General features: G+C 64.8%; 106 protein-coding genes, 1 tRNA gene and 1 pseudogene (2 of these 108 running past the window's edge). 63 read left to right on the forward strand and 45 right to left on the reverse strand.

Annotated elements, in window-relative coordinates:
• Positions 1-767, reverse strand: partial view of a site-specific integrase gene (locus ACE10X_RS18100; RefSeq protein WP_028344528.1) — the 5' portion only. Its footprint begins 331 nt before the window's first position; the window shows 767 of its 1098 coding nt (coding positions 1-767); the start codon lies at positions 765-767; its stop codon lies off the left edge, out of view.
• Between the two features lie 186 nt (positions 768-953).
• Between ACE10X_RS18100 and dusA the strand changes: the two genes are divergently transcribed.
• Positions 954-1913, forward strand: a complete 960-nt coding sequence (gene dusA, locus ACE10X_RS18105; protein ID WP_038384010.1) for a tRNA dihydrouridine(20/20a) synthase DusA — start codon at positions 954-956, stop codon at positions 1911-1913.
• Positions 1914-2021: 108 nt separating this feature from the next.
• Here the strand turns inward: dusA and ACE10X_RS18110 are convergent, their stop codons facing one another.
• The 5 genes from ACE10X_RS18110 to ACE10X_RS18130 form a co-directional block, all read right to left on the reverse strand.
• A complete protein-coding gene (locus ACE10X_RS18110) occupies positions 2022-2939 on the reverse strand; it encodes a LysR substrate-binding domain-containing protein (protein WP_338132068.1) in 918 nt (305 codons plus the stop codon).
• A 162-nt stretch (positions 2940-3101) separates the two neighbouring features.
• The gene (locus tag ACE10X_RS18115; RefSeq protein ID WP_244435757.1) at positions 3102-4268 is read right to left on the reverse strand and encodes a muconate/chloromuconate family cycloisomerase; all 1167 of its coding nucleotides are present in this window, start codon (positions 4266-4268) and stop codon (positions 3102-3104) included.
• 80 nt (positions 4269-4348) lie between these two features.
• Complete coding sequence (locus tag ACE10X_RS18120; RefSeq protein WP_038384011.1) at positions 4349-5218, reverse strand: intradiol ring-cleavage dioxygenase; 870 nt, start codon at positions 5216-5218, stop codon at positions 4349-4351.
• A gap of 71 nt (positions 5219-5289) precedes the next feature.
• Positions 5290-5814: a flavin reductase family protein gene (locus ACE10X_RS18125; RefSeq protein WP_038384012.1), complete on the reverse strand. Its 525-nt coding sequence runs from the start codon at positions 5812-5814 to the stop codon at positions 5290-5292.
• Positions 5811-6428, reverse strand: a complete 618-nt coding sequence (locus ACE10X_RS18130; RefSeq protein WP_244435758.1) for an FAD synthetase — start codon at positions 6426-6428, stop codon at positions 5811-5813. The genes ACE10X_RS18125 and ACE10X_RS18130 overlap by 4 nt, the downstream gene beginning before the upstream one ends.
• Positions 6429-6680: 252 nt before the next feature.
• Here ACE10X_RS18130 and ACE10X_RS18135 point away from each other — a divergent pair, with 252 nt between their 5' ends.
• Both ACE10X_RS18135 and catC read left to right on the forward strand, forming a co-directional pair.
• Complete coding sequence (locus ACE10X_RS18135) at positions 6681-8258, forward strand: 4-hydroxyphenylacetate 3-hydroxylase N-terminal domain-containing protein (protein ID WP_038384013.1); 1578 nt, start codon at positions 6681-6683, stop codon at positions 8256-8258.
• Positions 8259-8356: 98 nt separating this feature from the next.
• A complete protein-coding gene (catC, locus tag ACE10X_RS18140) occupies positions 8357-8647 on the forward strand; it encodes a muconolactone Delta-isomerase (RefSeq protein ID WP_026192617.1) in 291 nt (96 codons plus the stop codon).
• 46 nt (positions 8648-8693) lie between these two features.
• Here the strand turns inward: catC and ACE10X_RS18145 are convergent, their stop codons facing one another.
• The 5 genes from ACE10X_RS18145 to ACE10X_RS18165 all read right to left on the reverse strand — a co-directional run bounded on the left by ACE10X_RS18145 (position 8694) and on the right by ACE10X_RS18165 (position 13935).
• Positions 8694-9677, reverse strand: coding sequence for a cysteine synthase A (locus ACE10X_RS18145; RefSeq protein WP_038384017.1), 984 nt, complete (start codon positions 9675-9677; stop codon positions 8694-8696).
• Between the two features lie 398 nt (positions 9678-10075).
• On the reverse strand, positions 10076-10666 hold the full coding sequence (locus tag ACE10X_RS18150) for a TIGR02281 family clan AA aspartic protease (protein WP_038384018.1): 591 nt from the start codon (positions 10664-10666) through the stop codon (positions 10076-10078).
• A gap of 25 nt (positions 10667-10691) precedes the next feature.
• The gene (locus ACE10X_RS18155; protein WP_026192618.1) at positions 10692-10895 is read right to left on the reverse strand and encodes a DUF1289 domain-containing protein; all 204 of its coding nucleotides are present in this window, start codon (positions 10893-10895) and stop codon (positions 10692-10694) included.
• Between the two features lie 256 nt (positions 10896-11151).
• Positions 11152-12759, reverse strand: coding sequence for a HAMP domain-containing sensor histidine kinase (locus ACE10X_RS18160; protein WP_038384019.1), 1608 nt, complete (start codon positions 12757-12759; stop codon positions 11152-11154).
• A 303-nt stretch (positions 12760-13062) separates the two neighbouring features.
• The gene (locus ACE10X_RS18165; RefSeq protein WP_038379824.1) at positions 13063-13935 is read right to left on the reverse strand and encodes an NAD(P)-dependent oxidoreductase; all 873 of its coding nucleotides are present in this window, start codon (positions 13933-13935) and stop codon (positions 13063-13065) included.
• Positions 13936-14138: 203 nt separating this feature from the next.
• Between ACE10X_RS18165 and ACE10X_RS18170 the strand changes: the two genes are divergently transcribed.
• The 7 genes from ACE10X_RS18170 (at position 14139) to ACE10X_RS18200 (ending at position 21457) form a co-directional block, all read left to right on the forward strand.
• Complete coding sequence (locus ACE10X_RS18170) at positions 14139-14576, forward strand: VOC family protein (protein ID WP_016843272.1); 438 nt, start codon at positions 14139-14141, stop codon at positions 14574-14576.
• A 110-nt stretch (positions 14577-14686) separates the two neighbouring features.
• Entirely contained in the window at positions 14687-15817 is a 1131-nt protein-coding gene (locus ACE10X_RS18175) for an Mrp/NBP35 family ATP-binding protein (protein ID WP_038384020.1), read from the forward strand.
• Between the two features lie 223 nt (positions 15818-16040).
• Positions 16041-16277, forward strand: a complete 237-nt coding sequence (locus tag ACE10X_RS18180) for a hypothetical protein (protein WP_038384021.1) — start codon at positions 16041-16043, stop codon at positions 16275-16277.
• A 306-nt stretch (positions 16278-16583) separates the two neighbouring features.
• A complete protein-coding gene (locus ACE10X_RS18185) occupies positions 16584-17672 on the forward strand; it encodes a TRAP transporter substrate-binding protein (protein ID WP_028344542.1) in 1089 nt (362 codons plus the stop codon).
• 299 nt (positions 17673-17971) lie between these two features.
• Positions 17972-19060 carry a TRAP transporter substrate-binding protein gene (locus ACE10X_RS18190; RefSeq protein WP_038384023.1) on the forward strand — a complete coding sequence of 363 codons (1089 nt, stop codon included), beginning with the start codon at positions 17972-17974 and terminating at the stop codon, positions 19058-19060.
• Between the two features lie 391 nt (positions 19061-19451).
• Entirely contained in the window at positions 19452-20126 is a 675-nt protein-coding gene (locus tag ACE10X_RS18195; protein ID WP_038384022.1) for a response regulator transcription factor, read from the forward strand.
• A 2-nt stretch (positions 20127-20128) separates the two neighbouring features.
• On the forward strand, positions 20129-21457 hold the full coding sequence (locus tag ACE10X_RS18200; RefSeq protein ID WP_304555839.1) for a HAMP domain-containing sensor histidine kinase: 1329 nt from the start codon (positions 20129-20131) through the stop codon (positions 21455-21457).
• Positions 21458-21490: 33 nt separating this feature from the next.
• Here the strand turns inward: ACE10X_RS18200 and ACE10X_RS18205 are convergent, their stop codons facing one another.
• The 6 genes from ACE10X_RS18205 to ACE10X_RS18230 all read right to left on the reverse strand — a co-directional run bounded on the left by ACE10X_RS18205 (position 21491) and on the right by ACE10X_RS18230 (position 28087).
• The gene (locus ACE10X_RS18205) at positions 21491-22771 is read right to left on the reverse strand and encodes a M20/M25/M40 family metallo-hydrolase (protein ID WP_038384025.1); all 1281 of its coding nucleotides are present in this window, start codon (positions 22769-22771) and stop codon (positions 21491-21493) included.
• A 218-nt stretch (positions 22772-22989) separates the two neighbouring features.
• Positions 22990-24591, reverse strand: a complete 1602-nt coding sequence (locus ACE10X_RS18210; RefSeq protein WP_038384026.1) for a TRAP transporter large permease subunit — start codon at positions 24589-24591, stop codon at positions 22990-22992.
• On the reverse strand, positions 24588-25127 hold the full coding sequence (locus tag ACE10X_RS18215; protein ID WP_028334243.1) for a TRAP transporter small permease subunit: 540 nt from the start codon (positions 25125-25127) through the stop codon (positions 24588-24590). Before ACE10X_RS18215 ends, ACE10X_RS18210 begins: the two co-directional genes overlap by 4 nt.
• Positions 25128-25469: 342 nt before the next feature.
• On the reverse strand, positions 25470-26504 hold the full coding sequence (moaA, locus tag ACE10X_RS18220) for a GTP 3',8-cyclase MoaA (protein WP_038384027.1): 1035 nt from the start codon (positions 26502-26504) through the stop codon (positions 25470-25472).
• Between the two features lie 255 nt (positions 26505-26759).
• Positions 26760-27245 (reverse strand): PEGA domain-containing protein, encoded by a 486-nt coding sequence (locus ACE10X_RS18225; RefSeq protein ID WP_038384028.1) that lies wholly within the window; start codon positions 27243-27245, stop codon positions 26760-26762.
• Between the two features lie 161 nt (positions 27246-27406).
• Complete coding sequence (locus ACE10X_RS18230; protein ID WP_035633942.1) at positions 27407-28087, reverse strand: HAD hydrolase-like protein; 681 nt, start codon at positions 28085-28087, stop codon at positions 27407-27409.
• A gap of 75 nt (positions 28088-28162) precedes the next feature.
• On the opposite strand from ACE10X_RS18230, the gene ACE10X_RS18235 reads away from it, so the two are divergent.
• The 7 genes from ACE10X_RS18235 (at position 28163) to ACE10X_RS18265 (ending at position 34324) form a co-directional block, all read left to right on the forward strand.
• Entirely contained in the window at positions 28163-28996 is an 834-nt protein-coding gene (locus ACE10X_RS18235) for an SDR family NAD(P)-dependent oxidoreductase (RefSeq protein ID WP_038384029.1), read from the forward strand.
• Between the two features lie 112 nt (positions 28997-29108).
• A complete protein-coding gene (gene rpiA / locus ACE10X_RS18240) occupies positions 29109-29801 on the forward strand; it encodes a ribose-5-phosphate isomerase RpiA (RefSeq protein WP_038384030.1) in 693 nt (230 codons plus the stop codon).
• Positions 29802-29824: 23 nt separating this feature from the next.
• Complete coding sequence (locus ACE10X_RS18245; RefSeq protein WP_028344553.1) at positions 29825-30358, forward strand: DUF2059 domain-containing protein; 534 nt, start codon at positions 29825-29827, stop codon at positions 30356-30358.
• A gap of 171 nt (positions 30359-30529) precedes the next feature.
• Positions 30530-31915, forward strand: coding sequence for a glutathione-disulfide reductase (gor, locus tag ACE10X_RS18250; protein ID WP_038384031.1), 1386 nt, complete (start codon positions 30530-30532; stop codon positions 31913-31915).
• A 451-nt stretch (positions 31916-32366) separates the two neighbouring features.
• Entirely contained in the window at positions 32367-32576 is a 210-nt protein-coding gene (locus tag ACE10X_RS18255) for a DUF2934 domain-containing protein (protein ID WP_038384032.1), read from the forward strand.
• Positions 32577-32633: 57 nt separating this feature from the next.
• Positions 32634-32987, forward strand: coding sequence for a cupin domain-containing protein (locus tag ACE10X_RS18260; protein ID WP_038384033.1), 354 nt, complete (start codon positions 32634-32636; stop codon positions 32985-32987).
• Between the two features lie 395 nt (positions 32988-33382).
• Entirely contained in the window at positions 33383-34324 is a 942-nt protein-coding gene (locus ACE10X_RS18265; RefSeq protein WP_375764572.1) for an IS110 family transposase, read from the forward strand.
• A 43-nt stretch (positions 34325-34367) separates the two neighbouring features.
• Here the strand turns inward: ACE10X_RS18265 and ACE10X_RS18270 are convergent, their stop codons facing one another.
• A complete protein-coding gene (locus ACE10X_RS18270) occupies positions 34368-35294 on the reverse strand; it encodes an alpha/beta fold hydrolase (protein WP_375764443.1) in 927 nt (308 codons plus the stop codon).
• A 151-nt stretch (positions 35295-35445) separates the two neighbouring features.
• Here ACE10X_RS18270 and ACE10X_RS18275 point away from each other — a divergent pair, with 151 nt between their 5' ends.
• From ACE10X_RS18275 to ACE10X_RS18285, 3 genes are all read left to right on the forward strand, one after another.
• Entirely contained in the window at positions 35446-36834 is a 1389-nt protein-coding gene (locus ACE10X_RS18275) for a class II 3-deoxy-7-phosphoheptulonate synthase (RefSeq protein WP_028334252.1), read from the forward strand.
• A 53-nt stretch (positions 36835-36887) separates the two neighbouring features.
• Positions 36888-37241 (forward strand): diacylglycerol kinase, encoded by a 354-nt coding sequence (locus ACE10X_RS18280; RefSeq protein ID WP_028334253.1) that lies wholly within the window; start codon positions 36888-36890, stop codon positions 37239-37241.
• A gap of 148 nt (positions 37242-37389) precedes the next feature.
• Entirely contained in the window at positions 37390-39141 is a 1752-nt protein-coding gene (locus tag ACE10X_RS18285) for an NAD+ synthase (protein ID WP_304555830.1), read from the forward strand.
• A 7-nt stretch (positions 39142-39148) separates the two neighbouring features.
• Here the strand turns inward: ACE10X_RS18285 and ACE10X_RS18290 are convergent, their stop codons facing one another.
• Both ACE10X_RS18290 and ACE10X_RS18295 read right to left on the reverse strand, forming a co-directional pair.
• Complete coding sequence (locus ACE10X_RS18290) at positions 39149-40312, reverse strand: DUF2865 domain-containing protein (protein ID WP_051002920.1); 1164 nt, start codon at positions 40310-40312, stop codon at positions 39149-39151.
• Between the two features lie 143 nt (positions 40313-40455).
• Complete coding sequence (locus ACE10X_RS18295) at positions 40456-40779, reverse strand: hypothetical protein (RefSeq protein WP_038384036.1); 324 nt, start codon at positions 40777-40779, stop codon at positions 40456-40458.
• Between the two features lie 294 nt (positions 40780-41073).
• On the opposite strand from ACE10X_RS18295, the gene cysS reads away from it, so the two are divergent.
• From cysS to ACE10X_RS18315, 4 genes are all read left to right on the forward strand, one after another.
• A complete protein-coding gene (gene cysS, locus ACE10X_RS18300; protein ID WP_038384037.1) occupies positions 41074-42489 on the forward strand; it encodes a cysteine--tRNA ligase in 1416 nt (471 codons plus the stop codon).
• Positions 42486-42992 (forward strand): GNAT family N-acetyltransferase, encoded by a 507-nt coding sequence (locus tag ACE10X_RS18305; protein ID WP_038384038.1) that lies wholly within the window; start codon positions 42486-42488, stop codon positions 42990-42992. The genes cysS and ACE10X_RS18305 overlap by 4 nt, the downstream gene beginning before the upstream one ends.
• Positions 42989-44587, forward strand: a complete 1599-nt coding sequence (gene cimA / locus ACE10X_RS18310; RefSeq protein WP_038384039.1) for a citramalate synthase — start codon at positions 42989-42991, stop codon at positions 44585-44587. The genes ACE10X_RS18305 and cimA overlap by 4 nt, the downstream gene beginning before the upstream one ends.
• A gap of 100 nt (positions 44588-44687) precedes the next feature.
• On the forward strand, positions 44688-45065 hold the full coding sequence (locus tag ACE10X_RS18315) for a VOC family protein (protein WP_038384040.1): 378 nt from the start codon (positions 44688-44690) through the stop codon (positions 45063-45065).
• Positions 45066-45225: 160 nt separating this feature from the next.
• On the opposite strand, the gene ACE10X_RS18320 is transcribed toward ACE10X_RS18315, so the two are convergent.
• Positions 45226-45831: a TIGR00730 family Rossman fold protein gene (locus tag ACE10X_RS18320; RefSeq protein ID WP_038384041.1), complete on the reverse strand. Its 606-nt coding sequence runs from the start codon at positions 45829-45831 to the stop codon at positions 45226-45228.
• Positions 45832-46044: 213 nt separating this feature from the next.
• On the opposite strand from ACE10X_RS18320, the gene ACE10X_RS18325 reads away from it, so the two are divergent.
• The 4 genes from ACE10X_RS18325 to ACE10X_RS18340 all read left to right on the forward strand — a co-directional run bounded on the left by ACE10X_RS18325 (position 46045) and on the right by ACE10X_RS18340 (position 50976).
• Positions 46045-48033, forward strand: coding sequence for an ABC transporter ATP-binding protein/permease (locus ACE10X_RS18325; RefSeq protein WP_038384042.1), 1989 nt, complete (start codon positions 46045-46047; stop codon positions 48031-48033).
• Between the two features lie 53 nt (positions 48034-48086).
• Positions 48087-48785: a phosphatidylserine decarboxylase gene (locus ACE10X_RS18330; protein WP_028344567.1), complete on the forward strand. Its 699-nt coding sequence runs from the start codon at positions 48087-48089 to the stop codon at positions 48783-48785.
• 221 nt (positions 48786-49006) lie between these two features.
• Positions 49007-49885: a CDP-diacylglycerol--serine O-phosphatidyltransferase gene (gene pssA, locus ACE10X_RS18335; RefSeq protein ID WP_038384043.1), complete on the forward strand. Its 879-nt coding sequence runs from the start codon at positions 49007-49009 to the stop codon at positions 49883-49885.
• A gap of 371 nt (positions 49886-50256) precedes the next feature.
• Complete coding sequence (locus ACE10X_RS18340) at positions 50257-50976, forward strand: RraA family protein (protein ID WP_038384044.1); 720 nt, start codon at positions 50257-50259, stop codon at positions 50974-50976.
• Positions 50977-51032: 56 nt separating this feature from the next.
• Here the strand turns inward: ACE10X_RS18340 and ACE10X_RS18345 are convergent, their stop codons facing one another.
• Both ACE10X_RS18345 and ACE10X_RS18350 read right to left on the reverse strand, forming a co-directional pair.
• A complete protein-coding gene (locus ACE10X_RS18345; protein WP_028344570.1) occupies positions 51033-51665 on the reverse strand; it encodes a TerC family protein in 633 nt (210 codons plus the stop codon).
• A 178-nt stretch (positions 51666-51843) separates the two neighbouring features.
• Positions 51844-52137, reverse strand: a complete 294-nt coding sequence (locus ACE10X_RS18350; protein ID WP_038384049.1) for a hypothetical protein — start codon at positions 52135-52137, stop codon at positions 51844-51846.
• A gap of 325 nt (positions 52138-52462) precedes the next feature.
• On the opposite strand from ACE10X_RS18350, the gene ACE10X_RS18355 reads away from it, so the two are divergent.
• Entirely contained in the window at positions 52463-53290 is an 828-nt protein-coding gene (locus ACE10X_RS18355; protein ID WP_038384045.1) for an SDR family NAD(P)-dependent oxidoreductase, read from the forward strand.
• Here the strand turns inward: ACE10X_RS18355 and ACE10X_RS18360 are convergent.
• Positions 53262-54722 (reverse strand): PLP-dependent aminotransferase family protein, encoded by a 1461-nt coding sequence (locus ACE10X_RS18360; protein ID WP_038384046.1) that lies wholly within the window; start codon positions 54720-54722, stop codon positions 53262-53264. The genes ACE10X_RS18355 and ACE10X_RS18360 overlap by 29 nt on opposite strands.
• A gap of 88 nt (positions 54723-54810) precedes the next feature.
• On the opposite strand from ACE10X_RS18360, the gene ACE10X_RS18365 reads away from it, so the two are divergent.
• Complete coding sequence (locus tag ACE10X_RS18365) at positions 54811-55218, forward strand: cupin domain-containing protein (RefSeq protein ID WP_038384047.1); 408 nt, start codon at positions 54811-54813, stop codon at positions 55216-55218.
• Positions 55215-55685: a carboxymuconolactone decarboxylase family protein gene (locus ACE10X_RS18370; protein ID WP_375764444.1), complete on the forward strand. Its 471-nt coding sequence runs from the start codon at positions 55215-55217 to the stop codon at positions 55683-55685. The genes ACE10X_RS18365 and ACE10X_RS18370 overlap by 4 nt, the downstream gene beginning before the upstream one ends.
• A gap of 166 nt (positions 55686-55851) precedes the next feature.
• Here ACE10X_RS18370 and ACE10X_RS18375 read toward each other — a convergent pair whose 3' ends face one another.
• The 3 genes from ACE10X_RS18375 to ACE10X_RS18385 all read right to left on the reverse strand — a co-directional run bounded on the left by ACE10X_RS18375 (position 55852) and on the right by ACE10X_RS18385 (position 58966).
• Positions 55852-56448: a DUF2889 domain-containing protein gene (locus ACE10X_RS18375; protein WP_051002921.1), complete on the reverse strand. Its 597-nt coding sequence runs from the start codon at positions 56446-56448 to the stop codon at positions 55852-55854.
• 217 nt (positions 56449-56665) lie between these two features.
• Positions 56666-58222 carry a long-chain fatty acid--CoA ligase gene (locus ACE10X_RS18380; protein WP_038384051.1) on the reverse strand — a complete coding sequence of 519 codons (1557 nt, stop codon included), beginning with the start codon at positions 58220-58222 and terminating at the stop codon, positions 56666-56668.
• A 99-nt stretch (positions 58223-58321) separates the two neighbouring features.
• On the reverse strand, positions 58322-58966 hold the full coding sequence (locus ACE10X_RS18385; protein WP_038384052.1) for a TetR/AcrR family transcriptional regulator: 645 nt from the start codon (positions 58964-58966) through the stop codon (positions 58322-58324).
• A gap of 95 nt (positions 58967-59061) precedes the next feature.
• Here ACE10X_RS18385 and ACE10X_RS18390 point away from each other — a divergent pair, with 95 nt between their 5' ends.
• From ACE10X_RS18390 to ACE10X_RS18410, 5 genes are read left to right on the forward strand one after another with little or no spacing between them, the layout of a single operon-like run.
• Positions 59062-60246: a lipid-transfer protein gene (locus ACE10X_RS18390; protein WP_375764445.1), complete on the forward strand. Its 1185-nt coding sequence runs from the start codon at positions 59062-59064 to the stop codon at positions 60244-60246.
• Between the two features lie 8 nt (positions 60247-60254).
• Positions 60255-60710, forward strand: a complete 456-nt coding sequence (locus ACE10X_RS18395; protein WP_028344581.1) for a MaoC family dehydratase N-terminal domain-containing protein — start codon at positions 60255-60257, stop codon at positions 60708-60710.
• Positions 60707-61111 carry a MaoC family dehydratase gene (locus ACE10X_RS18400; protein WP_038384054.1) on the forward strand — a complete coding sequence of 135 codons (405 nt, stop codon included), beginning with the start codon at positions 60707-60709 and terminating at the stop codon, positions 61109-61111. The genes ACE10X_RS18395 and ACE10X_RS18400 overlap by 4 nt, the downstream gene beginning before the upstream one ends.
• An 8-nt stretch (positions 61112-61119) precedes the next feature.
• Positions 61120-61947: an SDR family NAD(P)-dependent oxidoreductase gene (locus ACE10X_RS18405; protein ID WP_038384055.1), complete on the forward strand. Its 828-nt coding sequence runs from the start codon at positions 61120-61122 to the stop codon at positions 61945-61947.
• A gap of 12 nt (positions 61948-61959) precedes the next feature.
• A complete protein-coding gene (locus tag ACE10X_RS18410; protein ID WP_038384056.1) occupies positions 61960-63105 on the forward strand; it encodes an acyl-CoA dehydrogenase family protein in 1146 nt (381 codons plus the stop codon).
• 20 nt (positions 63106-63125) lie between these two features.
• On the opposite strand, the gene ACE10X_RS18415 is transcribed toward ACE10X_RS18410, so the two are convergent.
• A complete protein-coding gene (locus tag ACE10X_RS18415; protein WP_375764446.1) occupies positions 63126-64616 on the reverse strand; it encodes a methyl-accepting chemotaxis protein in 1491 nt (496 codons plus the stop codon).
• 893 nt (positions 64617-65509) lie between these two features.
• On the opposite strand from ACE10X_RS18415, the gene ACE10X_RS18420 reads away from it, so the two are divergent.
• Positions 65510-67171: a thiamine pyrophosphate-binding protein gene (locus tag ACE10X_RS18420; RefSeq protein ID WP_038384058.1), complete on the forward strand. Its 1662-nt coding sequence runs from the start codon at positions 65510-65512 to the stop codon at positions 67169-67171.
• 42 nt (positions 67172-67213) lie between these two features.
• Positions 67214-68485 (forward strand): FAD-binding oxidoreductase, encoded by a 1272-nt coding sequence (locus ACE10X_RS18425; protein WP_038384082.1) that lies wholly within the window; start codon positions 67214-67216, stop codon positions 68483-68485.
• A gap of 20 nt (positions 68486-68505) precedes the next feature.
• Here the strand turns inward: ACE10X_RS18425 and ACE10X_RS18430 are convergent, their stop codons facing one another.
• A complete protein-coding gene (locus ACE10X_RS18430; RefSeq protein ID WP_028334283.1) occupies positions 68506-68739 on the reverse strand; it encodes a hypothetical protein in 234 nt (77 codons plus the stop codon).
• A 350-nt stretch (positions 68740-69089) separates the two neighbouring features.
• On the opposite strand from ACE10X_RS18430, the gene ACE10X_RS18435 reads away from it, so the two are divergent.
• On the forward strand, positions 69090-69224 hold the full coding sequence (locus tag ACE10X_RS18435; RefSeq protein ID WP_375764447.1) for a hypothetical protein: 135 nt from the start codon (positions 69090-69092) through the stop codon (positions 69222-69224).
• A 6-nt stretch (positions 69225-69230) separates the two neighbouring features.
• Here ACE10X_RS18435 and ACE10X_RS18440 read toward each other — a convergent pair whose 3' ends face one another.
• Complete coding sequence (locus ACE10X_RS18440; protein WP_038384083.1) at positions 69231-69419, reverse strand: hypothetical protein; 189 nt, start codon at positions 69417-69419, stop codon at positions 69231-69233.
• Positions 69420-70271: 852 nt separating this feature from the next.
• The gene (locus ACE10X_RS18445) at positions 70272-71252 is read right to left on the reverse strand and encodes an NADPH:quinone oxidoreductase family protein (protein WP_038384061.1); all 981 of its coding nucleotides are present in this window, start codon (positions 71250-71252) and stop codon (positions 70272-70274) included.
• A gap of 374 nt (positions 71253-71626) precedes the next feature.
• On the opposite strand from ACE10X_RS18445, the gene ACE10X_RS18450 reads away from it, so the two are divergent.
• The 7 genes from ACE10X_RS18450 to ACE10X_RS18480 all read left to right on the forward strand — a co-directional run bounded on the left by ACE10X_RS18450 (position 71627) and on the right by ACE10X_RS18480 (position 80107).
• The gene (locus tag ACE10X_RS18450; RefSeq protein WP_016848416.1) at positions 71627-72400 is read left to right on the forward strand and encodes a motility protein A; all 774 of its coding nucleotides are present in this window, start codon (positions 71627-71629) and stop codon (positions 72398-72400) included.
• Between the two features lie 28 nt (positions 72401-72428).
• The gene (locus ACE10X_RS18455; protein WP_028334286.1) at positions 72429-73259 is read left to right on the forward strand and encodes a flagellar motor protein MotB; all 831 of its coding nucleotides are present in this window, start codon (positions 72429-72431) and stop codon (positions 73257-73259) included.
• Positions 73260-73371: 112 nt separating this feature from the next.
• Complete coding sequence (locus ACE10X_RS18460) at positions 73372-75270, forward strand: potassium transporter Kup (RefSeq protein ID WP_038384062.1); 1899 nt, start codon at positions 73372-73374, stop codon at positions 75268-75270.
• Between the two features lie 151 nt (positions 75271-75421).
• On the forward strand, positions 75422-77347 hold the full coding sequence (locus ACE10X_RS18465) for a potassium transporter Kup (RefSeq protein WP_038384063.1): 1926 nt from the start codon (positions 75422-75424) through the stop codon (positions 77345-77347).
• 136 nt (positions 77348-77483) lie between these two features.
• Complete coding sequence (locus ACE10X_RS18470) at positions 77484-77813, forward strand: rhodanese-like domain-containing protein (RefSeq protein ID WP_016848419.1); 330 nt, start codon at positions 77484-77486, stop codon at positions 77811-77813.
• An 8-nt stretch (positions 77814-77821) separates the two neighbouring features.
• Complete coding sequence (locus ACE10X_RS18475) at positions 77822-78991, forward strand: aminotransferase (protein WP_038384064.1); 1170 nt, start codon at positions 77822-77824, stop codon at positions 78989-78991.
• Positions 78992-78997: 6 nt separating this feature from the next.
• The gene (locus ACE10X_RS18480; RefSeq protein WP_038384065.1) at positions 78998-80107 is read left to right on the forward strand and encodes a polyamine ABC transporter substrate-binding protein; all 1110 of its coding nucleotides are present in this window, start codon (positions 78998-79000) and stop codon (positions 80105-80107) included.
• Positions 80108-80249: 142 nt separating this feature from the next.
• Here the strand turns inward: ACE10X_RS18480 and ACE10X_RS18485 are convergent, their stop codons facing one another.
• The 6 genes from ACE10X_RS18485 to ACE10X_RS18510 all read right to left on the reverse strand — a co-directional run bounded on the left by ACE10X_RS18485 (position 80250) and on the right by ACE10X_RS18510 (position 84993).
• Complete coding sequence (locus ACE10X_RS18485; RefSeq protein WP_375764448.1) at positions 80250-81185, reverse strand: lipid A biosynthesis lauroyl acyltransferase; 936 nt, start codon at positions 81183-81185, stop codon at positions 80250-80252.
• 17 nt (positions 81186-81202) lie between these two features.
• Entirely contained in the window at positions 81203-82480 is a 1278-nt protein-coding gene (locus ACE10X_RS18490; protein ID WP_028344597.1) for a beta-ketoacyl-ACP synthase, read from the reverse strand.
• 27 nt (positions 82481-82507) lie between these two features.
• The gene (locus ACE10X_RS18495) at positions 82508-83692 is read right to left on the reverse strand and encodes a beta-ketoacyl-ACP synthase (protein ID WP_304555811.1); all 1185 of its coding nucleotides are present in this window, start codon (positions 83690-83692) and stop codon (positions 82508-82510) included.
• Positions 83685-84161 carry a 3-hydroxyacyl-ACP dehydratase FabZ family protein gene (locus tag ACE10X_RS18500; RefSeq protein WP_038384068.1) on the reverse strand — a complete coding sequence of 159 codons (477 nt, stop codon included), beginning with the start codon at positions 84159-84161 and terminating at the stop codon, positions 83685-83687. Before ACE10X_RS18500 ends, ACE10X_RS18495 begins: the two co-directional genes overlap by 8 nt.
• A 9-nt stretch (positions 84162-84170) precedes the next feature.
• Complete coding sequence (locus tag ACE10X_RS18505) at positions 84171-84470, reverse strand: acyl carrier protein (protein ID WP_024582229.1); 300 nt, start codon at positions 84468-84470, stop codon at positions 84171-84173.
• Between the two features lie 181 nt (positions 84471-84651).
• Positions 84652-84993 carry a hypothetical protein gene (locus ACE10X_RS18510; protein WP_028334297.1) on the reverse strand — a complete coding sequence of 114 codons (342 nt, stop codon included), beginning with the start codon at positions 84991-84993 and terminating at the stop codon, positions 84652-84654.
• A 434-nt stretch (positions 84994-85427) separates the two neighbouring features.
• Between ACE10X_RS18510 and ACE10X_RS18515 the strand changes: the two genes are divergently transcribed.
• Positions 85428-86054, forward strand: a complete 627-nt coding sequence (locus tag ACE10X_RS18515; RefSeq protein ID WP_038384069.1) for a ParB-like protein — start codon at positions 85428-85430, stop codon at positions 86052-86054.
• Here the strand turns inward: ACE10X_RS18515 and ACE10X_RS18520 are convergent.
• From ACE10X_RS18520 to ACE10X_RS18530, 3 genes are all read right to left on the reverse strand, one after another.
• On the reverse strand, positions 86015-86527 hold the full coding sequence (locus ACE10X_RS18520; RefSeq protein ID WP_028344601.1) for an MgtC/SapB family protein: 513 nt from the start codon (positions 86525-86527) through the stop codon (positions 86015-86017). The two genes, ACE10X_RS18515 and ACE10X_RS18520, sit on opposite strands and share 40 nt — an antisense overlap.
• An 8-nt stretch (positions 86528-86535) precedes the next feature.
• Positions 86536-87114: a peroxidase-related enzyme gene (locus ACE10X_RS18525; protein ID WP_038384070.1), complete on the reverse strand. Its 579-nt coding sequence runs from the start codon at positions 87112-87114 to the stop codon at positions 86536-86538.
• Positions 87115-87211: 97 nt separating this feature from the next.
• Positions 87212-88960, reverse strand: coding sequence for an ATP-binding protein (locus ACE10X_RS18530; protein ID WP_028344602.1), 1749 nt, complete (start codon positions 88958-88960; stop codon positions 87212-87214).
• 397 nt (positions 88961-89357) lie between these two features.
• Between ACE10X_RS18530 and ACE10X_RS18535 the strand changes: the two genes are divergently transcribed.
• The 7 genes and pseudogenes from ACE10X_RS18535 to ACE10X_RS18565 all read left to right on the forward strand — a co-directional run.
• Entirely contained in the window at positions 89358-91244 is a 1887-nt protein-coding gene (locus ACE10X_RS18535; RefSeq protein ID WP_375764449.1) for a putative bifunctional diguanylate cyclase/phosphodiesterase, read from the forward strand.
• A 183-nt stretch (positions 91245-91427) separates the two neighbouring features.
• Entirely contained in the window at positions 91428-92387 is a 960-nt protein-coding gene (locus tag ACE10X_RS18540) for a catechol 2,3-dioxygenase (protein ID WP_038384071.1), read from the forward strand.
• Between the two features lie 159 nt (positions 92388-92546).
• The gene (locus ACE10X_RS18545) at positions 92547-93017 is read left to right on the forward strand and encodes a DUF1801 domain-containing protein (RefSeq protein WP_038384072.1); all 471 of its coding nucleotides are present in this window, start codon (positions 92547-92549) and stop codon (positions 93015-93017) included.
• Between the two features lie 214 nt (positions 93018-93231).
• Entirely contained in the window at positions 93232-94509 is a 1278-nt protein-coding gene (soxC, locus tag ACE10X_RS18550; protein WP_038384073.1) for a sulfite dehydrogenase, read from the forward strand.
• 34 nt (positions 94510-94543) lie between these two features.
• Complete coding sequence (locus ACE10X_RS18555) at positions 94544-95041, forward strand: c-type cytochrome (RefSeq protein WP_051002926.1); 498 nt, start codon at positions 94544-94546, stop codon at positions 95039-95041.
• 138 nt (positions 95042-95179) lie between these two features.
• A complete protein-coding gene (locus ACE10X_RS18560; RefSeq protein ID WP_063709667.1) occupies positions 95180-95488 on the forward strand; it encodes a BA14K family protein in 309 nt (102 codons plus the stop codon).
• A gap of 302 nt (positions 95489-95790) precedes the next feature.
• Positions 95791-97035: pseudogene (locus ACE10X_RS18565) on the forward strand (amino acid permease); the annotation flags it as partial.
• Here the strand turns inward: ACE10X_RS18565 and ACE10X_RS18570 are convergent.
• Positions 97031-97132, reverse strand: a complete 102-nt coding sequence (locus ACE10X_RS18570) for a cytochrome c3 family protein (RefSeq protein WP_375764590.1) — start codon at positions 97130-97132, stop codon at positions 97031-97033. The pseudogene ACE10X_RS18565 and the gene ACE10X_RS18570 sit on opposite strands and share 5 nt — an antisense overlap.
• A gap of 85 nt (positions 97133-97217) precedes the next feature.
• Between ACE10X_RS18570 and ggt the strand changes: the two genes are divergently transcribed.
• Complete coding sequence (gene ggt, locus ACE10X_RS18575) at positions 97218-98954, forward strand: gamma-glutamyltransferase (protein ID WP_051002924.1); 1737 nt, start codon at positions 97218-97220, stop codon at positions 98952-98954.
• A 118-nt stretch (positions 98955-99072) separates the two neighbouring features.
• On the opposite strand, the gene ACE10X_RS18580 is transcribed toward ggt, so the two are convergent.
• Positions 99073-99408 (reverse strand): hypothetical protein, encoded by a 336-nt coding sequence (locus tag ACE10X_RS18580; protein WP_244435761.1) that lies wholly within the window; start codon positions 99406-99408, stop codon positions 99073-99075.
• A 553-nt stretch (positions 99409-99961) separates the two neighbouring features.
• Here ACE10X_RS18580 and ACE10X_RS18585 point away from each other — a divergent pair.
• The 4 genes from ACE10X_RS18585 (at position 99962) to ACE10X_RS18600 (ending at position 103727) form a co-directional block, all read left to right on the forward strand.
• Positions 99962-102442 (forward strand): penicillin-binding protein 1A, encoded by a 2481-nt coding sequence (locus ACE10X_RS18585; RefSeq protein WP_375764450.1) that lies wholly within the window; start codon positions 99962-99964, stop codon positions 102440-102442.
• A gap of 206 nt (positions 102443-102648) precedes the next feature.
• A complete protein-coding gene (locus ACE10X_RS18590; protein ID WP_080583308.1) occupies positions 102649-103056 on the forward strand; it encodes a hypothetical protein in 408 nt (135 codons plus the stop codon).
• A 16-nt stretch (positions 103057-103072) separates the two neighbouring features.
• Positions 103073-103146: transfer RNA gene (locus ACE10X_RS18595), tRNA-Gln, on the forward strand.
• 173 nt (positions 103147-103319) lie between these two features.
• Positions 103320-103727, forward strand: a complete 408-nt coding sequence (locus ACE10X_RS18600) for a GNAT family N-acetyltransferase (protein WP_038384077.1) — start codon at positions 103320-103322, stop codon at positions 103725-103727.
• Positions 103728-103754: 27 nt separating this feature from the next.
• Here ACE10X_RS18600 and ACE10X_RS18605 read toward each other — a convergent pair whose 3' ends face one another.
• The 3 genes from ACE10X_RS18605 to ACE10X_RS18615 form a co-directional block, all read right to left on the reverse strand.
• Positions 103755-104261, reverse strand: coding sequence for an invasion associated locus B family protein (locus tag ACE10X_RS18605; protein ID WP_085970581.1), 507 nt, complete (start codon positions 104259-104261; stop codon positions 103755-103757).
• A gap of 105 nt (positions 104262-104366) precedes the next feature.
• The gene (locus ACE10X_RS18610; protein ID WP_375764451.1) at positions 104367-107513 is read right to left on the reverse strand and encodes an efflux RND transporter permease subunit; all 3147 of its coding nucleotides are present in this window, start codon (positions 107511-107513) and stop codon (positions 104367-104369) included.
• Positions 107510-108679: an efflux RND transporter periplasmic adaptor subunit gene (locus tag ACE10X_RS18615; RefSeq protein WP_038384080.1), complete on the reverse strand. Its 1170-nt coding sequence runs from the start codon at positions 108677-108679 to the stop codon at positions 107510-107512. Before ACE10X_RS18615 ends, ACE10X_RS18610 begins: the two co-directional genes overlap by 4 nt.
• Before the next feature lie 182 nt (positions 108680-108861).
• Between ACE10X_RS18615 and ACE10X_RS18620 the strand changes: the two genes are divergently transcribed.
• From ACE10X_RS18620 to ACE10X_RS18635, 4 genes are all read left to right on the forward strand, one after another.
• The gene (locus tag ACE10X_RS18620) at positions 108862-109323 is read left to right on the forward strand and encodes a MarR family winged helix-turn-helix transcriptional regulator (RefSeq protein ID WP_016841339.1); all 462 of its coding nucleotides are present in this window, start codon (positions 108862-108864) and stop codon (positions 109321-109323) included.
• A 126-nt stretch (positions 109324-109449) separates the two neighbouring features.
• Positions 109450-109689, forward strand: a complete 240-nt coding sequence (locus ACE10X_RS18625; RefSeq protein WP_028344615.1) for a hypothetical protein — start codon at positions 109450-109452, stop codon at positions 109687-109689.
• Positions 109690-109953: 264 nt separating this feature from the next.
• A complete protein-coding gene (locus ACE10X_RS18630) occupies positions 109954-112521 on the forward strand; it encodes a TonB-dependent receptor (protein ID WP_375764452.1) in 2568 nt (855 codons plus the stop codon).
• A 20-nt stretch (positions 112522-112541) separates the two neighbouring features.
• Positions 112542-113053 carry the 5' portion of a Fe2+-dependent dioxygenase gene (locus ACE10X_RS18635; protein ID WP_028334318.1) on the forward strand. It continues 178 nt past the right edge of the window, so 512 of the gene's 690 nt are visible here — the first part of the coding sequence; its start codon is at positions 112542-112544; the stop codon falls past the right edge of the window.

Below are 113053 nucleotides of genomic sequence, written 5' to 3' on the forward strand. Positions count from 1 at the left end.
TCATACCCCGTCGAATTGAGTAACGGGACTTTCTGATGGTTTCCGTCCTTTCGTCGCGGATCCTTGCGGTCCCGAATAGTGACTGTTCGCTTCGTTAGATCGACGTCAGACCACTCTATCCGGCTAATCTCGGCTTGGCGCATTGCAGTCGCTATTGCGAAGCGAATAATTCGACCGAGCGGTAGAAATTGTTGAGGGTTAGACTCCGCATACCCGATCAATCGATCCAATTCGTCCTGCGTAGGGCGACGATCACGCTCGTTCGATTTTCCCACGAGATTGAGGTGTTTGAGCGCAGCTTTGGCCAGCTGAACGTTCTCAACGGAGACGTCGATGCCATGGACCGCCGCAGCGTGGAGGAGGATCGCTCGAATAAACGAGAAGTCGATCGCAAGAGTGGCTGGTCCAGCGCCTTGCGAGGCTCGCTTCCGACCAAATTCGATCAATCTCTCACGGCTTAGGTCTCTCAGGTTAACGCGTCCAAGAGAAGTTTTGAGCGCCTTAAGCACCATCGACTTCGATCGTCGAACCGGCTTGCCAACCTGGGCAAGATCGTCGAGGTGCAATGCGATCAAGTCGGAAAAGATGCGCGGTTGCTCGCCAAACTTGGAACGTCGGACCGCGGTTCCCCGATCGATGGAACGCTCGGCTTCGATTGCCCACTCTTCAGCGTCGCGTCGCCTAATGAACGTATTTGCGATGTACTGGCGTTTTCTCCTGACCTGGACCCGCCAGCTTCCAGACCCCAGCTTCGTATAAGTCGGCATTTGCGTGTGCACTCCGTCCGTATTTCGTGTGCTCTACGTGTGCACCGCGAGGTCAAATGCGGTACAAACCAGCGCAAATTTGGCTAGTTTGGAGTGCACACAGAGGGGGTATGTTCCTCTTCTAGTCCTTTGAGAGTGTAGGATAACTTCTTGAATAATCAAGATTATCGGTTTTGTACCGCGCCCATGATGGACTGGACCGACCGGCATTGCCGGGTCTTCCATCGGCTGATGTCGCGCCGGGCGCGGCTTTATACGGAGATGCTGACGACCGGCGCCATCATCCATGGCGATCGGGCGCGGCTGCTCGGCTTCGACGCCAGCGAGCATCCGGTGGCGCTGCAGCTCGGCGGCTCCGATCCGCGCGATCTTACGACCGCCGCGCAGATCGGCGAGGAGTTCGGTTACGATGAGATCAATCTCAATGTCGGCTGTCCCTCCGATCGGGTGAAGGATGGCCGCTTCGGCGCCTGCCTGATGGCCGAGCCCGCGCTGGTCGCCGAAGGCGTTGCGGCGATGAAGTGTGCGGTGCGGATTCCCGTCACGGTGAAATGCCGGATCGGCATCGACGACCAGGATCCGGAAGTCGCGCTCGACACGCTGGCCCGCGGCGTGATTGCCGCGGGCGCGGATGGGCTTGTCGTGCACGCGCGCAAGGCCTGGCTGAACGGATTGTCGCCGAAGGAGAACCGCGACATCCCGCCGCTCGACTACGATCGGGTGTATCGCCTCAAGGCGGCGTTGCCGCACGTGCCCATCATCATCAACGGCGGCATCACGAGTCTCGCCGAGGCAAAGCGGCATCTGGCCCATGTCGATGGCGTGATGTTGGGGCGGGCGGCCTATCAGGAGCCATGGCGGCTGCTCACCGTCGATTCCGAGCTGTTCGGCGAGACGCCGCCGCACGCCACGATGAAGGACGTGTTCGCGGCGATGCTGCCCTATATCGAGCGGCAACTTGTCGAGGGCACCCGGCTGCATTCGATCACGCGGCATTTCGTCGGCGCCTTCCATGGTGTCCCCGGTGCGCGTGCGTTCCGCAGGTATCTCGCGGAGAACGGCGTTCGGCCGGGGGCTGACATCGACGTGCTGCACGAGGCGATCGCACGCGTTGACGATCGCGCGCCGGCGGCGGTCGCGGCCTGAGCGCGCTGGTTTAGAGCCCCGTTCCGATGGAATCGGAACGGGGCTCTGGATTCTCATTTTGACGCGTTTTCTTCACGCCAACCGGTATCCACTTCGCTCGAAAACGCTCTAATGCTTGCGCTGACGCCGCGTGACGTCTTGTGCGATCTTCAGGAAATTGAACAGATGCGGCATCCGGTTGTCGCGCCGGTAGTTCAGCGACAGTGCAGTGCCCGGATTGTGTCCCTCATAGGCGCGGTAGGCGACGCCAGGCCGCTCCGCCTCCGAGACCGATTTCGGCACCAGCGCGATGCCGACGCCGACCGACACCAGGCTGATTGCGGTCTGGTAGTCCTGCGCCAGCACCTGCGATTTCGGAATGAAGCCTTCTTCGAGGCAGATGTTGAGGATGTGGTCGGCGAAGCTCGGGCGCGGCTTGCGCGGGTAGAGGACGAACGTTTCGGCCCTCAGCGCCGCCAGTCGCGGGATCTGCTGATCGAGCAGGGGTGAAGTATCTGACAGCGCGAGGATCAGCGGCTCCTGCAGCAGCGGCTCCGACTTCAGCTCCTCGTCGTCGAGCGAGGGCCGGGCGATGGCGATATCGATCTCGCGCTGGATCACCGCGCGCTTCTGTTCGGCGTTGTTCATCGCCGACAGCGCGAGCTCGACGTCAGGATAGGCCGAACGAAACGCCTGGATCACGCTCGGCAGCACGCCATAGGTCGCCGATCCGACGAAGGCGACGCGCAGATGCCCGGAAAAGCCTTCGCCGATCCGCTTGATCTCGCGGTGCGTCCGGTCGAGCCGCTCCAGCACGTCGCGCGCCCGCTCCAGCAGAACGCTGCCGGCCTGGGTCAGCCGGATCTGGCTGCGGCTCCGGTCGATCAGCATGACGCCGAGATCGCTCTCGAGTTGCGCGATCTGCCGGCTAAGCGGCGGCTGCGCGATCGCAAGCCGCGACGCGGCACGGCCGAAATGCAATTCCTCGGCGACGGCGACGAAATAGACCAGTCGCCTGAGATCCATGACATCGTCGCGATCGGTCACGACTAGCCGAACGCCTGTTCGCGCGCTTCCAGGGAAGCCGCGGAAAAATCCTGCCGGGTTCGATATCGCGTGGTCATCAGCGCACGATCGAGATGGTTCCAGCGCAAAGACTGGGCGTGGGTCCCTGGATTGTCAATTGTCCGCGGGAACGGCGCCATCCGGCTAGTCCTTCCGGGCGAAGGCGCGGATCTTGTCCTCGTCGACCTCTACGCCGAGACCGGGGCCATCAGGGACACAGATCTCGAACTCGTCGAATCTGATCGGGTTGACGACCAGATCCTCCACGAGGATTCGCGGACCGAAATGCTCGGTGCCCCATTCGAGCCTGGGCAGGGTGGCGAAGGCGGCGAGATGTGCCGCTGCGCCGATGCTGCTCTCCAACAGGCAGCCGCCATAGAGCTCCAGTCCGTGCGCGGCCGCGACCGCAGCGGCGCGCTTCATCTCGAACAGGCCGCCGCTCTTCACGAGCTTCAGCGAGTAGACGCTGCCGCAGCCCATCGCGCCCGCGCGCGCGATGTCCTCCTTGGTGAAAGCCGCTTCGTCCACCAGCAGCGGAATCGAGGTGCGGGCCGCGACACGCGCCATCGCTTCCAGTTGCAGCGCCGACACCGGTTGTTCGATCAGGGCAACGTCCAATTCCTCCAGCGCGGGCATGAAGCGGACGCATTCGGCCTCGGTCCAGCCCTGGTTGACATCGACGATCAGGCGCACCTCCTCGCCGAGGCCGTCACGCAATGCTTGCAACCGCTTCAGATCGGCCTGCGGCCGGTTGAACCCGAACTTGATCTTGAACTGGCGGTGTTCGCGGCGCCGCAGCTTCTCTTTCGCTTCTTCCACCTCCTGGCCGCTGTCGCCCGACGCCAGCGCCCAGATCACCTCCATGCGTTCGCGCACCGCGCCGCCGAGCAGCGCGCTGGCGGGCAGGCCCAGCGTCTTGCCGGCGGCGTCGAGCAGGGCGGACTCGATCGCGCCCTTGGCGGCGAAATTGCGGGTGGCGGCCTTGCTCATGCGCAAGGCATTGGCTTCGAAGGCGAGGGCAGGCTGTCCGAGCAGCGCCGGCGCCAGATAATTCGTGACCGCGGCCTTGATCGACTCCACGCTCTCCTCGGCCCAACGCGGCCCGCCGAGCGTCGAGGCTTCGCCGATGCCCGTCACGCCGTTATCGAGCAGGACGCGCACCAGCACGTAACCCTGATGCGTGACTTCCGTGTTCGAGAGCTTGTGCCGGCGGCGGGTCGGCGCCTCCACGATGGTCGCGCGGATGCTGCGGATCGCAGTGTCCTTTGCGTGAGCCTGCACTCGCTCCACGGGCTCGGCGATTTCGATCACGGCACGACTCATATGTCCTCGCAGGTCAGTTCAGAATGAGCCCTGCCAGGCTGGTGGAGCCTGGCAGGACGTAACGGGCATTATTCGGCGGCGACGAGCCGTTCGACGGCGGCCTTCTTGAGCTTGAAGTCGAAGTTGAGCACCAGATCGGTGTCGGCGCCGGCGGGGGCCTTGGCGAACTTGCCGATCAGGCTCTGCTTCACGGCGAACACCGAGTCGTTGTCGAGGTACTTGGTCTCGGAATCGTAGATCTGCGAGATCAGCGATTGATAGCCGTCCTTCGAAAGCATGAAGTGGATGTGGCCCGGACGCCAGGGATGGTGGCCCATATATTTCAGCAGCTCGCCGCCGGCGCCGTCATAGGGGATCGGGTAGGGCTCGGGGCGAAGCGCCACGAAGGCATATTCGCCGTTGGCGTCGGTCGTGAAGCGTCCGCGCAGATTGTAGGCCGGCTGTTCCGGATCCTGCAGGTCATAGAGGCCGTTCGGCGCGTCTTCCCAGACGTCGATCGTGACGCCTTCGATCGGTCGCCCCGCGGTGTCGCTGATGCGCCCGCTGACCTTGACGGTCTGCGCGTTGTCGAACGCCTTCTTGATGATGGAGGCGCCCTTGGCCAGCACCGGCGGGTTTTCCCGATAGAACGGCCCGAGCACGGTGGATTCGCTCTCGCCGTCGGTGACGCGGTGGTCGAGCATGTCGACAAGCACCTCGACGCCGAGAATGTCGGCGATCAGGATGAACTCGTTGCGCTTCTCGTCCGAGATATCGCCGGCGCGGCGCAGGAATTCGCATGCGGCGAACCACTCGGCGAAAGTCAGGTCGACCTCCTTGCAGAAGCCGTGCATGTGGCGGATCAGGCTCGTCATGATCTGCCGGTTGCGATCCGGAATGTCCTTCGAGAGCGCGGCGATCACGTGGTCGGTGATGGTGTCCTTGTTGACGTTCAGCATGGTCGTTTCCTCCTTTTCTTGCAGTTTGCTCAAACTTGCATCCCCGTTTTCGGGAATATCGGTCGCTGGTCTCACCAGACAAATTCATAAGCAGCGTTCTCCAGCATCGCGGGCGCCGGGTGCGGATCGGCAAGGCCGCCGAAGCGGCCGCGGCAGAACAGCAGCGGCTTCTTGCTGGGCTCCAGTGCCATCTCGCGAACGTGGCCGAGAAAGATGGTGTGGTCGCCCGCGACGATCTCATCCGCGAGATCGGTCACGAAATACGCCGCCGCGTTGGCGATGACGGGCAGCTCGTTGCGGCGCTCGAGCACGTCGCAGAGGTCGAGCTTGGGCTTGCCGGCGAAATGCCAGGCGAAATCCTCCATGCCCTCGGCGAGGATGCTGACCGCAAAGCGGCCGGTCTTCTGGATGTTGCCGAGCATCTTCGCGCTTTTCGCGATCGAGATCGCGACCAGCGGCGGATCGAGCGAGACCGACATGAAGGCGTTGGCCGTCATGCCGTGATCGCGGCCCTCGCAATGCGTCGTGATGATGGTGACGCCGGTGCCGAACTGGCCACAGGCATTGCGCAACTCTCGCGGATCGATGGCGGTCATTGGCTTGCGACCTCGAGTTGGGCCAAACCGGATCGGTCGGCCGGTGGCGCGGTCACGATATCTCTCCAGTTTTCCAGCGTCGCCGCGGCGGCGGCAAGGCCGGATCGCCGCAAGGCGCGGATCCGGCTGCTGGAGACGATCTCGCCATTGCCACAGCGCACCGGCGGCAGGATGCGCGTGTTGAAGTGCTGCCGCAGCAGCAGGGCGGTGCCGCCCTTGCAGGACCCGAAGCGGAAATCCTCGCCGACGATCACCTCACGCGGCTGCAGCTTATGCAACTCGGTGAGGAAATCGAGCGCGGTGCGCCGGACGAAGATCTGGTTGAAATCGGCGACGACGACGTGGTCAGGCGCGAATGTTGCGATGCGCTCGAGCTTTTCGCGAAGCGAAATCAGCGGCTCGGCCTGGCCGAAATACACCTTTGGCGGCGGATCGAAGGTGTAGATCACGGCTGGAATGCCGCGGCGCCGCGCTGCCGCGATGGTCTGCCGCAGCAGTTCCTGATGGCCGCGGTGGACGCCGTCAAATGCGCCGATGGTCACGACGGAGGCATCGAGGGTCAATTCCCCATCGCGATGGAAAGCGACAGCACTGCTGTCAAAACCCTTGCCCATGGTTCGCTCCCTTGCCGTGCTGCGTCAGCTGCGGCGTTGCGCCGGCCGAACGATCCTTGCCGTCCGGTCCGTGCCATCGAGTCATAGCCCGAGCCGGGCCGGTCCGCGCGGTATGGTGTGATACCTTTCGCCCGCTCCGGGTGAGCGCGTAGCGTTTCCTCCGATGTCACGCCGTCCAAGAGCGTGACGAGATGGTCTTGGGGCCGGTGTGACAACGCCGCCGGTCCAACGACACAAGCGGAGGAGAAACCCATGACTACTGCGGCAGCCCTGCGGGCCGACGTGCCTGCGTCAACCACCAGCGTCTATACCGGTGCGGAATTCCTGGACAGTATCCAGGACGGCCGGGAAATCTACATCTACGGCGAGCGCGTCAAGAACGTCACCCAGCATCCAGCCTTTCGCAATTCGGCGCGGATGGTGGCGCGCTGGTACGACCGCTTCCATGAGAAGAAGGATCAGATCGGCGTCTTGACCGACACCGGCTCGGGACAGCTGACCCATCCGTTCTTCCTCGGCTCGAAAACGGCCGACGACCTCGTCAAGGGCCGCGACGCGATCGCCGAATTGCAGAAGGTTTCTTTCGGCTGGATGGGCCGCTCGCCGGACTACAAGGCGTCGTTCCTCGGCACGCTGGGGGCGAATTCAAGCTTCTATGGTGACTACGCCGGCAATGCAAAGAAATGGTACGCCCGGACCCAGGAGCGTCTCGACTTCTGGAATCATGCCATCGTCAATCCACCGATCGATCGCGACCGCGCCATCGAGGAGGTGCGCGACGTCTTCATGCATGTCGAGAAGGAGACCGACGCCGGCCTGATCGTGTCGGGCGCGAAGGTGGTGGCGACCGGGTCGGCGCTGACGCACTACAATTTCATCGCCCACTACGGCATTCCGATCAAGGACAAGTCGTTCGCGCTGATCTTCACGGCGCCGATGGATGCCAAGGGCATCAAGCTGATCGCCCGCTCGTCCTACGAATTCACCGCGGCGGCGACCGGCTCGCCGTTCGACTATCCGCTGTCCAGCCGCTTCGACGAGAACGATTCGATTCTCGTGTTCGACAAGGTGCTGGTGCCCTGGGAGAACGTCTTCATCTATGGCGACGTCGACAAGATCAACCAGTTCTTTCCGGCGTCGGGCTTCATCCCGCGGTTCACGCTGCACGGCGTGACGCGGCTTGCCGTCAAGCTCGACTTCATCGCCGGTCTGTTCTCGATGGCCGTCGAGGCGACCGGGTCGAAGGATTTTCGCGGCGTGCAGACCGCGGTGGGCGAGGTGATCGCCTGGCGCAATCTGTTCCACGGCATTGCCGACGCGATGGTGAAGTCGCCAATCGCCTGGCAGGGGACCGATGGCTACAATCTGCCGAACCTGAACTACGGGCTGGCCTATCGCGTGTTCGCACCGATGGCCTATCCGCGGATCAAGGAATTGATCGAGCGTCATGTCGCGAGCGGCCTGATCTATCTGCCGTCGAGCTCGGCCGATCTGGAGAGCGAGGCCATCCGGCCCTATCTCGACCGCTTCGTCCGCGGCTCCAACGGCTATGCCGCGATCGACCGGATCAAGCTGCTGAAGCTGCTCTGGGACGCGGTCGGCTCCGAGTTCGGCGGCCGGCATGAGCTCTACGAGCGCAACTATGCGGGCAATTACGAGAACCTGCGCGTCGAGACGCTGATGGCCGCGAGCGCCACCGGCGACCTCGGCGCCATGCAGGATTTCGTGCGCAACTGCATGAGCGACTACGACGTCTCCGGTTGGACGGCGAAGGACCTCGTCAATCCCGACGACATCAACCTCGTCAGCCGCGGTCTGGTGCAAGGCTGACGACAAGGCTGAGCATCTGATAGACCGATCAATGGAGCCGCCGCGATCTTGCGGCGGCTCCACGCCGTTTCACCCCATTGCTGAGAGAGTTCATCATCATGCTGTTCCACGTCGAAATGGATGTGCGGATTCCGCACGATCTCCCGGTCGAGAAGGTCGATGCGCTGAAAGCGGCGGAACGGGTCCGCGCCATGGAGCTGCAGCGGACGGGGGCCTGGCGCCATCTGTGGCGGGTGGCGGGGCGCTACGCCAATGTCAGCATCTTCGACGTGTCTGGCGCGCAGGAATTGCACGACATCCTGTCCAGCCTGCCGCTGTTTCCGTTCATGGAGATCCAGGTCACGCCGCTGTGCCGGCACCCGTCGTCGATCCACGACGACGACCGGTAGCACCGGGTTGAGGCCTCCGGAGCGATTGCGTCGGGTTGGCTCCCGTTCACGTCATCCAGGGCGGGAGCGGGAGATTCTTCTTGCGGAGGAAGTCCGGATTGAAGAGTTTCGACTGGTAGCGCTGGCCACCGTCCGCAAGGATGGTGACGATGGTCTTGCCTGGACCGAGGTCGCGTGCAAGCCGCATCGCTCCCACGATGTTGATCGCGCTCGAGCCACCCAGAACCAACCCCTCATGCGCGACCAGGTCGAACAGGACGGGTAGCGCCTCCTCATCAGTGATCTGGTAGGCCATGTCGATCGGCGTGCCCTCGAGGTTCTTCGTCACACGGACCTGGCCGATGCCTTCCGTAATCGACTCACCCTCTGTCGTCAGCTCGCCCTTTGTGAACCAGTTGTAGAGGGCGGCGCCCATCGGGTCGCTCAGCGCAATCTTCACGCCGGGGTTTCGCTCCTTGAGGGCGAGCGCAATGCCACCCAACGTCCCGCCGCTGCCGACGGCGCACGTGAAGCCATCGATCTTTCCATCCGTCTGTTGCCAGATCTCGGGGCCGGTCGTGCGATAGTGGCCGTCGCGGTTGGCGACGTTGTCGAACTGATTTGCCCAGAATGCGCCCAGTTCCCCGGCGAGGCGACCGGAATAGCGTGCATAGTGGTCCGGATGGGAAGATGGCACGGCGGGCATCAGGCGCAGATCGGCGCCGCACAGCCGCAGCATGTCTTTCTTTTCCTGACTTTGCGTATCGGGCATCACGATCACGGATCGATAGCCGCGCGCATTGGCCACGAGCGCAATGCCGATGCCGACATTGCCGGCCGTGCCTTCCACGATGACACCGCCCGGCTTGAGCCGGCCGCGCTGCTCGGCGTCGTTGATGATAGCAAGGGCTGCACGATCCTTGATCGAGCCGCCCGGATTAAGAAATTCGGCCTTGCCGTAAATGTTGCAGCCCGTGATCTCCGATGCCGCGCGCAGCCTGATCAACGGCGTGTTGCCAATGGAGTCCAGAAAACCGGATCGAACGTTCATGGTTGCCCCGCCTGGCCAAACAGTAGCTTGATGCTGTTTTTCTCTTGATCTCGGAAATTTCCTTGCCGCGCGGCATGCGGGATTGGAAATCATAGTCTCTGACCGTGTCGTCATCAGACACGTCGCGTGCCGACATGCTGGAGCAGATAGCGAAACTCAATAGAGCCAGTTTTCGTGCACCGTACAATCCTCGTTTTTCGACAGTGCGACTGCAGATCACTCATGCGGTTGGTACGTTGTGTCATTTCACTGCGGAAGTTGATCCGCATCGCGCACGGACCGCACAATCGTGCGGCCATCAAGTGCGATCTGTGGATGTGCGCCCCGGATTGCCACGCGCATGCAGTGGAGACGGCATAAGCCGCCCCTGGCCTTCGTTGCGTGAGCGCTCGCGCAGCCTAATCGACGGCCGTGCGCGGGCGCCGGTGGCGGCTTGAGGTGTTGATACTGCCGGTGACGTCGGGGTAGCCGGTCAGGCTCAGCGTGTCGGCGCGGACGCCCCAGCTCTCGAGCCGATCGAGGAAGCTCATGCCGAGCAGGTTGGTCTTCATCTGCCCGCGCTGCACCACCAGCGCCGGCACCGATTTCTCGACCAGCTTGCCGACCGCGAGACGATCGAGCGTGAGCCGCGCCGCCTTGGTGTGACCGCCGGCGGTCTCGAGGTCGACATTGTATTCGAGCATGTCGGTCGGCAGCCCGATCGCCTTGGCGGTCTCCCAGGTCAGCACGACCGAGGTCGCGCCGGTGTCGATCACCATCGGCGCGCTGACGCCGTTGATCTTGGCGCGGAACGCGAACTCGCCGCCCTGGCTGCGCGCGATCTGCACCGCGGGGGCGGAGCTGGAGGTGGAGGCTGAGGCGGTGATGCTGCGGCCGAAGATCTGGGTGAGATTTTCCCTGGCGCGGGCGATCTGCTCGGGGTCGCCATAGGCGACGACGGCGCCGGCGGTTGCCATCAGCAGCACGATGACGAGGAGGATACGGGTCACGGCGCAACTCCCGCCGCAACGCCGATCATGCGCGCTTCGGACGCGGCTCCATGCGCTCGAGCCCAGCCTCGGCCATGCGCGCCGGCAGCGTCGCCATCACCGACAGCCGCTCCGTGCGGTCCATCTTGTGCCAGCGCGCGATCTCCGGAAGCGTGCGGCCACAGCCGAAGCAGAGCTTCGTCCTGGGGTCCATCATGCAGACTGCGATACACGGCGTCTCTGAGCTCATTGTTCAAGTGTTGAACGGTTTCGGCGGCCGGTGCAAGCCGGCTGACGTGGGATGCTGCATCACGCCTCGGCTTTTTGTCGCGAGCATGGTCCCGGCGCGAACGCCTTGGGTTTATTGCCAAAGCGTTTCCGAGCGAAGTGGAGACCGGTTCGCGTAAAGAAAACGCGTCAGAACCAAAGTCTAGAGCCCCGTTCCGAATCCATCGGAACGGAAAGGGCTCTAGCGATAACCGCGTCACGATCTTCCGCGACATGCTCTACAATCCGGTGCCGGCACTCATGATCGACTTGCGGCGCACGCGTTTCCGGTCGGCGCCCATCGTGGGCTCGACGGGCTCCGGCGGCTGCATCGGCGGTGCTTCCTCCGCCATCGGCGCCAGCGCGCTCATCACCCGTTCCGGCGGCAAGGTGACGATCACCTCGGTGCCGATGCGCAGCTTCGACTTCAGCGTGAAGGTGCCGCCATGCATGTCGATCAGGCTCTTCGCGATCGGCAGGCCGAGGCCCGCGCCCTGTTCCGCCGACTTGATCGAGTTGGAGCCCTGGCCGAAGGAGGCCAGCACGACCGGGATCTCGTCCTCGGCGATGCCGCTTCCGGTGTCCTTGACGCTCAGATATTGCCCGCCCGACGCGGTCCAGCCGACCTTCAGCCAGATTTCGCCGCCTTGCGGGGTGAACTTGATCGAGTTGGAGAGCAGGTTGAGCACGACCTGTCGGATGGCGCGCTCGTCGCCCCAGATCCTCGGCATGCCGTGCTCGAACACCTCGTGGATGGTGATGCCACGGCTGGAGGCGCGCAGCTTCAAGAGATGGTGGCAGTCGGCGACGACATGCACGAGCGCCACGGCCTCCTCGTTCAGCTCGTAGCGGCCGGCCTCGATCCGCGACAGGTCGAGGATCTCGTTGATGAGATTGAGCAGATGCACGCCGGAATTATGGATGTCGGCGGAATATTCCTTGTAGACCGGCACGGTATGTGCGCCGAAGATCTCGCTCTTCATCACCTCGGAGAAGCCGAGGATGGCGTTGAGAGGCGTGCGCAGCTCGTGGCTCATCTGGGCGAGGAAGCGCGACTTGGCGACGTTGGCGGATTCGGCACGGTGGCGCGCCTCGTCGGAGATCGCCTTGGCCTGCTCCAGTTCGCCGATCAGCGCATCCTTTTCGGCGCGGGCCTCCAGCGTCGCCAGCGTGGTCGAATGCAGGCGGTGCGCGAGCAGGGCAAAATAGCCTTCGGCGGCAAGCGCGAGCAGCGCCAGCACGTAATTGTCGAACGCGCCGTTGAGCACGAGGTCGAGCGCGATCCCCACCGTCACCGGAACGGTCGCCGCAAGGGCTGCGATCGGCAGGCTCGCGGCCAGCATGCTGGAGACCGCGATCACCAGCAGCATCAGGAACATCATCAGCGTGTTGGAGGCGAGATCGCGCCCGGCGGGGTGGATCAGGATCGCGGTCCAGCACAGGCCGTAGAGCAGGTCGAGCAGCACGAAGCGCGTCCGCCATTTGCGGGTGACCGCGACCGAGGTCGGTTCGGCGAGGAAGCGGGAACAGCTGCGGATGATGGCGAGATGGACGCAGAGGATGCCGATCGTCCAGGCGCCGGCCACGATCGGCTTCATCCAGAGGCCAAACAGCACGCCGGTTGCCACCACGAGCAGCATCACGACGTAGGACGCCGACATGCGGGTCTGGGCGTATTGGCGGAGCAGTTCCGCGTCGAACGCCGGGCGGGTTCCACTGGTTGACGTTAACCGATCCCGCGCCTCGCGCACCCGCTGCGCAGCGACGCGCCGGCTGTTCACCGGCACCGTCACCTGAGGTCCTGCCGGAAGCGCTACAACTTCAGGCTTTTCTGCGGGATTACTCATCAACAACACAAATCCTGCCCACGAACCGCGCGGGCTTTTTGCATTGTCTATCTGTGACGCTAAATCATTAAGCGATGACTTAAAGAGCTAAGGAAAAGCGTAAACGGGGAGTTAAATTAACTTTTGCGCCGGGGGCTGCGCTGTTGGGCGATGGCGGGCGCACACGCGCACGCCGGGTCTGATAATTCCATGTTGTCATGGCCGGGCTAAACAGTTGTCCCGGCCATCCACGTCTTGCTTTTCGTGGATCCAAAGAGGTGGATGCCCGGGACCAGCCCGGGCATGACGAGATTGTGGGAAGCGTTAGCGCTGCAAACGGGCCAGCAGGCTCGACGTGTCCCAGCGCTTGCCGCCCATCTTCTCGACCTCGGCATAGAACTGGTCGACCAGCGCGGTTGCGGGCAGGGTGGCGCCGTTGCGGCGGGCTTCCGCCAGCGCAATCGAGAGGTCCTTGCGCATCCACTCGACCGCGAAGCCGAAATCGTACTTGCCCTCGTTCATGGTCTTGTAGCGGTTTTCCATCTGCCAGGACTGCGCCGCGCCCTTGGAGATCGTCTCGATCACGGCGGCGACGTCGAGGCCGCTCTTCTTGGCGAAGTGGATGCCCTCCGACAGGCCCTGAACGAGACCTGCGATGCAGATCTGGTTGACCATCTTGGTCAGCTGGCCGGCGCCGGCCGGGCCGAGCAATTTGCACATCCGCGCATAGGCGCCGGTGATGATCGGCTCGGCACCTGCATAGGCGTCTTCGCTGCCGCCGCACATCACCGTCAGCACGCCGTTCTCGGCGCCGGCCTGGCCGCCGGACACCGGCGCGTCGACGAATTTGAACCCGGCCTTGGTCGCGGCGGCATCGAGCTCGCGGGCGACCTCGGCGGAGGCGGTGGTGTGATCGACGAAGGTTGCGCCCTTCCTGACCCCGGCGAAGGCGCCGTCGGGGCCGATCGTGACCGAACGCAGGTCGTTGTCATTGCCGACGCAGCACATCACGAAATCCTGGCCTTCGGCGGCGGCCTTCGGGGTCGGCGCGGTCTTGCCGCCGAACTTGTCGGCCCATTCCTTCGCCTTCGCCGCGGTCCGGTTGTACACGGTGACCTCATGGCCGCCTTTTTTCACGAGGTGTCCCGCCATCGGGAAACCCATTACGCCGAGACCGAGGAAAGCGACTTTAGCCATGTCTGTTACCTTGTGATTTGCCGTGGTGATCGCCCCTTGAGACCGCCGGAAAACGTCGCGGCGGGCAGGGCATTCCGTCCATGGAAGGAGCCGCACCATACCCCCTGTGCAGCGGAGGGCAACGGCCTTGGTGGGATGGCAGAAGGCGGTTTTGTGCTAGGATTGGCCCACCAACGAACTTCACAAAAAAGGGAGTGTCTCGCATGGGCATGAGCGTCGGTGTGCTCGATCATTTCAATATCCGGACCCGGAATCTCTCGGCCACGGTGCGGTTCTACGAGGATATTCTGGGCCTGGAAAAGGGCGCGCGGCCGAACTTCGCGTTCCCCGGTGCGTGGATGTACAGCGAGGGAAAGGCGGTCGTGCATCTGGTCGATATTTCGGCGACCGACGAGGCACAAAAGCCTGACTCGGGCGTCGTCCATCACGTCGCCTTTGCCAGCCAGGGCTTCGATGGGATGAGGCAGCGGCTTCAGTCCAAGGGCATGGAATTCGACTCGCGCCAGGTTCCCGGCGGCGATCTCTGGCAGATCTTCGTCAACGACCCCAACGGGGTCATGATCGAGCTGAACTACGAGGCCGCCAAGGAAGGCGGCTCGGCGGCGCCGGCCGAGCGGCGGGACGACGTCGGAGCGAGGTAGCCTTTTGCGCTGCAACGCTCTATGGGTCGGTCTCTTGGGCATGATCCGGAAAAGTGCGAAGCGGTTTTCCGAACAAGATCATGCCGACTAAAATGTCCAGGAGATGCGCGGTGAGCGTGACGCAGCAACAGGTTCTCGATTGCCTTGTCAAGGTGATGTCGCCACGCGGCACAGCCTTGACCAACGCCAATGTGCTGTCGGCGATCACGGTCACCGACGGCAAGGTGTTCTTCTCGATCAATGTCGACGCCGCGGAGGCCCGCGCCTGGGAGAGCGTGCGTGCGCAGGCCGAGAACGCCGTGCGCGCCATTCCCGGCGTCAGCGTCGCGATGATCGCGCTGACCGCCGAGCGCAAGGCGGGCGGTGCGGCGCCGGCGCCGCGGCCGGCCAGCGGCGTCCCGCCGGCGTCCGCCCATCGTCATCCGCATCCGCCCGGCGGGCAATCGCCGATGGCCCGGCAGGCCGAGATCCCCGGCATCTCCGCCGTCATCGCCGTCGCCTCCGGCAAGGGCGGCGTCGGCAAGTCTACCACCGCGCTCAACCTCGCGCTCGGTCTGCGCGATCTCGGCCTGCGCGTCGGGCTGCTCGACGCCGACATCTATGGCCCATCGGTGCCGCGGCTGACCGGCATCCGCGAGAAGCCGCAGCTCAATGACGACAAGAAGATGGTCCCGCTGCAGCGCTTCGGCCTGTCGATCATGTCGATCGGTTTCCTGGTCGAGGAGGACACCGCGATGATCTGGCGCGGGCCGATGGTGATGTCGGCGATCACCCAGATGCTGCGCGACGTCGCCTGGGGCACGCTCGACGTGCTCGTGGTCGACATGCCGCCCGGCACCGGCGATGCCCAGCTCACGCTGGCGCAGAACGTCCCGCTCAAGGGCGCCGTCATCGTCTCGACCCCGCAGGACCTCTCGCTGATCGACGCCCGGCGCGGGCTTGCGATGTTCAAGAAGGTCAACGTGCCGGTGCTCGGCATCGTCGAGAACATGAGCTATTTCCAGTGCCCGCATTGCGGCACCCGCTCGGATATCTTCGGCCATGGCGGCGCTCGCCACGAGGCCGAGAAGCTGGGGGTGCCGTTCCTCGGCGAAATCCCCCTGCACATCGCGATCCGCACCGCCTCCGATTCCGGCAACCCGGTGGTCGAGAGCGAACCGGACGGCCCGCACGCAGCGATCTACCGCGCGATCGGCGGCAAGGTCCGCGAGCAGCTGCAAGGCGTCATCGCGGCAGCCTGAGCCTGCGCTGCCGTCCCGCTGGGCCGATTGGCCGCGAAGCGTCCGGAGCCCGGCGGGCCTTCTTCACAGGCCTGTGGCCCTTGGTGCCTTTGGACGATTGCTGAATCGGTTCCGGCCTGTATGTTTATGCAGGAGTGGCCGAATCGCACCACCCTTCGATCAGCGGAAGGCGGCCACGGCGTGAAGCCAAAACTGCGGAAGGGGCCGTGAGGCGACCATCGACATGGCAGCATCACGTGAAGCAAACAAACAGCACCGCAAACATCTGACGCGGGAGAAGCGCGCAGAGGCCTCCCGGCTGGCATTCAACATGGCCAAGAAATCCGACTCGATCGGCGAGGCTGCCGAGGCGATCGCCAAGACGTATGGCGTCAGCAAGACAACCGCGCAAAGCTGGATCCGGCGCGGGCGGTATTTGGCTGATCAAGCCAAGAAGGCGCGGGAGACGACGCGGCGCTGATTGCCCCGTAACCCGGTGGTTGAGCGCGGACCGGACGGCCCGCACGCGGCGATTTACCGCGCGGTCGGCGGCAGCTCCGCGGCCACCTGCCAGGCGTCATCGTCGCTGCCTGAAGGCGCATTTTCCGGCTGATTTCCAGCCTCATCAGACTTTCGTTTAATTGGCGCGGTCATGCCATTGTCGCGTTTCCGTGAAGCCGCCTTCCGTGTTAAAGGGCCGACCCAGAGCGCCTCGGCAGGCCTTCACGCGCCTGCCGGAGAACTGCTTGCGGTCAATGGGAAACGCCCCTGAAGGAGAAGTCTTACGATGAAGCGTCGTGATTTTTTGAAAGTTTCTGCGGCCGGTGCTGCCGCGACGGCGGTTGCCGCGCCGGCGATCGCGCAGTCCTCGCCTGAAATCAAGTGGCGCCTGACCTCGAGCTTCCCGAAGTCGCTGGACACCATCTATGGCGGTGCCGTCGAGCTGTCGAAGTACGTCGCCGAAATGACCGACAACAAGTTCCAGATCCAGGTGTTCGCGGCCGGTGAAATCGTCCCCGGCCTGCAGGCACTGGACGCGACCTCCAACGGCACGGTCGAGATGTCGCACACCGTCGCCTACTACTATGTCGGCAAGGACCCGACCTTCGCGATCTACGCCTCGGTGCCGTTCGGTCTCAATGCCCGCATGCAGAACTCCTGGTGGTACCAGGGCGGTGGCCAGGAGCTCGGCAACGAGTTCTTCAAGAAGTTCGGCGTGATCGGTTTCCCGACCGGCAACACCGGCACCCAGATGGGCGGCTGGTTCCGCAAGGAGATCAAGACCGTCGCCGACATGTCGGGCCTGAAGATGCGCATCGGCGGCATTGCCGGCCAGGTGCTGCAGAAGGTCGGCGTGGTGCCGCAGCAGCTTGCCGGCGGTGACATCTATCCGGCGCTCGAAAAGGGCACCATCGACGCGGCCGAGTGGGTCGGTCCCTATGACGACGAGAAGCTCGGCTTCCAGAAGGTCGCCAAGTACTACTACTATCCGGGCTTCTGGGAAGGCGGTCCGACCGTGCACTCCTTCGTCAACCTGGAGAAGTGGAACGCGCTGCCGAAGAACTACCAGGCGATCCTGGCCAACGGCGCCGCCAACGCCAACAGCTGGATGGCCGCGCGCTACGACATGCAGAACCCCTCCGCGCTGAAGCGGCTGGTTGCCGGCGGCACGCAGCTGCGTCCGTTCACCAACGAGGTGCTCGAGGCCTGCCTCAAGGCGACCAACGAGCTGTGGGGTGAAATCTCGGCCAAGAATGCCGACTTCAAGAAGTCGATCGATGCCATGCAGGCGTACCGCTCCGACCAGTATCTGTGGTGGCAGGTCGCCGAATACACCTTCGACAGCTTCATGATCCGCTCGCGCACCCGCGGCTGATCGGCACGGCGTTTCGGATGAGCGTTCGCGTAGAGAGAACGCAGGCAAACAAGAACCAAGGGCTTCGGTCCTAGGATCGAAGCCCGCCACGAGCTTCGAGCAAAAATAACCCGGCCTCCGCAACGAGGCCGGGTTTTTTGCGTCTGGCATTCGGGAAGGGGATGTTCCATGCTCGCATCCGAAGCCTCGGCACGAAGGCGGCGTGTGATCGGTCATCGGTCATGACGGCAAAGAAAAGCGGCGCGACGATCGAAAGCAGTCGACGCTCGGACAACACAATCGAACAGGGCAGGATTCAAATGAAGCGAAGAGATTTCATCAAGGTCACGGGTCTGGGCGTCGCCGGCGCAGCCACGGTCGCAGCTCCCGCGATCGCGCAGTCGATGCCGGAGCTCAAGTGGCGCCTGACGACGAGCTGGCCGAAGTCGCTCGACACGCTGCACGGCGGCGCCGAGCTGATGGCGAAGGCGGTGGGTGAAGCCACCGACAACAAATTCCAGATCCAGACCTTTGCCGCCGGCGAGATCGTGCCCGGCCTGCAGGTGCTCGACGCCGTGCAGAACGGCACCGTCGAGATGGGGCACACCGCGCCCTACTATTATTTCGGCAAGGACCCGACCTTCACCTTCGGCTCCGCGGTGCCGTTCGGACCCAACATGCGCCTCAACCAGGCCTGGTTCATGCTGGGCGGCGGCAAGGACCTGCTCAACGAGTTCTACAAGAGCTACAACGTCACCTCACTGCTCGCCGGCAACACCGGCTGCCAGATGGGTGGCTGGTTTCGCAAGGAGATCGCCAGCGTCGACGATCTCAAGGGCCTCAAATTCCGCATCGGCGGCTTTGCCGGCAAGGTGATGCAGAAGCTCGGCGCGGTGCCGCAGCAACTCGCCGGGGGCGACATCTATCCGGCGCTGGAGAAGGGCACGATCGATGCGGCCGAGTGGGTCGGTCCCTACGACGACGAGAAGCTCGGCTTCTACAAGGTCGCGCCGAACTACTACTTCCCCGGCTGGTGGGAAGGCGGCCCCATGCTGGTGGCGATGATCAACCTCGACAAGTGGAACGCGCTGCCGAAGCATTATCAGTTCGTGCTCGAGCAGGCCGGCCATCTCGCCAACAACTGGATGATGGCGCGCTACGACCAGGCCAATCCGATCGCACTGAAGAAGCTGCTCGCGGTCGGCACCAAGCTGCGTCCGTTCCCGGCCGCGGTGATGGAGGCTTCCTTCAAGGCCGCCAAGGAGCTCCATGCCGAGGTTTCGGCGACCAATGCCAACTTCAAGAAGGTCTATGACTCGCTGACCTCGTTCTCCAACAACGGCTATCAATGGTTCCAGGTCGCCGAGGTCGGCTACGACAACTTCATGGCGCGCCACTCGCAGGCGTGATTGCTGCGAGGTTGGACAGGAAGACAGAAATCAGCCTCGGAGCGAAAGCTTCGGGGCTTTTCCATGCCGCGATCACGGCTGCGGCGCGGCTTGCGAAGACGCATGACCGCCGGTCGCTGGCCGTGGCGGCAGCTGCCAGTTCTCGATCTCCGGGCGCGAACGCGGAATCCGTTATATTATCGTGGCTAACTGACGTCAGCCTTACACGGGCGCAATCAAAGGCGCCTGGCGTGGATCTTGATCGCAGCGGGTAGGCGGTATCTGTTTTCAGGGCAGTAACACTGGCTGGAGCAACATGCGCTTGTGTCGCCATCGAGACGTCACCTTCGCATGCGTCTTGTTTTGACGACAGCAAGCAGAAGATCGATTGAATGAAGTCAGGATTGCTGCGATGCGCCTTCTGATCGTCGAGGACAATGTCGAGCTCTCGCGGCTGCTCGCCAGCGGGCTGATGGCGGCGGGATACGAGTCCGATGTCGTCAACAGCGTTGCCGAGGCGCGCGGTGCGCTGCGCAGCGTCAGCTATGCCGCCATGATCCTCGATCTCGGACTGCCCGACGGCGATGGCTTGTCGGTGCTGTCGGAGCTTCGCCGCAAGACCGATCCGCTGCCGGTCCTGGTGCTGACCGCGCGGGGCGGCCTGCAGGATCGGGTCAGCGGCCTGCGCAGCGGCGCGGACGACTATCTGGCGAAGCCGTTCGCGCTGGAAGAGCTGGTGGCGCGGCTCGAAGCCATCCTGCGCCGGCCCGGCCAGCTGCTCGGCTCCTCGCTGAAGCTTGCCAATCTGGTCTACGACACCGAGAGCAAGCAGGTGTTCGTCGACGGCGCTCCGCACGTGTTCTCGGCGCGTGAAACATCGGTGCTGGAGATCCTGCTGCGGCGGCAGGGGCGGGTGGTGCCGAAGAAGAATGTCGAGGACCACATCTTCGGCCTGTCCGGCGAGGTCGCCTCGAACGCGGTCGAGGTTTACGTGTCGCGGCTGCGCAAGCTGCTCACCGAGCACCGCGCCAGGGTCATCATCCACACCATTCGGGGCGTCGGTTATCTGATGGCGGAGGAGAAGTAGGCGTGTTCCGCTTCAAGTCGCTGACGTCGCGGATCGTGTTCCTGCACATCGTGGCGGTCGCGGTCGCGGCGATCTTCCTGCCGCTGCTGCTGCTGTGGCTGTTGAATTCGGAGATCAATCAGCTGCATCGCGAAGCGATGCGCGACCAGGCCGCCGATCTCGGCCAGAACCTCTCGGTCGATGCCACGGGCAAGGTGCAGCTCAATTTGCCGGACAGCCTGAGGGGGCTCTATTCCGACGCCTATGGCCGCTACCGCTACGACATCTACGATGCCGACGATCATCTGCTGTTTTCGTCGCATCGCGAGCCGCCGCGACTGCCGGCCTTGGCCAACCGGATTTCCGGTGCCAGCGTCACCAGGCTGCTCGGCGGCCAGACGTTGCGCATCCTGGTCGCCGAGGACCTGTCGCATCGCGACGTCATCATCGACGACATCGTCTCCAATTTCTTCCGGCGGGTTGGCTGGATCACCATCCCGATCCTTCTGATCCTGCTTGCGACCGACATCCTGATCTTCCGCCGCGCGGTGATTCCGCTGTTGCGGGCCTCGGAGGAGGCGAGAAGCATCGGACCGGCAAGGACCGATATCCGCCTTCCGACGGAGGGGATTCCGAGCGAGATCCTGCCGCTGGTGACGGCCGTCAACCAGGCGTTCGATCGCCTTGAGGAAGGCTTTCACGTGCAGCGCCAGTTCACAGCCGATGCCGCGCATCAGCTGCGCACGCCGCTTGCGATCCTCAGGACCCGGATCGAGACGCTCGATGCGGCCAAGGGGACCAGGGAGCTGCATGCCGACATCGAGAGCATGAGCCGCATCGTCAGCCAGCTGCTCGAGATCGCCGAACTCGACACGCTGGTGCTTGATCCCGGCGAGACCGCGGATTTGCGCGCGGTGTGCGCCGAGGTGGTCGGCTCGATCGCGCCCTACGCGCTGGCGCAGCACAAGGACATCGCGCTGCGCGGCACCGACAGTCCGGTGCAGGTCAGGGGCAATGCGGAGATGCTGCAGCGCGCGATCTTCAATCTGGCGGAGAACGCCATCAAGTATACCGCCGATGCGACCTCGGTCGATGTCGAGGTGCACGACAACGGCTCGGTGCAGGTGCGCGACTGCGGGCCGGGGATTGCGCCCGCCGAGCAGGGCCTGATCTTCCAGCGCTTCTGGCGTCGCGATCGCCAGCGCACCGACGGCGCGGGGCTCGGCCTCTCGATCGTGCGCGGCGTCGTCGAGGATCACGATGCGACGGTGCGGGTGGAGAACCTGCCGTCCGGCGGCGCCCAGTTCACGCTGAGCTTCCGCCTCGCCAAGCCAGAGCCGGCGGCGTCCTGAGCCGGCCCGCGAACGTGCCGTAAGCCTGCCGGTCTATTTCACCTTGCCGTCGGACAGATCCACGATCATGCGCGTGGTCAGATACAGGCGCGGCACGATGCTGTTGATCTGCACGTATTCGGCATCGTTGGAGTGCGCGCCGAAGCCCGACAGGCCCATGCCTTCGACCACGGCCCCCTTGGTCTTGAGCGCGGCAAACGCCGCATCGGTGCCGCCGCCGGTGGCCCGCTCGGCGACGTTCAGAGACAGGCCCAGCTCCTGATAGATCGTCTTGCCGTGGCCGGCCATACGGCGCGAGGCGTCGCTCGCTTCGAGCGGCGGACGGCGCACCTCGAACTTCACGTCCACCCTGGAGTCCGGCAGCAGGCGATTCTTGATCTTGTCCTGCAGGGCCTTCTCGAGCTCGTCGAAATCCGCCACGTTGAGCGCACGCGCATCGGCCTGGGCGGTGGCTTCGGCGGGGATCACGTTGCGGTTGGTGCCGGACTTGGACACCGTCCAGTTCAGCTTCAGGCCCTGCTCCGGCTTGGACAGGTCCTTCATCTGCAGCACCTGGTGTGACAGCTCATAGAGCGCATTCACGCCGCCTTCGGGCCTGGCGCCCGCATGCGACGACTTGCCGTGCACCGTGAGGTAGGCCGAGCCGATGCCGCTGGTGGCGAGGCGCAGCGTGCCGTCGGTGCCGCCGCCCTCGAACGAGAACACGGCATCCTGCTCCGCGGCGAGGCGGGTGATGGTGCTGCGCCAGCCGGGCGAAGAGATCTCCTCGTCGCCATTGATCAGCACCGTGAGCGTGCCGTAATTTTTGAAGTTCAGCTTCTGCAGCAACGCCACGGCGTGGAGAATGGTGGCGACGCCCTGCTTGTCGTCGGCAATGCCGAGCCCATAGGCCTTGTCGCCATCAATGCGGAAGGGTTGGTCCTTCAGCATGCCCTTGAGATACACCGTATCCATGTGCGCGATCAGCATGATCTTCGCGCTGCCGGTGCCCTTGAAGACGGCCTGCACGGCCGGGCCGATCTTCTCGGGGGTGTCGTCGAGGCGGTAGACATCGGTGGTCTGCAGGATATCGACCGCGCCGCCGAGCTGCTTGAGCTGGCCGGCAACGCGCTCGGCAAGCTGGTTGAGGTCGTCGATGTCCTTGCTGCCGGATTCGATCTGCACGAGGTCGCGCAGAGTGTCGAGCAGCGGCTGCTGCTCCTGTTGCGCCAGGGCGCGAAGGTCGGCTGCGTGCGCCGCGGGTGCGGCAAGCGCCAAACCAAACGACAACATCAGCGGGCGAATGAGCGAGCGGGCGGGAAGCAATTGGGGCATGGCGGCGATCTGTGAGTTGGAGAACGATCCGTATCCCCGTCTTCACAGGCCTCGCCGACGCCGTCAACAGCGGCGTGCCTTGCGCCCGCAAGCGCGTTTTCGAGCGAAGTGGACGCCGGTTCGCGTGAAGAAAACGCGTCAAAACGAGAATCCGGAGCTTCGGTTCTGATTCAATCAGAACCGAAATGCTCTGGGCAGGCCGAATGCGCTGGTGCCGGCTACTGCTTCGGCTGTCCGAAGTCGAGCGGCGGCAGGTCGATCTGCGGCACCTCGATCTTGACCTTGTTGAGGTCGACATCGAGCGGCTTGTCGAGCAGTCCGGTGACGACGACCGGGAATGCAATCACCAGCGCCACCATGATCGCCTGCAGGCCGATCCAGGGCATTGCGCCCCAGTAGATGTCAGAGCTCTTCACTTCCTTCGGTGCCACGCCGCGCAGATAGAACAGCGCGAAGCCGAACGGCGGATGCAGGAACGAGGTCTGCATGTTGACGCAGAGCATCACGCCGAACCAGATCAGCGCGGCGTCGGGACCGACCACCGGCGCCAGCACCTTCTGCGCGATCGGCGCGATCATCGGCAGGATGATGAACGCGATCTCGAAGAAGTCGAGGAAGAACGCCAGGAAGAAGATGAACAGGTTGATGAAGATCAGGAAGCCCCAGACGCCGCCGGGCAGCGAGGTCAGATGGTGCTCCAGCCAGGTGCCGCCGGATACGCCGAGGAACACGACCGAGAAGCAGGTCGAGCCGATCAGAATGAAGGTGACCATGCAGGTGATCCGCATGGTGGTCTCGTAGCCCTGCTTGATCAGGTCGCGCAGGTCCGGAATCTTGACGGCCTCGAGGCAGATCCAGACCACCGCGGCGTAGGTGATCGCGAAGGCGAGCTTGAAGAGCAGGTTCTCGCTGTAGAGCATCGCGATGATGGTGCCGATGCCGCCGGCGATCACGCCTGTTATCAGCACCTTGTTGCCGGTGGCACTGAAATCCTTGTGGTGGATGGCGGCGAGCACGATGGCGCCGACCGCGCCCATGGCGCCGGCTTCCGTCGGGGTCGCAAGGCCCATCATCATGGTGCCGAGCACGACGAAGATCAGCACCGCCGAGGGGATGATGCCGAGCAGGCACTTCTTCCACAGCGCCCAGCCGGTCAGCGTGCGCGCCTCGATCGGCACCGCCGGCACATGACTCGGCTTGAAGATGCCGAGCAGGAAGGTGTAGCCGGCGAACAGCAGGATCTGGAACACCGACGGACCCCAGGCACCGAGATACATGTCGCCGACCGACTTGCCGAGCTGGTCGGCGAGCACGATCAGGACGAGAGAGGGAGGGACAAGTTGCGTGATGGTGCCGGAGGCGGCGAGCACGCCCGTGATGTAGCGGATGTTGTAGCCGTAGCGGATCATCACCGGCATGGAGATCAGCGCCATCGCGATCACCTGCGCTGCCACCGTGCCGGTGATGGCGCCGAGGATGAAGCCGACGATGATCACGGAATAGCCGAGGCCGCCGCGGATCGGGCCGAACAACTGGCCCATCGAATCCAGCATGTCCTCGGCGAGCCCGCATCTCTCCAATATCGCGCCCATGAAGGTGAAGAACGGGATTGCCAGCAGCAGCTCGTTGGACAGCACGCTGCCGAAGATGCGGCCCGGGATCGCCTGCAGGAAGTTGAGGTCGAAGAAGCCGAGATAGATCGAGAGGAACCCGAACGACAGGCCGACCGCGGCGAGCGTGAACGCCACCGGATAACCGATCAGCATCGCTACGATCAGGCCGCCGAACATCAGTGGCGGCATCATCTCCAGCGTGATCATTGAGTCGGCCTCTCATACTTCGCGTCGATGGTCACGTAGCCCTGCAGCGCGGCGATCCGCTTGATCACCTCAGAGACGCCTTGCAGCGCAAGCATCACGAAGCCGGACGGGATAACGAACTTGATCGGCCAGCGTAAGAGGCCGCCGGCGTTGCCGCTCATCTCGCCGACCGCGTAGGCCTGGTAGAAGAACGGCCACGACAGATAGGCGAGCAGGAGGCAGGCCGGGATCAGGAAGAACAGCGTTCCGATCAGGTCGAGCCAGAGCTGGCCGCGTTCGGACAGCATCAGATACATGATCTCGACGCGGACATGCTCGTTGCGCTTGAAGGTGTAGGAGGCGCCGAACATCACGAGGATCGCGAACATGTACCACTGCGCCTCGAGCCAGCCGTTCGAGGAGTAGCTGAACGCGTAGCGGATCATGGCGTTGCCGGCACTGACCAGGCACGAGATCAGCACCAGCAGGTTGCAGATGTAGCCGATCTTCTCGTTGAGTTGGTCGATGGCCTGACTTAATGCCAACAATGGGCGCATCACGATCTCCACGGCCGCGCCATCCGCGCGCCGAATATCTCTTCAAGCATCATCTGGCCGCCGCGCGCATGCGCACGGAGCCACGGCTCACTTTCAGGAGCAGTTGCAAACGTTCGTCCTCCCCCGAAATCCGCTTCAGCCGTTCTTGGCTGCCGGGGGTCGTCGGCGGGAGCCGACGGAGGGCAGCGGCCTATGCTGGCCAGACTAGCGTGAAAGCTGATTCACCAAATCAGCGCCGTGGAACGCCGTCAATCGGAAAATGGGCAAATTGACGCCGCGGCAAACTGTTGTCCCGCCTTGGTAATCGGGGGACAGGCCGCGCGTCGGGAGGGAGGTTGAAAACTAGCCGCCGGTCACGCTCATGTGGCGGCGGACGCTCGGACGGTTGTGGCGGCGGTCGATGATGAAATCGTGCCCCTTCGGCTTCAGTCCGATGGCCCGGTCGATGGCTGCCGCCAGCAGGTCGTTGTCGGCGGAGGCGCGCAGCGGCCGGCGCAGGTCGGAGGCGTCCTCGTGGCCGAGGCAGGTGTGCAGCGTGCCGGTGCAGGTGATCCGCACCCGGTTGCAGGATTCGCAGAAATTATGGGTCATCGGCGTGATGAAGCCGAGCTTGCCGCCGGTTTCGGCGACCCGGACGTAGCGGGCGGGGCCGCCGGTGTCGTCGGAAAGATCGGTCAGCGTGTAGTGCTTCTCGAGCCGCGCGCGCATCAAGGACAGCGGCACGTACTGATCGATCCGGCCTTCGCCGATGTCGCCCATCGGCATCACCTCGATCAAGGTCAGGCCCATGCCCTTGCCGTGCGCCCATTCCATCAGCGCGGGAATCTCGTCCTCGTTCATGTTCTTGAGCGCGACCGCGTTGATCTTGACCGCAAGTCCCGCCGACCGCGCCGCCTCGATGCCCGACAGCACCTTGTCGATATCGCCCCAGCGGGTAATGGCCCGGAATTTTACGGGGTCGAGCGTGTCGAGCGAGACGTTGACGCGGCGCACGCCGCAATCGGCGAGCTCCTCGGCGAAGCGCGCCAGCTGCGAACCGTTGGTGGTCAGCGTCAATTCGTCGAGTGCGCCCGTGGTCAGATGGCGCGACAGCGAGCGCACCAGGCCCATCACGTTGCGGCGGACCAGCGGCTCGCCGCCGGTGAGGCGGATCTTGCGCACGCCCTTGGCGACGAAAGCCGAGCAGAGCCGGTCGAGCTCTTCCAGCGTCAGCAGATCGGCCTTCGGCAGGAAGGTCATGTCTTCCGACATGCAGTAGAAGCAGCGCAAGTCGCAGCGGTCGGTGACGGAGACGCGCAAATAACGGATGGTCCGGCCGAACGGGTCGGTCATCGGACGAAACAGCGTGTCGGAATGCGCTTGCGTGGATCCGTTCATTCAGTTCGGGCCTTGCAATCTGTTTCCTGGCTGCCGCGCCGTGATCGGCTCCGGCATCCGCAATCTATGCATGTTGGCGCGTTGTCACAATGCGTCCCAAGGGATGATCGTATGGATGATCCGCAACATGCAAAGCGATAAGCGAGGCATATCGCGCGATGGATGATCGCAATCGCGGATGTGCCTCGACCACATACAAAAACCCGGCTTTGGGCCGGGCTCTTGTGCAGTGCAAATCCGGTGCAGCCGCCCGCGCTAGCGCGACGGAGCGGCGGCCGGCGCCGGCGCAGCCGCGCTCGGGGCGGGGAACGCGGAGTCAGGAGCGGCGGCAGGCGCCGCAGCGGCAGCCGGCTTCGGCCTCTTCTTCCGCGCCGGCTTCTTCGCCGCGCGCGGCGGCGGGCCGGCCGGCTGCAACTCGGCGAACACTGGACTCGGATCGAGCGTGGTGGTGGCCGGCGTGGTGAAGTCGCCGGGAACGCGGGTCACGGTGACCGGCACGGTCGCCGGCTGGAACTTCGGCATGTTGAAGGTGACGGAGAAGTTGGTCTCCGGCGCCGGGATCGACACGGTGCAGGGCGTCTTGCAGCCCGGCCCGAGCGAGGTCACGGCGTCGGCGCCCGGCGGGTTCGAATCCAGCTGCACCGGCATCGGCGGCGGCGCCGACTTGAACGAATCCAATGAGAAGGAGGAGCAGCCGGCCAGGCTCAGCCCGGCGGCCGCAATCACGATGATACGACGCATGATCCACACTCTACTGCGGCAATCAGCCACAATCCCCGGAGCGGACCATAGGTGCGTCGAAACAGAGGCGCAACAGCGGGGGGCCTGCTCGTTAAAGGATGGTTAATGGCAGAATCGCATGGCTAAATATTGCCAAGCGATATCAGTATGTTGCAGAAAGTCTATGCCGCGCTCAGGCTGGCGACGGCGTCCGGCAGATCGCGCATATGGCTGATCAGCCGGTCCGGCTTGAGTTCGGTCATCGGAACGTCGGTATAGCCAAAATCGACGCCGATCACCGGGACCTGGGCGCGCCTTGCGACCCCGACATCGGGGCCGGCATCGCCGACCATGATGGCGCCGGGCAGCCGGCCGCCGGCGCGGGCCACCGTCTCGCGCAGGAACGTCGGATCGGGTTTTGCGATGCCAAAGGTATCGGCGCCGCAGATCGCGGCGAAGCGCTTGGTCAGGCCGAGCCGGTCGAGCAGCAGCTTCGACAGCCATTCCAGCTTGTTGGTGCACACCGCAAAGCGATGGCCCTTTGCCTCGAGCCGGTCGAGCGCGCCCTCGAGCCCGTCGAACGGCCGCGAGCCGTCGGCGATATGCTCGGCATAATAGTCGACGAAATCCTTGGTCAAGCGATCGAGATCACCGACGCTGACCGCGCGTCCTTCCACCTCGAGCCCGCGTTCGAGCAGCTTGCGCGCGCCGGCGCCGATCATGTTGCGCGCGGCCGCCAGCGGCACCGGCCGCAGGCCCTCGCGGTCGAGCACATGGTTCAGCGCGGCGATCAGATCGGGCGCGGTGTCAACCAGAGTGCCGTCGAGATCGAATACGACGATGGGGGGAGAGGAGGCGGACATGATGCTTTTGGCTATCGGGCCGGGCGCTGCGATGCAAGAGTAGATGTGGGCACGTCGTGAAATAGGGAGGCTGAGATGCGGGAACTTGCCGGAAAAGCCGCTTTTGTCACCGGCGCGGCCAGCGGAATCGGACTTGCGATGGCAACCGTCTTCGCCCGCGAGGGCATGAAGGTGATGCTCGCCGATATCGAAACCGGTCCGCTGGACAAGGCCGTCGATGCGCTGCGCGCCGGCGGCGCGGATGTCCATGGTGTAGTCTGCGACGTTGCCGATCCCTTGAGCGTCGATCGCGCGGCAGAAGCATCGTTCCGCGCCTTCGGCAAGGTTCATGTCCTCTGCAACAATGCCGGCGTCGCGGCCGGCGGCGGTATCGACCCGATCTCGGTCGACGACTGGCGCTGGGTGATCGACGTCAATTTGATGGGCGTCGTGCACGGCATCAGGAGCTTCCTGCCGCACATCCGCCAGCATGGCGAGGGCGGTCATATCGTCAACACGGCATCGATGGCCGGGATGAATGCCGGGCTTGGCCTGAGCCCGTATTCGGCGACCAAGTTCGCCGTCGTCAGCCTGTCCGAAGGGCTCGCCATGCAGCTCAGGCCGCTCGGGATCGGCGTCAGCGTGCTCTGTCCGAGCTTTGTGCGGACCCGGATCGGCGAGAGCGGGCGCAATCGCCCGGAGCAGTACGGCCCGACCCGTCAGCTCGATCCGGCAAGCCCGATGGCCGCTGTCGTCGCCGAGATCGCGCGTCGCCTGGAGGCCGGTCTCGACCCGGCGTCGGTTGCGGGGCAGGTGCTGGCCGCGATCCGCGACGACCAGTTCTACATTTTCACCCACCCCGGGATGCGGGCAGAGGTCGAACAGCGCTTTTCGGCGATTTTGGCCGCGATGGACGCGGTTTCGGCCTAAAGACTGGTCCGCTTGCCGCTATTCCTGCCTGCAAAACGACGCTAGATATGCGCCCGCCGGGCCACCCGATGGCGGCCCGTAACCGACAACTAAGGGCTATCGGCACGTGGACATGGACGCACTGAAACGCCAGGCGGCGGCGCGCGCACTCGAAGAGGTGCGTGACGGCATGAAGCTCGGGCTCGGCACCGGATCGACCGCCAAGCATTTCGTCGAGCTGCTCGGCGAGAAGGTCCGGTCGGGCATGAAGGTGATCGGCGTGCCGACCTCGGAAGCGACCCGCGCGGATGCTATCCGCTGCGGCGTTCCGCTGACCACGCTGGACGAAATCGACCATCTCGACCTCACCATCGACGGCGCCGACGAGATCGACCCGGCGCTCAACCTGATCAAGGGCGGCGGCGGTGCGCTGCTGCGCGAGAAGATCGTCGCGGCCGCCAGTGATCGCATGATCGTGATCGCCGACGACAGTAAATGGGTCGACGTGCTCGGCCGCTTTCCGCTGCCGGTCGAGGTGATCCCGTTCGGGCTCGCCGCGACCCAAGCCGCGATGGCGCGGGCGTTTTCGGAGGCCGGCGTGTTAGGCGAAATGCTGATCCGGAAGGGCAAGGACGGTCACGTTTTTGTCACCGATGGCGGCCACTGGATCGTCGATGCCCATCTCGGCCGGATCGGCGATCCGCCGCGTCTTGCCGGTTTGCTCAGCGTGATTCCGGGCGTGGTCGAACACGGCCTGTTCATCGGGCTTGGCAGCGTCGCCGTGCTGGCCGGCGCGCAGGGAATTCGGGTTGTTGAACGGCCATGAGGCCGCAAGCAAGGAGACTTGGAATGAAGCGTTTTTCGGGACTTTTGTCGGCTGCGGCCCTGGCGGCTGGACTGGCGCTCGCACCGGCGATGGCGCAGCAGCCGCAGCTGCCCCCCATGCCCAAGGACGTCAAGCAGTCGACCCCCGCGGCGATCGGATACGCCAAGGAAATCCTGACGATGAAGAACGTCTCGGTGATGTATGCCGGCGCCGTTCCGGGCATTATCGAGAAGACCAAGACCGGCCTGCTGCAGCAGTACCTGAACTACCAGAAGGATCTCAACGAGGTCGCGCTGGTCATCGCCAAGAATCTGGCTGGCAGCGAGAAGGAAATCGGCGAGGGCATGGCGCAGCTCTACGCCGCCGAGTTCACCGAGCAGGAGCTCAAGGATCTCGTGATCTTCTACAAGACGCCGCTCGGTCAGAAGCTTTTGACCTCCGAGCCCAAGGCAATCAACGATTCGCTGAGATATATGCAGGAGTGGGCGCAGCAGTTTGGCGTGATCGTCAACGCCCAGTTCAAGGCCGAGATGAAGAAGCGCGGCAAGGATATCTGAGCGCGCGGCGCTATTGGACCCTCATGGTGAGGAGCGCGGAGCGCGTCTCGAACCATGAGGCCCCTCTGTGGCCTCCATCCTTCGAGACGCCCGCTTCGCGGGCTCCTCAGGATGAGGGGTACCAGTTGCAAGAGCCGATTTTCGGCGTGGTTGCCAAGGTTGGGTGCAAAAATGGCCGAGTTTGACGTCGACCTGTTTGTCATCGGTGGTGGTTCGGGCGGCGTTCGTGCCGCCCGCATCGCCGCCGGCTACGGCGCGAAGGTCATGGTCGCCGAAGAGTACCGGATGGGCGGCACCTGCGTGATCCGCGGCTGCGTGCCGAAGAAGCTGTTCGTGATCGGCAGCCACGTCCACGACGAGATCGAGGACGCGGCCGGCTTCGGCTGGAGCATCGGGCAGGTCTCATTCGACTGGGCCACTCTCGTCGCCAACAAGGACAAGGAGATCGCCCGGCTCGAGGGCGCCTACACCAGCAATGTCGAGAAGTCGGGCGCACGGATCGTGAAGACCCGCGCGGTGCTGGAGGATGCCCACACCATCAGGCTCGCCACCGGCGAGAAGGTGACGGCGAAGTACATCCTGATCGCGACCGGCGGCGCGCCCAATCACGGGCCGATCGTGCCCGGCATCGAGCACGTGATCTCCTCCAACGAGGCGTTTCACCTCAAGGAGCTGCCGAAGCGGATCGTGATCCAGGGCGGCGGCTACATCGCGCTGGAATTCGCCGGCATCTTCGCCGGCTTCGGCTCCGACGTCACGGTGATCTATCGCGGCGACAACATCCTGCGCGGTTTCGACGAGGACGTGCGCAAACATGTCCGCGCCGAGATGGAGAAGCGCGGCATCACCGTCATCACCGGCTGCACGGTGGCGAAGATCGACAAGCACGGCCGTGACTTTACCACGCATCTGTCGAGCGGCTCGAGCATCGCCTCCGACCAGGTGATGTTCGCGATCGGCCGGCATCCCAATGTCGCCAATCTCGGGCTGGAGACCGCCGGCGTCGCCATCAACCCCGCCAATGGCGGCATCCAGGTCGACGGCTGGTCGAAGACCTCGGTCGACAACATCTATGCGGTCGGCGACGTCACCCACCGCACCAATCTGACTCCGGTTGCGATCCGCGAGGGCCATGCCTTCGCCGACACGGTGTTCGGCAAGCGCCCGGTCGAGGTCGACCACGCCACGATCCCGACTGCGGTGTTCTCGCAGCCGGAGGTCGGCACCGTCGGACTCACGGAAGAAGAGGCGCGGGCGCAGTTCAGCCACGTCAACATCTACAAGACCGATTTCCGCCCGATCAAGGCGACGATGTCCGGCCGCGACACTCGCGTGCTGATGAAGCTCGTGGTCGACGGCGCGAGCGACCGCGTGCTCGGCTGCCACATCGTCGGCGATGGCGCCGCCGAAATCACCCAGGCCGTCGCGATCGCCGTGAAAATGAAGGCCACCAAGGCCGATTTCGACGCCACCATCGCGCTGCATCCGACCGCCTCCGAAGAGCTGGTCACGATGCGCACCCCGACCGCGCGCCATGTGCGCCAGGCGGCGGAGTAGGGAGCTACCCACAGGCCGGCCTTGCCCCTGGTGCCGTCCCGGCCAAGGCACTCGCAGATGGGAATTGGGAGCGATCGATTGGGAACAGGCAACGAGCCCTGCCTGACAGCCCAACGCCGCCCGCTTAAAATACATGCGAGCGGCGCTGTCTCTAGCCCCAGGACGGTAACGGCAAAATCCTGATGAAGATAAGTCTGCACGAGCCCGCAAAGGTTTCATACCTCAGAAGGGGTAGCTTGCTTCCGTAAGACGGCGCGCACCGCGGCAGCGCAACCCTCTGGCGCCCAATTTGTGCATCAGGGCCGATACCCCCATCACACACGGTGAAGGGCCGTGCAGCGCACAGCATCGGCACCCGTGGCAGCGCGTCATGTCGCGCACCTTGGAACCTTGCGCTATGCTGGCAGTTCCACTCTCAAACAGTTTGAGTCACAAATTGAGGGAGCCGCGCATGCCAGGACCATCCGAGCAGGAGATTCGGACCCGAGCTTACGAATTGTGGAAGGACGCCGGCGAGCCACAGGGCAACATGGATCAGTTGTGGTATCAGGCCGAAAAGGAACTGCTGGCGCGCAAGGCCGCCAACGGCGAAACGCCCTGCGACAAGAACGGCCATCGAGAGCCGACGACTTATCCGGAGAGACTAAGGGGCGTGCATTGAGTGCGTCGCACGGCTGAGCTAACGAGTCCGGCAGGCTGGCCCGGACGCGGAGGCATCATGAGCGACGCGATCGATCTTTCGCAGAAACTATCGACATTCTCCGACCACTGGTCGCCGCGCACCGTCGCGCAATTCAACGCCTGCGACGTCATGGTGGTGAAGGTGCAGGGCGAGTTCGTCTGGCACAAGCACGACGACACCGACGACTTCTTCCTCGTCCTGAAAGGCATCCTCGACATCGAGCTGCGCGACCGCACCGTGACGCTGACTCCCGGCCAGATGTACATCGTGCCGAAAGGCGTCGAGCATCGTCCGGTCGCACGGGAAGAGGTGCATCTGCTGCTGATCGAACCGACCGGGACGCCGAACACGGGTGATGCGGCGACGGCGGCGGCAAGGAAAGTGGTGTGAGACTGGCAGGATGGGTGGAGCGAAGCGATACCCATCATTTTGACCGCGGATCCGAGTTGAAGGGCAAGGCTCGGGCGATTGATGTCGCGCGAATGCGAAAGCATGGCTCACCGGCAGCGCAATTCATGCGGTGTCGTCCCAGCGAAAGCAGGGACCCATAGCCGCCGACGTCAGCCGGCTTGCTGCGCTGGAGCCACAGCCTGTTTCAACAACGCAGCCCTGTGGTTATGGGTCCCTGTGTCTTGGAAGTCTGTCAGGATGTGGGTGGGCGGGAAGCCGTTGGGTCCTTGGCGCTTGACGCCGCGAGCCGGCTCGGTCTCCCGCCCGTTCCATCTATCAACCTGAACAGTTGCACGAGGCTGCGCAACAGACCTCGCATCACAGGGGCAGGCACCGTGATCATAGCTCTTCGTTACGTCGGAATCGACGTCTCCAAAAAACACCTCGATATCTTTGATGAGGCTGACGGCGTGCCGAGGCGCATTGCCAACGCGACACAGGCCATCACACAGCAGGTGGCGCGTTGGCAATGCGATGCGCTGGTGGTCTTCGAGGCGACGGGTATCTATGACCTCGCGCTTCGCGAGGCGCTGCGTCAGGCCGGGATCCAGTTCGCACGGATCAACCCGGCCCGTGCCCGCGACTTTGCACGGGCCAGCGGCCTGCTCGCCAAGACCGATCCGATCGATGCGCGGATGCTGGCGGCCTTTGCGCGGGCCATGCAGCCCGCCCCCGAGCAGGTCGCCGATCCTGCACGGGGCGCCTTGGCGAGGCTTGCAAAACGGCGGGATCAGCTGGTCCTCATGCGCGCCCAGGAGAAGAACCGGCGCAGCGAGGCCGACGATCGCGCCATGGCCGAACGCATTGGCCGCCTCATCGAGGTCCTCGACAGCGAGATCGCCGAGATCGAGGCCGACATCAGCGCATTGATTAAAGCCGAAGCGCAGATCGCGGACGATGCGAAGTTAATGCGTTCGCTGCCCGGCGTGGGTCCCGTGGCCTGCATACAGCTCATCGCGCAGATGCCGGAACTCGGGCGGGTCGGACCGAAACAACTCGCAGCGCTCGCTGGCCTTGCTCCCTTCAACGTCGACAGCGGCACCTTCCGCGGCAAGCGCAAGATTGCGGGCGGCCGAAAGCGCGTTCGTGACGCCCTTTATATGGCGGCCCTCAACGCAGTTCGCAGAGCTGATCCGTTCAAGGCCTTCTATGCACGACTGCGACAGGCCGGAAAACCAGCCAAACTCGCCCTCATCGCCGTCGCCAGGAAGCTGCTCACGGTCCTCAATGCCATGATGCGAGACCGAAAGCCGTACCTGCAGACCAAACCAACATAACAGTTGCCTGCTTTCGCTGGGACGACACCGGAGAGTGCCGCGCTTACCCCTCCGCCTCAATCCACTCCGCAGCGCCGCGCCACAGCGCATCGCGGTGGTCGCTGCGGAAGAAGCCGAGATGGCCGATCGCTTTTGCGCCGGCGTCGGCGGGACGGATCGAGATGATCTCAGGCGTGATCGATGTGAAGGCGGAGCACAGCAATTCGACCGCCGGCCGCGTCGCCCAGGTGTCGTCGGTCATGACAAGCGCGCGGAGCTTGCCCTTGAACTTCGGAAAATTTTCGCGCGCCTTGAGCGTGGCATCATCGAGCAGATAGCGCTCCCGCATCACCCAGCCCCGCCATTGCTCGAACGCGCCCCTCGGCAGGTCCATGCCGAGGCCGGCCCAGGCGGGCAGGTAGCCGAGCGCGCGCGCCAGCGGCAGGCCGACGCCGTTCAGGAAGGCGACGACGCGGTAGCGCTCGGGCGAGGCCATCAGCTTCCAATAGGCCGCCTGCGAGGCGATCAGGAGCGCGCGCGGAATTTCGGCGTTGTTGGCGAGGAGCCCGAGCGCCTGGCCGCCGAAGGAGTGCCCGACATAGGCGAAGGGGAGGTTGCGATAGCGCTCGCGCATCCAGCTCACCGCCGCGGTGGCGTCGAGCGCGGCCCAGTCCGCCATCGTGGCCTTGAAGCCGGCCAGCGATTTCGGCTTGTTGAGGCCGGTCGCCGCCATCGGCCGGCTTTCGCCGGTGCCGCGGTAGTCGTAGGTCAGGACAGCCGCACCGCGGCGGGCGAGGTAGCCGGCAAAGCCGCGATAGACCTTGCGGGGCACGGCGGTCGCCGAGTTGATCAGGACGGCGTGGCGCCGCGTGCCGCGCGGCAGGAACAACGTCGCGGCGAGCGGATAGCCGTCCGCGGCCGGCACGACGATGTCGTCGCTAAAAACGTCGTCCAGCGCGGCGGAGGCCACGGCGATTTCCCCGGCATTCATGCTATGCTCTACCAAATGCGAATTCGGATTTCCCTGCAAGGGCTTGACCAGATTGCAGGAATCCTTCTAGCGGGAAAGCGGGGCCCTGTGTATAAGCCGGGCTTTCGTCATGCCGTGATTAAGTTGCGGTTTTTGCTCAGGAGTTGACCTCATGTCCGAGCGGTGGACACCCGATAGCTGGCGCGCCAAGAAGGTGCTGCAGGTGCCCGACTATCCCGATGCCAAGGCATTGGCCGATGTCGAGGCCCAGCTGGCGACCTTTCCGCCGCTGGTGTTCGCGGGTGAGGCGCGCAGCCTGAAGAAGGCGCTGGGGCGGGTCGCCGCCGGCGAGGCCTTCCTGCTGCAGGGCGGCGACTGCGCCGAGAGCTTTGCCGAGCACGGCGCCAACAACATCCGCGACTTCTTCCGCGTCCTGTTGCAGATGGCGGTCGTGCTGACCTATGCCGGCGCGCTGCCGGTGGTGAAGGTCGGCCGCATCGCCGGCCAGTTCGCCAAGCCGCGCTCGTCGCCGACCGAGAAGCAGGGCGATGTCGAGCTGCCGAGCTATCGCGGCGACATCGTCAACGACATCGCCTTCACGCCGGAAGCGCGCATTCCCGATCCGCAGCGCCAGCTGATGGCTTATCGCCAATCCGCCGCGACGCTGAACCTGCTGCGCGCGTTCGCCACCGGCGGCTTCGCCAATCTCGGCAGCGTGCATCAGTGGATGCTCGGCTTCCTGAAGGATTCGCCGCAGTCCCGCCGCTACAAGGAGCTGGCCGACCGCATCTCGGATGCGCTGAACTTCATGCGCGCCTGCGGCCTTGATCTCGAGAGCCATCCCGAGCTGCGCGCCACCGATTTCTACACCAGCCACGAGGCGTTGCTGCTCGGCTACGAGCAGGCGATGACGCGGGTCGATTCCACCACCGGCGACTGGTACGCGACCTCCGGCCACATGATCTGGATCGGCGACCGCACCCGTCAGCTCGATCACGGCCATGTCGAATATTTCCGCGGCATCAAGAATCCGATCGGCCTGAAATGCGGCCCCTCGCTGAAGCCGGACGAGCTGTTGAAGCTGATCGACATCCTCAATCCCGACGATGAGCCGGGGCGCCTGACCCTGATCAACCGGTTCGGCGCCGACAAGGTCGGCGATCATCTGCCGGGCCTGATCCGCGCCGTGCAGCGGGAAGGGCGCAAGGTGGTGTGGTCGTGCGATCCGATGCACGGCAACACCATCACCTCGACCTCGGGCTACAAGACGCGGCCGTTCGACCGCGTGCTGTCGGAAGTGCGGTCGTTCTTCCAGATCCACGCCGCCGAAGGCACCCATGCCGGCGGCGTGCACCTGGAGATGACCGGACAGGACGTCACCGAATGCATCGGCGGCGCGCGCGCCATCACCGATGAGGACCTCAACGACCGCTACCACACGGTCTGCGACCCCCGCCTCAACGCCGAACAGTCGATCGACATGGCCTTCCTGATCGCCGAGCTCTTGAAGCAGGAGCGCGCCGGCAAGGTCAAACCGATGCCGGCCGCCGCTGGGTTGTGATTTGAGGCAGTGACTTGAGACAGTGACTGGGGCAGTGACTTGGGGACTGTGACTTGCTGAGGTTCTGGCGAGCCACCATCAACTCGCGCAACGGGCTGGCATTTGCCATTCGCTCGGAGCAGGCGATTCGCGAGGAGGTGGTGGCGTTGGCGCTGTCGCTGCCGCTGGCCTGGCTGGTCGGCGCCACCGTGATGCGCCGGGTCGAATTGGTCGCGACCGTGGTGCTGGTGCTCGTCATCGAGCTGCTCAATACCGCGATCGAGAAGCTCGCCGATCGCCTGACCATGGATCACGATCCGCAGATCGGGCGGGTCAAGGACATGGGCTCGGCCGCGGTCGGCGTCGCGCTCGTCATGGCCGGCCTGTTCTGGCTGTTTGCCCTCGCCGAACGCATGGGCGCGTTCTGATCCCGAGCAGGATCCGGAAAAGTGGGAACCGGTTTTCCGATCAGATCATGCTCAAAAGAAGCTCCCGCCGGTCATGGTGCGATTTCTGCAATCGCACCATGACCGGAAGGTGATTGAAGTTTGCGGTTGTGCAGGACAACTTAAGCGTATGAGCGAACAACAGATCAAGATTACCCTGGCGCAACTCAATCCGACGGTCGGTGACGTCACCGGCAACGCCGCGAAGGCGCGCGCCGCGCGCGAGACGGCCAAGGCCGACGGTGCCGACCTCGTGGTGCTGTCGGAACTGTTCATCGCCGGCTATCCGCCGGAGGATCTGGTGCTCAAGCCGGCTTTCCAGTCGGCCTGCCGCGCCGCGATCGAGGAACTGGCGCGCGAGACCAGGGATGGCGGCCCGGCGATGCTGATCGGCACGCCCTGGGTCGAGGACGGCAAGCTCTACAATGCCTGCGCGCTGCTCGACGGCGGCCGCATCGCCGCGCTGCGCTTCAAGGCCAATCTGCCGAATTACGGCGTGTTCGACGAGAAGCGGCTGTTCGCGCGCGGCCCGGCGCCGGGCCCCGTGACGGTGCGCGGCGTGCGCATCGGCGTGCCGGTCTGCGAGGACATCTGGCTCGAGGAGTCCGAAGAGTACGAGAACGTCGTCGAATGTCTCGCCGAGACCGGCGCCGAGATTCTCGTGGTGCCGAACGGCTCGCCCTATGCCCGCGACAAGGCCGACCTCAGGCTGTCGATCGTGGTGGCGCGCGTCACCGAGAGCGGACTGCCGCTGGTCTATCTCAACGAGGTCGGCGGCCAGGACGAGCTGATCTTCGACGGCGCCTCGTTCGCGCTGAATGCCGATCTCTCCGTCGCGGCGCAGCTTCCGGCGTTCGAGGAGAACATCACGACGCTGACCTGGCGCAAGACCGCCGACGGCTGGCGCTGCTCGGGGCCGATCACGGCGCAGCTCGAGGGCGACAAGGCCGACTACGCGGCCTGCGTGCTCGGCCTGCGCGACTATGTCCGCAAGAACGGTTTTCCCGGCGTGCTGCTCGGCGTTTCCGGCGGCATCGACTCGGCGCTGTGCGCGGCGATCGCGGTCGATGCGCTCGGCGCCGACAAGGTGCGCGGCGTGATGCTGCCGTTCCGCTACACCGCGCAGGTGTCGCTCGACGATGCCGCCAAGCTCGCCGCGGCGCTCGGCATCCGCTACGAGATCCTGCCGATCGCCGATGCCGTGAACGGCTTCGAGACGATCCTGGCGCCGGTGTTCAAGGGGCTGGAGCGCGACATCACCGAGGAGAATTTGCAGGCGCGCGCCCGCGGCACGCTGTTGATGGCGATCTCCAACAAGACCGGCGCCATGGTGGTGACCACCGGCAACAAGTCGGAGATGTCGGTCGGTTACGCCACGCTGTATGGCGACATGAACGGCGGCTTCAATCCGATCAAGGACATCTACAAGACCGAGGTGTTCCGCCTGTCGAGCCTGCGCAATGGCTGGAAGCCGGACGGCGCGCTCGGGCCGTCAGGCGAGGTGATCCCGGTCAATATCATCATCCGGCCGCCGACCGCCGAGTTGCGCGAGAACCAGACCGACCAGGATTCGCTGCCGCCCTACGACGTGCTGGACGCGATCCTCGAGCGGCTGGTGGAGCGCGAGGAGCCGCTGGCGACCATCATAGAAGCCGGCTTCGACCGCGACGTGGTGGCCCGGATCGATCGCCTGCTCAACATCGCCGAATACAAGCGGCGGCAGGCGGCGCCGGGGGTGAAGGTGACGCGGAAGAATTTCGGCCGCGACCGCCGCTATCCCATCACCAACCGCTTCCGCGATTTCGGCAAGGCGTTGCCGGCGCCCGACGAGACGCTGGTGGCGCGCACCTCGCGCGCGTCGGCGGAAGCGTTCGAGGGCTGAGCTCTTCTTACCGCTTCGGGATGAAGGTCGGGCCGACGGTGCGGATCTGGCCGTCGCTCGCCGGCGCGGCCGGTGCTGTGGCGTCAGCGGCTGCGGGCTGCTGTTGAGCTGCGGCTGCGGGCGCGCCCTTCTTGCCGGCCGGGGCCTTGGTCTGCGCGCGCTGCTGCATCTTCCGCGCGCTCTCCTCGGTGACGATGATGTCGCCCTGCTGCTCGGCGGACGCCTTGTCGTCGACCGCCTTCAGCGCCTCGGCCCAGCTCTGGCCGGCCGGCTTGCAGGAGCAGGACGGATTGAACTCGGTGCGGTACTTGAAGGCGTTCGGCAGCGACGAGTAGGACACACCGCTGATCGAGACCGCCTGGTTGATGTCCTCGCCGGGATTTCGGTAGGTGAACAGGCTGGCATCCGCGGCCGGGCACTGCGCCTTGCAGATCTGCTCGTCGGCGGCGAAGCGCGCCTGCACCGTTGCGAACGAGATCGGGAAATAGGCGCCGTCGCAGGTGCGGACGCAGACGGTGCGGTAGGTGCCGGACTGGGCGCCATACTGTGCGTCGGGCGGGGGCAGCGGATTGTTGGGATTGCCGCCGCCACCGCCGCCGAACAGGTTCTCGAGGAAGTTGCCGGGGCCACGCGCGGCCGCGGCATATTGCGGACCGCAATTGTTCTGCGCCAGCGCGGTCAGGACCGAGCGGCGCTGGTTCTCGCGGTCGGCGCCGCCGAGACCGCCGGAGCGCAGCCGCTCGAGATTGGCGGTGATCTGGTCGAGATTGGCGCGCATCTGCTGGATCTGGGTGTTGACCGGACCGCACTGCGCCGAATTGTTATTGAAGAGCGAGAAGAACCCGGAGCTGTCGCAGCCCATGCGCCGCGCCTGCGCCGTCACGCGATCCAATTCGCCCTGCTGGCGGGTTGCCGCGTCCTGATAGCGGCGGATCTGCTCGTCCTTGGCCGGATCGCCGGAGCCGCCGCCGCGGTCGATCGCCGCCAGCTGGCCTTCGAGCCGGCCGCACATCGGATTGGCCTGCGGATTGGGTTGCGGCGCGGCTTGCGGAGCCGGACCGGGCGGGCCGGGCGGCACTTGCGCCAGGGCATGCGTGGCGGGCAGGGCGATGCCGGCCAGCACGGCGCACGTCAGAAACCAGGAGAAGCGAGAACGGGAGCTATTGGGCATGTCCGGCCATTAAAACGACGCCGCGCGGCGATCAACGCCAAAGCGCGCGGGCAAGGCCGCTGCAATAGCCGTTTCTCGGGGCAGCGTCACGTCGTTTCCGGGGCGCCGGTGTGGCAATAACCCCGCCCGACCAGCGGCTTGGCTCAACGCTGGCAGGTGATGGCGACGAATTCACCGCAGCTGTTGCCGCTGCATTTTTCATTCGCGGCGTGCGGAACCGCGCCGGTGATCTCGTCGGGATCGACGCGGCGGTAATTGGTGGCCTGCGCAAAATCGCGTGACCGGCAATAGGCGCGGGCGGCGGAGGCACCGCAACGGTCGCCGCGCGCGAGGCACTGGTCGATGCCGTAGCCGTCCGCCTGGTTGGCGACGATGAAGACGCGGCTGTCGGCCAGCGCGGCCGAGGAGACAAGGAAGGACGGAGCAAGGAAGAGCGTGTAGGCAATCAATGCTGAAACAGGCCGCATGGTGCACCGGTGAAAATGGCGAGGAATCCGCATGCGTCCGGATACGCCCAATTCCTTAATAATGATTAACCATGAGGGCGTTGACGTGATTTCGGTGCGGGCCGGGTGGCAAACCGCCCGAAAACAGCCCCTTGACGCGATAAAGGGGCCGTGAGACATGGTGGAACCATGAACGGCCACCTCGCCATCTGCAGCATTTGCCGCGAGATTATGAGCTAGCGATTCGCTGGCTGAGGCCGTCTTTTCTCAACACATGAGAGCATTGGACCGCCCGGCCGCAAGGGAACGGTTTCCATGGATTTGCGCCTCTACGATACGCTGACCCGGGAGAAGCGGCCGTTCGTGCCGCTCGATGCCGACAATGTCCGCATGTATGCCTGCGGACCGACGGTCTATGACTTCGCCCATATCGGCAACGGCCGTGCGGCTATTGTCTTCGACGTGCTGTTCCGCCTGCTGCGCCATCGCTATGGCGCTGGCCACGTGACCTATGTCCGCAACATCACCGACGTCGACGACAAGATCAACGTCCGCGCCGCGCGGGATTATCCCGGCGTGCCGCTGAACGAGGCGATCCGCAAGGTCACCGAGCAGACCTACCAGCAGTATCAGGACGATGTCACGGCGCTCGGCTGCTTGCCGCCGACCGTGCAGCCGCGCGCGACCGAGCATATCCCGGAGATGCGCGCGATCATCGAGAAGCTGGTCGCCGGTGGCTTTGCCTATGTCGCCGAGGACCACGTGCTGTTCTCGCCGCAGGCGATGAACGCGGCCAATTCGATGTTGCCGCGCTACGGCGCGCTGTCGAAGCGTTCGCTCGACGAGATGATCGCGGGCGCCCGCGTCGACGTCGCGCCCTACAAGCGCGACAACACCGACTTCGTGCTGTGGAAGCCGTCGAAGCCGGGCGAGCCCTCATGGCCGTCACCGGCCGGCATCAAGGTCGAGGGCCGTCCCGGCTGGCACATCGAGTGCTCGGCAATGGCCTGGAAGCATCTCGGCGAGAAGTTCGACATTCATGGCGGCGGCATCGACCTGGTGTTCCCGCACCATGAGAACGAACTCGCCCAGACCTGCTGCGCGTTCCACTCCGACCGCATGGCCAATGTCTGGATGCATAACGGCTTCCTGCAGATCGAAAGCGAGAAGATGTCGAAGTCGCTCGGCAACTTCTTCACGATCCGTGATCTCTTGGCCGATTGGCCCGGCGAGGTGCTGCGGCTCGCCATGCTGAAGACGCATTATCGTTCGCCGCTCGACTGGACCGCCAAGGCCACCGAGGAGGCCGCGAAGACACTCGACGACTGGTACGCGGTCGCGGCCGACGCCGAGCCCGGCGCGCCGTCGCCGGCGATGGTCGAGGCGCTCTACGACGACCTCAATACGGCGCAGTCGATGGCGGTGCTGCACGGCCTGCGCAGTAGTGCGTCGAGCAGCGAACAGAGCCGCAAGGAGTTTGCCGGCTCGCTCCGGCTGCTCGGCTTCCTGTCGGAGAGCGCGGCTGCGTGGGAGGCGCGCAAGCAGCAGGCGAGCGGCGTCGATGCCGCAGCCGTCGAGGCGCTGATTGCCGAGCGCGCCGCGGCGCGGGCGCGCAAGGACTTCAAGGAGTCCGATCGGATCCGCGATCAGCTCGCCGCGATGGGCGTGGCGATCAAGGACGGAAAGGATGCCGAAGGAAAGCCGATCACCACCTGGGAGGTCGCGCGATGAGCCGTTCCGCACCTGCACTGCGCCCGTATCTGCCCGACGACGCGCCGCTGCTGGCGGCGATCTTCGCGGCCTCGATCATGGACCTGACCGGCGACGACTACAGTGAGGCGCAGCAGGAAGCCTGGGCGATGGCCGCCGACGACGAGGCGGCGTTCGGCACGAAGCTCGCCGGCCAGCTCACGCTGATCGCGACCATGCAGGGCGCGCCGGTCGGTTTCGCCTCGCTGAAGGGCGCCGATCTTATCGACATGCTCTATGTGCATCCGAGCGCGGTCGGGCAGGGTGTCGGCAGCGCGCTGTGCGATGCGCTGGAGAAGATCGCAAGCGCTCGCGGCACCAAGACCCTGAAGGTCGATGCCAGCGACACCGCGCTGGAATTCTTCCGCAAGCGCGGCTACGTCGCCCAGCAGCGCAACTCGGTCACCATCAACGACGAGTGGCTTGCCAACACCACGATGCAGAAGCAGCTCGATGGTGTCGCCACCCCGGGAGGCCACGCGTGAGCCGCGAGCGCCTCTATCTGTTCGACACCACGCTGCGCGACGGCGCGCAAACCAATGGCGTCGACTTCACGCTGCAGGACAAGCAGGTGATCGCGGGCATGCTCGATGCGCTCGGCATCGACTATGTCGAGGGCGGCTATCCCGGCGCCAATCCGACCGACACCGAGTTCTTCAGCAGGAAACCCGCCTTCGAGCACGCGCGCTTCACCGCCTTCGGCATGACGCGGCGGCCGGGCCGCTCGGCGTCGAACGATCCCGGGCTTGCCGGCATCCTCGAAGCCAAGGCAGACGCGATCTGCTTCGTCGCAAAGTCCTCGGCCTACCAGGTCCGCGTCGCGCTCGAGACCACGAACGAGGAGAACCTCGCTTCGATCCGCGACAGCGTCGCGGCCGCGAAGGCGCTCGGCCGCGAGGTGATGGTCGACTGCGAGCATTTCTTCGACGGCTACAAGGAGAGCCGCGACTACGCGCTCGCTTGCGCCAGGGCCGCCTATCAGGCCGGCGCCCGCTGGGTGGTGCTGTGCGACACCAATGGCGGCACCATGCCGCATGAGATCGAGACCATCGTCGGCGATGTCGTCAAGCACGTGCCGGGCGCCCATCTCGGCATCCACGCCCATAACGACACCGAGCAGGCGGTCGCCAATTCGCTCGCCGCGGTGCGGGCCGGCGCGCGGCAGATCCAGGGCACGCTCAACGGCCTTGGCGAGCGCTGCGGCAACGCCAATCTCTGCTCGCTGATCCCGACCTTGAAGCTGAAGCAGGAGTTTGCCGACAAGTTCGAGATCGGCGTCACCACGGAGAAGCTGGCGACGTTGATGAAGGTGTCGCGCACGCTCGACGACATGCTGAACCGCGCGCCCAACCGCCATGCGGCCTATGTCGGCGAAAGCGCGTTCGTCACGAAGACGGGCATCCATGCCTCGGCTGTCATGAAGGATCCGCAGACCTATGAGCACGTGCTGCCGGAACTGGTCGGCAATCACCGCAAGGTGCTGGTGTCGGATCAGGCCGGCCGCTCCAACGTGATGGCCGAGCTCGACCGTGCCGGGATCGCCTATGACAAGAGCGATCCGCGGCTGACGCGCCTGGTCGAGGAATTGAAGGAGCGCGAGGCCGCGGGCTTCGCCTATGAATCCGCCAACGCATCGTTCGATCTGCTGGCGCGCCGCACGCTGGGCAAGGTGCCGGAATATTTCAAGGTCGAGCAGTTCGACGTCAATGTCGAGCAGCGCTACAACGCCAACGGCCAGCGCGTCACGGTGGCGCTCGCGGTGGTGAAGGTCGATGTCGACGGCGAGCGGCTGATCTCGGCCGCCGAAGGCAACGGCCCGGTCAACGCGCTCGACGTCGCGCTGCGCAAGGATCTCGGCAAGTACCAGAAATATATCGATGGCCTGAAGCTGATCGACTACCGCGTGCGTATCCTCAATGGCGGCACCGAGGCGGTCACACGCGTCTTGATCGAAAGCGAGGACGAGACCGGCGAGAGCTGGACCACGGTCGGCGTCTCGCCCAATATCATCGACGCCTCGTTCCAGGCGCTGATGGATTCGGTGTTTTACAAGCTGGTGAAGTCGGGCGCGCAGGCGTGAGACTGTAGCCCGGATGAGCGAAGCGATATCCGGGGCGTCTCGATCGGTTTCCCCGGATGTCGCTTCGCTCATCTGGGCGACAAGTCCGGGAGGAGGGCGCATGATCGACCACGTCTCCGTCGGTGTCCGCGATCTGGAACGGGCCGCGCGGTTCTATGAGCCGACGCTGGCCGCGCTGGGCCTCAGCCGCCTCGTCACGCGGCCGGCGACGATCGGCTTCGGCAAGGCCTATCCCGAATTCTGGATCAATCTGCGCGCCACGATGGCGCAGGTGCCGCACGAGAGCGGCACCCATATCTGCCTGCGCGCGACGACCACCGCCGAGGTCGATGCCTTCCACACTGCGGCGCTGGCGTCAGGCGGCCTCTCCGACGGTCCCCCGGGCCTTCGCCCGCACGACCGCGTGCGCTATTATGCGGCCTTCGTCCTCGATCCCTACGGCAACCGCATCGAGGCCGTGACTTTTCCGAGCGAGTAGTAAGGATTTCAGGCTAGCACTTATCTCGACCCGTCATCCTGAAGAGCGCGTAGCGCGTCTCGAAGGATGCGTGGCCACCAGCGGGGCCGTCGTGCTTCGAGACGGCCGCTTTGCGGCCTCCTCAGCATGACGGTGATGGAGCCGAAACTGCGGCGAACAGTTACAGCCGCCGCGCCACTTCGGGCGCGAGATCCTTCGCGGCCTCGGGCGTGCGTGCCACCGCCGAACGCAGCCGCGGCAGGATCTCGTCGACGCGGTCGGCCATCAGGACGTTGATCGGCAGCGTCGGGCGGATGAAGTCGGTCATGCGCATGTGGTTGAGCAGCGAGAGCAGGGGTTCCCAGAAGCCATCGATGTTGGCGAGCAGGATCGGCTTATGGTGACGGCCGAGCTGCTGCCAGGTCAGTTGCTCGACCAGCTCCTCCAGCGTGCCGATGCCGCCCGGCAGCGCGACGAATGCATCCGAGCGCTCGAACATCAGGCGCTTGCGCTCATGCATGTCGGGCGTGACGATCATCTCCTGAACCGAGGTCAGCGCGTTCTCGCGCGCGCGCAGGAATTCGGGAATGATGCCGGTGACGGAGCCGCCGTGGTCGAGCGTGGATTTCGCGACCGCACCCATCAAGCCGATCGAGCCGCCGCCATAAACCAGGCGAACGTTGTTTTCGGCAAAGCTCTTGCCGAGCGCGACGGCAGCTTCAACGAAACGGGGATTGTTACCGGGGCCGGAGCCGCAATAAACACAGACAGTCTTGATTTGGTTCATACGATCCTTGTGGCACTGCAGCGTAAACAGGGTCAAGAGTCGGATATGGGGATTGAGAGCCGAAAAATCCTGTAAATTCCCGCGAATCGCGAACAATTTTGATCATAAGCCTGTACGCCGCGCTCAAACGATCTATATGACGGGCACAATGGCAAACCGTGGAAAAGATGTGGCAGCGGACCGCCGCGCCGTGACCGCGCGGGCGGGCGCCTGATGGTGCCGCCGCAACCGAGTGTGACCGGCGTCGCACAGCCCACGGCCACGCCGCCGGCCGCCGAGAAGGGGACGCTGCTCGGCACCCTCGTGCATCTCTGGCCCTATATCTGGCCCGGCGATCGCGCCGATTTGAAGATGCGCGTGATCTGGTCGGTGGTGCTGCTGCTGTTCGCCAAGCTCGCGACGTTGTCGGTGCCGTTCACCTTCAAATGGGCGATCGATGCGCTGAACAGCACGGGCTCGGCGCCGGTCGCGGCCTCGAACTGGATGGTCTGGCTGATCGCCTCGCCGGTGCTGATGACGATCAGCTACGGCGCAGTGCGCATCATCATGGCGGTGCTGACGCAGTGGCGCGACGGCATCTTCGCTCGCGTCGCCATGCATGCGGTGCGGCGGCTCGCCTACATCACCTTCGTGCATATGCACGAGCTGTCGCTGCGCTTCCATCTCGAGCGCAAGACCGGCGGCCTGACCCGCGTGCTGGAGCGCGGCCGCTCCGGCATCGAGACCATCGTGCGGATGGTGATCCTGCAGCTGATCCCGACCATCGTCGAGGTCGCGCTGCTGGCGGCGGTGCTGCTCTGGCAGTTCGACTGGCGCTACGTGCTCGCGGTGCTGCTCACGGTCGTCGTGTTCATGTACTTCACCTATATCGCGACCGAGTGGCGGATCGAGATCCGCCGCAGGATGAACGATTCCGACACCGAGGCGAACACCAAGGCGATCGACTCGCTGCTCAACTACGAGACGGTGAAATATTTCGGCGCCGAAGAGCGCGAGGCGCGGCGCTACGACCGCTCGATGGAGCGCTACGAGCAGGCCAGCGTGAAGACCTACACCTCGCTCGCGGTGCTCAATACCGGGCAGGCGATCATCTTCACCGCGGGGCTGACCGCGACCATGCTGATGTGCGCGTTCGGCATCCGTAACGGCACCCACACGGTCGGCGATTTCGTGCTGATCAATTCGATGATGATCCAGCTCTACCAGCCGCTGAACTTCATGGGCATGGTCTATCGCGAGATCAAGCAGGCGATCATCGACATCGAGAAGATGTTCGACGTGCTGGCGCGCGATCCCGAGGTGCAGGACATTCCGGGGGCCAAACCGCTCGCGGTATCCGCGGGCAGCGTGTGGTTCGAGGATGTCCGCTTCGCCTACGAGGCAGACCGGCCGATCCTCAAGGGCCTGAGCTTCGAGGTGCCGGCCGGCAAGACGGTGGCGATCGTCGGTCCCTCCGGCGCCGGCAAGTCGACGATCTCGCGGCTGCTGTTCCGCCTCTACGACGTCTCGAGCGGCCGCATCCTGATCGACGGCCAGGACATCAAGACCGTGACGCAGGCCTCGCTGCGCTCGGCGATCGGCATGGTGCCGCAGGACACCGTGCTGTTCAACGACACCATCCGCTACAACATCCGCTATGGCCGCTGGGACGCCGGCGACGACGAGGTGGAGGAGGCGGCGCGCCTCGCGCAGATCGACGGCTTCATCCGGATGTCGCCGCAGGGCTATGAGACGCAAGTCGGTGAGCGCGGCCTGAAACTCTCCGGCGGCGAGAAGCAGCGCGTCGCGATCGCGCGCACGGTGTTGAAGGCGCCGCCGATCCTGGTGCTGGACGAGGCGACCTCCGCGCTCGACAGCCACACCGAGCACGAGATCCAGGGCGCGCTGGAGCGCGTCTCGCGCAACCGCACCTCGCTGGTGATCGCGCACCGGCTGTCGACCATCGTCGGCGCCGACGAGATCATCGTGCTGGACCAGGGCCGGATCGCCGAGCGCGGCACGCATGCGCGGCTTTTGGCCGCCGACGGCCTCTATGCCAGCATGTGGAACCGGCAACGCGAGGCCGAGGAGGCCCGCGAACGGCTCGCCCAGGTCGATGACGACGGCACCGCGCCGAATCGGCTGCCGCCGGCGGTCACTGAATCGTCGGAGGATTCCAGCCCTGACGCGGGTGAGAAACCCTTGCCGACCGCCGCGGAATAGTCGATTTAGGGCCTCTCCCGCCAAATGGGGCGGGGAAACGCAAGCGAGCTCTGATGTCGATCGCCAACTCCATCCGCGCGCAGATCCCGCCGATCCACCCGGAGGGCTATCCCTTCATTGGCGGCTTCGCTCTGGCGAGCCTGATCCTGTTCTGGATCTGGACCCCGCTGGGCTGGATCGGGACGCTGCTGACCGTCTGGTGCGCGCTGTTCTTCCGCGATCCGGTCCGGGTGACGCCGCTGCGCGACGGCATCGTGGTGTCGCCGGCCGACGGCCGCGTCTCGATGGTGGTGCAGGCGCTGCCGCCGGCCGAGCTCGGGCTCGGCGACAAGCCGCTGCCGCGGGTCTCGGTGTTCATGAGCGTGTTCAACTGCCATGTGAACCGCAGCCCGGTGGTCGGCCGCATCGACCGCATCGCCTACCGGCCCGGCGCCTTCATCAACGCCGAGCTCGACAAGGCGAGCGAGGACAATGAGCGCAATTCGCTCGTCATCTCGACCTCCAACGGCCGCATCGGCGTGGTCCAGATCGCGGGTCTCGTGGCGCGGCGCATCGTCTGCTTCGTCAAGGAGGGCCAGTCGATCGGCGCCGGCGAGCGCTTCGGCCTGATCCGCTTCGGCTCGCGGCTCGACGTCTATCTGCCCGAGGGCACCAAGGCGCTGGTCTCGGAGGGGCAGACCGCGGTCGCCGGCGAGACGATTCTGGCGGATTTTCGGGGCGCCGATCCGGGCCGGACTTACCGCGCCGATTGATTGCTCGCACATCTAGCCCCTCATCCTGGGGAGCCCGCAAAGCGGGCGTCTCGAAGGATGCAGGCCACCGCGAGGGGCCTCATGGTTCGAAACGCGCGTTCCGCGCTCCTCACCATGAGGGGTTACGCCTGGATCAGGCAATTAACTCTGTTTCTCCGGCCCGATCGGCCGGTTCCCGCACCGATGGCGGAGCGGGGCAGCGCTTGCTATATTGCAAAACCATGACGCCATTCGATCCGAATTCCACCGAGTATCGCCGCCGCCGGTTCCGCCCGATCCCGGTGCGGATGCTGGTGCCGAACATGATCACGCTGCTGGCGATCTGCGCCGGCCTCACCGCGATCCGGCTGTCGACCGAAGGGCGGATGGAGCTTGCGGTCGCCGCGATCGTGTTCGCCGCGATCCTCGACGGCATCGACGGCCGCGTCGCCCGCATGATCAAGGGCCAGTCGAAATTCGGCGCCGAGCTCGACAGCCTCGCCGACTTCGTCAATTTCGGCGTGGCGCCGGGCCTGATCCTGTATTTCTGGCAGCTGCATGAATTGAACAATGGCGGCTGGATCGCCGCGATGGTGTTCGCGATCTCCGGCGGCCTGCGGCTTGCGCGTTTCAATGCCTCGATCGACGATCCGAACAAGCCGGCCTTCGCCGCCAACTATTTCACCGGCGTGCCGGCGCCGGCCGGTGCGATCACCGTGCTGCTGCCGATCTATCTCGCCTTCCTCGGCGTGCCGATGCCGCCGGCGACGCTGACGGCGTTCTACACGCTCTTGATCGCCTTCCTGATGGTGTCGCGACTGCCGGTGTTCTCCGGCAAGACCGTGAAGATGCGCGTGCCGCCGGAAATGGTGCTGCCGGTGTTCGTTGCCGTGGTGTTCTTCGTCGCGCTGCTGATCGGCTATCCCTGGCATATCCTGTCGGCCGGCTCGGTCGCCTATTTGATCAGCCTGCCCTGGGGCTGGAAGTCCTATCGCGACCAGGAGCGCCAGCTTGCCGCGCAGACGCAAGCTGCGGGCGCGCCGGCGGCGGCCGCTGCTGCTCCCTATGCAACGCCGGTCACGGAGAGCGATCGCGACGATCGTCCGACGCATCTGCACTGAGGCTTCTGTCTAACCCGTCATCCTGAGGGCGCGTAGCGCGTCTCGAAGGATGGACGGCCACCAGCGGGGCCGTCGACCCTTCGAGACGGCCGCTGCGCGGCCTCCTCCAGCGACAACGGCTTCGCCGTTGCGCGGGGGCGGGGGTGACGGTGATAGAGTGGTTTCATTCCCGCAAATATCAGCCATGAGCGTGCCTCGGTTGGGTTCGCCTGCGATCTCGGCTATAGGCTGAGACGGCCCGCTCGAGCATGATCCGGAAAAGTGGAGACCGGTTTTCCGGAAAGATCATGCTCAAACAAGGAAATGAGATCATGATGCGTTTCCGTGGAAACGCATCATGATCTGACGCCAAAAATCAGGAGAGAAACGCCGTGACGACATCCGCTTCCGCCCCGCTTCCTGCTTCCGTCCTTGAAGTGTTGGCGCGCTACGACACGCCGACGATCTGCAACGCGATGGAGATCGTCGCGCCGGAGCGCCGTCTGATCGGCTACACCGTGAAGCCGCTGGTCTGCCCGTTCCCGACGCTGCCGCCGATGGTCGGCTACGCCCGCACCACGACGATCCGCTCGGTGCTGAAATCCGGCCTCTCGGCCGAGGAGCAGTCGAAGCGCCGCATCGAATATTACGAATATGTCGGCACCGGCTTCGGCCCGCGCATCTCCGTCATCCAGGACATCGACGGTCCGGACGTCGGCTACGGCGCATTCTGGGGCGAGGTGCAGAGCAACGTGCACAAGGCGCTCGGCTGCCTCGGCGTCATCACCGACGGCTCGATCCGCGACATTCCGCAATGGGCGCCGGGCTTCCAGGCGCTGGCCGGCTCGATCGGCCCGTCGCACGCCTGGGTGCATGCGGAGAGCTTCGGCGGCGAGGTCCGCGTCGCCGGCATGACGGTGCGATCCGACGACCTGATCCACGCCGACAGCCACGGCGCGATCGTGATACCCTACGAGGTCGCGGCCAAGCTGCCCGAGGCCGCCGAACTCTGCGGCCGCCGCGAGACCCCGATCCTGGACATCGCGCGTTCCAAGGATTTCTCGCTCGAGAAGCTGAAGGACGCGCTGAAGCGTTCGGCGGAAATCCACTGAGCGCGCGTTGTCGATTTGCGGAACGGCGGGCCGAAGGGCCTGCCGTTTTGCTTTCGTCAGGCCGGTGCAACCTTCGCGATCTCGTTCGCCCCGCGAACCGTCATGTCGATGGCGACATAGAGGATCACGGCGAGGCCGACATAGGCGATCCAGCGGTGGTTCTGCAGCAGCCGCGCGATGAAGGAGGCGGCCGCGCCCATCATCGCGATCGAGAGCGCGAGGCCGAACACCAGCACGATCGGCTGCTCGCGCGCCGCGCCCGCGACCGCCAGCACGTTGTCGAGCGACATCGAGACGTCGGCAACGATGATCTGCGTGGTGGCCTGCCACAGCGTCTTGCGCTGGCCCTTTGCGCCATCGGCATGTTCGGCCGTGGTCTCGTGCGCGTCGGCGCGCAGCTCGCGCCACATCTTCCAGCACACCCACAATAGCAGGATGCCGCCGGCCAGCAGCAGGCCGACGATCTGCATCAGCTGCGTGGTGACCAGGGCGAACAGGATGCGCAGCAGTGTCGCGGCACCGATGCCGATCAGGATCGCCTTGCCGCGCTGCTTCGCCGGCAGGCCGGCCGCGGCAAGGCCGATCACGACGGCATTGTCGCCGGCCAGCACGAGGTCGATGACGACGACTTGCAGCAATGCGCTGAGGGCGTCGAGTGAAAACAATTCGGGCGAAAATAGTTCGGACATGGTCGCATTCCCCTTGAGGTCGGGGAGCGGACCCTTTCGACGAAACCGGCTCTTGCCGTCATGCGGACGGCAAATCCACCGCGACGCTTATCCGCGTCACGGGTCGAAGCAGGGCCACTCCAACTGAGTTCCAGTCCGACATCGCAGCTTGTGGCTGCCAGAGGGGCCCGGCCTGGGATTACGGTCGTGACACCGGACGCATTGCTGCTTCTTCCTCGAAGAACAGAGCCGCCTGATCCGGTTCGCCGAGGATCGCCGCTGCGCACCCCATGAAGGTGAACGCGCCGGCAAAATCCCACAGCGTGAGGTTCGCCACGCTTGTGCGCACGTGGATCACGCGCGCCGCAATCGCGGTAATGGCTGCCTGGATGAACAACAACAGGCTGAGCACGGGCAGCACGAGTGCGGGCTCAACCAGACGGAGTGTCAGGACGATCGGCAGCGCGGTCAGCGCGCCGAACAACAGCAGCATGCCGAACGGCTCCAGCGAGGGAGTCTTTCGCAAGATCCTGTCTGGAATGGTCGAGGACATTCCGTCCTTTGCCGATCTTCTGCCGATCCTGGCTTGTCGTTCACGTCGAGGATACCAGAACGCGATCCCCCTGAGGCGCGACGCGGCGCCGCGCGACCGCCGGCCGCGCGACAAGATGTACGTATGCGGTTCCGGGGAAGGCCCGCGAGGGTGATCTTAGACGCCATTTTTGGCGCCGCCGGCGCGGTGGCATGCCATGGCAAAGTGCGCGCGGCGCCTTTATCTTTGCTGACAGCGCTGGGCGAACGATCGAAAGGCAATTTCGATGAATATGGCAGGCAAGACGGTGCTGATCACCGGTTCCACCGACGGCGTCGGCCGTTACGTCGCGATGAGGCTGGCGTCGGCCGGCGCCCGGGTCCTGATCCACGGCCGCGATACCAAGCGGGCGCAGACGCTCGCCGACGAGATCAAGCGCCTCAGCGGCCGCGAGCCGATGTTCTACCAGGCCGATCTGTCCTCTCTCGCCGAGGTCCGGGAGTTCGCCCAGCTGGTGCTCGACGACCAGGAGCGCCTCGATGTGTTCGTCAGCAACGCCGGCATTGGTTCGCAAAACGAGGGGCCGGCGCGGCAGACCAGCAAGGACGGCCACGAGCTGCGCTTCGCGGTCAACTATCTCGCCGGCTTCCTGCTCGCGCATCTGTTGCTGCCGCGGCTCAAGGCGAGCACGCCGGCGCGCATCGTCAATGTCGCGTCGCTCGGCCAGCACCCGATCGATTTCGGCGACGTGATGATCACGAAGAACTACAGCGGCGCGCGCGCCTATGCGCAGAGCAAGCTGTCGCAGATCATGTTCACCATCGACCTGGCCGCGGAGCTCGACGGCTCCGGCGTGACCGTCAACTCGCTGCACCCTGCGACCTATATGAACACCACGATGGTGCGCGCCAGCGGCGCGACGCCGATCTCGACCGTCGAGCAGGGCGGTGATGCCATCCTGCGTCTGGTCCAGGATGACGATGTGGCAGGCCGGAGCGGGCTGTTCTTCGACGGCAAGCGTGAGGCGCGGGCCCATGCCCAGGCCTATGACGCCGAGGCGCGCAAGCGGCTCAAGGCGTTAAGCCTTACGCTGACCGGGTTGCGGGCTTCCTGATCCGGCGCGGCGCCGGCCCTCCTTGGATGCGACCTTGGGCGCGGATCGCCTCGAACAGGCGCTTGCATGCGGCCGGAACGCCGCGATCCGGCACCGTTGCAATGCCGAGCAATAGACCCGGCTGCGCGCGCTTCGGTGAAACATACCAGGGCGAGAGCGGGGCGGGCGCCAGCCCGTGCGCGAGCAGTGCTCGGGCAATCTCGACATCGGCGGTCTTGTCCGGCAGCGTCAGCATGACCGCGAGGCCGGCAACCCGCACGTCGTTGCTCCAGCTCCGCAGCGCCGTCGTCAGCGTATCGCGCCTGTCGCAATACGCCTGCTTGGTTCGCCTGAGATGGCGGATGTAGTGGCCGTCGCGCATGAACTCCGCGGTGGACAGCTGCACCGCCGGGCCGGGAGCAGGGACCAGGCACGTCGCGACATCGGCGAACTGCGCCGCCAATGGCTCTGGCGCAACCAGGAAGCCGAGGCGCAGCGTCGGTGAGATCGTCTTGCTGAAGGAGCCGAGATGGATCACCCGGCTGGCACGGTCGAGCGAGGCAAGCGCCGGCGCGGCGCGGCTGTCGAGCTGCAACTCGCCGAGATAGTCGTCCTCGATGATGAAGGCTCCGGTTTGCGCGGCCCAGTCGAGCAGCCGCGCGCGACGTTGCGGCGACAGAGGCGGGCCGAGCGGCGCCTGCTGGCCCGGCGTCACGACCGCGAGTGCCGCATCGGGGGCGTACTTGAGGCCGTACTCAACATCGACGCCATTGGCGTCGACTGATATCGGGACGACCTCCAGCCGCGCGAGCTCGAGGCCCTTTCGCGTCAATGGAAATCCCGGTTCTTCCATCCACACGCGGCGGCCTTCGAGGCCGAGCACGCGCAGCGCGAGGCCGAGTCCGCCGCTGAATCCCGAGGTGATGACGATCTGCGCGGGCGAGCATTCGAGCCCGCGCGCGATCGCGAGGTGCGCCGCGATCTCCCGTCGCAATTCGAGCTCGCCGCGCGGATCGATCGTGCGCGTCACCGCGCTCAGTTCCGCCCGGACGGCGCGCGCGCGGATTCGCGCCAGCAGCTTGGCGGGGAGGCTATCCTGCGCGGGGACGCCCATCCGGAAGTGTCCCTGACCGCTCAGATCGCGAAACATCTCCACGACGGATCCGGGAGCGACCGGCGCATCGGGCTTGGCGGCCTTCCTGGGCCGCCTCGCGACGGTGGTGCCGCCCGCCTTCGACGACACGATGTGCTGGGCGTCCGACAGCTTGTCGTAGGCCGCCCGCACGGTGCCGCGCGCAACGCCGAGCTGCGCGGCGAGGTCAAGCCAGGAGGGCAGCCGGGCGCCCGGCACCAGCACGCCATTGTCGATCGCCGCCGCGATCGCCTTGCGGATCTGCTCGGAGAGCGGCGTCCTGGCCGACCGGTCGAGCGCGATGGGAAGCGGGTTGGGCATGGCTCGTGGTACACCAATTCGGTTCATTCTTGGTGCTTCTTTTTGGCCATGCGTGTCCGCATCTATCCGTTAGCAATGGAGGCACGAGATGAAGACCTTGATGACGACGCTGCTGGCCTGCGCCGCGCTTGCGACCCCGGCGATGGCGCAATCGGTGACGTCGAAGTTCGAGCATATGATCACGAACATTCCCGGCAAGTCGCTGATCGCGGTGGAGGTCAACTTCCCGCCGGGCGAGCCGTCGGCGCCGCATCATCACGCCAAATCGGCGTTTCTCTATGTCTACGTGCTCCAGGGCGCGATCGAGAGCCAGCTCGAGGGCGAGGCCGCGCACATCTATCGGACCGGCGACAGCTTCTTCGAGCCGCCCGGCGCGCATCACGTGCTCGGGCGCAACGCCAGCGCGACCGAACCGGCGAAGCTGCTTGCGGTGTTCGTCGTCGACAGCAACGACAAGGCGCTGACCGTCTTCGACAAGGAAGGACACAAGCAATGAGCATGCGGATCGACTACAACAAGGTCGTGCCCGCGGGCATCAAGGCGCTCGGCGGCGTCTATGGCTACATCACGCAAAGCGGCCTTTCCGCGCAGCTCGTCGAACTGGTCTATCTGCGGATATCGCAGATCAACGGCTGTGCTTATTGCCTGGACATGCACACGCGCTCACTTCGGAAAATGGGCGTCAAGGTCGAGAAGCTGGCGCTGCTGCAGGTGTGGCGCGAGGCGGAGGCGCTGTTCGACGCCGAGGAGCGCGCCGCGCTGGCCTGGGCCGAAACCGTCACCCGTGTGGCGGAGACCGCGATCCCGGAAGACGCATATGAAGCGGCGCGCGCCACCTTCAGTGAGAAGCAACTGGTCGACCTGACTATCGCGATCGGCCTGATGAACACCTACAACCGGCTCGCGATCGGCTTCCGCAACCCGCCGCAGGCCGTGGTCGAGCATTCCGCAGCGGCGGCCTGAACACATAATTGTAGGGTGGGTTAGCCGCCCGCAAGCGCGGTCGTTCGACAAGCGTAGAGCTGAGGCGGACGTAGTCGGCTAATCCACCCTGCGAACTTGCACTCATGATCGATCTGCGTCGCACTCCTGCAACCCTAGAAACAATTGGAAGAGTGTGACGGTTTGCCTACGAACCCGGCTTCGCCTCGACCGGCTTCTGCGCGAACTGCGGAAAAGTCTCGGCCACGACCGGTCCATCCAGCCGCCACGAATAGCAGCCGCCGACGAAGAACGGCGGCTCGGTGACATCGCGCTGGTGATCGAGCGCGCCGCGGCCCTGCGGGTCCTTGCCGGAGGTTGCGGTCTGGAACAGCGTCGTCACCGCCGGTCCCAGAAGCTCGGCGAGATGGGTGCAGGTCTCGAGCTTGCCGATCTTGCGACGGACCAGTTCGCGCCAGCCCTTGCCGATGCGTTCGCCGACCAGGCGCTGCAGGATGCCCTCGACGTCGAGGCAGGACGGGTAGGGCGTCGAGGCCATCGTGGTGCCGGTCTCGCGGATCGTAAAACTGTCGTCGACCGCGAGCCGCAGGCGGATATCGTGCACGGGATCGTCGGGCTGCTGCAGCCCGCGATGCTTGTCCTGTCGGGCATAGGGTTTGGTGTCGACCAGCCGCGCCTCGACTTCCCACAATCCGTCGTCGCGGAGATAGCCGAGACATTCGACGGAGCGGCGGTGCATCAGGCGGCGGGGCTTGCCGTCGGCATTGGTATCGGGTGCGGACATCGGAACTCGCTGGATTGAATCTAATACCGATCCAATCGGTGGTGTGTCCCGATGTCAACGCTCGCGCTCGAATGGCGTCATGAGACGTCGTCATTCCGGGATGGCGCGTTGGCGCCAGACCCGGAATCTCGAGATACTCCGATGCGCAATTGCGCATCCGAGGTTCATCGCTGCGCGATGCCCGGAATGACTGGATCTGAGTCCGAGCAGCAGGTCCTCAGCTGACCCGTCGCTCCCGGTTCTCCCAATACGGCTTTCTGAGCTCGCGCTTTAAAATCTTGCCGGCGCCGGAGAGCGGCAGCGGGGTCGCTGTGATGTCGACGCTGCGTGGGCATTTGTAGCCGGCGATCAGCGCTTTGCAGTGCTCCATCAGCTCTTCCGGCGTGGCGCTGGCGCCGCTCTTCATCACCACGACGGCGTGAACCTGCTCGCCCCAGCGCTCGCTCGGGATGCCGATCACGGCGCATTGCGCCACCGCCGGGTGCTGGGCGAGGGCGTTCTCGACCTCGGCCGAATAGACGTTCTCGCCGCCGGAGATGATCATGTCCTTGACGCGATCGACGACGTAGACGAAGCCGTCCTCGTCCATGTAGCCGCCGTCGCCGGTGTGCATCCAGCCGTCGATCACGGCACGCGCGGTCTCCTCCGGACGCTCCCAATAACCCATCATCACGACGTCGCCGCGCACGGCGATCTCGCCGACGGTGCCCAGCGGCACCACCTTGTCCTCGGCGTCGACGATCTTGACCTCGCAGCCGAGCGTCGCCCGGCCGGCGCCGCGGTGCCGGCCCTTGGCGCGGCCGTCGCCGATATGCTCCTTCCAGTGCAGCAGGGTTGCGATCGGCGACAGCTCGGTCATGCCGTAGGCTTGCGTGAATTCGACATGCGGCAGTGCCTTCATGGCGCGCATCAGCACGGCGTCGCTGATCACTGAGGCGCCGTAGGAGATCCGCTTCAAGGACGACAGGTCGTAATTGCCGAGCGTCGGATGATCGACGAACATCTGGATCATGGTCGGCACCAGCAGCACGTCGGTGATGCGCTCCTTCTGCACGGCGGCCGCGACGCCGTCGGGCGTAAAGCCCTGGATCACGACGTTGGAGCCGCCGGACAGCAGCACCGAATACATCGCCGCGCCGTTGGCGAGGTGGAACATCGGCGCCGCGTGCAGGTAGATCGTGCTGCTCGGCCACAGGCCTTCGCCGAGCGCGTTGAGCGCATTGGCCATCAGATTGCCGTGGCTCAGCATCACGCCCTTGGAGCGGCCGGTCGTGCCGCCGGTGTAGAAGATGCCGGCGAGCTCGTCGCGGCTGCGCATGGCATCGGCTATCGGCGCGCTGCGCGCGATCAGCGTCTCGTAATTCGCCATGCCGGCGGGCGTGTCACCCTCGTCGGCATAGACCAGCTTCAGGTCGAGGATGGCGCCTGCCAGCGCCGCGCCGACCGGCGCAAACGCCTTGTCGACGAACAGGATCGTTGCGCGGCAGTCGCGCAGCGCGTCCTCGTTCTCCAGCGGAGACCAGCGGATGTTGAGCGGCACGATCACGGCGCCGGCCCAGCCGACGGCCAAATAGAGTTCGAGATAGCGGTCGGAGTTCAGCGACAGGATCGCGACGCGGTCGCCGTCCTGGGCGCCGAGGCCGCGGATCGCGGCGGCGAGGCGGGCGACGCGTTCGCCGACCTCGCGCCAGTTGCGCCGCCGCTCACCGCAGACGACCGCGAGCCCGTTTGGATTGACCTGCAGCGCGCGCCGCAGTCCGTGTGTAATGTTCACTCGTCTCCTCCCTTGATGCGTTTCCCTTGCGAGGCGGTTTGTCCGCCTTCTCTGCAGCCGGAAGGGCTGCTTTGTGCGCTGTTGTCTTGCGCGTTGATGTCATTTGCGTTGTTGTTTGGCGATGCCTTCGGTGAGACGGATCGCAAATTCCTCGGCGACGGCACGTCCGCTCAGCTCGCCGCCCGGCTGGAACCAGTGGCCGATCCAGTTCAGCGAGCCGGCAATGGCAAAAGCCGCGAGCTTCGGGTCGCACGGTTTCACCGAACCGTCTTCGACGCCCTGTGCGATATAGTCGCGGAAGGCGCGGTCGATCCGCCGCTTGGCGGTCTGCACGATCTTGCGGTTGTCCTCGCTGAGATCGCGGATGTCGAAGCGGACCAGGCTCTTGCCGTAGTCCGCGGTCATCAGCTCGGCATAGCGGACGGTCAGCTTGCGCAGCTTGTCGAGCCCCGAGCCGCCGCCGGCCGACGTCTCGGCAATGCATTCGTCGACCAGCTCATTGCCGATCGACCAGCACTCGAACAGGATCTCGTCCTTGCCGCGGAAGTAGTTGTAGAGCGCGGGCTTGGTGATGTTGAGCCGCTTGGCGACGTCGTTCAGCGTGGCGCGGTGATAGCCCTGTTCGAGGAACAGGGCGACGGCCGTGCGCAGCACCGCCTCGCGCTTCTCGTCGCGGGCCCGGCGCCGGCTTTCGAACGGCAGCCAGGGCGACTCGTTGCTGGAAGAGGGAGAGCTGGCGTCCATCGCGTGGGGTGCTGTCGCATTGACTCCGGAAGATCGCCCGTATATTACCCATGGGTAATAAATAGTCCAGTGGGTAATTTCCGGGAGGACACGCGATGACGTCACGCACCTATGTTGCCGGGGTCGGCATGATCCCGTTCGTCAAGCCAGGCGCCAATGCGCCGTATCACGTGATGGGCGCCGAGGCGGCGAAGCTGGCGCTCGCCGATGCCGGCCTCGATTACAACCGTGTGCAGCAGGCCTATGTCGGCTATGTCTATGGCGACTCCACCTGCGGCCAGCGCGCGCTCTATCCGGTCGGCATGACCGGCATCCCGATCGTCAACGTCAACAACAACTGCTCGACCGGCTCGACCGCGCTGTTCCTGGCGCGGCAGGCGATCGAGTCGGGCGCGGCCGATTGCGTGATGGCACTCGGCTTCGAGCAGATGAAGCCCGGCGCGCTCGGCGCCGTGTTCACCGATCGCCCGAGCGCGTTCGACGATTTCGACGCCGCGGCCGACAAGCTGGTCGACGCGCCCGGCGTGCCGCTGGCGCTGCGCTATTTCGGCGGCGCCGGCCTCAGCCACATGAAGAAATACGGCACGCCGCTCTCCGCCTTTGCAAAAGTGCGCGCCAAGGCGAGCCGCCATGCCAAGAACAATCCGCTGGCGCTGTTCCGGAAAGAGGTCTCCGCCGACGACGTGATGAACGATCAGGTGATCTGGCCCGGCGTGATGACGCGGCTGATGGCGTGCCCACCGACCTGCGGCGGCGCCGCCGCGATCCTGGTCTCGGAGAAATTCGCCGACCAGCACGGCCTCAACAAGCAGGTCCGCATCGCGGTGCAGGCGATGACGACCGACACGCCGTCGACCTTCGGTGCGTCAGACATGATGCAGGTGGTCGGCTACGACATGGCGCGCGATGCCGCGCGCAAGGTCTATGAGGCCGCCGGCATCGGGCCTGATGATCTCGACGTCGTCGAGCTGCACGACTGCTTCGCGCACAACGAACTGATCACCTATGAGGGGCTCGGCCTGTGCGGCGAGGGCGAGGCCGCGAAATTCATCGACGACGGCGACAACTCCTATGGCGGCAGGATCGTCACCAATCCGTCCGGCGGGCTGCTGTCGAAGGGGCATCCGCTCGGCGCCACCGGGCTCGCGCAGTGCTATGAGCTGACGCGGCAGCTGCGCGGCACCGCTGCGGCGACGCAGGTGGAGGGCGCGCGGATCGGCTTGCAGCACAATCTCGGCCTCGGCGGCGCCTGCGTCGTGACGCTCTACGAACGCGCCTGAGGCCGCCCATGGTCGATCAATCCGCTGTCGGGCGTACATTCACGCCCGTGACCGCGCGCGTGGAGCCGGGGCGCCTGCGCTTCTTCCTCGATACGCTCGGCGAGACGAATGCCGTCTATCGCGACGAGACGGCCGCGCAGGCGGCCGGCTTCACGGCGGCACCGGTGCCGCCGACCTATCTGTTCTGCCTCGAGATGATGGATGCACCCGACCCGTTCGAGTTCCTCACGGCGCTCGACATCGATCTGGCCCGCGTGCTGCACGGCGAGCAGCGCTTCGACTATCACGCGCCCGTGGTCGTCGGCGACACGCTGACGTTCCGCCCGCGCGTCACTGGCGTGACCGACAAGAAGGGCGGGGCGATGACGCTGATCGTGGTCGACACCCCCGTCACCAACCAGAACGGCGTCCATGTTGCCGATGTCTCGCGCACCGTCGTGGTGCGCAATGCGAGGCCGTCATGAGCAGCTCTCCCGCGGTCGGCGATATCATCGTCCACAAGGAGTTTCCGCCGATCACCCGCCATCGCCTCGCGCTGTATTGCGGCGCCTCGGGCGATCACAACCCGATCCATGTCGATATTGATTTCGCGAAGGCGGCCGGCTTTCCTGACGTGTTCGCGCACGGCATGCTGGCGATGGGCTATCTCGGCCAGGCGCTGACCGACGCGGTGGCGCCGTCGCGCATCCGCTCGTTCTCGACCCGCTTTGCCGCGATCACCCAGCTCGGCGCGAAGCTGACCTGCGAGGGCACTGTGACCGAGCTGATCGAGCAGGGCGGTGAGAAGCGGGCGAAGCTCGCGCTGACGACGAAGGATCAGAACGGCGAGATCAAGCTCGCCGGGCAAGCCATTATCGCGCTTTAGGAGAGATCATGTCGAAACTGCAAAGCAAAGTCGCGCTCGTCTCAGGTTCCGGCCGCGGCATCGGGCGCGCGATCGCGCTGAAGCTCGCCGGCGAGGGGGCGCGCGTCGTGGTCAACGATCTTGATGCCGAGCCGGGCGATGCGGTCGTCGCCGAGATCAAGGCCATGGGCGGCGAGGCGATCGCGGTCAACGGCAGCGTGACCGAAGCCGGCTTTGCCGATCGCTTCGTCGGCGCCGCGATCGATCGGTTCGGCGGTCTCGACATCATCGTCAACAACGCCGGCTACACCTGGGACTCGACGATCCAGAAGATGAGCGACGAGCAGTTCCAGGCGATGCTCGACGTCCATCTGGTCGCGCCGTTCCGCATCATGCGCGCGGCGTCGGAGCCGATCCGGGTGATGGCGAAGAGGGAGGCCGAGGCGGGCCGCGAGGTGTTCCGCAAGGTCGTCAACATCTCCTCGATCGCGGGCCTCTACGGCAATGCCGGGCAGGCGAGCTATTCGTCCGCCAAAGCCTCGCTGATCGGGCTGACGCGCACGATGTGCAAGGAGTGGGGCCGCTACAAGGTCAACGTCAATTGCGTCGCGTTCGGCCTGATCAATACCCGCCTGACCCAGCCGATCGAGACCCAGCAGAAAACCATCGACGTCGCCGGCCGCGACATCAAGGTCGGTGTCCAGCCGCAGATGCTGGAAGCGATGGGCCGCATGATCCCGCTCGGCCGCGGCGGCACGCCGGAGGAGGCGGCCGATGCGGTCTATCTGTTCTGCGCTCCGGAATCGAATTACATCAGTGGTCAGGTGATCGTCGCCGGCGGCGGTCTGCTGATTTAATACGAGGGCAGAATGCACTACCGATCGTCCTGGATGACCGAGGAGCTGGACACCTTCCGTGACCAGTTCCGCAAATTTCTCGCCAAGGATCTGGCGCCGCACGCCGAAAAATGGCGCGAGCAGAAGCTGGTCGACCGTTCGGCCTGGCGGGCGCTCGGCGAAATGGGCGCGTTGCTGCCGAGCGTGCCGGAGGCCTATGGCGGCTTAGGGGCCAGCTTCGCCTATGACGCCGCCGTGCTCGATGACCTCGAGAGCACGGTGCCGGAGCTGACCACCGGCGTCTCCGTGCACAGCGCTATCGTCGCGCATTACATCGTCAACTACGGCTCGGAGGAGCAGAAGAAACGCTGGCTGCCGAAGATGGCCTCGGGCGAGATGGTCGGCGCCATCGCGATGACCGAGCCCGGCACCGGCTCCGATCTGCAAGCCGTCAAGACCACGGCGAAGAAACAGGGCAATTCCTACGTCATCAACGGCCAGAAAACTTTTATCACCAACGGCCAGGCCGCCGATCTCGTCATCGTGGTGGCGCGGACCGGGGCTCCGGGCGCCAAGGGCATCTCGTTGATTGTCGTTGAAACCGCGGGCACCGAGGGCTACCGCCGCGGGCGCAACCTCGACAAGATCGGGCTGCACGCATCAGACACGTCGGAGCTGTTCTTCGACAACGTCACGGTGCCGCCGGAAAACCTGCTCGGCGCCGAGGAGGGCAACGGCTTCGTGCAGCTGATGCAGCAATTGCCGCAGGAGCGGCTGTCGCTCGCGATCGGCGCGGTCGCCGCGATGGAGCGCGCGGTCAGGATCACCGCCGAATACACCAAGGAGCGCACCGCGTTCGGCAAGCCGCTGCTCGAATTCCAGAACACCGCCTTCAAGCTCGCCGAGCGCAAGACCGAGGCGATGATCGCCCGCGTGTTCGTCGACTGGTGCGTCGAGCGCCTGGTCGCCGGCGACCTCGACACCGTGACGGCGTCGATGGCGAAATGGTGGTGCTCGCAGAAGCAGGTCGAGACCGCCGACGAATGCCTGCAGCTGCATGGCGGCTACGGCTACATGCAGGAATATCCGATCTCGCGCATGTTCATTGATTCCCGGATCCAGAAGATCTATGGCGGCACCAACGAGATCATGAAGCTCCTGATCGCGCGCTCGCTGTAGGCAAGCGCGCGATCCGGCGATTACATCGCGCGCACGTTCTTGAGGAACTTGTCGACCTGAACTTCCAGCTCGGAGGCGTTGCCGGCGAGCTCTCCGGAGGCCGCCAGCACGTTCTCGGCGGCCTTGCTGGCATCGTCGATCGCCTTGGTCGTGCCGTTGATGTTTGCGGTGACCTCCTTGGTGGCCGCGGCCTGTTCCTCGACGGCGCTGGCGATCACGGTCGAGATCTCGCTGATCTGGACGATGACCTGCGAAATCGCCTTCAGCGCCGTGGCGGTGTTGCCCGTCGCGGCCTGCATCTCGTTGATCTGCGCCGAAATGTCTTCCGTGGCCTTGGCGGTCTGGTTGGCCAGCGCCTTCACCTCGGAGGCGACGACGGCGAAGCCGCGTCCGGCCTCGCCGGCGCGCGCGGACTCGATCGTTGCGTTGAGCGCAAGCAGGTTGGTCTGGCCGGCGATCTGGCTGATCAGCGCGACGACGTCGCCGATCTTCTGCGCCATCGTCACGAGGCCCGCGACCAGCTTGTCGGACTTCTCGGCTTCGTCGACCGCCATGCGGGCGATGCGGCTCGCCTCGGCCACCTGGCGGCTGATCTCGTTGACCGAGGACGACAGCTCCTCGGACGCGGACGCCGCGCTCGCCGAGCGCTGATTGACGAATTCGGCGGTCGTCGTCAGCGATCGCGCCGTGCCCTGCATTTGCGTCGAGGCCGACGCCAGCATCCCGGCAAGCCCCTTCACGTCCTTCTCGAAATCGTCGGCCAGCTTCACATTGCCTGTCACGACCGACCAGCTCAGCATCGCGCCGGTGTAGTTGCCGCGCTTGTCGGTCAGCCCGGAGACCCGCAGGTCGAGCGTTTCCGGACCGAGCTTGATCTTGGCCGCATGCGGCAGGTTCTTGGGATCGCCGACGATGCGGCGCTGATGCGCCGGGTTCTTGTGGAAGATGTCGAACGAGTTGCCGAGGATCTTGTCCGGCGCCACCGGAAGCAGGTGCTTCACGGTGTCGAGCGTCTTGAGGCTGGTCTGGTTGATGTAGGTGATGTTGAAATCGGTGTCGCACATCATGATGTTGATCGGCATGTTGTCGAGCATCTGCAACAGCCGTTCGGTCTGGGTTTCAAGCCGCGCCTTCTCGGTCGCGAGCTCCCAGGTCAGCATCGGGCCGGTGTAACGGCAGCGCGAATTGGTCATCGCCGTCACGGTGAGATCGAGCGTCTCGCCGCCGATGGTGATGCGCGCCCTGTGCGGCAGGTTCTTCGGGTCGGACAGCAGCCGGCGCTGATGCTGCGGATTCTTGTGAAAGATATCGATCGATTGCCCGATCAGCGCGTCGACCTTCACCGGAAGGACATGCTCGATCTTCTTCAGGTTCTGCCGCGTCGACTCGTTGATGTAGGTGATTTTGAAGTTGTCCAGCTCGCAGAGCATGACACTGATCGGCATGTCGTCGAACAGCCGGTACGAACTGTCCGAGCCGACGACGCTTGCGACGCTCTTCATCCCCAACATGCATTGCCCTCCAGCCTTGATAATGATCTTGGTGAATTGAAACGGTGCACCTGATCGGCAGCGGAATGCCTTCCACCGCCGGCCCCACGCAGGTGCGCGACACGATTTACAATTTCTGACTGCGTGAAACGGTAGGCGATTCGAGTTCCACCAAGAAGGGCGTGCAATGCGCCGCGTGCGCTCGCGCAAGGCGCGAACGCGCGATGCTCGCGATGAGCGCAATCGAAAACGTCGCGCAACACCGCGATTTGCCGTGAAATCCATGCGATCCTGCGGCGAAGATGCGAAGCGGCCGATCGCTGCACCGTAGTCTTACGGAAGCAGACGCGTGCGCTCCCAATGATTGTTATCGTGCACATGACGCGCTGGCTTATGCAGATCGTGCCACGCCATGGCGCGCATCGGAGAGCTCCTGACTGCAATCGTCTCGGTGGCCGCGCGCTGTTGGTCTTGGCGATGTGGCCTGCGAGCATTGTTCCGCGTGCGCTCTGTTGCGGCGATCGGCAACCTCGCGATGATCGCGAGGTTGCCTCATCGTCAATGGAAGTATTATTGAAAGAAGCATGCACAGGTTGACAACGTCGCGCGAGACCCGATCGGGGCCGCAGACCGGCGCCGTGACATCGGTCCCGCGAGCGCGACGAGATCGCCCTGGAGCCGGACGACGGTGAGCTGCACTGCGCGCCGGCCGGCGGCTTCAATCCTGCCGGCGATCGTCCGCTCTGCGGAAATCGATGACGAAACAGCGTTGCCCATTGCCTACCGCATGGCTTGGCGTCGCTGCGCCCGCGAGACGCAGCTTCGGCCTTGCACCCCATTTCCGTCTATCATACCCCGTGGGACCACGATCCGCGCGAAGCTCAAACGCGCGCCAGTACTTGCAGGGAGCCCTCATGACCAAAAGCAATGCCCGCACCGGAGGCCAGATCCTGATCGACCAGCTGGTCGCGCAAGGGGTGGAGCGCGTCACCTGCGTGCCGGGCGAGAGCTATCTGGCGGCGCTCGACGCCTTGCACGACAGCCCGATCGACGTCGTGATCTGCCGCGCCGAGGGCGGCGCCGCGATGATGGCGGAGGCCTATGGCAAGCTGACGGGACGTCCGGGCATCTGCTTCGTCACCCGCGGTCCGGGCTCGACCAATGCCGCCCATGGCGTCCACATCGCGATGCAGGATTCCACCCCGATGATCCTGTTCGTCGGCCAGGTCGACACCGGCATGCGCGAGCGCGAGGCGTTCCAGGAACTCGACTACAAAGCGGTGTTCGGTACCATGGCGAAATGGGCGGTCGAGATCGATCGTCCGGATCGCATTCCGGAACTGGTCGCGCGCGCCTTCCGCGTCGCGCTGCAGGGCCGGCCCGGTCCGGTGGTGATCTCGCTGCCCGAGAACATGCTGACTGAAACCGCCGCGGTCGCCGACGCGCCGAAGGTCGAGCCTGCGGCGACCTGGCCGGCGCCGGCCGATCTCGAGCGCCTCGGCAGCATGCTCGCCGGCGCCAAGGCGCCGATCGTGGTGCTCGGCGGCTCGGCCTGGACCGCGGAGGCCGCCAAGGGCATCGTGCGCTTCGCCGAGCGCTTCGACCTGCCGGTTACAACCTCGTTCCGCCGCGCCTCGCTGTTCGACGCCGACCACTCGCATTATGCCGGCGATCTCGGCATCGGCCCGAGCCCGAAGCTCAGGGATCGCATCACCGGCGCCGATGTCATTCTGTTGATCGGCGGCCGCATGTCGGAGATGCCGTCATCGTCCTACACGCTGCTCGACATTCCGGTGCCGAGCCAGAAGCTGATCCATGTCCATCCCGGCGCCGAGGAGCTCGGCCGCGTCTACCAGCCGGCGCTCGCGATCCAGGCGACGCCCGCAGCCTTCGCCGCCGCGGTCGAGACCATGAAGCCCGCGGCTGCACCAGCCTGGAAGGGCGAGGCGGTCAAGGCGCACGCGGACTACCTCGCCTGGACCGACAAGCCGCGCGAGCTGCCGGGCAGCTTCCAGTATGGCGAGGTCGTGACATGGCTGCGCGATCGCCTGCCGAAGGATGCCATCGTCTGCAACGGCGCCGGCAATTATGCCGGCTGGATTCACCGCCATCATCGCTTCCACGCGTTCGCCGCGCAGCTCGCGCCGACCTCGGGCTCGATGGGCTACGGCGTGCCGGCGGCCGTGATGGCCAAGCGGCATCATCCGGACCGCGTCGTCGTGGCGTTCGCCGGCGACGGCTGCTTCCTGATGAACGGGCAGGAGTTCGCCACCGCCGTGCAGTACGACGCGCCGCTGATCGTCGTCGTGATCGATAACGCGCAATACGGCACCATCCGCATGCATCAGGAGCGCGACTATCCGGGCCGCGTCGTCGGCACCCAGCTCAAGAACCCGGACTTCGCGCTTTATGCCAAGGCGTTCGGCGGCCATGGCGAACGGGTCGAGCGCACCGAAGACTTCGCGGGCGCGTTCGAGCGGGCGCTGGCCTCCGGCAAGCCCGCGATCCTGCACTGCCTGGTCGATCAGCGCGCGCTGTCGGTCGGTAAGGACTTTGCGCCGCAGGCTACGCGGTAGGGCATGCTCCGGAAAAGTGCGAAGCGGTTTTCCGAGGAGATCATGCCCAAACAAGAGTCCCGTCACGTCGCGATCATCGGGGCCGGCGCGGTCGGCGTGATCAGCGCCATCGAGGCGCTGCGCGAGGGCCACAGAGTCACGCTGATCGATCCGGGCGAGCCCGGCGGCACGCAGGCGGCGAGCTACGGCAATGCCGGCTGGCTGTCGTCGCATTCGGTGATCCCGCCGGCCGAGCCGGGCACCTGGAAGAAGGTGCCGGGCTATCTGATGGATCCGCTCGGGCCGCTGGCGATCCGCTGGTCGTACCTGCCGAAGGCCTTGCCCTGGCTGGTCAAGTATCTGCTGTCGAGCCGGACCGAGGCGCAGGTCGAGGCCACCGCGCGGGCGATGCGTGATCTGTTGAAGGACGCGCCGCTGCTGCACCGGCAGCTCGCCGAGGAAGCCGGCGTCGGCGACTTGATCGAGCGGCGCGGGGTGATGCATGTGTTTCCCTCGCGCGCGCCGTTCGACCGCGATCTCGGCTGGCGCATCCGCAAGCGCGTCGGCATCGAATGGCTGGAGCTCGATGAAGACGAGATGCGCCAGCGCGAGCCCGATCTGCATCCGCGCTACAAATTCGGCGTCGTGGTGGAGGAGGCGGGACGCTGCCGCGATCCCGGCGCCTATGTCGCGGCGCTCGCCGCCCACGCCATCGCTGATGGCGCCGAGCGCGTCGCCGCCAAGGCCACGGGCCTCAGGCTTGCCGGCAACAAGCTGGTCGCCGTGGTCACCGAGAGCGGCGAGATCGCCTGCGACGCGGCTGTCGTCGCCGCGGGCGCGCGCTCCAGGCAACTGACCGCCTCGATCGGCGATCCGCTGCCGCTGGAGACCGAGCGCGGCTATCACGTCATGATCGAGAATCGGGAATCCGGCCCGCGCAATTCGATGATGGCCTCCGATGCCAAGATGGTCGTCAACTGGACCGACAAGGGCCTGCGCGCCGCCGGTACGGTGGAGATCGCGGGGCTTGACGCCGCGCCGAACTGGAAGCGCGCCGAAATCCTGCGCGAGCATCTCTTCAGCATGTTCCCGAAGCTGCCGAGGGATATTCCGCGATCGCGGATCAAGACCTGGTTCGGCCATCGCCCGAGCATGCCCGATGGGCGCCCCTGCATCGGTTATGCCCGTGCCACGCGCGACGTGGTTTACGCCTTCGGCCATGGCCATGTCGGCCTGGTCGGATCGGCCCGCACCGGCCGGCTGGTCGCGCAACTCCTGAGCGGCAAGGCGCCGGAGATTCCGCTCGCCCCGTTTGCGCCCTCGCGCTTCCTGTAGGAAGGAGCGGCGGCGAAGCCTCAGCTGTCGCCGGCCCAGGCCGTGATCGCGGCCGGCGCGATCACGCGTCTCGGTATGTGCGGATTGATCGTTCCGGCGCTGACGTCCTGCGTCTGAACGAGCAGCGTGCGCGCAAACGCCTTGGCATCCTGCTCGGTCGTGAAGGTACGGGTCTGGCGCGCGAAGCGGTGATGTCCGGCGTCAGGATTTCGCATGGCGAACGAGACGTACCAGATGGCCTTGTCGGTCTTCATCGCGCCTCTTTGGTGGTAATCCGCCCGCGCGATCGCGACGTCGTGCTCGATGCCCGATGTGCAAAAAGTGCCAAGACAAAGAATCCTGAAATGCAACACATTGCGGCGAATAGGCTCCTCGGCGAACAAGCAATGCTACAGGATCGGCACGTCTACCGATACTGGCGGCATATTACCTGTCAACCGATGGGTGAAATGACAATGCGTCGTTGCGACGTTGGTTCCATCCGGCAAATTGCCACGCCCTCCCAAGACCTGGGCGACGTTCGGAACGTCGATTTCCTGGGCAAGTTGTCCGGCTCGTTCGAAGGGGGCATGCGTTACAGGACGAGATGACGTGGGATCAAAAAATGGAAACGGCGTGGTTTGTCGTGTCGGACAAGGCGCTGATCGCGGCCCGAGAGGGTGAAGCGGCGGCCCTGAAGTCCGTGAACTGGTGGCGAGCTGTCACGACAGGTGTCGATACGTTCAAACGGACGACGTAGGCCTCGCTAGGTAACTTGGTCCTCCTTGCGTGCCGCGTTGATGGTCTCCTCCACCTCGGTGGCAAGAGCCGTGAGATGTTCGGCGAGCTTGCTGAACAGCTCGCGCTTGCGCAAGTCAGTCGCCAGGTCGCGGATCAACGCACACTCCGCCGCGTCGCGGCGAAGCTTTTCGAGATGCGTTAGCATGTCCTGCATTTTTTCGTCCCCGAATGCCGTAGTCCGCAACGCTAGGGCGGCACAGAACCCCGCAACAATAACCTGTGATACTTTTCGCGAACTTGGCGACCGTCGCGTATCTTTCTGATCCTCAAGTCGAGCTTGGCTTGCGAGACCGGCTTCTCCAGGAGGTCGGCGCCCTTCCGCAGCTTGCTGCTCGTCATTCGTCAGTCTGTCGGCTCAATCAATTCGTTCGGCTTTTCAGAATTTAACTTGACGGATGACCCAACTCAGATGTTCAATACATCCGTCTCACCCGATCGAGGGGCGCTTCGCGATCGTCACGAACGCGGGTCGAGATGCGGTGGACGCCGAGCATGTGCGCGACGACATGCATGTGAGGCGGACGGCGAAATCGTGTGGTCTTGACGCCCTAGCGGCAGGTGTCTTTTCGCATTGCGCGATGCGCGTTGTGAAGACGGTGACAAACAAGCCCAGTCTCACCGGGGAGAGCACGTATAAGCCGTAATCCATCGCGCAGGGAAAGCCGGGTTGTTTCCGGTTACACCTGTGGTCCTACCTCCCGCGTTTTCTATTACGCGGGACCCATGGGTGCGATCGGCACCCGGCTTTCCCTGCGCCCTCTGTTTCCAGAGCGGCGAAACGAAAAGCAAGGCTCGGACGATTCATGTCGCGAGAATGCGGTTGTTTGACTCACAGACCGCGCAACACACTCAGTGTCGTCCCTGCGAAAGCAGGGACCCATATGCCGCGGCGGATGTCGTGAACAGAGCTCGTCATTCCAGCGAAGCACACCAATCAGCGCTTGTGGTTATGGGTCCCTGCTTTCGCAGGGACGACAGCGAGGATGAGGCGATAGCGCTGCCTCTCTCACGATCCGATCCGCACCACCATCTTGCCGAGCGCGGCGCGGGTCTGCATCGTGGTGAACGCCGCGCGAAAGTCCTCGAATGCGAACACCTTGCCGACCACGGGCGTCAGCCGGCCATCGTTCAGCCATGCCGACAATTGCGTGATCACGCGCGCCTGCGCGTCGGGCTCGCGGCGCGCGATCTGGGCCGCATCGACGCCGATCAGGAGGCCGCCTTTGAGGAGCGGCAGATTGAACGGCAGCGCGGGGATGCTGCCGGCCGCGAAGCCGACCACGACATGGCGGCCGTTCCAGGCGATCGAGCGGAACGCCTGCAGCGAGACCTCGCCGCCGACCGGATCGAAGATCACGTCGGGGCCATGGCCGCCGGTCGCTTCCTTCAGCGCGTCGCGCCAGTCGGGCCTCGTGTAATCGACGACCGCGTCGGCACCGAAGCTTGCGGCGAAGTGGCGCTTCTCCTCGGTCGAGGCCGCGGCGACGACGCGCGCGCCGAGCAGCTTGCCGACTTGAATGGCGGCGATGCCGGTGCCGCCGGCGGCGCCGAGCACGAGCAACTGCTCGCCGGCCTTGAGCGAGCCGCGCTCGCCGAGCGCATAGAGCGCGGTGAGGTAATTGGTGCGAAAGGCCGCGGCGGCCTCCATCGAGAGTCCGTCGGGCATGATCTCGAGGGCATCGGGCGGCACCACGATGTGCTCGGCCAGCGCGCCCGAGCGCGCCGCGCCCATCACCCGCATGCCCGGCGCGATGCCGGCGACGTCGCCTGCGACCGCATCGACCACGCCGGCGAATTCCGCGCCCGGCGTGAAGGGCAGGGCATCCTTGGTCTGGTAGCGGCCCTCGACCTTCAGCCCATCGACGAAGCCGATGCTCGCGGCGTGGACCCGGACGCGGATCTGTCCAGGGCCGGGTTCGGGGGTGCCGATCTCCCTCAGCCCGATCTGATCGATGGGTGCGTATTGCTCGACGACGACCGCCTTCATCCTGTCCTGCTCATTGGTTGGTTTCCTCGCGGGCCTTTTCCGTTCCGATTGAATCGGAACGGGGCCCTTGATTCTTGTGTTGACGCGTTTTCTTCATGCGAGCCGGTAGCCAGCTTGTGCGAAAACGCTTCCGGCAAACCTATCCCATGTCCGTTGTTCTACGGGGAGGGGTTTTGTGCATGCAACGGCAGGCTCGCTTGCGGAAAGCCAGCATCTTCAACGACATCTCGAAAAGGCCGGCGTTTACCCGTTGTTATCCCTACCAAATTCGGTAACGCGTCCTTAATGGCGTTAACGCTAGGGTTTTCCACGCGGCCCGCCTTGGGCTGCGCGCCGTCCAGGACGGGCAGGTTGCGTACGCGTTGGAGTCTCCTATGGATATCATGACTGGCGCCGGGCTGTTGGCTGGCATCATCGTCATCGCGGTGATGATGTTCATGGGCGGCGACCTGCACATGTTCATCTCCGAACACGCCATGATCATCATCTTCGGCGGCTCGATCGCAGCGACGATGATCCGTTTTCCGCTCGGCGTGATGCTGCACGGCCTGCCGCTCGGCGCCAAATTCGCCTTCACCATGAGCCGGCTGTCGGCCCGCGACCTCGTCGACGAACTCGCCCGCATCGCCGAGATCGCCCGCAAGCAGGGCCCGGTTGGCCTGGAAAAAGTCGAGACCGATGAGCCGTTCCTTGCCAAGGGCATCCGTTACGTCGCCGACGGTTACGACCTCGAATTCATCCGCGACAACATGGAACGCGACCGCGACAACTTCCTGATGCACCTCGACGAGGGCAGCAAGATCTATCGCGCGATCGGCGACTGCGCGCCGGCGTTCGGCATGATCGGCACGCTGATCGGCATGGTGCAGATGTTCGCCAACATGACCGACCCCTCCAAGCTCGGCCCGTTCATGGCGACCGCGCTGCTCGCGACGCTGTACGGCGCGCTGGTCGCCAATTTGTTCTGCCTGCCGATCGCCGACAAGCTGCATGGCAAGCTGCTCGACGAGGAGACCAACCGCACGCTGATCATCGACGGCATCCTGATGATCCGCGACTCCAAGAGCCCCGCGCTGGTGCGCGAGATGCTGCTGGCCTATCTGCCGGAGAAGCATCGCCAGGAGGAAGGCGAGCCGGTTCCGGCCTGACCGGACCGCGCTTTCGGGAAACGCAGCGATGGCCAAGAAAAAGCGCGGCGACGCCCACACCGGAGGTCACGGCTGGTTCGTGACCTTCGCCGATCTGATGGGCCTGATGATGAGCTTCTTCGTGATGCTCGTCGCGTTCTCCACCATGGACAACAACAAGCTGAAGATCGTCGCCGGCTCGATGCGCGATGCCTTCGGCGTGCAGACCAATGTGCGCTATTCCGGCATCGTCGAATCCGACGGCCTGCCGACCCGGCCGAAGCTGAAGAACGTCGAGCACATCTCGCCGGAGGAGTCTTCGGCCAATCCGACGCCGGACGAGAAGGAGCGCAGCCAGATCAACGGCGCGCGGCTGAAGATCGACCGCGAATTCGCGCTCGCCTCGGCCTCGCTCCGCCAGGCGCTGCAGGACATGCCGGAGCTGACCGAGATCTCCAAGAACATCATGTTCGAGGAGACCAAGGAGGGGCTCAACCTGGAGATCGTCGATCAGGACGGCCGCTCGATGTTCGCCGACGGTTCCAGGGAGCCGTATGACCGCACCCGCCGGCTGATCCAGAAGCTGGCCGCGCCGCTGAAGGCGACGCCGCTGCGGGTCGCGATCGTGGGGCATACGGCCGCAGGCTTCGTGCCGGCACGCAGCGATTATGACGGCTTCGACCTGTCCGCGGACCGCGCCAACGCGGTGCGGCAGATCCTGGAGCGGGAAGGGCTGCCGCCGTCGCATATTTTCGCGGTTTCCGGCAAGGCCGACGGCCAGCCGCTGTTTCCCGACGATCCGACGCTGCCGGCCAACCGTCGTGTGACCATCACGTTGATGCGGGAAAATCCGCCACTGCCGCCGGATCTGAAGCCGTAGCTCTGGGTTACCATACTACCGTCAACTACCATTGTTGCGCGGTTGACACGCGGAGCGGAAGCGTCGATAGCCGCGCGGATCAAATCAACCGATCGGGCGTTCCAACCTCGCCATGGCTGTCAGCGTCTCATCTACCGAAGCTCAGGAAGGGCAACCCACCTCCAGCTTCTGGGCCCTGACACTCGGCAGCATCGGGGTGGTGTTCGGCGATATCGGAACTTCGCCGCTCTACGCATTCCGCGAGGCGGTCGGCGGCGCCGCGCACGGCCAGCCGGTCACCCGCATCATGGTGCTGGGCGTGCTCAGCCTGATCCTGTGGGCGCTGTTCACCGTCGTCACCGCGAAATACGTGCTGCTGCTGCTGCGCGCCGACAACAATGGCGAGGGCGGCACACTCTCGCTGATGGCGCTCGGCCAGCGCGCGATCGGTCGGCGCAGCTGGCCGCTGCTCGCGCTCGGCGTGGTCGGCGCCTCGATGTTCATCGGCGATTCCATGATCACGCCGGCGATCTCGGTGCTGTCGGCGGTCGAAGGCCTCAAGCTCGCCACCCCGCATCTCGAGCACTATGTGGTGCCGCTGACGATCCTGATCCTGGTCGCGCTGTTCTCGGTGCAGAGTTCTGGCACCGCGCGCGTCGCTTCCGCCTTCGGTCCGGTGATGGTGGTGTGGTTCGCCTCGCTGGCGGTGATGGGGCTCGTCCACATCATGGACGACCCGTCGGTGCTGGCGGCGATCAATCCCTATTACGCGCTCCAGTTCATGCTGACCCACGGCACCATCGGCCTGGTGACGCTGGGCGCGGTGTTCCTCGCGGTGACCGGCGGCGAGGCGCTGTATGCCGATCTCGGGCATTTCGGCCGCAAGCCGATTCAGTCCGGCTGGCTGTTCTTCGTGCTGCCCGCGCTGCTGCTGAACTATTTCGGGCAGGGCGCGCTGGTGCTGTCCGATCCCAGCGCGATCGAGAACTCGTTCTACCGCATGGTGCCCGACGTGCTGCTGCTGCCGCTGGTCGGGCTCGCCACCGCCGCGACGGTGATCGCGAGCCAGGCGGTCATCACCGGCGCCTATTCGCTGATCAGCCAGGCGGTGCAGCTGGGGCTCTTGCCGCGCTTCGAGGTCCGCTACACCTCGGAGACCCATGCCGGCCAGATCTATCTGCCGCGCGTCAACCGGCTGCTGCTGATCGGCGTGCTGCTGCTGGTGCTGCTGTTCCGCACCTCGAGCGGGCTTGCGTCGGCCTATGGCATCGCCGTCTCCACCACCATGGTCGCCGACGGCATCATGGGCTTCATCGTGATCTGGAAGCTGTGGAACTGGCGCGTGGCGTCGGCGGCGGCCTTGATCCTGCCGTTCGTGATCGTCGACATGACCTTCTTCAGCGCCAATCTCCTGAAGCTGTTCGAGGGCGCCTGGGTGCCGCTGCTGTTCGGCGTCGTCATGGCGACGATGATCTGGACCTGGCGCCGCGGCGCCGCCATCCTGGTCGCCAAGACCCGACGCATTGAGGTGCCGCTGCGCGACCTGATCCACAGTCTGGAGAAGCGGCCGCCGCATATCGTCAAGGGCACCGCGGTATTCCTGACCAGCGATCCCAGTTTCGTGCCGACCGCGCTGCTGCATAATCTCAAGCACAACAAGGTGCTGCACGAGCACAATGTGATCCTGACCATCGAGACCGCACCGACGCCGCGCGTCGATCTATCCGAGCGCGTCACAATGGAGAAGGTGAGCGACAAGTTCACCGCCGTGCGGCTGCGCTTCGGCTACATGGAGTCGCCGAACGTGCCGAAGGCGCTGGCGGTCGCACGCAAGCTCGGCTGGCAGTTTGACATCATGGCGACCTCGTTCTTCGTGTCGCGCCGCTCGCTGAAGCCGTCGGCCCAGTCCGGGATGCCGCAATGGCAGGACCATCTGTTCATCGCGATGAGCCGGTCCGCCAATGATGCCACCGACTATTTCCAGATCCCGACCGGCCGGGTGGTTGAAGTGGGTACCCAGGTAACTATCTGATCCGGCGCAGGATTCTGATGTTGACCGTGATCCATGCGTGATCTGCATGGCGGAGGCCTGAATCCGGGCTAACCTATGCATTCCTGCCGGGAGTATAGGCCTGCGACCCGGCATTGTGCGGTGCGGCAGAAGACAGAGGCACAGCTTCCCCATGTCATCCGAGAGTGCGATCACCGCGGCGGAAACGCCGGCGGCAAACGGCAATGGCGAGGCGCATTCCACCGCCACCTTCAAGGCCCTGATGCTCGGCAGCATCGGTGTCGTCTATGGCGACATCGGCACCAGCCCGCTTTACGCGCTGCGCGAGGCGGTCGTTGCGGCCGCCGGCGGCGAGGGCGCGGTGACGGCGCATGCGGTGCTCGGTGTGCTCTCGCTGATCCTCTGGGCATTGATCGTCGTAGTCACGTTGAAATACGTCGTGATCCTGCTGCGCGCGGACAACAATGGCGAGGGCGGCACGCTGGCGCTGATGGCGCTGGCGCAGCGCGCGGCGACCAAGGGCGGCGCCGCGATCGTGCTGCTCGGCATCATTAGCGGCGCGCTGTTCTATGGCGACGCCGTCATCACGCCGGCGCTTTCGGTGCTGTCGGCAATCGAAGGCATCAAACTCGTCACCTCGACATTCGATCCCTATGTCGTGCCGCTCACGGTGGTGATCCTTGTCGTCCTGTTCGCGGTGCAGTCGCGCGGCACCGCGCGCGTCGCGGCCTTCTTCGGTCCGGTGATGTGCGTGTGGTTCGCCCTGATCGCGGTCGCGGCGCTGCCGCAGATCGTGCGGCATCCCGAAGTGCTGTACGCGCTCAATCCGATCCTCGCGGTGTCCTTCATGCTGCATCACGGCGTGATCGGCTTCATCACGCTCGGTGCGGTCTTCCTCGCCGTGACCGGCGCCGAGGCGCTCTATGCCGACCTCGGCCATTTCGGCAAACGCCCGATCCAGACCGCGTGGCTGTTCATCGTGCTGCCGTCGCTGGCGCTGAACTATCTGGGGCAGGGCGCGCTCTTGATCGGCAATCCCAAGGGCATCGAGAACCCGTTCTTCCTAATGTTCCCGGACTGGGCCCTGATCCCGATGGTTGCGCTGGCGACCATGGCGACCGTGATCGCGAGCCAGGCGGTCATCACCGGTGCCTATTCGCTGACGCGGCAGGCGATCCAGCTCGGCCTGTTGCCGCGGTTCGAGATCCGTCACACCTCGGAAGCGCATTCCGGGCAGATCTACATGCCGCGCATCAACCGCTTCCTGTTCATCGCGGTCATCGTGCTGGTGTTGATGTTCCGCTCGTCGAGCGCACTGGCGTCGGCTTACGGCATCTCGGTGACCGGCACCATGGTGGTGACGGCGATGATGGGCTTTGTGGTGATCTGGAAGGTCTGGCGCTGGTCGCCGATCGCGGCCGCCGCGCTGGTCGCGCCGTTCCTGTTCCTGGACATCACCTTCCTGGCCGCCAACCTGCTCAAGGTGTTCGAGGGCGGCTGGGTGCCGCTCGCGCTTGGCGGCGCCATGATCGTGGTGATGTACACCTGGCGGCGCGGCAGCCGGCTGTTGTTCGAGAAGTCGCGCAAGCTGGAATTCCCGCTCGCCGATCTCGTCGCGATGCTGGAGAAGCGGCCGCCGCAGCGCGTCACCGGCACCGCGGTGTTCCTGACCAGCGACCCCGTCAGCGCGCCGACCGCGCTGATGCACAGCCTCAAGCACTACAAGGTGCTGCACGAGAAGAACGTCATCCTGACCATCGAGACGGCGCCGACGCCGCGCATCGATCCGTCCGAGCGGGTGCGGATGGAGCAGCTGAGCGAGACCTTCTCCAAGGTGACGCTCAAGTTCGGCTTCATGGAACAGCCGAACGTGCCGAAGACGCTGGCGATCGCCCGCAAGCTCGGTTGGCAGTTCGACATCATGTCGACCTCGTTCTTTCTGTCCCGCCGTGCGCTGAAGCCGGCGGCGCATTCGGGCATGCCGAGCTGGCAGGACCATCTGTTCATCGCGCTGAGCCGCTCCTCGAACGACGCCACCGACTATTTCCAGATCCCGACCGGGCGGGTGGTCGAGGTCGGCACGCAGGTCACGATCTAGCGGTCCTGCCAGTCACATCCTGCAAGTCATCTAACCCGTTTCGGACGCTTGATTTTCGCTGCGCAAGAGGCGACTTTGCGGCCCGGAACGGCGGGCCGCGCGACGCTCGCCAAGCTGATATCGGGAGGATATTTCTGTGGCGGACCACAAGGTGGAAGATTTGTTTCCGGACGAGGTGTCGAAGGGCATAGCGGAAGGCCGCTATCTGCTGGTCGACGTCCGTGAGCCGAACGAGGTCGCCGTCGAGGCCTATCCCGATGGCGTCGTGGTGCCGCTGTCGACGTTCGATCCGGCGGCGATTCCCGATCCGCAGGGCAAGCAGGTGGTGTTCGCCTGCCGCTCCGGCAAGCGCTCGGTGACGGCCTCGCTGGCCGCCCAGGCTGCGGGCCTGCCCTATGACAAGCACTTGGCGGGCGGCATCATCGGCTGGAAGGCGGCGGGATTGCCGACCAAGACTGGCGGCTGATCCCTGACATGACCTCCATGAACAAGGTCTTCGCGGACCTTCCTGTCACCATCTTCGAGGCGATGTCGCAGGCCGCGCGCGACAACAACGCCATCAATCTCGGCCAGGGCTTTCCCGATGATCCCGGTCCGGAGGACATCCGCCGCGCTGCCGCGGACGCCTCGATCAACGGCTACAACCAGTATCCGTCGATGATGGGCATCCCGGAGCTCCGTCAGGCGATCGCATCGCATTACGGCCACTGGCACGGGCTCAAGCTCGATCCGATGACCGAGGTGATGGTCACCTCGGGCGGCACCGAGGCGCTGACCTCCTCGATCCTCTCCGTGGTCGAGCCCGGTGACGAGGTAGTGTGCTTCCAGCCGGTCTATGATTCCTATCTGCCGATCATCCGCCAGGCCGGCGGCATTCCGCGGCTGCTGCGGCTCGAACCGCCGGAGTGGCGGCTGAGCGAGGAGATGCTGCGCAGCGTTTTCAATCACAAGACCAAGGCGGTGCTGTTCAACAATCCGCTCAATCCGGCGGCGGTGGTCTATCCGCGCGAGGACCTCGAACTGCTGGCGCGGTTCTGCCAGGAATTCGACGTGGTCGCGATCTGCGACGAGGTCTGGGAACACGTGGTGTTCGACGGCCGCGAGCACATCCCGCTGATCACGATTCCGGGCATGCGCGACCGCACCATCAAGGTCGGCAGCGCCGGCAAGATCTTCTCGCTGACCGGTTGGAAGATCGGCTTCGTCTGCGCCGCGCCGCCGCTGCTGCGCGTCGCTGCGAAGGTGCACCAGTTCCTCACCTTCACGACGGCGCCCAATTTGCAAGCGGCGGTGGCATATGGCCTCGGCAAGCCCGACGACTATTTCCTCGACATGCGCAAGGACATGGCGCGGAGCCGTGACCGCCTGACCAAGGGATTGGAGAGCATCGGCTTTCCGGTGCTGAAGTCGCAGGGGACCTACTTCCTCACCGTGGACCTGTCGCCGCTCGGGCTCAACGAGACCGATGCCGAGTTCTGCTGGCGGATCGTGCAGGACTACAAGGTTGCGGCGATCCCGGTGTCGGCGTTCTACGAGCAGGATGCGGTGACGTCGGTCGTGCGTTTTTGTTTCGCCAAGAAAGACACGACGCTCGACGCCGCGCTGGAGCGGTTGTCGGACGCTGTCCACCGCCGCAAGAGGTAGGCCAGAATGCGAGAGCAGAACCGTCGTCTCGTCAGCTTCGTCGGCGCGGTCGCGACGGTCCTGCTGCTCTCGGCCTCCGCTGACGCCGAGGAGCGCACGGTCAACTTCTACAACTGGTCGAACTACATGGCGCCGGGAGTCCTCGAGGACTTCACCAAGGAAACCGGCATCAAGGTCGTCTACGATACGTTCGACGCCAACGAGACGCTGGAGACGCGGCTGCTCGCCGGCAAGTCGGGCTATGACGTCGTGGTGCCGACCGGCTACTTCCTGCAGCGCCAGATCACCGCGAAAGTATTCCTCAAGCTCGACAAGTCGAAGTTGCCGAACCTCGCCAATGCATGGCCCGTGGTGACGGAGCAGCTTGCGACTTACGATCCCGGCAATAGCTACGGCGCCAACTACATGTGGGGCACCACCGGCATCGGCTACAACGTCAAGATCGCGGAGAAGATTCTCGGTCCCGACGCGAAGATCGACAGCTGGGACATGGTGTTCAAGCCGGAGAACCTCGCCAAATTCAAGGATTGCGGCATCCACATGCTGGATTCCGCGGACGACATCCTGCCGGCGGCGCTGAGCTATCTCGGCCTGGATCCGAACTCGACCAAGCAGGCCGACCTCGAGAAGGCCGCCGATCTCGTCATCAAGATCCGGCCCTATGTGCGCAAATTCCACTCGTCCGAATATCTCAGCGCGCTGGCCTCGGGCGAAATCTGCTTCGTGGTCGGATGGTCGGGCGACATCATGCAGGCGCGCAGCCGGGCGGCGGAAGCCAACACCGGCGTCGAGATCGGTTACACGATCCCGAAGGAGGGCGCGCAGATGTTCTTCGACAATCTGGCGATTCCGTCGGACGCGAAGAACGTCGCCGAGGCCTATGAGCTGATCAACTACCTCTACCGCCCCGAGATCGCGGCAAAGAACTCGAACTTCCTGTCCTACGCCAACGGCAATCTGGCGAGCCAGAAGCTGATCGATCCGAAGATCTTCACCGACAAGAATATCTATCCCGACGAAGCGATGCAGAAGAAGCTGTTCGTGATCACCGCGCGCGATCCGGCGACGCAGCGGATCATCAACCGGCTGTGGACGAGGGTGAAGACCGGGAAATAGGTCTATCCGTCATTGCGAGCCAACGGGTCGCGCGAACGCGCCCGACGACAGGCTCCGCGAAGCAATCCATCGCGTCGCACCTGCTGAAGCATGGATTGCTTCGTCGCTTCGCTCCTCGCAATGACGAGGTAGGGCTGCCAGCCTACCGCCAGCGCCGGTGCAGCCAGAGCCACTGATCCGGATATTCGCGGACCCAGCCCTCGACGACGTCGGTGATCGCCTGCATCGTGCCCTGGATATCGATCTGGCCGGATGCGTCGAACACCGGCTTGATTTCCTCGGTGACCTCGCCGCGGAAGCGGCCGTCGGGCAGGCGGATGATCCGCGTGCCGTGGATCGGGCAATCGATCTGCCGGCGCAGGCGCGCCAGCAGCGGATTCGCCGTGGTCTTGCGGCCGAAGAAGGTGACGGGAACGCCGTTGGTCAAATACTGATCGACGAGCATCGCGACGTGCTGGCCGTTCCTCAGCGCCTGCGCCAGCTTGAGCGGCGCGTCGCGGCCGGCCGGCACCAGTGTGCCCAGATTGACCGCGCGGATGCGCTCGATGGCGCGGTCGGCGGCTTCGATGTTCGGCCGCCGAAACAGGATGGTGGCGTCGAGCCCATGCGCTGCGGCGGCAATTGGAGAGAGCTCCCAGTTGCCGAGATGTGCGGCGAAGAACAGTGCCGGCTTGCCGTCGTCACGCAACTGGTCGAACAGCTGCTTGCTGCGCGCCGAGAATTCGACACGACCCGGCTTTTCGGGATTCTGGGGATCGTGGTCCCAGATCCGGTCGATGTGCGCGAATTCAGCGCCGATGCGTCCGAGGTTGTGCCAGACGCCCGTCAGGATCTTCTCGATCTCCTCCGGTGACTTTTCCGGGAAGGCGGCCGTGAGGTTCTCGCGGCCGATGCGATCCTCACGCAGCCGGCGGCCGATGAAATGGGCGGCGCGGCCGAAGAACCTTGCGGTCTTCTCGGGATCGAAATAGCGCGTTGTACGCAGCAGGCCGATCGTCAGCCCGCCGATCGCCGCGTCGGTCACGGGCTTCGCGGCGTCACGCAGATGTGCCCTGGTGCGAAGGAGCAGGCGTTTCATCTGATGAGGCGAGGGCGCTAAGCCGGCTCGCGCGTCAAGATCAGTGAGGCGTTCTGCCCGCCGAACCCGAACGAGTTCGACATCACGGCGGTCACCTTGGCATCGCGCGCCTTGTTGCCGACTACGTCGAACGGGATCGCGGGATCAGGCACCTCGTAGTTGATCGTCGGCGGAATCCGCTGATGCTCGAGCGTGAGCAGCGAGAAGATCGCCTCGACTGCACCGGCGGCCGAGATGGTGTGGCCGACCATCGACTTGTTCGACGACACCGGAATGTTTTTGGTGTGTTCGCCAAACACGGCCGACGTCGCAAGATACTCCATCTTGTCGTTTTCCGGCGTCGAGGTCCCGTGCGCGTTGATATGATCGATTTGCTCGGGCTCCATTCCAGCATCGGCGAGTGTCTTGCGCACGCAGCCGATCGCCGGCTTGCCGTCCGGGGCCGAGCGGGTGCGATGGAAGGAATCGGTGAGCTCGCCGCAGCCGGCGACGACGCCGAGGATGCGCGCGCCGCGGGCCATCGCGGCCTCGTAGCTCTCGAGCACCAGCGCGCCGGCGCCCTCGGCCATCACGAAGCCGTCGCGGTTCTTCGAGAACGGCTTCGAGGCGGCCTGCGGCGGGTCGTTCTGGGTGGAGAGAGCCGACAGCAGCGAGAAGCGCACCATGGCTTCCGGGTTCACCGAGCCGTCGGTTGCGACGCACAGCGTCGCATCGGTTTCGCCGCGGCGGATCGCCTCGACGCCGAGCTGGATCGCGGTCGCGCCGGAGGCGCAAGCCGTCGACAGCGAAATCGGGGACCCTTTGGTACCGAAGGTCTCGGCGAGGTTGAGCGCGACGGAGCCGAAGGTGAAGCGCCGGTGAAAGTGCGCGAACTTCCCGCCACTGCAGGTCGCCAGGTATTCGATGATTCCAAAGTCCTTGGTCGGAACCTCGCGCGCGACTTCGAGCCGCTGCGGCCACTCGGTCTCGATCGGGGCGACTGCCAGAAACAGCGGGCCGGGAAAGTCGCCCTTGCTGCCGATGCCGGCTTGCTCGAGCGCTTCTTCGGTCGCGATCTCCGCCAGACGCTGCGACAGGCTGGTCGAGGAGAATGGGTCGACGGTGACGAAATCGACGGCTCCGGCCATCGTCGTCTTCATACTGTCGAGCGGGAAGCGTGTGACGGTCTTGATGCCGGACTCACCCGCGGTGAGGCGCTTCCAATTGTCGGTCTTGCCGCCGCCGAGCGACGTCACGATTCCCATGCCGGTCACGACGACGATCGGTCGGCCGAATTTATCGCGTGGTGCTGTCATGGTGTCCCCGTCGGTGCTTGCGCCGAATTACTTGACGGCCTCGACCAGTGCCATGCCTTCGCCCTGCCAGTGGCCGACCCCCAGGACAACAATCTGGGTTGGCGCTTCGGTCTTTTCAACCTCCAGCCCGGTCGGGTCGTTGGCCGGATAGAGCGCGCCGCGCGAGATCGACAGCGCGGCCAGCGCGAGCCCGAGCGGGAACTGCGCCTCCATGGTGTGGCCAAAGGTCGTTCCGGTGGCGCGGACGGCAAAGCCGGCATGCTGGCTGAGGAATGCGCGCTCTTCGGCGGTCGCAGGCTCGGCGCCGGTCGCGCCCGTGATCAGGATACCGTCGTCGCCGCTGACGCCGAGCTGCGGCCACAACGCGTGCAGCGATTTCGTCACGGCGCCCGGCTCCTTGCGTCGGGCAAGGTCGGCGACCACCTTGGTCAGCTTGGCGTACGGCTTTGCGCCGCGGGCCTCGGCATGTTCGCGCGATTCCATCACGAGGAAGGCGCCGGCGGAGCCAATGGCAAAGCCCGGGTTGTTCCTGCGGGCCCAGACCGAGCTATGCTGGTCCTTGAGGGCGAGATCGCCGAATGCATAAAGCATCAAGAGGTCGCCGCGATCGCCGTTATGAGCGGCGCCGACCAAGGCGATGTCACTCTGGCCGGCTCCAATGCGCGCGACCGCGATCCGTGCCGCATCGATGCTCGAGGCTTCCTCGCCCATGAAGGTGCGGGAGGTCCCGCACACGCCGTGAACGATCGCGATGTTGCCGGCGAGCAGGTTGGAGAGCTGCGCCAGGAACAGCGTCGGGCGCAGCTCGTTCATCAGCTTCTCGTTGAGCAGGGCGGGCGGCAGCTTGCCCTGCGCATCAGCGTTCATGATCGCCAGGTCGACATTGAGGTCACGCTCGCCGCCACCGGCTGCGATGATCATGTCCATCCGCGACAGGATTTCCTGATTGCCTTTGACGCCGGCGGAATCGAGCGCCAGCCCTGCGGCATAGGTACCGATCCGCTGCCACGTCTCCATCTGACGCTGATCGCCCTTCTTCGGGATCTGGGCGTCGAAGCTGACGGGGGCGATCGGATGGATCACGTATGGCGCGAGCCGCTTCTCGTCGGCATTGACGCGCCGAGCGCCGAGCGCCTCCCAATGCGCATCCAGCCCTTCGCCAAGCGAGGAGAGCAGGCCTACGCCGGTGATCCAGACTTCCTTCTCAGCCATGACTCATTGCCTGCTGCGGAAACCCGATCTTGGTGGCCATCGCATCCATGTGCACGCGCAAGTCCGGGTTGGGGAAGGGGATATGACGGAAGGTCAGCTCGGCATTGCACTTGAGCTCCTTGCCGACGCGAACCTTCGCCGAGGTGACGGCGAAGCCTGAACCTTCGTGCTCGACCTTGGCCTCGATGGTCAGGAGCGAACCGGGGCTGACGAAGCCGCGCATCTTGGCTTCCTTGACCATGGCGAGGAAGGGCATGCGCTCGAACTTGGTCAGACCGAGGATCAGCCAGCCCGAGCTCTGGGCCATCGCTTCGGTCAGCAGCACGCCGGGCATGATCGGATAGCCCGGGAAGTGCCCCGCGAACACCGAATGGCTGTCGGGCGGGACATCCGCCTCGACGACAATGGTCCTTGCGTCGAGGTTGAGGTCGACGATCCGATCGATCAGCTGAAAGATCTCGAGCTGCATGATGGGCGATTACGAGCCCGTGCCCGTGCCCGCGTTCTTGGCTGCAACCAGCTCGTCGATGCGGTCGGCGAGATTCTTCAACACGAAATACTGCTCCGTCGTGGCCTTGCCGTCGTTGACCTCCTGGGTCCACTTTTCGAGCGGCATCTTGATCCCGAAGGCCTTGTCGATGGCAAACGCGATGTCGAGGAAGTCGAGGCTGTCGATCCCCAGATCGTCGATGGCGTGGCTCTCCGGCTTGATCGTGTCGCGCGGGATGTCGCAGGTCTCCGCGATAATGTTGGCGATCTGCTCGAATGTGGAGGACATCATTAAGCCTTTGATATATTGAAGGTAATTCCGGGTCGGCTCAGAGGAGGCGGGCGCGTTGCCCCGGAATGCCCGATTGCTGGTGCCGGAGTCGTGTGCCCGTATATCGGAGCAGGGCCGTTAGTTCAATGGAGCTTGGCCGGCCTCGCAAGGACGGTTTTTGGGCAGGGTTCCGGCCAGCCTAGCTGCGCGGCATCACCGTAATCTTCGCGCAATCCCGGCGGCCCATCAGCACGCAATCCTGGGTCTTGCGCAAATCGGCGATGCTCATGGCAAGCCAGATGCCGATCGCGGTGAGCGCCACCGTGAAGGCGAAGGCGGCGATGTTGGCGAGCATGCGCTGGCGGAAATCGTCCGGCTCCTCACGCGGCTTCTCATAACGAGAGAGATCGTTGGCAACGGAAGCCGGGCGAGTCGATCGGAGCGGCTCCTCGCGCTTGCCGGGCGGCTGCGCCGAGGTACGCGGCCGGAATTTGAGCACCACGTGCTCGGCATCCGAGGAAATTGGCCGCTGCGTCTTCACTGTTGTCAGTCCGGTCGCGTCGCCGGTTATGTTTAGCATGTTCGCTGCACTTCACACCTAAAATCTTGGTGCGCGCAGAGGTGGTATTCATGCTTCGATCACCTCCAGGAACTGGGTTGCCGTCGAGGTGACTGCTGCGGTGCGCGGGATGCTCGGCATTGCGATGACGAGGCCGATGTCGACACACGCGTTCGACCTTCGCGCATGCACAGTTTGCGCTGCAACGCCGTCACGGTGGTTGAGGCTGCGCGCCCCGGCATTGGCATCCTACGCATGACGGCCGGGGGCATCGACAGCCCCGAGGCCGGACCATCCGGCCGTCGGCCCCACCGCTTCGTGAAGCCAGTCCGGCACACCGGACTCTTTCACCCGCCTGCGGGCTCATGACATAGTGGAACCCGTTCCGGAGTGCCGGTCAAAAGGGAGCATAAATCATGGCCCACACGCGCGAGCCTTACGTCAAACCGGTCCCGATCCTGTCGCTGCGGCCGACCCAGATGACGGTCGGCATGCAGGAGGTGACGGAGAAGCGGAAGCGCTGGCGCGAGCACAAGTCGGACAAGAAGCGCGCCGAACTGCTGGGCAAGCACATGATCCCGGTCGTCCATGGTCCCGACGATCGCTACTACGTGGTCGATCACCATCACATGGCGCGGGCGCTGCACGAGGAGGGCGTCAAGGACATCCTGGTCACGGTGATCGGCGATCTCACGATGGTCGAGCGTGACGTGTTCTGGGGCGTGATGGATAACAAGCGCTGGGTCTATCCCTACGATTCCAAGGGCGAGCGCCGCCACTTCAGGGACATTCCGAAATCGATCAAGGATCTCAGGGACGATCCGTTCCGCAGCCTCGCCGGCGAGATGCGCCGGGCCGGCGGTTTTGCCAAGGACACGACGCCGTTCAGCGAATTCCTGTGGGCCGATTTCCTGCGCCGCCACATCCCGCGCAAGACGGTGGAGAACAATTTCGCCAAGGCGCTGGAGAAGGGACTGGCGCTCGGCCGCAGCAAGGACGCGGTCTATTTGCCCGGCTGGTGCGGGCCGGCATCCGACGACTGATCTGCCGCGGCTTCCGGCCTGTGCTGATCCTCCTTGCCACCGAGCGCGTGGTGCAGCCACCGCTCGGTCCGCTTGCCGAAGGTCAACAGCAGGAACGCCAGCGCGACGGCTGTGACGACGATCGGCCAATGTCCGGCGCCGCAGACGATGCCGACGCAAGCGGCGAAGAATGCGCATGCGGCGCTGGTCAGGCCGCGGACCTGGAAGCGGTCGCCCTGCCGCACGATCACGCCGGCGCCGAGAAATCCGATGCCGGTCAGCACGCCCTGGATCACGCGGCTCACCGCGTCGGTGAACTTGCCGGGCTCGACGGCCTGCAATGCCAACAGCACGACCATGGCCGTCGAAAGGCTGACGAGACCCAGCGTCTTCAGGCCGATCGGCTTGCCGCGCAGGTCGCGGTCGAGCCCGATCGCGCAGCCGGCAAGGGTGGCCGCGCCGAGACGCAGGATGATCTCGCTCCAGTCCGCCAAGGCGTCCTCTATTTCGGCTGCCGGCCGAGCATATAGAACTCGCTGTTCGGCCGCATGCCGGTGACGTTGGCGAGCCGGTTCGACAGCGCGAAGAACGCCGCAACCGCGGCGATGTCCCAGACGTCGTCGTCGCTGAAGCCGTGGGCGGCAAGCGCGGCGAAGTCCGCCTCCGAGACTTCCTCGGCCGCGCGGCTCACCTTCATGGCGAAGTCGAGCATCGCGCGTTGCCGCGGCGTGATGTCGGCCTTGCGGTAGTTGACCGCGATCTGGTCGGCGATCTCGGGATTCTTGGCGCGGATGCGCAGGATCGCGCCGTGGGCGATCACACAATACTGGCACTGGTTGGCGGCGCTGGTCGCCACCACGATCATCTCGCGCTCGGCCTTCGAGAGGCCGGAGTCCTTCTCCATCAGCGCGTCGTGATAGGCGAAGAAGGCGCGAAACTCGTCGGGGCGATAGGCAAGGGTGAGGAAGACGTTCGGCACGAAGCCGGATTTCTCCTGCACCGCCAGGATGCGGGCGCGGATATCCTCGGGGAGCTTGTCGAGAGCGGGCGTCGGGAAGCGTTTTGCGGTCGGCTGCGTCATGAGATGGTTCCGGCGTGCCGCCTGGATGCGGCGTCACGCGAGACCATAGTGGATGACGGGTCGGGCGCAAGGCGCATCGTGCCTTGCCGCGACGATGCTAGCGCAGCGGCTTCTTCAGCAGCGAGAAGCGGTCCGGATCGAGGCCGAGCGAGGGCTGCAGCATCGGCGCCTCGGCCGGCGCCATGGTGCGCGCCGGCGCGGGAGAGTTGAAATTGGCGTCGCCGCTCGGGCTGTCGCGATGCGAGGTGGCGCCGCGCCAGCGCTCCAGCACGGCGCTGACGAAATGCATGTCATGGCCGGCGGCGACCGACGGTACCGTGGCGATGGTGGCCTCGCCGCGCGGCAGCTGGTGCGGCGGCACCTCCTTGAAGCGCAGCCGGGTCGGCAGCGCCACGCCTTCGCCGAACGCCAGCACCTCGCGGGTGCCGAGCGAGGGCACGAAGGACAGCAGGTTGGCGGCGGCGTCCGAGACGGCGGAGCGCAGCAGCGCCTGGTCGCGGTCGTTGGCGAGGCGCATCGTGAACAGCGTGTTGCACTGGGAGATGATGGTCGCGTCGAGCTCGGCCGGACGCTGGGTGATCAGGCCGAGATAGACGCCGTATTTGCGGCCTTCCTTGGCAATGCGCGACACCGCCTTGCGGGTCGGCCCGAAGCCGATATTGCGGTCGGCGGAGGCGTAGCGGTGCGCTTCCTCGCAGACGAACAGCATCGGCGAGACGCCGTCGCTCCACAGCCCGAAATCGAACGCCATGCGGCACAGCACCGACACCACGGAATCGACGACTTCGGCGGGGAAGCCGGCGAGCTGCATGATCGTCATCGGCTTGCCGTTGGCGGGCAGGCGGAACAGATGGCTGATCACCTCGGCCATGGTATCGCCGCCGACATTGGCATTGTCGAACATGAAGGCGTAGCGCGGATCGTTGCGCACCGCGTCGATGCGCGAGATCAGCTTGTGATAGATGATGCGCGAGGAGCGGTTCTCCAGCTTGCCCATGCGCTCGTCGATCAGCGAGATCAGGTCGACGAGGCGGTAGGGCACCGGCGTATCGACGGTGTAGCCGACCTGCTTGGGGTCGATGCGCTTCAGCCCGAGACCGACCCGGTCGGAGTTCTGGTACTGGGTGTAGATGCCCTTCGCCATCGGAATCACTTCGGCGAGGATGTCGAGCTCCTCGGGCACGCCGGGCCGGCCGCCGAACAGCACGTCGACGATCTCTTCGAAGTTGAACAGCCAGAACGGCAGCTTCAGGTTTCGCGGGTTGAGCACCTGGGCGCGCTCGCCGAAGCAGCGGCCATATTCGTTGTGCACGTCGAGCAGGAAGATGCGCAGGTTCGGCCGCGACTTCAGGATCTCGTTGAGCAGCAGCGACACGCCGGTCGACTTGCCGACGCCGGTCGAGCCGAGCACCGCGAAGTGCTTGGACAGCATCTCCTCGACGTCGACATAGGCGATCACAGAACGATCCTGCTGCAGCGTGCCGACATTGATCTGGTCCGAGCCGCTCGGCGCATAGACCGTGCGCAGCTCCTGGTTCGTGATCAGATCGGTGCTGTCGCCGATGGTCGGATAATGGGTGACGCCGCGCTGGAATTTCGGGCGGTCGCCGCCCAGGATTTCGCCGAGCAGGTCGACCGAGGCGGTCGCCATGTATTCGTCGGACGCCGGCAGGTTCTCGCACGTCACTTCGGTGATCATGGCGACGATGACCGAACTCGCGCAGCGGATACTGACGAACCGGCCGACCGTCGCTCGCATCTCTGAAAGTTGCATCTGGCCGCCCGCCAGCAGCCCAACCCGGGCCTGCGAGCCGCGCACAGAGATCACACGTCCGAAGGGTGTCACAGTTCCAGCCTGGCTCGTTCTCAAAATCTAAATGTCTGGACCAATATGCCCGCCCGGGATTGGAAAAACCGTTAAATCGCCGGGGTTCTGCATCGGCTAAATCTACACCTTCCCGGTGACGATTTGTTTCTATCGTGCCGCGAGATGACGCGCTGTCGCGCGCATCGGCGGCGGAATCGTCGCTTTCCGGCACAGCCGCGTTTGTTTCCCGGTTTTTCCGTTAACGCGGGATTCACCATCTCCGAGGAGTGCATCGGCAGCTCCGTAGGTTTGCGGGGAATTGGGCGCGATTTGTCATTCGCTGTCGCCCGGTATCGCGTAACCGATTGCTAACTGCGAGTTGTAACGACCTTTCCATTTGTGCTGCGTAACGATGCCGCGCCCGGGAGAGATCAGCGTGCGCATCGAACATCGCAATTCAGGAAATGCCGACACAGGCTCGACCAAGGGGCTGGCGTTCTGTGCCGGCCTGTTGGTCGGCAGCCTGCTCGGAAGCGCGACCGCGCAATGGAGCGAGCGCGAAGGCCTGCTGATGGCGGCATTCGCGATCATGGCCGTGATCGTCTTCCTGTTGCTCAAGCGGCACGAGATCTCCGACGAACGGCTCGCCACCGAACGTCGCAATCTCATGACTGCCGTGAACAACATTCCGCAGGGCCTCGTGCTCTACGACGCGTCGGCGCGCATCATCATCTGCAACCGTCCCTACATCGAGATGTTCGGGCTTTCGCCCGACGTCGCCAAGCCCGGCTGCACCATGCGCCGGCTGATCGCACACAGGCAGGAGACGGGCTCGTTCGACGGCGATGTCGACGACTTCTGCGACGCCATCATGGGCAACGTGAAGCTTGGCCGCGCCACGCGCCAGCTGACGCAGGCGCCGGGCGGGCGCGCCATCGAGATCGTCAACAAGCCGCTGCCGGAAGGCGGCTGGGTGGCGACCATCCAGGATATCACGGAGCGCACGCGCACCGAGAACAAGATCGCCCACATGGCGCATTATGATGCGCTGACCGACCTGCCGAACCGTGTGCTGTTCCGCGAGCGCCTGGAGCGGGCGCTGAGGGCGATCCGGCCGGATCAGCAGCTCGCGGTCATGTATATCGACATCGACGAGTTCAAGGCCGTCAACGACGCGCTCGGCCATCAGATCGGCGACGAATTGCTCAGGGCGATCGCCGACCGCCTGCGCACCTGCGTTGGGGACCCCGACGTCGCAGCGCGGCTCGGCGGTGACGAGTTTGCCGTGATCCAGACCGTCGTCCGCGATCAGACCGAGACCATGCAGCTCCTCGCTGCGATCTATCAGGCGATCCGCCGGCCGATCGACTGCAGCGGGCATCTGATCACCACCGACGCCAGCATCGGCATCGCCGTTGCGCCCGCCGACGGCCTCGACATCGATCAATTGCTGCGCAATGCCGACCTCGCGCTCTACGGAGCCAAGAGCGACGGCCGCCGCACCTACCGGTTCTTCGAGACCGGCATGGACGCACGTGCCAAGGCGCGGCGCAGCCTCGAGCTCGAGCTGCGCCAGGCGATCGCCGACGGCAGCTTCGAGCTGCACTATCAGCCGCTGCTCCATCTCGAGGAGGGCCAGGTCAGTTGCTGCGAGGCGCTGGTGCGCTGGCGTCATCCGGAACGCGGCACCATCTCGCCGGCGGATTTCATCCCGATCGCCGAGGACACCGGCCTGATCAACGATCTCGGTCACTGGGTACTCAACACCGCGTGCCGCGAGGCGATGAACTGGCCGGAGCATGTTCATGTCGCGGTCAACGTGTCTCCGATCCAGTTCAAGAGCCAGACACTGGCACTCAACGTCGCCGCCGCGCTCGCCGCGACAGGTCTTGCACCTTCGCGGCTCGAGCTCGAGATCACCGAGGCGGTGCTGATCCGCGACGACGAGGCTGCGCTCGATATCCTGCATCAGCTGCGCGAACTCGGCGTCCGTATCGCGCTCGACGATTTCGGCACCGGCTATTCCTCGCTGAGCTACCTGCAGCGCTTCCCGTTCGACAAGATCAAGATCGATCGCGCCTTCATCAAGGATCTCGCCGGGACCGGCGCGTCGTCCACGATCGTCCAGGCCGTCGTCAACATCGCCGCCGCGAGCGACATGACCACGACCGCGGAGGGCGTCGAGACCGAGCAGCAGCGCAACCTGCTGCGCATCCTCGGCTGCACCGAGATGCAGGGCTATCTGTTCAGCCGGCCGGTGTCATCGGCTGAAATCCGCAGGCTGCTCTCGTCGCATCGCGAGACGGTCGTCTCGGTCGTCTGACCGCCTGCCTCGACCGCTTTCATCGGGTGATTCCAGCCACGGAATGCCGTGCGAGCGGCAATTGCCGCCGCCAATCATTTGTTGACGAGGCCTAATCATTTGTACACTAGTACAAATCGACGCGCCGCTCACCTGTCCAACCGCAAGTCGTCGATCCGGCGTCGTCGCGGAGGGAGACCGTCCATGCAGCAGCCGGAACCGATCTTCGATCTCGCGCATCTCGGGCACATGGAGCTCTTGACGCCGAAGCCGGACGAGAGCCTGAAGTTCTTCGTCGACGTCATGGGCATGACCGTCAGCGGCCGCAAGGGCGAGTCGGTCTATCTGCGTGGCTGGGACGATTACGAGCGCTATTCGCTGAAGCTGACGGCGTCGAAGACTTCAGGGATGGAGCACATGGCGCTGCGGGCGCGCAGCCAGCAGGCGCTCGAACGCCGCGTTGCCGCGCTGAAGGGCTCGGGCTTCGATATCGGCTGGATCGATGGTGACATGGGGCAGGGGCCGGCATTCCGCTGCCGCGATCCCGACGGCCATGTCATCGAGCTCTATTACGAGACCGAGTGGTACGAAGCGCCGTCCGAGCTGAAGCCCGCGCTGAAAAACCAGGCGCAGCGCTTTCCGGCGCGCGGCGTCAATGTCCGGCGGCTCGACCATCTCAATTGCCTCGCGGTCGACATCAAGGCCAACCGTCTGTTCTTCGAAGACTACCTCGGCTGCCGCACCACCGAGCAGATCGTGCTCAATGACGGCACGGAGGCCGCGATGTGGATGACGATGTCGAACAAGAGCTATGACTTCGCCTATACGCGCGACCATTACGGCAAGCGCGGCCGGTTTCACCATGTCACCTACGCGCTCGACAGCCGCGAGGAGATCCTGCGGGCCGCGGATATTTTTCTCGAGCACGGGGTGCATATCGAGACCGGGCCGCACAAGCACGCGATCCAGCAGACCTTCTTCCTCTATGTCTATGAACCCGGCGGCAACCGCGTCGAGGTCGCCAACGCCGGCGCACGCCTGATCCTCGCGCCGGACTGGAAGCCGATCGTGTGGGCCGAGGAAGAGCGCAAGAGGGGACAGGCGTGGGGGTTGAAGACGATCGAGTCGTTCCACACCCACGGCACGCCGCCCGTGATCGACTAGATGCCAGACCGCCACACGAAAGCCGCCTGAGCGCGTCGATACGCCGCCGCGAACACGCGCGGTCGCTGACGACAATACCGACGCGCAACCGATATGATCCGGCTCGCGAGGACAGACGCTGCGCTGCGCGCGAGACGTGAACCGGTGAGAACGAGCACAATGGCTGGCAAGACGCCGAAGACGTCGGCGAAGAGTGCGAAAAAGAGCGCCGTGAAGCCTGGCACTGCAAAGCCGCGTCTGCTCGCAGGCGGCAATCCGCAGATCGCCAAGGGATATGGTGACGCTCCGGTGCAAGCCTATATCGCCGCGATGCCGGGGTGGAAGCGCGACGTTGGACGCAAGCTTGACGCGCTCATCGTGCATACCGTCCCCGGCGTGCGCAAGGCGGTGAAGTGGAATTCGCCGCTCTACGGCATGGAAGGGGAAGGCTGGTTCCTCGGCATCCATGTCTTCACGCGCTACGTCAAGGTGGCGTTCTTTCGCGGCGCGTCGCTGCATCCGGTGCCGCCGGGCGAGTCCAGGCAGCAGCACACGCGCTATCTCGACATTCACGAGAACGACGAGCTCGACGAAGCCCAGTTCACCGCGTGGGTGAAGCAAGCCAGTCAATTGCCCGGCGAACGGATGTGAACGCAAGCAAGACTGTCGAACAACGGCCATCACGCGCCGTCGATGCGGCTATGCGCGATGGAGCATTGCTTCGCCTCAGCTGTTTGGTGTTAGGCTGCACCAGAGCACGATGAATCGTCATCGCGCTTTGGATTGTTGTCCTGGCATGATCTCTTCGGAAAACCGCTTCGCACTTTTCCGGATCATGCCCTGGTAACGTCAGAGGAAAACGTCGATGAGCGAACACACGACGGACAAGCACGTGCGAGAGGCGTCTCGTAGGCGATTCCTTCAGGCCGGTGCAGCACTGGCCGGTGGCTCCGCCATGTCGGGAGTTGCCGGTTCTACCGCGCTCGCCGAACAGGGGAATAATCTTCCGCCCAATGTGCCGGAATGGATGAAAGCGCCCGGCGACCCGATGGGAAGCCAGCCCTATGGCACGCCGTCGGTTCACGAGAAGGCGGTCGTCAAGAACATCTCGAAGACACTGTCGCAGTATATTTCCGCCTCGGGCCGCACGCCCTTGCAGGAGCTCGACGGCATCATCACGCCGAACGGTTTGTTCTACGAACGCCACCATGGCGGCGTGCCGACCATCGACCCGGCCGAGCACCGGCTGGTGCTGCATGGCATGGTCGATCGCCCGCTGGTGTTCACGATGGAGGATATCCGCCGCTTTCCGTCGCAGTCGCGCATCCACTTCCTCGAGTGCTCCGGCAATCCGGTCTACACCAAGCCCTACGGCAAAACGGCCTCCGACCTCGTCGGCCTCCTGAGCTGTGCGGAATGGACCGGCGTGCCGCTGAAGACGGTGCTGGACGAGGCGGGCCTGCAGGCGGGCGCCAAATGGATCGTGGCCGAAGGCGCCGACGCGGCTGCGTTGACGCGCTCGATCCCGATCGAGAAATGCCTCGACGACGCCATGCTGGTCTACAGCCAGAATGGCGAGCGGCTGCGCCCGCAGCAGGGCTATCCGCTGCGCCTGTTGCTGCCCGGCTTCGAGGGCAACATGAACGTGAAGTGGCTGCGCCGGCTCAAGGTCGTCGCCGAGCCGGCCTATTCGCGCGAGGAGACCTCGAAATACACCGACCCGATGCCCGACGGCACGTCGCGGGAATTCACCTTCTATATGGAAGCCAAGTCGATCATCACGCGGCCGTCCGGCGGGCAGAAGCTGACCACGCAGGGCTTTCACGAGATTACCGGCATCGCCTGGAGCGGTCACGGCAAGGTCAAGAGCGTCGAGGTCTCGCTCGACGAGGGCAAAAGCTGGCAGCAGGCCGAATTGCAGGAGCCGGTGCTGACGCGCGCGCTCACGCGCTTCCGCTTGCCCTGGCATTGGGACGGCAAGCCCGCCGTGATCCAGAGCCGTGCCATCGACGAGACCGGCTACGTCCAGCCGACGCTGGCGGAATTGGTCAAGGTGCGCGGTCTCAACTCGTTCTACCACAACAACGCGATCTGGCCCTGGCGCATCGATGCGAATGGTGAGGTGACCAATGGCCAGGCGTAAGCTCAAGGCGGCGTTCCTTGCGAGTGCGGTCGCGATGCTCGCCACTGCCGGGCAGGCCGAGGATCGCTTTGGCATCGGGCGTGCGGCAACGCCTGCCGAGATCGCCGGCTGGAATATCGATATCGGCCGTGACGGCTCCAACCTGCCGCCGGGCAGCGGCAGCGTCGAGCGCGGCCGCACGGTGTTCAGCGAGCAATGCGCGGCGTGCCATGGCGACAGCGGGCAGGGCGGCGTCGGCGACCGCCTGGTCGGCGGACAGGGCACCCTGGCGAGCCCCAAGCCGATCCGCACCGTCGGCAGCTATTGGCCCTATGCGCCGACGCTGTTCGACTACATCCGCCGCGCGATGCCGCAGAACGCGCCGCAGTCGCTGGGCAATGAGGACGTCTACGCGGTTTCCGCCTACATCCTCAGCCTGAACGGCATCGTGCCGGCCAATGCGGTGCTCGACGCCAGGTCGCTCGCCACGATCAAGATGCCGAACCGCGACGGGTTCGTCTCCGACCCGCGGCCGGACGTGCATAACCATTGAGCGGCAGGCCACGGCTGGCTTGCTCGCAGCATCGTGACGCCGTGGCCCCTGTGCCCGGAGGATTGCCGTCCCTATCTCCGTTTGGGGGCGGCTCGGCCGTCATCCGGCACACGTTTGTTGATCGATAGGAGAGGCCGCATGACCAGGTCATGGGCAGTCGCAGCCGCCATGCTGCTCGTGGGAATGACGTTCACGCCGGTCGCCGCCCAGATGTCGGAGCCGGCATATTTCGACGCGCAGAATCCCGGGCGCAGCGCGATCAACGGCGGCGCCCTGACTCCATGGGGTGAGGCCCAGGAGGCCGCGCAGCGCGGCGGCAATCCGGCGAACGCCTACGGTGCCATGCCCGCGGCGGAGCCATCTTCCGCCTGCGCGCGTTACCGTTCATTCGATCCCGCGTCCGGCACCTTCCTTGGCCGCGACGGCCGCCGCCATCCCTGCCGATAAGGCCCTGCGCCGCGCTTGGCGGTGGATAACGGCGCCGGCATTCGCCCGGCGCGCGAACGACTGGACGTTAGGCGCGTTATAGTCTGCCGATCGTGTTGGGTCCCGCCGGACCCGAGCGGCGGAGGACGCCCGGCGTGACAGACGCTCTGGCCGGTTTCTGGGACCGAAAGTCGACCTCGGACCTGTTGCGGGAGGCGGCGCGGGCCGACGGCGACGCGGAGACGCCGGTCTTCAGGCGCTCGCTGTCGGCGTTGCAGCTGGTCACGCTCGGCATCGGCGGCATCATCGGCGCCGGCATCTTCGTGCTGACGGGCCACGCGGCCGCCGCCAATGCCGGTCCCGCGGTCACGCTCTCCTTCATGATTGGTGCGGTGGCCTGCGCCTTCGCCGGCTTGTGCTACGCCGAGATGTCGTCGACGGTGCCGATCTGCGGCAGCGCCTACACCTATGCCTACGCCACGCTCGGCGAACTGATCGCCTGGATCATCGGCTGGGATCTGATCCTCGAATACGCGGTCGGCGCGATCGCGGTCTCGATCGGGTGGTCCGGCTATTTCGTCAGTCTGATGCGCGATTTCGGCATCAACCTGCCGCAGCAATTCACCTCGGCGCCGCTGGCCTACGACGTCAACACCGGCGCGTGGTCGTCGACCGGTGCGGTCATCAACATCCCGGCGATGGCGATCATCGCCTTCGTGACCACGCTGCTGGTGGTCGGCATTCGCGAGTCCGCGCGCTTCACCAGCTTCGTCGTCGTGGTCAAGCTCGTCGTGATCGCGCTGTTTCTCGCCACCGCGGCTTCCTCGGTGACGCTGGCGAACTGGGTGACGGCGAGCAATCCGGAGGGCGCGCTGATCCCGCCGAATGCCGGTCCCGGCGTGTTCGGCTGGTCCGGCGTGATCCGCGGCGCGGCGGTGGTGTTCTTCGCCTATATCGGCTTCGATGCGATCTCGACCGCGGCGCAGGAGGCGAAGACGCCGGAGCGCGACATGCCGATCGGCATTCTCGGCTCGCTCGTGATCTGCGCCGCGCTCTATGTCGCGGTCGGATTCGTGCTGACCGGCATCGTGCCTTATGACCGGCTCAGTGTGCCCGATCCGATCGCCGTCGGCATCGATGCGGTCGGCATCGGCTGGCTCGGTCCGTTCATCAAGCTAGGCATCCTGTTCGGATTGACATCGGTGATCCTCATCATGTTGCTGGCGCAGCCGCGGATCTTTCGCGCCATGGCGCATGACGGATTGCTGCCGGGCTTTGCCGCCAAGATCCATCCGCGCTTCCAGACGCCCTATGTCTCGACCATCTTCGCCGGCACCGTCGCCGCGATTCTCGGCGGGCTGTTGCCGATCGGGCTGGTCGGCGAACTGGTCTCGATCGGCACGCTGTTCGCATTCACGGTGGTCTCGATCGGCACGCTGGTGCTGCGCGTGCGCGATCCGGAATTGCCGCGTCCGTTCAAGGCGCCGGCGATCTGGCTGGTGGCCCCGGCTGCCGCTGCAACCTCGCTGTTCCTGATGTTCGGCCTGCCGCTCGACACCTGGATCAGGCTGGCGGTGTGGCTAATGATCGGGCTTGTGATCTATGCGGCCTATGGCAGACGGTACAGCCGGCTGCGCGCAGGCGGCGGGGACAGCGCGGGCCTATAGTGCGCGCGCGTGCGGCCTGCTAGATGTACGCGTTGAGATAGCGCTGCAAGCCGCGACAGTCGGCGCAGGTCCCGGGAGGCTTCATGAAAAATCCAAATGCACGCGCGCGGTGGATGGTTGCCGCGCTTGTCTCGATCGCCATCATGGCGCCTGGTCCCGGCCATGCGGCGTCGGTTGCGCCAGTCGCGGCCGAGAACGGCATGGTGGTATCGGCGCAACATCTTGCCACGCAGGTCGGCGTCGAGGTGTTGAAGCGGGGCGGCAATGCGGTCGATGCGGCGGTCGCCGTCGGTTATGCGCTTGCAGTGGCCTATCCCGCCGCCGGTAATCTCGGTGGCGGCGGATTCATGACCATCCAGTTCGCCGACGGCCGCAAGACCTTCCTGGATTTCCGCGAGACCGCGCCGAAGGGCGCCACCGCCGACATGTATCTCGACAAGGAGGGCAAGATTGTCGCCGGCCTCTCCACCAAGGGCCATCTCGCCGTCGGCGTGCCCGGTTCGGTCGCGGGCATGGAATATGCGCGCGAGAAATACGGCACCATGAAGCGCGCCGACGTGATTGCGCCGGCGCTGCAACTCGCCGAGGACGGTTTCGTGCTCGATCGCGGCGACATTCAGATGTTGGATTCTGCGGTCGACGATCTTCGCCAGGATCCGCCCTCGGCCGCGATCTTTCTCAACAATGGAAACCCGTTCCAGGTCGGCGAACGGCTGGTGCAACACGAACTTGCCGAGACGCTGCGCGAGATCAGCAAGCGCGGCACGGATGGCTTCTACAAGGGCTGGGTCGGTGCGGCGATCGTCGCCGCGAGCCAGGGCGGCAAGGGCCTGCTGACGCAGGAGGATCTGGACAACTACAGGGTTCGCGAGCTGGCGCCGGTCGAATGTGACTATCGCGGTTACCACGTGGTCTCGGCGCCGCCGCCTAGTTCGGGCGGCGTGGTGATCTGCGAGATGCTCAACATCCTCGAAGGCTATCCGCTGAAGGAACTCGGCTACCATTCGGCGCAGGCGGTGCACTACCAGATCGAGGCGATGCGCCACGCCTACGTCGATCGCAACAGCTATCTCGGCGATCCGGACTTCGTGAAGAATCCGCTCGAGCGGCTGCTCGACAAGACCTACGCCGCGAAGATCCGTGCCGCGATCGACCCGGCCAAGGCCGGCGTCTCCAGGGACATCAGGCCCGGCGTTCCGCCGCATGAGGGCAGCAACACCACGCATTATTCAATTGCCGACAAGGACGGCAATGCGGTGTCGGTCACCTACACGCTGAACGACTGGTTCGGCGCCAAGGTGACGGCGGCCAAGACCGGCGTGCTGCTCAATGACGAGATGGACGACTTCACCGCCAAGGTCGGCGTGCCGAACCTGTATGGGCTGCTGCAGGGGGAGGCCAACGCGATCGTCCCCGGCAAGCGTCCGCTGTCCTCGATGAGCCCGACCATCGTCTCCAAGGACGGCAAGCCGGTCATCGTGATGGGCACCCCGGGCGGCAGCCGCATCATCACCGCCGTGCTGCTGACCATGATCAACGCGATCGACTACGGCATGAATGCGCAGGAGGCCGTGGACATGCCGCGCTTCCACCAGCAGTGGCTTCCCGAGGCGACCAACCTCGATGACTACACGCTGTCGCCGGACACGCGGAAGATCCTGGAGGGCATGGGCCACAAATTCGGGCCGCCGCAGCCGGCCAACCACCTCGCGGTCATCATCATCGGGGCGCCGTCGCTGGACGGCAAGCCGGTCGGCAACAACCGCTTCTATGGCGCGAACGACCCGCGCCGCAATTCGGGGCTCGCTGCGGGGTATTGAGCGTGACGCCCAACGACAACCCGTAGCCCGGATGAGCGAAGCGATATCCGGGTCTTGCTGAGCTCCCGCATTTCGCTCCGCTCATCCGGGCGACCGCTCCAATTGATCCGCGCTGCGGTCAGGCGACGGCGGTCGACCTGCCGTCGTCGTGCCCGCTGGTCAGCAGCAGGCGCCGGCGGATCGCGTCTTCGACCAGGGCCAGGGATTGCTTGGCTTCGCGCGCCTCGGCTTCGGCGGCCTGGGCCCGGAATTCGGCCGCATCGAGCTGCTCCTGTTGGGACTCGATGCGGCGTCGGGCTTCCTCAAGCGCCCGCGACGCGTCCCTCAATTTGCGCTCGGTGGCGGCGATGATTTCGAGCTGCGCCTGTTCGGCGGCCTCGGCGCGGGCTTCGCCGGCGCGGGCCCTGTCCTCGATGCTGCGGAACAAATCCGCCGCCTGATAGACGAGGTCCAAGGCTTCTGTGCCCATGGCCGATGTGGGTGGTCTTGGAAATCCAAGGACATTCGGGTCGGCCGTAAAAGGCCGTCTAAATCCGCGCAGTGCCATCCAAATCAGCCCGTCGCGAGTCGGTGTATGCCAACAACTTGCGGTAGTTATAGTTAACAAATCCTTAATGTGGCCGGCACGCCGGCGCTGTCCACCGGTTTCTGATGTCGCAGCACCCAAATCGGCGGGCGGATAGGAGAATCGATCCGTCCCGCCCGCGCTTTTCTTTCGTGACGTGCTCTCCGCGCAACCGTAGCGAGACCACAGCGCTATCAGCGCGGCGCGCGAATCGCGCAGCGCTGCAGCGGAGATCGATGCAGCCTCCGCACCGCCAGTCGGCGAGGTCTGCCGATTTGGCTGCGGGCGCGAGCCGGGCTCTATGGCATAAGTTTGACGCCTGGCTTGCTTTAATTCTCCGGTGTTGAATTGCAGGTCCATGGAGCGACCGATATACCGGGCGGCCTAAGTGGCACGCAGCGCGCTCAGAACGAGCGACGTATTCGCCACGGAAATCTGGTCGATGAAATTTCTGTTGCGGTTCTTCGGGTTCCTGTTCACCGCAGGCACCATCCTGTTCCTGGCTGGTCTGGCCGCGGTCGCAGGGCTGTTCTGGCATTTCTCCAAGGACCTGCCCGACTATTCGCAGCTCCAGAACTACGAGCCGCCGGTGATGACCCGCGTGCACGCGGCCGACGGCTCGCTGCTCGGCGAATACGCCAAGGAGCGCAGGCTCTATCTGCCGATCCAGGCGGTGCCGAAGCTCGTGATCAACGCGTTCCTCGCCGCCGAGGACAAGAATTTCTACGAGCATGGCGGCGTTGACTACACCGGCATGGCGCGCGCCGGCGTCGCCTACATCCAGAACTTCGGTTCCAACCGGCGTCCGCAGGGCGCCTCGACCATCACCCAGCAGGTCGCCAAGAACTTCCTTTTGACCAACGAGGTGTCGTTCACCCGCAAGATCAAGGAAGCCTTGCTGGCGATGCGAATCGAGCGGGCTTACTCCAAGGACAAGATCCTCGAGCTCTATCTCAACGAAATCTATCTCGGCCTTGGCGCCTACGGCATCGCCGCGGCCTCGCTGGTGTATTTCGACAAGTCCGTCAATGAACTGACCGTCGCGGAAGCGGCCTATCTGGCGGCGCTGCCCAAAATGCCGGCCAGCCTGCATCCGGTGCGCAACCGTGCGCGCGCCGTCGAACGCCGCAACTACGTGATCGACCGCCTGCAGGAGAACGGCTGGATCACCGCTGCCGACGCCGACAAGGCGCGCAAGGAGCCGCTGACCGTCACCAACCGCAGCAATGGCGCGCACACCTTCGCCGGCGAATATTTCTCGGAAGAAGTCCGCCGCGACATCTTCGAGCGCTATGGCGAGAAGAAGCTCTATGAGGGCGGCCTGTCGGTGCGCACCACGCTCGACCCCAAGGTCCAGGTGATGGCGCGCAAGGCCATGGTGGCTGGGCTCGTGAACTATGACGAGCAGCAGGGCTATCGCGGTGCGATCCAGAAGCTCGACCTGACCAGTGACTGGGGCGTGCCGCTCGCCGAGATCAAGTCGCTGTCCGACATCTCGCCGTGGCGGATGGCGGTGGTGCTGGAGAGCAACGATCAGTCGGCACGGATCGGCTTCCAGCCGGGCCGCGAGCTCGGCGGCGCCATCAGCAAGCAGCGCGAGACCGGCATCGTCACGATGGACGGCGTGCGCTGGGCCAAGAGCAGGGGCAAGACGCCGACATCGGTGGCGCAGGTGCTACAGCCCGGCGACGTGATCTACGCCGACCCGCTCTTCAGCAAGGACGGCCAGCGCGTCGAAGGCCAGTACCGGCTGCGTCAGATCCCCGAACTGTCGGGTGCGATGGTGGCGATGGATCCGCACACCGGCCGCGTGCTGGCGATGGTCGGCGGCTTCTCGTTCGACCAGAGCCAGTTCAACCGCGCGACCCAGGCCTATCGGCAGCCCGGCTCGACCTTCAAGCCGATCGTCTATTCGTCGGCGCTCGACAACGGCTACACCGGGTCGACCATGATGATCGACGCCCCGATCGAGATCGACCAGGGGCAGGGCAACATCTGGCGGCCCGAAAACTTCTCCACCGGCAAGTATCAGGGCCAGGTGACGCTGCGCAACGCGCTGCGGCTGTCGCTCAACACGGTGACCGTGCGGCTGGCGCAGGAAATCGGCATGCCGCTGATCGGCGAGTATGCCAAGCGCTTCGGCGTCTATGACGAGCTGCCGAACTATCTCGCCTATGCGCTCGGCGCCGGCGAGACCACGGTAATGCGGATGGCCACGGCCTATTCGATGATCGCCAATGGCGGCGTCCGCGTGAAGCCGACCTTGATCGACCGCATCCAAGACCGCTACGGCCACACCATCTTCAAGCACGATCAGCGCGAATGCCGCGGCTGCGACGCGCCGGAGGGCTGGAAGAGCCAGCCGGAGCCGCAGCTCGTCGACCGCCGCGAGCGGGTGCTCGACGCGATGTCCGCCTACCAGATCACCTCGCTGATGGAGGGCGTGATTCAGGCTGGTACCGGCACCGCGCTGAAAGACGTCGGCAAGCCGCTCGCCGGCAAGACCGGCACCTCGAACGAGGCCAAGGATCTCTGGTTCGTCGGCTTCTCGCCGGATCTCGTGGTCGGTCTCTATGTCGGCTACGACAAGCCGCGTTCGCTCGGCCGCAACGCGCAGGCCGGCCACACCGCAGCGCCGATCGCGCGCGACTTTCTGAAGCTCGCGCTGGCCGACAAGCCCGCCACCCCGTTCAAGCAGCCGGTCGGCATCCGGCTGGTCCTGGTCGATGCCAAGACCGGCCAGCGCGCCGCGCCTGGCCAGAACAGGGGCGTGGTGCTCGAAGCCTTCAAGCCGGGCCAGGCGCCGCCGTTCAATGATCCCGGGATGGTCGCCGGCACCGATGTGATCGACGGCACCCAGGAGGGCATTTCGCCGGACGCCGATCGGGCCGTGATGCGGTCAGGGACGGGGGGGCTGTACTGACGCCCGCCGGCGGGCATCCGCCGACTAGAACCGTATGGCCTCGTGCACCGCCGCGGCAACGCGACGGTGCGGCGCTTTGTCAGGGACGAGCGGGCCGCAGCGGTTGAACGCGCCGCTTGCGGGATCGACCTATCAGAGAGGTCGGCAGAATCGCTGGAGAATGAGCAGGCCTTCCGCGTGGGAGGTGTCCCGACGGTGGATCGCGAATGATCAGGATGCTCAAGGTCGTCGCTCACATCGTGTGGGCGGTTTCCATGATCGGGCTCGGGACGCTGATCGGCGCGAGCTATGGGTGGGCGCATCACGGCTTAATCGGCGCGATCGCGCTCGGCACCGTTGGTTCAGCGTCGGGGCATTCCTTGCCATCGATCCGCTCATCGTTCTTGAATTCCTTCACGGAGGCCTTTGACGCCGCGACCGAAGGGGAAGGCGCCGCCTGTCGTTGGTCGCATCCGGATGGCCGGCGGTCTGGCCGCGATTTTCACGCCCATTCCCCGCCAACAATACTTGCCAAGCGTGGGACCAAGCGGGTAGAAGGTCGCACTCGCGCGGGTGCTGATTTGGCAGGCGAACCCGCTGCACCGAGATGTCCAGTCATCCAGCTAAGCTGTTGATACCACGGACTATTCTTGGGGAATGGTGTAACGGTAGCACAACAGACTCTGACTCTGTTTGTCTTGGTTCGAATCCAGGTTCCCCAGCCAATCTGCCGCCTTGGCGCGATATCCTCTGAAATCCCGACGAGATTGCCGGGCGCGGCCTGCGCCTGATGCAGGACGCGGTGTGTGCCATCACGACATGAGGGTGGATCAGTCCCGCGTAATCCACCATGGTCTCGCGCGTGTGGTCCGGCTCGTTGCAGTAGAGGTTTAAGCTGATGGACGAAATTCTTTATGCCCGCGAAGCGTCGATCGGCGTCGACGAGTTCATCGAGGTGTTGCGCCAGTCGGGCCTCGGCGAGCGGCGACCGCTGGCGGATACCGACCGGATGGAGCGCATGATCGCCAATGCGAATCTGATCGTGACGGCGCGGAAGGCGGGCAAGTTGGTCGGCGTGTCGCGCGCGCTGACCGATTTCGCCTATTGCTGCTATTTGTCGGACCTTGCGGTCGATCGCGGGTATCAGGGACATGGCATCGGCAAGCGCCTGATCGCCGAAACGCGGCGCTTCGCCGGACCTGAATCGATGTGCCTGTTGTTGTCGGCGCCTGACTCGATCGGGTTCTACAAGACCATCGGCATGCCGCAGCCGGACAACGCGTTCCTCTACAAGCGGGAGCGATAGCGATAACGGCTGGTTCGCTGCGCGGAGCTACTTGATCTTGTCGTAGACCGTCGCGAAGTCGGCAAGCGGCATCGGGATAGAGATCGTTTCCTTGCCGAGGTTCTGGAACGACACCTTGAGCTGCTTGCCCGATTTCAGCTGGTTCAGGACATCGGCGGCGATCGGCGTGTTGATGTAGCAGCCGCGCGCTTCGCAGGTCTGGATCGGTACGTCGACGGCCTTGCCGTCGTCGACCTGCAGCTTGGCCCCGACAGGCAGGTTCAGTCCGAGCGGAAGCTGGATCAGCGCAACCGGCGTGCGGGTGTCGCCGGGAACGCGGATGTTGACCAGCACGATGAGCTGCCCGGTCTTGGTGAGCACCGCGGTCTGTTCCATCGCGCATTCGAGCGGGGCGTCGCGGCTCGCACTGGTGCAGCGCGCGACCCAGCCGGAATTGTTGGGCGCTGCTGCATCAACCTGAGGCGCGGCGGGAGCAGCTGCCGGAGCGGGCGCGTTCTTGCTCTTGGCCGTCTGGGCGTGGCCGGCGTGGGCCATGCCGAACACGGTTGACAGGACGAAGAGCGACTTTGCGACAATCTTCACGATACCGGCTCCGAAATGGACATCTTTCGGATGTGCCGGGATGCCGGCAAAGTCAAGTCACTCGGCGGCCTCCTTGACCGATCCATGCTCGCCGTCGTCAGCGTCGTGGTCGGCGGGCGGCGAGCGGCCCCAGTTTGCAAACGCGTTGGAGAGCTTGTCGAGATAGAGATAGACGACCGGCGTCGTGAACAGCGTCAGCGCCTGGCTGACGATCAGGCCGCCGACCATGGCGTAGCCGAGCGGCTGGCGGATTTCCGAGCCGGTGCCGGTCCCGAGCATCAGCGGCACGCCGCCGAGCAAAGCGGCCATCGTCGTCATCATGATCGGGCGGAAGCGGAGCAGGGCGGCCTGGCGGATCGCCGCCACCGGCTCCATGTGCTGGTCGCGCTCGGCCGCGATCGCGAAGTCGACCATCATGATGCCGTTCTTCTTCACGATGCCGATCAACAGGATGATGCCGATCAGCGCGATCAGCGAGAAGTCGAAGCCGGCCGCCATCAGGATCGCGAGCGCGCCGACGCCGGCCGACGGCAGCGTCGACAGAATCGTGATCGGGTGGATGTAGCTCTCATAGAGAATGCCGAGGATCAGGTAGACGACCACGAGCGCCGCGAGGATCAACAGCGGCACGGTCGACAGCGATTGCTGGAACGCCTGCGCGGTGCCCTGGAAGCTCGAGCTCAGTGTCGGCGGCGCGCCGAGGTCGACCATCGCCTTCTGCACCGCTTCCGTCGCCTGGCCGAGCGCAACACCCTGCGCCAGGTTGAACGAGATGGTGATCGCCGGGAACTGGCCCTGATGGCTGATCGAAAGCGGCCGGACCGGCACGCTGGTCCAGGTCGCGAATGTCGAGATCGGCACCTGTTCGCCGGTCAGCGGTGACTTGATGTAGATCTTGTTCAGCGTGTCGATCGCGCCCTGCAGCTCCGGCAGCACCTCGAGGATCACGTGGTAGCTGTTGAGCTGGGTGAAGTACTGCGTCACCTGGCGCTGGCCGAACGCATCATAGAGCGTGTCGTCGATCAGCTGCGGCTGGATGCCGTAGCGCGAGGCTGTGTCGCGGTTGATCTTCAATTCGAGCGTGGTGCCGTTGGTCTGCTGGTCGGTGGCGACGTCGCGCAGCTGCGGCAGCGTCTGCATCTTGCCGAGAATCTTCGGCGCCCATTCGTTCAATTCGGCGAGGTTGGCATCCTGCAGCGTGAATTCGAACTGGGTGCGGGTCGGGCGGCCGCCGAGGCGGACGTCCTGCGCCGCCTGCATGAACAGCCGGGCACCCTCGACCTTCTCCAGCTTCGGCCGCAGCCGGGCGATGACCTGCTGTGCGTTGGCGTCGCGATCCTTCAGCGCCTTCAGCGTGATGTACATCGCGCCGTTATTGCCGGCGCGGCCACTGCCGCCGATCGCCATCGCCACCGTCGCCACCGCGGGATCCTGCATGACGATCTTGCCGAGCTCCTCCTGCTTGCGCTTCATGTCGGCAAAGGAGATGTCCTGGTTGGCTTCCGAGGTCGCGGTGATCAGGCCGACGTCCTGCTGCGGGAAGAAGCCCTTCGGGATGATGACGAACAGGTAGACCGACAGCGCCAGCGTCCCGAAGAAGATCATCAGCGTCGTGAACTTCCAGCGCAAGGCGAGGTCGAGCACGCTCTGATAGCCGCGCAGCATGGCGTCGAAGCCGCGCTCGCTGAGCTGGTAGAACCGGCCGTGCTTCTCGTCATTGTGGGCGCGCAGGAAGCGCGAGGCCATCATCGGGGTCAGCGTCAGCGACACGAACATCGAGACGAAGATCGTCATCGCCAGCACGACCGCGAATTCGCGGAACAGGCGGCCGATGATGCCGCCCATCAGGAGCAGCGGGATCAGCACCGCGACCAGCGAGATGCTGATCGAAACGATGGTGAAGCCGATTTCCTGCGAGCCCTTGAAGGCGGCAGCCATCGGCTTCTCGCCCTCTTCGATGTAGCGGCTGATGTTCTCCAGCATCACGATGGCGTCGTCGACCACGAAGCCGACCGCGATCGTCAGCGCCATCAGCGACAGATTGTCGAGCGTGTAGCCGAACACCCACATCAGCGCGCAGGCGCCGAGCAGCGCCAACGGCACCGTGACCGTCGGGATCACGGTCGCCCAGAAACTGCGCAGGAAGACGAAGATCACCATCACGACCAGGAAGATGGTCAACAGCAGGGTGAACTGGACGTCCTCGACCGCCGCGCGGATCGTGGTGGTGCGGTCGCTGATCACGTCGATCTTGATCGCCGGCGGGATCGCTGCGACCAGCCGGGGCAACGTCGCCTTGATCTTGTCGACGGTGTCGATGACGTTGGCGCCGGGCTGCTTGAAGATGACGAGGAATACGCCGCGCTTGCCGTTGGCCCAGGCGGCCTGCTTGGCGTCCTCAGGCCCGGTGACGGCCTGGCCGATGTCACGGATCCGCAGCGGCCCGCCGTTGCGGTAGGCGATGATGACGTCGTTCCACGGGCTCGCCGTGAGCAACTGGTCGTTGGCGTAGATGGTATAGGCGCGGGTGGCGCCGTCGATATTGCCCTTCGGACTGTCGACGGTGGCGATGTTGATCGCGGCGCGGACGTCCTCCAGCGACAGGCCCTTGGCGACGAGCTTGGCAGGATCGATCTGAACGCGAACCGACGGCTTCTGCTGGCCGCCGATGATGACCTGCGCAACGCCGGAGATCTGGCTGATCTGCTGCGCCAGCTGGGCGTCGACGGCGTCGCTGACCGTCGTCAGCGGCAGCGTGTCCGATGTCGCCGACAGCAGCATGATCGGCGAGTCGGCCGGGTTGACCTTGCGATAGGTCGGCGGCGAGGGAAGGGTTTTCGGCAATTGGCCGCTGGCCGCGTTGATGGCGGCCTGCACGTCATTGGCGGCGCCGTCGATGCTGCGGTTGAGATCGAACTGAATGGTGACCGACGCCGTGCCGAGATAGCTCGTCGAGGTCATCTGCGCGATGCCCGGGATCTGCGCGAACTGGCGCTCCAGCGGCTGAGCGACCGAGGTCGCCATCGTTTCCGGGCTGGCGCCGGGCAGGGTCGCGGTGATCTGGATGGTGGGGAAGTCGACCTGCGGCAGCGGTGCGACCGGCAGCAGCGGATACGCGACGAGGCCGACGAACAGGATGCCCGCCATCAGCAGCGAAGTGCCGATGGGGAAGCGAATGAATGGTGCGGAAATTCCGGCGCTCATTCCTGCGTAACCTTCGACTGGGACGGATCCGAGCTCGCCACCGCCGTCGTCACCAGGGTTCCCGGCGAGACCTTGTACTGGCCCGCGGTGATCACCTGCTGTCCGGGCGACAGGCCCTCGTCGATCACCGACTTGCCGTCGATCGACTGGCTGACCTTGATCTTGCGAAGCTCGGCCTTGTTCTCCTGATTGACTGAATACGCGTAGAGGCCTTCGGTGCCATGCTGCACCGCGTCATCCGGGACGACGGTGGCATCCTTCAAGGTTCTGACCAGAAGCCGGGTCGAGACCGACTGGCCCGGCCACAGCGCGTGGTCCTTGTTATCAAACACCGCCTTCAGCCGGACAGTCCCGCTAGTGGTGTCGACCTGATTGTTGATCAGCGCCAGGGTTCCGGTGGATAGCACCCGCTTGCCGTCGGTGGTCAGGGCAATGGTCTTGGGCGGCGCCACGGCCAGCGCCGCCTTGATATCCGGCAGCTGGTCTTCCGGTGCGGTGAAGATCACCGTGATCGGCTCGATCTGGGTGATCGTGACAATGCCGGTCTGGGCCGAGGCATTGACGATGTTGCCGATATCGACCAGTCGCAGGCCGACAATGCCGTCGATCGGGGACTTGACGGTGGTGTAGTCCACCTGGGTCTGGGCGTTGAAGATGGCGGCCTCGTCAGCCGATATCTGGGCGGTCAGCTGGGCTACCGTGGAGCGCTGGGTGTCGAGCTGCTGGCGCGTCGCGAACTCGCCGAGCTTGGTGTAGCGCTGCAGGTCGAGATTGGCGTTGGCGAGATTGGCTTCGTCCTGGGCCTTCTTGGCCTTGGCCTGGTCGAGCGTCGCCTGATAGGGCCGCGGATCGATCTCGACCAGCGTGTCACCCGCCTTGACGAACTGGCCTTCCTTGAAGGCGATCCTGGTGATCTGGCCATCGACCCGGGTGCGGACCTGGACGGTGTTGAACGCCTGCACGGTGCCGAGGCCGGTGAGATAGACCGGGAAGTCGGCCTTCTCGACCGGCGAAATCTTGACCGGAACGGCCGGGCGTTGGGCGGAGCGCTTCTGCGCGGCTTCGGCGGCCTGCTGGTTGCTCGTGTGTTTCTGCCAGCCGAAATAACCGGCGGCGCCGACCGCAGCGATCACTAAAACCCAACCGATGGTGCGTGACTTCGACATGCGGACTCTTGGGTTCGACGTAACAATAAAGGGTGATCGAAACGGTTCACAGAGCTTGCGGATATAATATGCGTGCACTTAATGTGTAAACACACCAAGGCTTGAGAATCCTAAACATTTGGAAAGGTTTAGGTCAGAAACGAGCAGAAACATTTCGTCTGGGAAACGCACCGAGGACCCCTATGTCGCTCGATCTCAAACGCCAGTTTATTGCGCAGCTCGTCGAGAGTTCCCGGCTGCTGCGCAATTATATCGATCATCGCGCCAAGGCGCGAGGCACCACGCGCGCGCAATGGATCGTGCTCTTCCGCCTGCGCGAGCAGGAGGGACTGTCCCAGGTCGATCTCGCCGACGTCCTCGAATTGCAGCCGATCTCGCTGGTGCGGCTGCTCGACCGCCTGGTCGAGCATGGCTTGCTCGAACGGCGTCCCGATCCCAGGGATCGCCGTGCCAATCGCCTGTTCCTGACCAGGAGCGGGCGCCGCCTCGTCGACGATCTCGACAGTTTGCGCGACGCGATCGCCGGCGACGTGTTGCGCGACGTCTCGGACAAGCATGTCGAAAGCGGCCTCGCCACGCTTCGCGAGGTCAAGGATCGCATCAAGGCGCTCGGCGAGGAGGCGGAGCGCATCGCTGCGAAATAGCGCATGTCATCGCGACCAGATCCGGCTCTCCATCGGTTCATCTGTTGCAGCTTGCGCGAGCCGGTTGAAACGTCGCGGGATGTCGTTCATATCGCGCAGCGACGATGCGAGAGGATGAGGGCCGCGATGGATGAGTTGAACGGGCGCATGATGGCATGCCAGATCCTGGTCACCGGATTGATCGCGCGCGTCGCCAACGAGCAGCGGGACCCGCTGCGTTTTCTCACCGACTTCCGCGACGAGATCAAAGCGGTCGTCAACGGCGTCAATATCGCCGGCCTCGAAAACAGCGACCGCGTGCGGCAGGTCGCGCAGCGGACGATCGACGAGCTGTTTTCGCTGATGAAGCCACCAAGCGCCGAGTGATCGGGTGGACGCACGCATGGACAGCGCCCCGCAAGCGGCGGTCAATGGCGGGCGGCACCGATTTAGAACGATTATTAGAACGCTTAAAAACTACAGTTTAGAACGATTTCAAACCGCAGATTAGAATCGCTTTGAATTGGGGCGATTCAAGCCAACTGTTGCGGTCGTCGCATTGATAAAAAAAGTCACGCTCGATAACCGAAAGAGACAGTTCGTCGCAGCTTGATTTCGCGAGCGGGCTGACTTTTCTGGGGCGAGCAAGACATGAGCAATATGAAGGCGCCGAGATCGCTGCGCTTTGATGCAGCGATCGGTTCGGCTGATGACACCGGTTATTCCGCCACGAAGGTCTCCGCAGTCGCGAGCCTGATCGCGGTGGCGTCGTTTTCGGGGGCCGAAGCGCAGCAATCCAACCTGCCGCCGGTGAATGTCGATGCCCCGGTCGCTCGCCAGCGGCCCGTGACGTCAAAGCCCACGTCGAACCAGGTCCGCGCCCGCAACGCGCTGCGCCGCGCCGCGCGCCGCAACAACCAGCAGGCCCAGCAGGCGCCGGTGCCGTTTCCCAACGCCGGCGGTCTTCCCGCCGACCGCGATCCCTATGCGGATCCGGCCGCGCCGTACAAGGGCGACCGTTTGCAGTCGTCCGGGAAATATCCCGAGCCAATCCTGAACACGCCGAAATCGGTCACGGTGCTGACCAAGGACGTGCTCGAAGACAAGAACGCCACATCGCTGAAGTCGGCGATCCTGTCGACGGCCGGCGTCACGCTCGGCACGGGCGAGGGCGGCAATGCCTTCGGCGACCGCTTCTTCATCCGCGGCTTCGACGCACGCAACGATATCTTCATCGACGGCGTGCGCGACTCCGGCGTCAGCGTCCGCGAGAACTTCTTCACCGAGCAGGTCGAGATCCTGCGCGGCCCGGGCTCGTCCTTTGCAGGGCGCGGCACCACCGGCGGCGCGATCAACATCGTCACCAAGCAGGCGACGACGCAGAACAGCTTCTACAACATGGACACCACGTTCGGCACCGATCGCACCAAGCGGGTGACGCTCGACGTCAACCAGGTGATCAGCCCGACGCTGGCGATCCGCGCCGGCGGCCTGTTCCAGGATGCCGGCGTCGCCGGCCGCAGCTATGTCACCGACGACCGCAACGGCGCGTTCGTCGCCGGCACGTGGAAGCCGGTCGACGCGGTGAAGATCACCGGCAACTACATTCACACCGAGCTCACCGGCATCCCGGATTTCGGCGTGCCGTACTACCGGCCGAGCACCGCGAGCACGGCCGGCGGTCCGTTCCCGGACTTCGGCGTCAATCGCAATAATTTCTACGGCTTCGTCAACCGCGACTTCTTCAGGACCGGGCAGGACATCGGCACGATCAACGCCGAGGTGCAGATCACGCCGGACCTCGTGGTCAGCAACAAGATCCGGGAATCGCGTTCGACCCAGAACTACATCGGCACGCTGCCGGAAGCCCCGACGCTGGCCGCCGGCGCTCCGTTCACGGCGTATACGCTGAGCGCCAATCCGCAAAGCCGCTACCAGGTCACCGACGTGTTCGCCAACCAGACCGAGGCGACCTACAAGTCGGTCGACGGCCTCGGCTTCAAGCACACGACGACGGCCGGCGTCGAATACGACAACGAGCGGTCCTCGATCGACAGATATCTCGGCCTGAGCTCGGAAATAACGACCGGTACGTCGGCTTTCACGGGAAGCGGATCGCTCTCCGGCGTCAGCGTGTTCAATCCGCAATATACCAACATTCCGTTCCCGATTCCGTCGGGGCTGTCCGGGATGCCGACCAAGATCGGGATCGACACCACCAGCGGCTACATCATGGATACCGCGAACTACAATGACTTCGTGATCCTCAATGGCGGTATCCGCTACGACGACTACAAGATCAACACGTCGGGATATCTGACGTCGGGCAACAGGACGACATTCGGTAGTCAGTCGGCCGACTTCGGGATGCCGAACTTCAATCTCGGCGTCACATTGAAGCCGTTGCCGAACGGCAGCGTTTATGCGGCCTATGCGACCTCGTCCAACCCTGTCGGCGCTGAATTCGACGGCACCAGCACTGCGTATGGCGGCCTGTCTCCCGTGCTGAACGGCGGCAATACCCAGATCTTCGGGCCGGAAAAGAACAAGGCGATCGAAGTCGGCACCAAGTGGGAATTGTTCGATCGTCATCTGCTGGTGACGGCGGCGCTGTTCCAGACCGAGAAGGAAAATGCGCGCGAATCGCAGAACGTGAACAACGCAACCGCGGCCGCAGCGCTCGGCTGCTCCTATCCGACCGGGACGACCGGCAACATTTCCTGCATCACCGCGGGCGCGGCTTACCGCATCCGCGGCATCGATCTCGGCGTCGGCGGCAAGATCACCGACAAATGGAGCGTGTTCGGCGGTCTCGTGCTGATGCAGTCGGCAGTGACGAGGTCGCTCGCGCCGCCGGCCAACACCATCCTGTATTCCAGCAATGTCGGACTGCCGCTCGCCAACGTCGCGCATCAGTCGTTCAGCATGCTGACCAAGTACCAGCTCACCGACATGTGGGAGCTTGGCGGGCAGGCGGTGTACCGCTCGAAGGTCTATGGCGGCACGCTGCTCGCGGCGAACCAGGGCACCTCGATCCCGAGCTACTGGCGCTTCGACGCCTTTGCCGAAGCAAAGATCGACAAGCACTGGACGATGAAGCTGTTCGTCAACAACATCTTCGACAAGCGCTACTACGACGCGCTGTACCAGAGCGCGGCGCCGTTCGTGCTCGAAGCGCCGGGACGCGCCGCGTATCTGGTTGTTTCTGCGCGTTACTGACGGAGGCTTCGCGGCGACAGATGCTGGTCTGTGTTCCCAACGTATTGAGCAAGGCTGATGTGGCGGACTTCCGCCGCATCATGGCGCAAGCCGAATGGGAGGACGGCCGCTCGACCGCCGGCGCCGCGTCCGCGATGGTCAAGCGCAACGAGCAGCTGCCGCCCGACAGCGAGGTCGCGCGGCAGCTCGGCAACCGCATCCTGTCGGCGCTGTCGGCGAGCCCGCGCTTCATTTCGGCGGCGATCCCCCTTAGAATCTTTCCACCCTTGTTCAACCGCTATGCCGCCAGCGACGGGCACCATTTCGGCCTGCACGTCGACAATGCGGTGCGCGGCGACAGGCTGACCGGGATGAGGATCCGCACCGACCTCTCGGTCACGCTGTTTTTATCGGAGCCGGAGGACTACGATGGCGGCGAGCTCGTCATCGAAGACCTCTACGGATCCCACGAAATCAAGCTGCCGGCGGGCGATCTGGTAGTTTATCCTGCTTCCAGTTTGCATCTGGTCACGCCGGTCACGCGGGGGACGCG

The organism is Bradyrhizobium sp. Pha-3 (genome assembly GCF_042258325.1).
Lineage (GTDB): Bacteria > Pseudomonadota > Alphaproteobacteria > Rhizobiales > Xanthobacteraceae > Bradyrhizobium > Bradyrhizobium elkanii.

Coding starts and splice junctions, on each gene's coding strand:
- rpiA (WP_038384030.1), top strand. CDS start 29,109: ATGGACGCACTGAAACGCCAGGCGGCGGCGCGCGCACTCGAAGAGGTG.
- ACE10X_RS18620 (WP_016841339.1), top strand. CDS start 108,862: ATGTCGCTCGATCTCAAACGCCAGTTTATTGCGCAGCTCGTCGAGAGT.
- ACE10X_RS18370 (WP_375764444.1), top strand. CDS start 55,215: ATGAGCATGCGGATCGACTACAACAAGGTCGTGCCCGCGGGCATCAAG.
- ACE10X_RS18395 (WP_028344581.1), top strand. CDS start 60,255: ATGGTCGATCAATCCGCTGTCGGGCGTACATTCACGCCCGTGACCGCG.
- ACE10X_RS18505 (WP_024582229.1), bottom strand. CDS start 84,470: ATGTCCTCCACATTCGAGCAGATCGCCAACATTATCGCGGAGACCTGC.
- ACE10X_RS18230 (WP_035633942.1), bottom strand. CDS start 28,087: ATGTCCGCCTCCTCTCCCCCCATCGTCGTATTCGATCTCGACGGCACT.
- ACE10X_RS18525 (WP_038384070.1), bottom strand. CDS start 87,114: ATGACGCAGCCGACCGCAAAACGCTTCCCGACGCCCGCTCTCGACAAG.
- ACE10X_RS18285 (WP_304555830.1), top strand. CDS start 37,390: ATGAGCGAACAACAGATCAAGATTACCCTGGCGCAACTCAATCCGACG.
- cysS (WP_038384037.1), top strand. CDS start 41,074: ATGGATTTGCGCCTCTACGATACGCTGACCCGGGAGAAGCGGCCGTTC.
- ACE10X_RS18325 (WP_038384042.1), top strand. CDS start 46,045: ATGGTGCCGCCGCAACCGAGTGTGACCGGCGTCGCACAGCCCACGGCC.
- ACE10X_RS18360 (WP_038384046.1), bottom strand. CDS start 54,722: ATGCCCAACCCGCTTCCCATCGCGCTCGACCGGTCGGCCAGGACGCCG.
- ACE10X_RS18625 (WP_028344615.1), top strand. CDS start 109,450: ATGGATGAGTTGAACGGGCGCATGATGGCATGCCAGATCCTGGTCACC.
- ACE10X_RS18390 (WP_375764445.1), top strand. CDS start 59,062: ATGACGTCACGCACCTATGTTGCCGGGGTCGGCATGATCCCGTTCGTC.
- ACE10X_RS18495 (WP_304555811.1), bottom strand. CDS start 83,692: ATGGCTGAGAAGGAAGTCTGGATCACCGGCGTAGGCCTGCTCTCCTCG.
- ACE10X_RS18600 (WP_038384077.1), top strand. CDS start 103,320: ATGGACGAAATTCTTTATGCCCGCGAAGCGTCGATCGGCGTCGACGAG.
- ACE10X_RS18185 (WP_028344542.1), top strand. CDS start 16,584: ATGAAGCGTCGTGATTTTTTGAAAGTTTCTGCGGCCGGTGCTGCCGCG.
- ACE10X_RS18190 (WP_038384023.1), top strand. CDS start 17,972: ATGAAGCGAAGAGATTTCATCAAGGTCACGGGTCTGGGCGTCGCCGGC.
- ACE10X_RS18615 (WP_038384080.1), bottom strand. CDS start 108,679: ATGTCGAAGTCACGCACCATCGGTTGGGTTTTAGTGATCGCTGCGGTC.
- ACE10X_RS18545 (WP_038384072.1), top strand. CDS start 92,547: ATGGCTGGCAAGACGCCGAAGACGTCGGCGAAGAGTGCGAAAAAGAGC.
- ACE10X_RS18165 (WP_038379824.1), bottom strand. CDS start 13,935: ATGGCTAAAGTCGCTTTCCTCGGTCTCGGCGTAATGGGTTTCCCGATG.
- ACE10X_RS18475 (WP_038384064.1), top strand. CDS start 77,822: ATGACCTCCATGAACAAGGTCTTCGCGGACCTTCCTGTCACCATCTTC.
- moaA (WP_038384027.1), bottom strand. CDS start 26,504: ATGAACGGATCCACGCAAGCGCATTCCGACACGCTGTTTCGTCCGATG.
- ACE10X_RS18515 (WP_038384069.1), top strand. CDS start 85,428: ATGGCCCACACGCGCGAGCCTTACGTCAAACCGGTCCCGATCCTGTCG.
- ACE10X_RS18330 (WP_028344567.1), top strand. CDS start 48,087: ATGTCGATCGCCAACTCCATCCGCGCGCAGATCCCGCCGATCCACCCG.
- ACE10X_RS18225 (WP_038384028.1), bottom strand. CDS start 27,245: ATGCGTCGTATCATCGTGATTGCGGCCGCCGGGCTGAGCCTGGCCGGC.
- ACE10X_RS18610 (WP_375764451.1), bottom strand. CDS start 107,513: ATGAGCGCCGGAATTTCCGCACCATTCATTCGCTTCCCCATCGGCACT.
- ACE10X_RS18485 (WP_375764448.1), bottom strand. CDS start 81,185: ATGAAACGCCTGCTCCTTCGCACCAGGGCACATCTGCGTGACGCCGCG.
- ACE10X_RS18295 (WP_038384036.1), bottom strand. CDS start 40,779: ATGCGGCCTGTTTCAGCATTGATTGCCTACACGCTCTTCCTTGCTCCG.
- ACE10X_RS18445 (WP_038384061.1), bottom strand. CDS start 71,252: ATGAAGGCGGTCGTCGTCGAGCAATACGCACCCATCGATCAGATCGGG.
- ACE10X_RS18410 (WP_038384056.1), top strand. CDS start 61,960: ATGCACTACCGATCGTCCTGGATGACCGAGGAGCTGGACACCTTCCGT.
- ACE10X_RS18145 (WP_038384017.1), bottom strand. CDS start 9,677: ATGAACGTTCGATCCGGTTTTCTGGACTCCATTGGCAACACGCCGTTG.
- ACE10X_RS18430 (WP_028334283.1), bottom strand. CDS start 68,739: ATGAAGACCGACAAGGCCATCTGGTACGTCTCGTTCGCCATGCGAAAT.
- ACE10X_RS18415 (WP_375764446.1), bottom strand. CDS start 64,616: ATGTTGGGGATGAAGAGCGTCGCAAGCGTCGTCGGCTCGGACAGTTCG.
- ACE10X_RS18590 (WP_080583308.1), top strand. CDS start 102,649: ATGATCAGGATGCTCAAGGTCGTCGCTCACATCGTGTGGGCGGTTTCC.
- ACE10X_RS18275 (WP_028334252.1), top strand. CDS start 35,446: ATGTCCGAGCGGTGGACACCCGATAGCTGGCGCGCCAAGAAGGTGCTG.
- ACE10X_RS18215 (WP_028334243.1), bottom strand. CDS start 25,127: ATGCGCCCATTGTTGGCATTAAGTCAGGCCATCGACCAACTCAACGAG.
- ACE10X_RS18205 (WP_038384025.1), bottom strand. CDS start 22,771: ATGCCCCAATTGCTTCCCGCCCGCTCGCTCATTCGCCCGCTGATGTTG.
- ACE10X_RS18290 (WP_051002920.1), bottom strand. CDS start 40,312: ATGCCCAATAGCTCCCGTTCTCGCTTCTCCTGGTTTCTGACGTGCGCC.
- ACE10X_RS18500 (WP_038384068.1), bottom strand. CDS start 84,161: ATGCAGCTCGAGATCTTTCAGCTGATCGATCGGATCGTCGACCTCAAC.
- ACE10X_RS18455 (WP_028334286.1), top strand. CDS start 72,429: ATGGCCAAGAAAAAGCGCGGCGACGCCCACACCGGAGGTCACGGCTGG.
- pssA (WP_038384043.1), top strand. CDS start 49,007: ATGACGCCATTCGATCCGAATTCCACCGAGTATCGCCGCCGCCGGTTC.
- dusA (WP_038384010.1), top strand. CDS start 954: ATGATGGACTGGACCGACCGGCATTGCCGGGTCTTCCATCGGCTGATG.
- ACE10X_RS18155 (WP_026192618.1), bottom strand. CDS start 10,895: ATGAGCTCAGAGACGCCGTGTATCGCAGTCTGCATGATGGACCCCAGG.
- ACE10X_RS18305 (WP_038384038.1), top strand. CDS start 42,486: ATGAGCCGTTCCGCACCTGCACTGCGCCCGTATCTGCCCGACGACGCG.
- ACE10X_RS18605 (WP_085970581.1), bottom strand. CDS start 104,261: ATGGCCCACGCCGGCCACGCCCAGACGGCCAAGAGCAAGAACGCGCCC.
- ACE10X_RS18210 (WP_038384026.1), bottom strand. CDS start 24,591: ATGATCACGCTGGAGATGATGCCGCCACTGATGTTCGGCGGCCTGATC.
- ACE10X_RS18315 (WP_038384040.1), top strand. CDS start 44,688: ATGATCGACCACGTCTCCGTCGGTGTCCGCGATCTGGAACGGGCCGCG.
- ACE10X_RS18560 (WP_063709667.1), top strand. CDS start 95,180: ATGACCAGGTCATGGGCAGTCGCAGCCGCCATGCTGCTCGTGGGAATG.
- catC (WP_026192617.1), top strand. CDS start 8,357: ATGCTGTTCCACGTCGAAATGGATGTGCGGATTCCGCACGATCTCCCG.
- ACE10X_RS18405 (WP_038384055.1), top strand. CDS start 61,120: ATGTCGAAACTGCAAAGCAAAGTCGCGCTCGTCTCAGGTTCCGGCCGC.
- ACE10X_RS18255 (WP_038384032.1), top strand. CDS start 32,367: ATGCCAGGACCATCCGAGCAGGAGATTCGGACCCGAGCTTACGAATTG.
- ACE10X_RS18400 (WP_038384054.1), top strand. CDS start 60,707: ATGAGCAGCTCTCCCGCGGTCGGCGATATCATCGTCCACAAGGAGTTT.
- ACE10X_RS18245 (WP_028344553.1), top strand. CDS start 29,825: ATGAAGCGTTTTTCGGGACTTTTGTCGGCTGCGGCCCTGGCGGCTGGA.
- ggt (WP_051002924.1), top strand. CDS start 97,218: ATGAAAAATCCAAATGCACGCGCGCGGTGGATGGTTGCCGCGCTTGTC.
- ACE10X_RS18170 (WP_016843272.1), top strand. CDS start 14,139: ATGGGCATGAGCGTCGGTGTGCTCGATCATTTCAATATCCGGACCCGG.
- ACE10X_RS18125 (WP_038384012.1), bottom strand. CDS start 5,814: ATGACCGCCATCGATCCGCGAGAGTTGCGCAATGCCTGTGGCCAGTTC.
- ACE10X_RS18425 (WP_038384082.1), top strand. CDS start 67,214: ATGCCCAAACAAGAGTCCCGTCACGTCGCGATCATCGGGGCCGGCGCG.
- ACE10X_RS18540 (WP_038384071.1), top strand. CDS start 91,428: ATGCAGCAGCCGGAACCGATCTTCGATCTCGCGCATCTCGGGCACATG.
- ACE10X_RS18490 (WP_028344597.1), bottom strand. CDS start 82,480: ATGACAGCACCACGCGATAAATTCGGCCGACCGATCGTCGTCGTGACC.
- ACE10X_RS18440 (WP_038384083.1), bottom strand. CDS start 69,419: ATGCAGGACATGCTAACGCATCTCGAAAAGCTTCGCCGCGACGCGGCG.
- ACE10X_RS18585 (WP_375764450.1), top strand. CDS start 99,962: ATGAAATTTCTGTTGCGGTTCTTCGGGTTCCTGTTCACCGCAGGCACC.
- ACE10X_RS18320 (WP_038384041.1), bottom strand. CDS start 45,831: ATGAACCAAATCAAGACTGTCTGTGTTTATTGCGGCTCCGGCCCCGGT.
- ACE10X_RS18120 (WP_038384011.1), bottom strand. CDS start 5,218: ATGCTGAACGTCAACAAGGACACCATCACCGACCACGTGATCGCCGCG.
- gor (WP_038384031.1), top strand. CDS start 30,530: ATGGCCGAGTTTGACGTCGACCTGTTTGTCATCGGTGGTGGTTCGGGC.
- ACE10X_RS18435 (WP_375764447.1), top strand. CDS start 69,090: ATGGAAACGGCGTGGTTTGTCGTGTCGGACAAGGCGCTGATCGCGGCC.
- ACE10X_RS18180 (WP_038384021.1), top strand. CDS start 16,041: ATGGCAGCATCACGTGAAGCAAACAAACAGCACCGCAAACATCTGACG.
- ACE10X_RS18160 (WP_038384019.1), bottom strand. CDS start 12,759: ATGAGTAATCCCGCAGAAAAGCCTGAAGTTGTAGCGCTTCCGGCAGGA.
- ACE10X_RS18420 (WP_038384058.1), top strand. CDS start 65,510: ATGACCAAAAGCAATGCCCGCACCGGAGGCCAGATCCTGATCGACCAG.
- ACE10X_RS18480 (WP_038384065.1), top strand. CDS start 78,998: ATGCGAGAGCAGAACCGTCGTCTCGTCAGCTTCGTCGGCGCGGTCGCG.
- ACE10X_RS18450 (WP_016848416.1), top strand. CDS start 71,627: ATGGATATCATGACTGGCGCCGGGCTGTTGGCTGGCATCATCGTCATC.
- ACE10X_RS18135 (WP_038384013.1), top strand. CDS start 6,681: ATGACTACTGCGGCAGCCCTGCGGGCCGACGTGCCTGCGTCAACCACC.
- ACE10X_RS18555 (WP_051002926.1), top strand. CDS start 94,544: ATGCTCGCCACTGCCGGGCAGGCCGAGGATCGCTTTGGCATCGGGCGT.
- ACE10X_RS18465 (WP_038384063.1), top strand. CDS start 75,422: ATGTCATCCGAGAGTGCGATCACCGCGGCGGAAACGCCGGCGGCAAAC.
- soxC (WP_038384073.1), top strand. CDS start 93,232: ATGAGCGAACACACGACGGACAAGCACGTGCGAGAGGCGTCTCGTAGG.
- ACE10X_RS18355 (WP_038384045.1), top strand. CDS start 52,463: ATGAATATGGCAGGCAAGACGGTGCTGATCACCGGTTCCACCGACGGC.
- ACE10X_RS18460 (WP_038384062.1), top strand. CDS start 73,372: ATGGCTGTCAGCGTCTCATCTACCGAAGCTCAGGAAGGGCAACCCACC.
- ACE10X_RS18345 (WP_028344570.1), bottom strand. CDS start 51,665: ATGTCCGAACTATTTTCGCCCGAATTGTTTTCACTCGACGCCCTCAGC.
- ACE10X_RS18270 (WP_375764443.1), bottom strand. CDS start 35,294: ATGAATGCCGGGGAAATCGCCGTGGCCTCCGCCGCGCTGGACGACGTT.
- ACE10X_RS18260 (WP_038384033.1), top strand. CDS start 32,634: ATGAGCGACGCGATCGATCTTTCGCAGAAACTATCGACATTCTCCGAC.
- ACE10X_RS18365 (WP_038384047.1), top strand. CDS start 54,811: ATGAAGACCTTGATGACGACGCTGCTGGCCTGCGCCGCGCTTGCGACC.
- ACE10X_RS18375 (WP_051002921.1), bottom strand. CDS start 56,448: ATGTCCGCACCCGATACCAATGCCGACGGCAAGCCCCGCCGCCTGATG.
- ACE10X_RS18350 (WP_038384049.1), bottom strand. CDS start 52,137: ATGCTGCTGTTGTTCGGCGCGCTGACCGCGCTGCCGATCGTCCTGACA.
- ACE10X_RS18130 (WP_244435758.1), bottom strand. CDS start 6,428: ATGGGCAAGGGTTTTGACAGCAGTGCTGTCGCTTTCCATCGCGATGGG.
- ACE10X_RS18235 (WP_038384029.1), top strand. CDS start 28,163: ATGCGGGAACTTGCCGGAAAAGCCGCTTTTGTCACCGGCGCGGCCAGC.
- ACE10X_RS18385 (WP_038384052.1), bottom strand. CDS start 58,966: ATGGACGCCAGCTCTCCCTCTTCCAGCAACGAGTCGCCCTGGCTGCCG.
- ACE10X_RS18195 (WP_038384022.1), top strand. CDS start 19,452: ATGCGCCTTCTGATCGTCGAGGACAATGTCGAGCTCTCGCGGCTGCTC.
- ACE10X_RS18630 (WP_375764452.1), top strand. CDS start 109,954: ATGAGCAATATGAAGGCGCCGAGATCGCTGCGCTTTGATGCAGCGATC.